Annotated in this window: 106 protein-coding genes and 4 pseudogenes (2 of these 110 cut by a window edge); 56 read left to right on the top strand and 54 right to left on the bottom strand. The window is 60.0% G+C overall.

Annotated elements, in window-relative coordinates; all coding sequences use genetic code 11:
- Both AB8B29_RS28950 and AB8B29_RS28945 read right to left on the bottom strand, forming a co-directional pair.
- Positions 1-1,037: the 5' portion of a DHA2 family efflux MFS transporter permease subunit gene (locus AB8B29_RS28950; protein WP_037197051.1), read on the bottom strand. It extends 547 nt beyond the left edge of the window; 1,037 of the gene's 1,584 nt are visible here — the first part of the coding sequence; its start codon is at positions 1,035-1,037; its stop codon lies beyond the left edge, outside the window.
- Positions 1,038-1,064: 27 nt separating this feature from the next.
- A complete protein-coding gene (locus AB8B29_RS28945) occupies positions 1,065-2,225 on the bottom strand; it encodes an HlyD family secretion protein (RefSeq protein ID WP_210255737.1) in 1,161 nt (386 codons plus the stop codon).
- Positions 2,226-2,385: 160 nt separating this feature from the next.
- On the opposite strand from AB8B29_RS28945, the gene AB8B29_RS28940 reads away from it, so the two are divergent.
- Positions 2,386-3,033, top strand: coding sequence for a TetR/AcrR family transcriptional regulator (locus AB8B29_RS28940; RefSeq protein ID WP_037197048.1), 648 nt, complete (start codon positions 2,386-2,388; stop codon positions 3,031-3,033).
- 175 nt (positions 3,034-3,208) lie between these two features.
- A complete protein-coding gene (locus AB8B29_RS28935; RefSeq protein WP_092575539.1) occupies positions 3,209-4,492 on the top strand; it encodes a cystathionine gamma-synthase family protein in 1,284 nt (427 codons plus the stop codon).
- A gap of 186 nt (positions 4,493-4,678) precedes the next feature.
- Here the strand turns inward: AB8B29_RS28935 and AB8B29_RS28930 are convergent, their stop codons facing one another.
- The 9 genes from AB8B29_RS28930 to poxB form a co-directional block, all read right to left on the bottom strand.
- Positions 4,679-6,763 carry a carboxy terminal-processing peptidase gene (locus tag AB8B29_RS28930; protein WP_092575542.1) on the bottom strand — a complete coding sequence of 695 codons (2,085 nt, stop codon included), beginning with the start codon at positions 6,761-6,763 and terminating at the stop codon, positions 4,679-4,681.
- Between the two features lie 289 nt (positions 6,764-7,052).
- A complete protein-coding gene (locus AB8B29_RS28925) occupies positions 7,053-7,430 on the bottom strand; it encodes a hypothetical protein (protein ID WP_037197044.1) in 378 nt (125 codons plus the stop codon).
- A 618-nt stretch (positions 7,431-8,048) separates the two neighbouring features.
- On the bottom strand, positions 8,049-9,059 hold the full coding sequence (locus tag AB8B29_RS28920; RefSeq protein ID WP_037197043.1) for a polysaccharide pyruvyl transferase family protein: 1,011 nt from the start codon (positions 9,057-9,059) through the stop codon (positions 8,049-8,051).
- Positions 9,060-9,117: 58 nt separating this feature from the next.
- A complete protein-coding gene (locus tag AB8B29_RS28915) occupies positions 9,118-10,602 on the bottom strand; it encodes a lipopolysaccharide biosynthesis protein (RefSeq protein WP_037197042.1) in 1,485 nt (494 codons plus the stop codon).
- A 215-nt stretch (positions 10,603-10,817) separates the two neighbouring features.
- A complete protein-coding gene (locus tag AB8B29_RS28910) occupies positions 10,818-10,970 on the bottom strand; it encodes a hypothetical protein (protein ID WP_162734476.1) in 153 nt (50 codons plus the stop codon).
- 18 nt (positions 10,971-10,988) lie between these two features.
- The gene (locus AB8B29_RS28905) at positions 10,989-11,918 is read right to left on the bottom strand and encodes a hypothetical protein (protein WP_245297571.1); all 930 of its coding nucleotides are present in this window, start codon (positions 11,916-11,918) and stop codon (positions 10,989-10,991) included.
- A 122-nt stretch (positions 11,919-12,040) separates the two neighbouring features.
- Complete coding sequence (locus AB8B29_RS28900; RefSeq protein WP_037197041.1) at positions 12,041-13,765, bottom strand: peptidoglycan D,D-transpeptidase FtsI family protein; 1,725 nt, start codon at positions 13,763-13,765, stop codon at positions 12,041-12,043.
- A 316-nt stretch (positions 13,766-14,081) separates the two neighbouring features.
- Complete coding sequence (locus AB8B29_RS28895; protein ID WP_245297572.1) at positions 14,082-14,603, bottom strand: FUSC family protein; 522 nt, start codon at positions 14,601-14,603, stop codon at positions 14,082-14,084.
- Positions 14,604-14,617: 14 nt separating this feature from the next.
- On the bottom strand, positions 14,618-16,342 hold the full coding sequence (gene poxB / locus AB8B29_RS28890; RefSeq protein ID WP_037197039.1) for a ubiquinone-dependent pyruvate dehydrogenase: 1,725 nt from the start codon (positions 16,340-16,342) through the stop codon (positions 14,618-14,620).
- Positions 16,343-16,769: 427 nt separating this feature from the next.
- On the opposite strand from poxB, the gene AB8B29_RS28885 reads away from it, so the two are divergent.
- Together AB8B29_RS28885 and AB8B29_RS28880 are read left to right on the top strand one after the other, a co-directional pair.
- Positions 16,770-16,916 (top strand): DUF1127 domain-containing protein, encoded by a 147-nt coding sequence (locus tag AB8B29_RS28885; RefSeq protein WP_439006903.1) that lies wholly within the window; start codon positions 16,770-16,772, stop codon positions 16,914-16,916.
- Between the two features lie 602 nt (positions 16,917-17,518).
- Positions 17,519-17,995, top strand: a pseudogene (locus AB8B29_RS28880) (hypothetical protein); the annotation flags it as partial.
- Between the two features lie 267 nt (positions 17,996-18,262).
- Here the strand turns inward: AB8B29_RS28880 and AB8B29_RS28875 are convergent.
- A complete protein-coding gene (locus tag AB8B29_RS28875) occupies positions 18,263-18,466 on the bottom strand; it encodes a cold-shock protein (protein ID WP_007693942.1) in 204 nt (67 codons plus the stop codon).
- 152 nt (positions 18,467-18,618) lie between these two features.
- Between AB8B29_RS28875 and AB8B29_RS28870 the strand changes: the two are divergent.
- Positions 18,619-18,813: pseudogene (locus AB8B29_RS28870) on the top strand (Fic/DOC family N-terminal domain-containing protein); the annotation flags it as partial.
- Positions 18,814-18,826: 13 nt separating this feature from the next.
- Here AB8B29_RS28870 and AB8B29_RS28865 read toward each other — a convergent pair.
- Together AB8B29_RS28865 and AB8B29_RS28860 are read right to left on the bottom strand one after the other, a co-directional pair.
- Positions 18,827-19,546, bottom strand: coding sequence for an ROK family protein (locus AB8B29_RS28865; protein ID WP_051963496.1), 720 nt, complete (start codon positions 19,544-19,546; stop codon positions 18,827-18,829).
- A gap of 40 nt (positions 19,547-19,586) precedes the next feature.
- Positions 19,587-22,010 (bottom strand): glucan 1,4-alpha-glucosidase, encoded by a 2,424-nt coding sequence (locus AB8B29_RS28860; protein ID WP_037197037.1) that lies wholly within the window; start codon positions 22,008-22,010, stop codon positions 19,587-19,589.
- A 724-nt stretch (positions 22,011-22,734) separates the two neighbouring features.
- On the opposite strand from AB8B29_RS28860, the gene AB8B29_RS28855 reads away from it, so the two are divergent.
- Positions 22,735-24,681 carry a methyl-accepting chemotaxis protein gene (locus tag AB8B29_RS28855; protein ID WP_037197036.1) on the top strand — a complete coding sequence of 649 codons (1,947 nt, stop codon included), beginning with the start codon at positions 22,735-22,737 and terminating at the stop codon, positions 24,679-24,681.
- Positions 24,682-24,740: 59 nt separating this feature from the next.
- On the opposite strand, the pseudogene AB8B29_RS28850 reads toward AB8B29_RS28855, so the two are convergent.
- Positions 24,741-24,878 (bottom strand): annotated as a pseudogene (locus AB8B29_RS28850) (cupin); the annotation flags it as partial.
- Positions 24,879-25,006: 128 nt separating this feature from the next.
- Complete coding sequence (bhcR, locus tag AB8B29_RS28845; protein ID WP_037197034.1) at positions 25,007-25,816, bottom strand: HTH-type transcriptional regulator BhcR; 810 nt, start codon at positions 25,814-25,816, stop codon at positions 25,007-25,009.
- Positions 25,817-26,011: 195 nt separating this feature from the next.
- Between bhcR and bhcA the strand changes: the two genes are divergently transcribed.
- The 5 genes from bhcA to AB8B29_RS28820 all read left to right on the top strand — a co-directional run bounded on the left by bhcA (position 26,012) and on the right by AB8B29_RS28820 (position 31,477).
- On the top strand, positions 26,012-27,202 hold the full coding sequence (bhcA, locus tag AB8B29_RS28840; protein ID WP_037197032.1) for an L-aspartate--glyoxylate aminotransferase BhcA: 1,191 nt from the start codon (positions 26,012-26,014) through the stop codon (positions 27,200-27,202).
- Positions 27,203-27,214: 12 nt separating this feature from the next.
- Positions 27,215-28,162: a beta-hydroxyaspartate dehydratase BhcB gene (gene bhcB / locus AB8B29_RS28835; protein ID WP_037197030.1), complete on the top strand. Its 948-nt coding sequence runs from the start codon at positions 27,215-27,217 to the stop codon at positions 28,160-28,162.
- 12 nt (positions 28,163-28,174) lie between these two features.
- Positions 28,175-29,338: a 3-hydroxy-D-aspartate aldolase BhcC gene (gene bhcC / locus AB8B29_RS28830; RefSeq protein WP_037197028.1), complete on the top strand. Its 1,164-nt coding sequence runs from the start codon at positions 28,175-28,177 to the stop codon at positions 29,336-29,338.
- Positions 29,339-29,385: 47 nt separating this feature from the next.
- Complete coding sequence (gene bhcD / locus AB8B29_RS28825; protein ID WP_037197027.1) at positions 29,386-30,351, top strand: iminosuccinate reductase BhcD; 966 nt, start codon at positions 29,386-29,388, stop codon at positions 30,349-30,351.
- A 142-nt stretch (positions 30,352-30,493) separates the two neighbouring features.
- On the top strand, positions 30,494-31,477 hold the full coding sequence (locus tag AB8B29_RS28820) for a type I glyceraldehyde-3-phosphate dehydrogenase (RefSeq protein ID WP_244655273.1): 984 nt from the start codon (positions 30,494-30,496) through the stop codon (positions 31,475-31,477).
- 121 nt (positions 31,478-31,598) lie between these two features.
- Here AB8B29_RS28820 and guaD read toward each other — a convergent pair whose 3' ends face one another.
- Both guaD and AB8B29_RS28810 read right to left on the bottom strand, forming a co-directional pair.
- Positions 31,599-32,942, bottom strand: coding sequence for a guanine deaminase (gene guaD, locus AB8B29_RS28815; protein WP_037197023.1), 1,344 nt, complete (start codon positions 32,940-32,942; stop codon positions 31,599-31,601).
- The gene (locus AB8B29_RS28810) at positions 32,939-34,180 is read right to left on the bottom strand and encodes a urate hydroxylase PuuD (RefSeq protein ID WP_092575550.1); all 1,242 of its coding nucleotides are present in this window, start codon (positions 34,178-34,180) and stop codon (positions 32,939-32,941) included. The genes guaD and AB8B29_RS28810 overlap by 4 nt, the downstream gene beginning before the upstream one ends.
- Positions 34,181-34,320: 140 nt before the next feature.
- Between AB8B29_RS28810 and AB8B29_RS28805 the strand changes: the two genes are divergently transcribed.
- On the top strand, positions 34,321-35,265 hold the full coding sequence (locus AB8B29_RS28805; protein ID WP_037197021.1) for a LysR family transcriptional regulator: 945 nt from the start codon (positions 34,321-34,323) through the stop codon (positions 35,263-35,265).
- On the opposite strand, the gene xdhC is transcribed toward AB8B29_RS28805, so the two are convergent.
- From xdhC to uraH, 4 genes are read right to left on the bottom strand one after another with little or no spacing between them, the layout of a single operon-like run.
- Entirely contained in the window at positions 35,255-36,103 is an 849-nt protein-coding gene (gene xdhC / locus AB8B29_RS28800; RefSeq protein WP_439006902.1) for a xanthine dehydrogenase accessory protein XdhC, read from the bottom strand. The two genes, AB8B29_RS28805 and xdhC, sit on opposite strands and share 11 nt — an antisense overlap.
- Positions 36,104-36,107: 4 nt before the next feature.
- Positions 36,108-38,462, bottom strand: coding sequence for a xanthine dehydrogenase molybdopterin binding subunit (xdhB, locus tag AB8B29_RS28795; protein WP_092575556.1), 2,355 nt, complete (start codon positions 38,460-38,462; stop codon positions 36,108-36,110).
- Positions 38,463-38,465: 3 nt separating this feature from the next.
- Positions 38,466-39,950, bottom strand: a complete 1,485-nt coding sequence (gene xdhA / locus AB8B29_RS28790) for a xanthine dehydrogenase small subunit (protein WP_092575586.1) — start codon at positions 39,948-39,950, stop codon at positions 38,466-38,468.
- Between the two features lie 3 nt (positions 39,951-39,953).
- Positions 39,954-40,319 carry a hydroxyisourate hydrolase gene (uraH, locus tag AB8B29_RS28785; RefSeq protein ID WP_092575559.1) on the bottom strand — a complete coding sequence of 122 codons (366 nt, stop codon included), beginning with the start codon at positions 40,317-40,319 and terminating at the stop codon, positions 39,954-39,956.
- Positions 40,320-40,478: 159 nt separating this feature from the next.
- Here uraH and puuE point away from each other — a divergent pair, with 159 nt between their 5' ends.
- Positions 40,479-41,936 (top strand): allantoinase PuuE, encoded by a 1,458-nt coding sequence (puuE, locus tag AB8B29_RS28780; RefSeq protein ID WP_092575562.1) that lies wholly within the window; start codon positions 40,479-40,481, stop codon positions 41,934-41,936.
- 44 nt (positions 41,937-41,980) lie between these two features.
- The gene (locus AB8B29_RS28775) at positions 41,981-42,466 is read left to right on the top strand and encodes an ureidoglycolate lyase (RefSeq protein WP_092575566.1); all 486 of its coding nucleotides are present in this window, start codon (positions 41,981-41,983) and stop codon (positions 42,464-42,466) included.
- 273 nt (positions 42,467-42,739) lie between these two features.
- Here AB8B29_RS28775 and AB8B29_RS28770 read toward each other — a convergent pair whose 3' ends face one another.
- The 4 genes from AB8B29_RS28770 to AB8B29_RS28755 form a co-directional block, all read right to left on the bottom strand.
- Positions 42,740-44,032: an NCS2 family permease gene (locus tag AB8B29_RS28770; RefSeq protein ID WP_037197015.1), complete on the bottom strand. Its 1,293-nt coding sequence runs from the start codon at positions 44,030-44,032 to the stop codon at positions 42,740-42,742.
- Between the two features lie 920 nt (positions 44,033-44,952).
- Positions 44,953-46,014, bottom strand: coding sequence for a porin (locus tag AB8B29_RS28765; protein ID WP_037197014.1), 1,062 nt, complete (start codon positions 46,012-46,014; stop codon positions 44,953-44,955).
- Positions 46,015-46,680: 666 nt separating this feature from the next.
- On the bottom strand, positions 46,681-47,142 hold the full coding sequence (locus tag AB8B29_RS28760; protein WP_245297652.1) for a hypothetical protein: 462 nt from the start codon (positions 47,140-47,142) through the stop codon (positions 46,681-46,683).
- A gap of 181 nt (positions 47,143-47,323) precedes the next feature.
- Complete coding sequence (locus AB8B29_RS28755; RefSeq protein WP_141694168.1) at positions 47,324-47,713, bottom strand: hypothetical protein; 390 nt, start codon at positions 47,711-47,713, stop codon at positions 47,324-47,326.
- Between the two features lie 323 nt (positions 47,714-48,036).
- Here AB8B29_RS28755 and AB8B29_RS28750 point away from each other — a divergent pair, with 323 nt between their 5' ends.
- Positions 48,037-48,183 carry a hypothetical protein gene (locus AB8B29_RS28750; protein ID WP_156143640.1) on the top strand — a complete coding sequence of 49 codons (147 nt, stop codon included), beginning with the start codon at positions 48,037-48,039 and terminating at the stop codon, positions 48,181-48,183.
- Positions 48,184-48,312: 129 nt separating this feature from the next.
- Here AB8B29_RS28750 and lpxD read toward each other — a convergent pair whose 3' ends face one another.
- The 5 genes and pseudogenes from lpxD to AB8B29_RS28725 all read right to left on the bottom strand — a co-directional run bounded on the left by lpxD (position 48,313) and on the right by AB8B29_RS28725 (position 51,691).
- A complete protein-coding gene (lpxD, locus tag AB8B29_RS28745) occupies positions 48,313-49,374 on the bottom strand; it encodes a UDP-3-O-(3-hydroxymyristoyl)glucosamine N-acyltransferase (protein ID WP_051963493.1) in 1,062 nt (353 codons plus the stop codon).
- Between the two features lie 437 nt (positions 49,375-49,811).
- The gene (locus tag AB8B29_RS28740; protein WP_037197012.1) at positions 49,812-50,099 is read right to left on the bottom strand and encodes a hypothetical protein; all 288 of its coding nucleotides are present in this window, start codon (positions 50,097-50,099) and stop codon (positions 49,812-49,814) included.
- Between the two features lie 477 nt (positions 50,100-50,576).
- Positions 50,577-50,759, bottom strand: a pseudogene (locus AB8B29_RS28735) (mismatch-specific DNA-glycosylase); the annotation flags it as partial.
- A 160-nt stretch (positions 50,760-50,919) separates the two neighbouring features.
- A complete protein-coding gene (locus AB8B29_RS28730) occupies positions 50,920-51,150 on the bottom strand; it encodes a BrnA antitoxin family protein (RefSeq protein WP_037197011.1) in 231 nt (76 codons plus the stop codon).
- A gap of 406 nt (positions 51,151-51,556) precedes the next feature.
- Positions 51,557-51,691, bottom strand: coding sequence for a hypothetical protein (locus AB8B29_RS28725; RefSeq protein ID WP_280518149.1), 135 nt, complete (start codon positions 51,689-51,691; stop codon positions 51,557-51,559).
- Between the two features lie 31 nt (positions 51,692-51,722).
- Between AB8B29_RS28725 and AB8B29_RS28720 the strand changes: the two genes are divergently transcribed.
- From AB8B29_RS28720 to AB8B29_RS28710, 3 genes are read left to right on the top strand one after another with little or no spacing between them, the layout of a single operon-like run.
- Positions 51,723-52,115, top strand: coding sequence for a GFA family protein (locus AB8B29_RS28720; protein ID WP_037197010.1), 393 nt, complete (start codon positions 51,723-51,725; stop codon positions 52,113-52,115).
- A gap of 42 nt (positions 52,116-52,157) precedes the next feature.
- Entirely contained in the window at positions 52,158-52,301 is a 144-nt protein-coding gene (locus AB8B29_RS28715) for a hypothetical protein (protein ID WP_156143639.1), read from the top strand.
- A gap of 2 nt (positions 52,302-52,303) precedes the next feature.
- Positions 52,304-52,738 (top strand): TetR/AcrR family transcriptional regulator, encoded by a 435-nt coding sequence (locus AB8B29_RS28710; protein ID WP_141694167.1) that lies wholly within the window; start codon positions 52,304-52,306, stop codon positions 52,736-52,738.
- Here AB8B29_RS28710 and AB8B29_RS28705 read toward each other — a convergent pair.
- From AB8B29_RS28705 to argH, 8 genes are all read right to left on the bottom strand, one after another.
- Positions 52,659-54,146 (bottom strand): FAD-binding oxidoreductase, encoded by a 1,488-nt coding sequence (locus AB8B29_RS28705; protein ID WP_244655274.1) that lies wholly within the window; start codon positions 54,144-54,146, stop codon positions 52,659-52,661. The genes AB8B29_RS28710 and AB8B29_RS28705 overlap by 80 nt on opposite strands.
- A 90-nt stretch (positions 54,147-54,236) precedes the next feature.
- The gene (gene speB, locus AB8B29_RS28700; RefSeq protein ID WP_037197008.1) at positions 54,237-55,289 is read right to left on the bottom strand and encodes an agmatinase; all 1,053 of its coding nucleotides are present in this window, start codon (positions 55,287-55,289) and stop codon (positions 54,237-54,239) included.
- Between the two features lie 18 nt (positions 55,290-55,307).
- Positions 55,308-56,192: a polysaccharide deacetylase family protein gene (locus AB8B29_RS28695; protein ID WP_037197007.1), complete on the bottom strand. Its 885-nt coding sequence runs from the start codon at positions 56,190-56,192 to the stop codon at positions 55,308-55,310.
- A gap of 10 nt (positions 56,193-56,202) precedes the next feature.
- Positions 56,203-57,594: an MmgE/PrpD family protein gene (locus AB8B29_RS28690; RefSeq protein ID WP_037197006.1), complete on the bottom strand. Its 1,392-nt coding sequence runs from the start codon at positions 57,592-57,594 to the stop codon at positions 56,203-56,205.
- A 111-nt stretch (positions 57,595-57,705) separates the two neighbouring features.
- Positions 57,706-58,548, bottom strand: a complete 843-nt coding sequence (locus AB8B29_RS28685; RefSeq protein WP_092577332.1) for an ABC transporter substrate-binding protein — start codon at positions 58,546-58,548, stop codon at positions 57,706-57,708.
- Between the two features lie 52 nt (positions 58,549-58,600).
- A complete protein-coding gene (locus tag AB8B29_RS28680) occupies positions 58,601-59,371 on the bottom strand; it encodes an amino acid ABC transporter ATP-binding protein (protein ID WP_037197005.1) in 771 nt (256 codons plus the stop codon).
- An 8-nt stretch (positions 59,372-59,379) separates the two neighbouring features.
- Positions 59,380-60,252, bottom strand: a complete 873-nt coding sequence (locus tag AB8B29_RS28675) for an amino acid ABC transporter permease (protein WP_037197004.1) — start codon at positions 60,250-60,252, stop codon at positions 59,380-59,382.
- A complete protein-coding gene (gene argH / locus AB8B29_RS28670) occupies positions 60,249-61,703 on the bottom strand; it encodes an argininosuccinate lyase (protein ID WP_051963490.1) in 1,455 nt (484 codons plus the stop codon). The genes AB8B29_RS28675 and argH overlap by 4 nt, the downstream gene beginning before the upstream one ends.
- A gap of 172 nt (positions 61,704-61,875) precedes the next feature.
- On the opposite strand from argH, the gene AB8B29_RS28665 reads away from it, so the two are divergent.
- On the top strand, positions 61,876-62,778 hold the full coding sequence (locus AB8B29_RS28665; protein ID WP_037197003.1) for a LysR substrate-binding domain-containing protein: 903 nt from the start codon (positions 61,876-61,878) through the stop codon (positions 62,776-62,778).
- A 31-nt stretch (positions 62,779-62,809) separates the two neighbouring features.
- Here the strand turns inward: AB8B29_RS28665 and AB8B29_RS28660 are convergent, their stop codons facing one another.
- Together AB8B29_RS28660 and AB8B29_RS28655 are read right to left on the bottom strand one after the other, a co-directional pair.
- On the bottom strand, positions 62,810-63,220 hold the full coding sequence (locus AB8B29_RS28660; RefSeq protein ID WP_080760442.1) for a GNAT family N-acetyltransferase: 411 nt from the start codon (positions 63,218-63,220) through the stop codon (positions 62,810-62,812).
- Positions 63,221-63,303: 83 nt separating this feature from the next.
- Entirely contained in the window at positions 63,304-63,495 is a 192-nt protein-coding gene (locus AB8B29_RS28655; RefSeq protein ID WP_141694166.1) for a hypothetical protein, read from the bottom strand.
- Between the two features lie 4 nt (positions 63,496-63,499).
- Between AB8B29_RS28655 and AB8B29_RS28650 the strand changes: the two genes are divergently transcribed.
- A complete protein-coding gene (locus tag AB8B29_RS28650) occupies positions 63,500-64,669 on the top strand; it encodes an aminotransferase (protein ID WP_037197000.1) in 1,170 nt (389 codons plus the stop codon).
- Here the strand turns inward: AB8B29_RS28650 and AB8B29_RS28645 are convergent.
- The 3 genes from AB8B29_RS28645 to hutC form a co-directional block, all read right to left on the bottom strand.
- Positions 64,661-66,010, bottom strand: a complete 1,350-nt coding sequence (locus tag AB8B29_RS28645) for an LLM class flavin-dependent oxidoreductase (protein WP_047552557.1) — start codon at positions 66,008-66,010, stop codon at positions 64,661-64,663. The two genes, AB8B29_RS28650 and AB8B29_RS28645, sit on opposite strands and share 9 nt — an antisense overlap.
- 104 nt (positions 66,011-66,114) lie before the next feature.
- Entirely contained in the window at positions 66,115-67,056 is a 942-nt protein-coding gene (locus AB8B29_RS28640) for a LysR family transcriptional regulator (RefSeq protein WP_092577326.1), read from the bottom strand.
- Positions 67,053-67,796 (bottom strand): histidine utilization repressor, encoded by a 744-nt coding sequence (gene hutC, locus AB8B29_RS28635; protein ID WP_092577323.1) that lies wholly within the window; start codon positions 67,794-67,796, stop codon positions 67,053-67,055. The genes AB8B29_RS28640 and hutC overlap by 4 nt, the downstream gene beginning before the upstream one ends.
- 231 nt (positions 67,797-68,027) lie before the next feature.
- Here hutC and AB8B29_RS28630 point away from each other — a divergent pair, with 231 nt between their 5' ends.
- The 4 genes from AB8B29_RS28630 (at position 68,028) to AB8B29_RS28615 (ending at position 71,048) form a co-directional block, all read left to right on the top strand.
- Positions 68,028-68,855 carry a transporter substrate-binding domain-containing protein gene (locus tag AB8B29_RS28630; RefSeq protein ID WP_037196995.1) on the top strand — a complete coding sequence of 276 codons (828 nt, stop codon included), beginning with the start codon at positions 68,028-68,030 and terminating at the stop codon, positions 68,853-68,855.
- 98 nt (positions 68,856-68,953) lie between these two features.
- Entirely contained in the window at positions 68,954-69,595 is a 642-nt protein-coding gene (locus AB8B29_RS28625; protein WP_037196994.1) for an amino acid ABC transporter permease, read from the top strand.
- Entirely contained in the window at positions 69,592-70,260 is a 669-nt protein-coding gene (locus AB8B29_RS28620; protein WP_047552547.1) for an amino acid ABC transporter permease, read from the top strand. Before AB8B29_RS28625 ends, AB8B29_RS28620 begins: the two co-directional genes overlap by 4 nt.
- A complete protein-coding gene (locus tag AB8B29_RS28615) occupies positions 70,257-71,048 on the top strand; it encodes an amino acid ABC transporter ATP-binding protein (protein WP_047552543.1) in 792 nt (263 codons plus the stop codon). Before AB8B29_RS28620 ends, AB8B29_RS28615 begins: the two co-directional genes overlap by 4 nt.
- Before the next feature lie 80 nt (positions 71,049-71,128).
- Here AB8B29_RS28615 and AB8B29_RS28610 read toward each other — a convergent pair whose 3' ends face one another.
- Entirely contained in the window at positions 71,129-71,797 is a 669-nt protein-coding gene (locus AB8B29_RS28610; protein ID WP_051963522.1) for a GntR family transcriptional regulator, read from the bottom strand.
- Positions 71,798-71,908: 111 nt separating this feature from the next.
- Between AB8B29_RS28610 and AB8B29_RS28605 the strand changes: the two genes are divergently transcribed.
- The 7 genes from AB8B29_RS28605 to AB8B29_RS28575 all read left to right on the top strand — a co-directional run bounded on the left by AB8B29_RS28605 (position 71,909) and on the right by AB8B29_RS28575 (position 79,315).
- Positions 71,909-72,556, top strand: coding sequence for a GntR family transcriptional regulator (locus AB8B29_RS28605; protein ID WP_439006899.1), 648 nt, complete (start codon positions 71,909-71,911; stop codon positions 72,554-72,556).
- A 106-nt stretch (positions 72,557-72,662) separates the two neighbouring features.
- A complete protein-coding gene (locus tag AB8B29_RS28600; protein WP_092577321.1) occupies positions 72,663-73,499 on the top strand; it encodes an ABC transporter substrate-binding protein in 837 nt (278 codons plus the stop codon).
- 72 nt (positions 73,500-73,571) lie between these two features.
- Entirely contained in the window at positions 73,572-74,267 is a 696-nt protein-coding gene (locus AB8B29_RS28595) for an amino acid ABC transporter permease (RefSeq protein WP_037196988.1), read from the top strand.
- Positions 74,268-74,283: 16 nt separating this feature from the next.
- A complete protein-coding gene (gene dapA / locus AB8B29_RS28590) occupies positions 74,284-75,174 on the top strand; it encodes a 4-hydroxy-tetrahydrodipicolinate synthase (RefSeq protein ID WP_092577318.1) in 891 nt (296 codons plus the stop codon).
- Positions 75,175-75,184: 10 nt separating this feature from the next.
- A complete protein-coding gene (locus tag AB8B29_RS28585; protein ID WP_092577315.1) occupies positions 75,185-78,106 on the top strand; it encodes an FAD-dependent oxidoreductase in 2,922 nt (973 codons plus the stop codon).
- The gene (locus AB8B29_RS28580; RefSeq protein WP_092577313.1) at positions 78,103-78,831 is read left to right on the top strand and encodes an amino acid ABC transporter ATP-binding protein; all 729 of its coding nucleotides are present in this window, start codon (positions 78,103-78,105) and stop codon (positions 78,829-78,831) included. The genes AB8B29_RS28585 and AB8B29_RS28580 overlap by 4 nt, the downstream gene beginning before the upstream one ends.
- A 67-nt stretch (positions 78,832-78,898) precedes the next feature.
- Positions 78,899-79,315 carry a DUF3830 family protein gene (locus AB8B29_RS28575; RefSeq protein WP_092577310.1) on the top strand — a complete coding sequence of 139 codons (417 nt, stop codon included), beginning with the start codon at positions 78,899-78,901 and terminating at the stop codon, positions 79,313-79,315.
- 132 nt (positions 79,316-79,447) lie between these two features.
- On the opposite strand, the gene AB8B29_RS28570 is transcribed toward AB8B29_RS28575, so the two are convergent.
- From AB8B29_RS28570 to AB8B29_RS28560, 3 genes are all read right to left on the bottom strand, one after another.
- The gene (locus AB8B29_RS28570; protein WP_174157185.1) at positions 79,448-80,524 is read right to left on the bottom strand and encodes a porin; all 1,077 of its coding nucleotides are present in this window, start codon (positions 80,522-80,524) and stop codon (positions 79,448-79,450) included.
- 566 nt (positions 80,525-81,090) lie between these two features.
- Complete coding sequence (locus tag AB8B29_RS28565; RefSeq protein ID WP_092576968.1) at positions 81,091-81,579, bottom strand: RidA family protein; 489 nt, start codon at positions 81,577-81,579, stop codon at positions 81,091-81,093.
- Complete coding sequence (locus AB8B29_RS28560) at positions 81,573-82,298, bottom strand: SDR family NAD(P)-dependent oxidoreductase (protein WP_092576966.1); 726 nt, start codon at positions 82,296-82,298, stop codon at positions 81,573-81,575. Before AB8B29_RS28560 ends, AB8B29_RS28565 begins: the two co-directional genes overlap by 7 nt.
- Positions 82,299-82,476: 178 nt before the next feature.
- Here AB8B29_RS28560 and AB8B29_RS28555 point away from each other — a divergent pair, with 178 nt between their 5' ends.
- Entirely contained in the window at positions 82,477-83,379 is a 903-nt protein-coding gene (locus AB8B29_RS28555; RefSeq protein WP_092576975.1) for a LysR family transcriptional regulator, read from the top strand.
- A 52-nt stretch (positions 83,380-83,431) separates the two neighbouring features.
- Here the strand turns inward: AB8B29_RS28555 and AB8B29_RS28550 are convergent, their stop codons facing one another.
- Positions 83,432-83,710: a hypothetical protein gene (locus AB8B29_RS28550; protein ID WP_092576963.1), complete on the bottom strand. Its 279-nt coding sequence runs from the start codon at positions 83,708-83,710 to the stop codon at positions 83,432-83,434.
- Positions 83,711-83,713: 3 nt separating this feature from the next.
- On the bottom strand, positions 83,714-84,508 hold the full coding sequence (locus AB8B29_RS28545; protein ID WP_037196979.1) for a DUF899 domain-containing protein: 795 nt from the start codon (positions 84,506-84,508) through the stop codon (positions 83,714-83,716).
- 118 nt (positions 84,509-84,626) lie between these two features.
- Here AB8B29_RS28545 and AB8B29_RS28540 point away from each other — a divergent pair, with 118 nt between their 5' ends.
- Together AB8B29_RS28540 and AB8B29_RS28535 are read left to right on the top strand one after the other, a co-directional pair.
- Complete coding sequence (locus tag AB8B29_RS28540; protein WP_037196978.1) at positions 84,627-85,847, top strand: DNA-binding protein; 1,221 nt, start codon at positions 84,627-84,629, stop codon at positions 85,845-85,847.
- Between the two features lie 47 nt (positions 85,848-85,894).
- Entirely contained in the window at positions 85,895-86,527 is a 633-nt protein-coding gene (locus tag AB8B29_RS28535) for a Vgb family protein (RefSeq protein WP_047553244.1), read from the top strand.
- Positions 86,528-86,787: 260 nt separating this feature from the next.
- Here the strand turns inward: AB8B29_RS28535 and AB8B29_RS28530 are convergent, their stop codons facing one another.
- A complete protein-coding gene (locus tag AB8B29_RS28530; RefSeq protein WP_162734475.1) occupies positions 86,788-87,807 on the bottom strand; it encodes a substrate-binding domain-containing protein in 1,020 nt (339 codons plus the stop codon).
- A 107-nt stretch (positions 87,808-87,914) separates the two neighbouring features.
- Between AB8B29_RS28530 and AB8B29_RS28525 the strand changes: the two genes are divergently transcribed.
- The 13 genes from AB8B29_RS28525 (at position 87,915) to AB8B29_RS28465 (ending at position 102,410) form a co-directional block, all read left to right on the top strand.
- Complete coding sequence (locus AB8B29_RS28525; RefSeq protein ID WP_092576958.1) at positions 87,915-89,108, top strand: phytanoyl-CoA dioxygenase family protein; 1,194 nt, start codon at positions 87,915-87,917, stop codon at positions 89,106-89,108.
- A gap of 7 nt (positions 89,109-89,115) precedes the next feature.
- Complete coding sequence (locus tag AB8B29_RS28520; protein WP_092576956.1) at positions 89,116-89,925, top strand: SDR family oxidoreductase; 810 nt, start codon at positions 89,116-89,118, stop codon at positions 89,923-89,925.
- Positions 89,926-90,351: 426 nt separating this feature from the next.
- Positions 90,352-91,188, top strand: a complete 837-nt coding sequence (locus tag AB8B29_RS28515; RefSeq protein WP_047552498.1) for a bifunctional allantoicase/(S)-ureidoglycine aminohydrolase — start codon at positions 90,352-90,354, stop codon at positions 91,186-91,188.
- Positions 91,189-91,461: 273 nt separating this feature from the next.
- On the top strand, positions 91,462-91,746 hold the full coding sequence (locus tag AB8B29_RS28510) for a hypothetical protein (protein ID WP_376774275.1): 285 nt from the start codon (positions 91,462-91,464) through the stop codon (positions 91,744-91,746).
- The gene (locus tag AB8B29_RS28505; RefSeq protein ID WP_092576953.1) at positions 91,701-92,126 is read left to right on the top strand and encodes an HAD family hydrolase; all 426 of its coding nucleotides are present in this window, start codon (positions 91,701-91,703) and stop codon (positions 92,124-92,126) included. Before AB8B29_RS28510 ends, AB8B29_RS28505 begins: the two co-directional genes overlap by 46 nt.
- Before the next feature lie 424 nt (positions 92,127-92,550).
- On the top strand, positions 92,551-92,751 hold the full coding sequence (locus AB8B29_RS28500) for a hypothetical protein (protein WP_047552495.1): 201 nt from the start codon (positions 92,551-92,553) through the stop codon (positions 92,749-92,751).
- Positions 92,752-93,053: 302 nt separating this feature from the next.
- Complete coding sequence (locus tag AB8B29_RS28495; RefSeq protein WP_092576949.1) at positions 93,054-93,968, top strand: helix-turn-helix domain-containing protein; 915 nt, start codon at positions 93,054-93,056, stop codon at positions 93,966-93,968.
- 320 nt (positions 93,969-94,288) lie between these two features.
- Complete coding sequence (locus tag AB8B29_RS28490) at positions 94,289-94,708, top strand: hypothetical protein (RefSeq protein ID WP_047552489.1); 420 nt, start codon at positions 94,289-94,291, stop codon at positions 94,706-94,708.
- On the top strand, positions 94,705-99,933 hold the full coding sequence (locus AB8B29_RS28485; protein ID WP_092576946.1) for a beta strand repeat-containing protein: 5,229 nt from the start codon (positions 94,705-94,707) through the stop codon (positions 99,931-99,933). The genes AB8B29_RS28490 and AB8B29_RS28485 overlap by 4 nt, the downstream gene beginning before the upstream one ends.
- Before the next feature lie 7 nt (positions 99,934-99,940).
- Positions 99,941-100,516, top strand: coding sequence for an invasion associated locus B family protein (locus AB8B29_RS28480; protein ID WP_047552483.1), 576 nt, complete (start codon positions 99,941-99,943; stop codon positions 100,514-100,516).
- A gap of 14 nt (positions 100,517-100,530) precedes the next feature.
- Positions 100,531-101,226: a hypothetical protein gene (locus AB8B29_RS28475; RefSeq protein WP_092576943.1), complete on the top strand. Its 696-nt coding sequence runs from the start codon at positions 100,531-100,533 to the stop codon at positions 101,224-101,226.
- Positions 101,223-101,693 (top strand): DUF4189 domain-containing protein, encoded by a 471-nt coding sequence (locus AB8B29_RS28470; RefSeq protein WP_047552477.1) that lies wholly within the window; start codon positions 101,223-101,225, stop codon positions 101,691-101,693. The genes AB8B29_RS28475 and AB8B29_RS28470 overlap by 4 nt, the downstream gene beginning before the upstream one ends.
- Positions 101,694-101,930: 237 nt before the next feature.
- Positions 101,931-102,410 (top strand): invasion associated locus B family protein, encoded by a 480-nt coding sequence (locus AB8B29_RS28465; RefSeq protein ID WP_244655275.1) that lies wholly within the window; start codon positions 101,931-101,933, stop codon positions 102,408-102,410.
- A gap of 136 nt (positions 102,411-102,546) precedes the next feature.
- Here AB8B29_RS28465 and AB8B29_RS28460 read toward each other — a convergent pair whose 3' ends face one another.
- The 3 genes from AB8B29_RS28460 to AB8B29_RS28450 all read right to left on the bottom strand — a co-directional run bounded on the left by AB8B29_RS28460 (position 102,547) and on the right by AB8B29_RS28450 (position 106,703).
- Positions 102,547-103,734: an adenylate/guanylate cyclase domain-containing protein gene (locus AB8B29_RS28460; protein WP_376774277.1), complete on the bottom strand. Its 1,188-nt coding sequence runs from the start codon at positions 103,732-103,734 to the stop codon at positions 102,547-102,549.
- Between the two features lie 48 nt (positions 103,735-103,782).
- Positions 103,783-105,393: an MDR family MFS transporter gene (locus tag AB8B29_RS28455; RefSeq protein ID WP_092576935.1), complete on the bottom strand. Its 1,611-nt coding sequence runs from the start codon at positions 105,391-105,393 to the stop codon at positions 103,783-103,785.
- A gap of 77 nt (positions 105,394-105,470) precedes the next feature.
- Positions 105,471-106,703, bottom strand: coding sequence for an HlyD family secretion protein (locus AB8B29_RS28450; protein WP_092576932.1), 1,233 nt, complete (start codon positions 106,701-106,703; stop codon positions 105,471-105,473).
- A 138-nt stretch (positions 106,704-106,841) separates the two neighbouring features.
- Here AB8B29_RS28450 and AB8B29_RS28445 point away from each other — a divergent pair, with 138 nt between their 5' ends.
- The 9 genes from AB8B29_RS28445 to AB8B29_RS28405 all read left to right on the top strand — a co-directional run.
- Positions 106,842-107,744 (top strand): LysR family transcriptional regulator, encoded by a 903-nt coding sequence (locus AB8B29_RS28445; protein WP_037196961.1) that lies wholly within the window; start codon positions 106,842-106,844, stop codon positions 107,742-107,744.
- 99 nt (positions 107,745-107,843) lie between these two features.
- Positions 107,844-108,314: an MEKHLA domain-containing protein gene (locus AB8B29_RS28440; RefSeq protein WP_092576929.1), complete on the top strand. Its 471-nt coding sequence runs from the start codon at positions 107,844-107,846 to the stop codon at positions 108,312-108,314.
- A gap of 229 nt (positions 108,315-108,543) precedes the next feature.
- Positions 108,544-108,951, top strand: coding sequence for a hypothetical protein (locus tag AB8B29_RS28435; protein WP_047639072.1), 408 nt, complete (start codon positions 108,544-108,546; stop codon positions 108,949-108,951).
- A gap of 96 nt (positions 108,952-109,047) precedes the next feature.
- Entirely contained in the window at positions 109,048-109,272 is a 225-nt protein-coding gene (locus AB8B29_RS28430) for a hypothetical protein (protein ID WP_092576927.1), read from the top strand.
- Complete coding sequence (locus AB8B29_RS28425) at positions 109,269-110,726, top strand: TolC family protein (RefSeq protein ID WP_092576924.1); 1,458 nt, start codon at positions 109,269-109,271, stop codon at positions 110,724-110,726. The genes AB8B29_RS28430 and AB8B29_RS28425 overlap by 4 nt, the downstream gene beginning before the upstream one ends.
- Before the next feature lie 11 nt (positions 110,727-110,737).
- Positions 110,738-112,084 carry a multicopper oxidase family protein gene (locus AB8B29_RS28420; RefSeq protein ID WP_037196955.1) on the top strand — a complete coding sequence of 449 codons (1,347 nt, stop codon included), beginning with the start codon at positions 110,738-110,740 and terminating at the stop codon, positions 112,082-112,084.
- Positions 112,085-112,121: 37 nt separating this feature from the next.
- The gene (locus AB8B29_RS28415) at positions 112,122-112,601 is read left to right on the top strand and encodes a cupredoxin domain-containing protein (protein ID WP_092576921.1); all 480 of its coding nucleotides are present in this window, start codon (positions 112,122-112,124) and stop codon (positions 112,599-112,601) included.
- 23 nt (positions 112,602-112,624) lie between these two features.
- The gene (locus tag AB8B29_RS28410) at positions 112,625-112,909 is read left to right on the top strand and encodes a copper-binding protein (protein WP_047552444.1); all 285 of its coding nucleotides are present in this window, start codon (positions 112,625-112,627) and stop codon (positions 112,907-112,909) included.
- Between the two features lie 783 nt (positions 112,910-113,692).
- Positions 113,693-115,018 carry the 5' portion of a hypothetical protein gene (locus tag AB8B29_RS28405; protein WP_092576919.1) on the top strand. The gene runs 150 nt beyond the window's last position, so 1,326 of the gene's 1,476 nt are visible here — the first part of the coding sequence; its start codon is at positions 113,693-113,695; the stop codon falls past the right edge of the window.

Below are 115,018 nucleotides of genomic sequence, written 5' to 3'. Positions count from 1 at the left end.
CCTATATAGCGGACGTCGAAACGCTTCATCATCATCGGCACCAGCGGAATGAGGATGAGCTGCGGCAGACCGGTCCAGGCAAGCACATTACCGATCTGCTCAGCATTGTAACGCTGCACCTGGCCGAGATATTGCGGCAGGATATAGACCGAGCCGAAGAGGGCGAAACCGACCAGGACGTTGACGAGAACGCCGATGCCGAAATTGCGCTGCTTCAAAAGCCGCAGCTTCACCAGCGGGTTCTGGACGGTCAGCTCGATCCAGATGAAGGCGCTGAGCGAGACGACAGCGATGGCGCTGAGTTTCAGGATGAAGGGCGAGGAGAACCAGTCGTCCTTGTTGCCTTCCTCAAGCACGGTCTGCAGCGCTGAAAGTCCGATCGCCATCGTCACGATCCCAGCCCAGTCGCCCTGCTTCAGAAGACCGAGCCGCATCGGCCCTTTATCGAGCGTCAGCGCAAGGGCGATCGCCATGATGGCGCTTGGCAGGGCATTGATGAAGAAGATCGTCTGCCAGCCGTAATTTTCCGTCAGATAACCGCCGATGGTCGGGCCGATGGCCGGGGCGACAGTGACCGAGAGCGCAAAGAGGGCAAGCCCGGTCGGCTGCTGCGCCTTGGGCAGCTTGGTAAGGATCATGGTGAATGCCATCGGGATCAGCACGCCGCCGGCAAAGCCCTGCAAGCCGCGCAGCACGATCATCGTGCCGAGATCATGCGCAAAGGCACAGGCAATCGAGAACAGCGGAAACAGGATCGAGTTCACCAGGATATAGCGGCGAAACGAGAAGACGTTGCTGAAGAAAGCCGTCAATGGAATGACGACGATCTCGCCGATCAGATAGGAGGTCGAAATCCAGGCGCCGTTGTCGACGCCCGTGCCGATGCCGCCTTCAATATCGAGAAGCGAGGCATTGGTGATCTGGATGTTGAGAATGGCCATGAAGGCGCCGATCATGCCGGCGAGTACGGCAATCCATTCTCTGGTGCTGGCCCTCGCACTCGGCTGTGGGACGGCGGTGGCTGCGATGGTGGACATGGTTCAATACTCCTCATCCCTCACCGTTCACGCGCCGTGGCTCTGACCGGCCGTCTTGATGTCGATGCTCGGTTGAACCGACATGCCGGGGCGCAGATCGCCCGAAGTGGCGCTGTCGGCATCGAGGACGATCTTGACCGGGATACGCTGCACGACCTTGGTGAAATTGCCCGTGGCGTTGTCTGGCGGCAGCAGCGCGAATTCCTGGCCGCTGGCGGGCGCCAGGCTGTCAACATGGCCGTGATAGGTCCGGCCGGGGAACATATCGACTTCGATGTCGACCGGCTGACCGGCGTGCACGTCAGTCAACTGGGTCTCTTTGTAATTGGCGATTATATAGGCGGCTGATGTCGGCACCACCGACATCAACTGTGTGCCTGCCTGCACATACTGGCCGACGCGAAGTGTGCGGTTGCCGATTACGCCGTCGAGCGGTGCGGTGATCGCCGTATAGGATAGATTGAGTTCGGCCTGGCTTTGGACGGCCTGGTCATGGGCGAGCGTTGCCTTGGCCTGCGCCAGTTGCGCCTTCAACAGATCGACCTGCTTGGTGGTGGCAGCAAGCGATGCCGTGTCGCGGTCGATCGCAGCGCGGGCGGCGGCGATCTGTGATGCGGCTTGCTGTGCGGTTTGCACCGCAGCGTACCCGCTGACCGAGAGGCTCGCATAACGCTTGTCGTTCTGTTCGGCAAAGGTCTCGTTGGCCTTGTCGACATCGACGGTCGCCTGGGCGGCGGCGATCAACGACTGCTGCATCTCGAGGGACGCCTGCTTGGCCTCGACATCCGCTTGAGCGGCTGAGACGTCGGCCCTGGCCTGATCCAGCGCCGTCTTGAAGTCGCGGTCGTCAATGCGGGCAAGCACCTGCCCTGTCTTGACCGTCTGATTGTCGTTGACGACGACATCGGTGATGTAGCCGGAAATCTTCGGCGCAATCGCGCTGTTGTCGGCCTGCACGTAGGCATCGTCGGTCGATACCTGGAAGCGGCCGACCGTCCAGTAGTTATGACCGTAATAGGCGGCGGCAGCAATGACAGCGAGCGCAGTGGCTCCGAGCAGGAATGACTTGCCGCGTTTCGGCGCCGGTTTTTCCTCAGCGGCGATACGCGCCAGTTCGGCCGAGACATCCGGCTTGCCGGCGTCCATGGTCGGGGCCTCGGCGACGGGTGCCTGCTTGCTTGCACTCAATACGTGAACCTTGTTTTCCACTGCTGTTTCTCCGGATAGGCCGATCGTCTTGGGAGGGCGGATAGCCCCGCGAAAATTCTCGGACGGATATTTAGGAAACTTGATATTTTCCAAAATATGCGCTATAAAATGGAAGTCAATAGGAATTTGGAAAATCAACATGGTCGAAATTCAATTAATTGAGAAGCGGTCGAGAGGCCGCCCCCAAATCCGGTGCGACGACGATACGAAAAGCGTGATCATCGAGGCGGCCGACGCTCAATTCCGGGAAAACGGCTATGCGGCCGCAAGCATCAGTGCGATCGCGCAAACGGCCGGCGTCTCGACGAAGACGCTCTACAGGCTCTTCCCGACCAAGGCGGATTTGTTTTCCAGCATCATTTCCGATCGCATCGATCGGTTTTTCCTGGCACTCGACCAGTCGACGCTCGCGACGATGGATCTGCGGCAGGGGCTGGAGCGGCTGCTGACGACCTACGGCATGTTGACGATGTCGGACGATACAGTCGACATGACCCGTCTCGTTATCGCAGAATCCGACCGCTTCCCCGAGATCGCCACAAGCTTCTATGAGACCGCTATCGTCGGTTCCAATGCCGTCATGGAGAAATGGCTGACAAGGCAGGCCGAGCGCGGGTTGATCAAGCTCGAGGATCCGCACATGGCCTCGGGCATGCTGCGCGGAATGATGATCATGGAGCCGCAGCGCGCCGCCATCCTGCGTCAACGGAAGCCGGCTGGTATCGAGGAGATCGCCCAGCGCGCGCGAATTTGCGCCGACATCTTCCTGAAAGGATGCGAGGTCTGACCTGTTGGGCTTCGTCTGATCCCGGAAAACGCTTCTCGCTTGTTCGAAGCGATGCGTTGTCATTGCAAGAAGTTGCCTCAAACAACAAAAGAACGCGCCAAATAGCAAGAATACACCGCCACGTTTGATATAATCTGCAGCGCAAGGCTCGTGAAACCGATGGAGGAGACGTCTCATGACTGCGCCGCACCCGCCGAGAACCCATATCGGCAATCATGCCCTGCATCCCGAAACACAGATGCTGAACTACGGTTATGATCCTGAGCTCTCCGAAGGTGCCGTCAAGCCGCCGGTCTTTCTGACTTCGACCTTCGTCTTCAAGTCCGCGGAAGACGGCCGCGATTTCTTCGACTACGTCTCAGGCCGTAAGGAACCGCCAGCGGGAAGGGGGGCCGGACTCGTCTATTCGCGCTTCAACCATCCGAACAGCGAGATCGTCGAGGACCGTCTGGCAGTCTACGAGCGGACGGAAAGCTGTGTGCTGTTCTCGTCGGGCATGTCGGCTATCGCCACCACGCTTCTTGCATTCGCTCGACCGGGTGATGCGGTGCTGCATTCGCAGCCGCTTTACGGCGGCACGGAGACGCTGCTTGCCAAGACATTCGCCAATCTCGGCGTTTCCGCCGTTGGCTTCGCGGATGGTGTCAACGAAGCATCGGTGCAGGCTGCGGCAGAGGAGGCCATGGCCAAGGGCCGCGTCTCTGTCATCCTGATAGAAACGCCTGCCAATCCGACCAACAGCCTCGTGAATGTCGCGATGATCCGCAGGGTTGCCGACGCAATCGGCGAGAAGCAAGGCCATACGCCGATCATCGCCTGTGACAACACGCTGCTCGGGCCGGTATTCCAGCGGCCGATCGAGCACGGCGCAGACATCTCGCTCTACTCACTGACGAAATATGTCGGTGGGCACTCGGACCTGATCGCCGGTGCCGCGCTCGGCCGCAAGGCGGTCATGAAGCAGGTGAAGGCGCTGAGAGGCGCGATCGGCACACAGCTCGATCCGCATTCCTGTTGGATGCTCGGGCGCTCGCTCGAAACGCTGCAGATCCGCATGGAGCGCGCGAACAGCAATGCAAAGGCAGTGGCCGATTTCCTGCGGGAGCATCCCAAGGTCGAGAGTATTCACTACCTGTCTTACAGCGACCCGAAATCGCCTGTCGGCCAGACATTCGCCGCCCAGTGCACCGGCGCAGGCTCCACCTTCTCCTTCGACATCAAGGGTGGCGAGCCGTCCTCGTTCAAGTTCCTGAACGCCTTGACGATCTTCAAACTCGCCGTCAGCCTCGGCGGAACGGAGTCCCTGGCCTCCCACCCGGCGACGACGACGCATTCGGGTGTGCCGGTGGACGTGCGCCAACGCATCGGCGTGCTTGAATCGACGATCCGGCTTTCGATCGGCATCGAACATCCCGACGACCTGATTGCCGATCTGGCGCTGGCGCTTGACGAAGCTTGAAGGACAAGGCGGCCAAAGGCGCCGCCTCTGCCACTTGGCGCGTTCTAGTATTGCTGGAGCGAAAAAAAGAGGGCGTCACGACGCCACTGTCGTGCTTCCGGCCGGGCGGGCCTATGAGCTGGAATAGCTCATCCGACCTCCGCGGCTGTGTTCATCGAGAAAATACTAATTTCCGTCAACGCTTCCCTATCGTTGCCCACCTGCCTGCAGATCCGCCTCATCGGCAAGAATGGCGGCGGCCTCGTTCAGCAGGACGTCCTTTGCGTTCTTGCGGGCTTTTTCAATGGCAATATCGGCACTCAGGCTGCGCTCGTTCGCCTGCAGGCCATCGTCTTCGCCTGTATCCACACCATCGTTTATCTGCTCGCGCGACTTCAAACGCTTTGCCTGAGCGGTCATTTCACTGCGGCGTTCGGTTTCATTGAGTGAAATAACCTTTTTCTCGCGCTGCGCCTTCAGTTCGCCGATATCTTCCACAAAGCGCTGGAAATCCGGATCGTTCTTTATCCGAGCATCGTGGCGGCTTTGCAGCTGCGGCAGCAATGCCTTTATATCACCGTCAGGCGCATAGTTCGCCGGCTTGACCTGCGTCCACGGCAGAGCATTGTCATAGCTTGCCTCACCAAAACTCTTAGGGTCGGAAAGACCCGGCAAGCTGATGTCAGGCGTCACGCCGCGCAGCTGTGTCGTGCCGCCATTGACACGGAAGAACTGGGCAACCGTCAATTTCAGCTCGCCGAATTTCGGCTTGATGTTGTGAGCCACCTGGTCAAGATTGACTACGGTCTGCACGGTGCCTTTCCCAAAACTGGGTTCTCCGATAATCACGCCTCGACCGTAGTCCTGTATCGCAGCGGCAAAAATCTCGGACGCCGACGCCGAGCCGCGATTGATCAAAACTCCGACCGGACCAGTCCAGGCAGGTACGGGAAGATCATCGCTCTCCACGTTGACCTTGCCGCCTGCATCGCGCTGCTGAACCACCGGGCCTTTGCCGACAAACAGACCTGTCAAATCGATCGCCTCGGATAAGGAACCGCCGCCGTTGTTGCGCAAGTCGACCAGAACGCCGTCGACGTTGTCTTGCTTCAGTTCAACGAGAAGCTTGGCGACATCGCGGCTTGCGCTTCTATAGTCCTTGTCGCCTTTTCGTCGCGCTTCGAAGTCTTCATAAAACGCCGGCAGGGTAATCACTCCGATTTTACGAGTGGCGTCGCCATCCTTTACCGAGAGGATGGTCTTCTGGGCAGCTTGCTTTTCCAGGCTGATCTTATCGCGCACGAGGCTGATGAGGCGATGTTTGCCGTCCGGTCCGGCATCCGCCGGCAAGATGTCCAGGCGCACGATGGAATCTTTTGCGCCCCGGATCATTTGGACGATCTCATCAAGGCGCGTCCCCACAACTTCCTTTATCGCGCCGTTCTCGCCCTGGCCAACACCGGTAATGCGGTCACCGACCGCAAGCTTGCCGGACAATTGCGCCGGGCCACCAGGCACAAGCTCACGGATCGTCGTGTAGTCATCTCTTTCCTGCAATACGGCGCCGATACCAACCAGCGACAGCTTCATGGAAATATCAAACTCAGCCGAAGCGGTCGCGCCAAAATAGTCGGTATGCGGGTCAACCGACGTTGTATAGGCGTCCATGAATGACTGGAACACATCGTCGCTCTTGTACTTGTAAGCGCGCTCAAGGGAGTTTTCGTAGCGTTTGTCGAGCGTATCGCGAATGGCAGCGTCGGCTTTGCCCGCCAGTTTCAAGCGCAGCCAGTCGCTCTTGACGCGCTTGCGCCACAGTTCATTGCTTTCCGCCTCAGATTGCGGCCAAGGCTCCTTGTCGCGCAGCAAGGAATAGTCTTCCTGTACGCTGAAATCGAAACCCTGCTTGAGCAGGCTGCGCGCGTAGTTCATGCGGTCGACAACGCGCTGCTCATAGACATTGAAAATGGTAAACGGGATCTGCAAGTCTTCGCGGTTGATGGCATCGTCAATCTTGGCGCTGTCGGCCATGAACTTGTCGATATCCGCCTTCAGGAAGAGGACACGGTCCGGATCCAGAGACTTGATGAACCGGTTCATGATCCTGGCCGACAAGGCATCATCAAGCGGCACCGGCTTATAGTGGAAACGCGTCAGAAATTGTGCGCTCAAATGAGCTGCTTGCGCCTGCTGCTCTAGCGGCGCCAGAACTGGCGGTGAACCGGTTTCCAGCGCATATGCCGACGGGGCAATTGCCAGGAACATGCAGAGGAAACCATATTGTATACGCATTAAGCTTTGACCCGATTCTCAACGTTGAGTGTTCAATGTATGATGTTCGTGGAGCAATTATGGTTTTTTGGCAACTAGACGGATGCACTCCGTCCGCAAAGATTCCTGAATGCCCCCACAGGCGACGTAGGTTTGAGGATCGATTTGGTTGCAGAGGTCATCGATTAAGACTTTTCGGCGTCTGCTTTGAAATGCTTATCATGCGTCGGTCCGGTTTGAAATTATAGAGGAATGAAAACCGCAGACGCTATGGCCGGAGCGACGGGGACGCCACCTCAAGAGCGCATTGTCAGACCTCCATCACATCTTCGAAGGCTTCCGGAAAATTTTCCCGCGCCAGCTTTTCGTTGATCACGAGCATCGCATCGTAAGAGATCGGATCGAAATCCTTGTCGGCCGCCACTACCTCACGTCCAAAGAGCAAGTTCAATCGGGCAGCGTCCAAATTGCCACGCGCGAAAGGCTCGGCACCGAAATAGTGCCAGAGCGCATGCAGGAACGCTGCATCGACGCGGTGTTCCGAAGAGCCTGGCCGGGCACGGCGGGGTAGGCTCTTGATCGGGGTAACGCCCTTGGAGTTCGCGCGGCGAATGGTGAATTGAATGCCCGTTCCCGGCATGCCGGATGGAAAGCCGCGGTACTTCGTCATCTCTGGAGGCTTGGCCATCGCTCATATTCCTTCTGCGCTATAGAATGCGTCGGTGTCTTGTCCCATGCCCGGGCAAGCCGATGGAGAGGGCTGCAGGGCCGCTCTCCATTGCAATCGCTATCTCCCCCGTCAATCCCCTCGTCACGTTGTTGCGTGTCACCGCAAAAGAAGTCTAGCTCTTGTTCCTACACAAGTCTCGACCGTTCGCTTCCCCGATCCTCTTGATTTCCGCCAGGAGGGAGTGGACCCCTGGAGCTGGCCATGGGAGCCTTCCAAACTAGGCCGCCGCAACTTTTGTATTCTATGAAGCCTGAATGCCTCAATCCTGAAATCCTCGGCCGTCATACGCACCGAAGCCGCTTCTCAGCTTAAATAGCAACTGGCCGGCACCGTTCTCAAATCAGGCGGGAGATGAACCGTCTGAAATCATTGGCGTGCAATTCTCACGGTCACGCGCGACAGCCGGGTGTCGGCCCAAGCGCGGCGAGTTTTCGCTTGGGCCGACGGTCAGGGCATTGATGAGGTCAATGGTGCGCGATCGATGGGCAGGAGCCCTTGACGCCCTTGTCGGATGACCTGGGAAACCCATGATGAGGCAACTTGGCGAAGGCAATGATGAGCCCTGGTGCCGACGCGTTACGCAGCCGGCGCTAGCTGCTGGTCGGCCTGATAACGCGCCCAGGCAATCCCATCGTCGAGCGATGTCGCCCGGTAGGCTAGATCGGTGCCGCCGGAAAATGCAGCCATGAATCGACGAATCTTGCCATAGCTGTTGTCCAGCACCGCGTGCGGTCGTCCAAGCAGCAGAGAGCAGATATGGACATGAAGCCGGTCGGTGACGATCGCGCGACCACGGGAGATTTGGCGGATGCCGCGACGCAGTCGGTTATGTGCCGCCGCGTCGAGTTTGCGCAGCCGTATTTCGGCCGGCTTAAGTGCCAGCAGAGCCGTCGCCGCGCCGACGGCCTTGGAGATGCGCACGCGCCTGGCGGATTCGGTGGTCCAGTCCTCTTTGGGAATGTCGGGATAGGCGGAGAGGTCTGCATCTCCTACCTTTTCGAGATCGGATCTCAGCATGGCAAGGACGGGAAATTCCGGCGCTTCCGGCTCGATTGCTCCGATGCAGAAGGCCATGTCAGGGCAAAGCCGCACCTCGCAATCGAAATGCTTGAGGGCAAACTCCTTCGATTCTTCGTCGCGTACCAGCAATACGAAGTGCTTGTGGCGCCCGATGACGCGGGCACTCTCGTCCAGACGTGCCTGCGACTTGTAGTGGATGGATTGCGGGAACTGAATCACCTGACGATTCGGAAACCTCTCCAGGACCTTTTCGCGGAAATCCTGATGTGCGTCCCAGATATCGCCGAAGTTGCCGCCCCCATGAATGAAGATCGGGCCGGTTGGCATGATACGCTCGAGCTGCTCGGGCGAGAAGTCATCGATCCGCGACACATAGGCCGGCCGCTTACGGTGCCTGTTCTGGAGATAGGCCATTTCGCCCAACCAGATGGCAGAGTCGCCGCAGTTGCGGATGTCCGGAAAGTCGAGGATCGCCAAGGGCTCGTCATCACTGATGTAGTCCCTCAGGCAATCGTGGACCGTGCTTTCCAGTTTCGTGATCAGCGTTAGATTGGATTGCAATGTCATTTCCCCATTCCCCCATTCAGACGACAAGGCAGTCCGGCCGACATCGGCCGCACATTCTTCAGGCAAGGCGTAGTTTCGGCAGCACTTTGCCGAGGATGGTTTGAACCTCCGTTTCGGGGCCGGCCGGTCGTTTCATCAACGTCCACAGCAGTAAGGTCGAACCGCAATAGAGCAGGCCGCCAAGCAGGATCAGTATTGCGAGGTGCGTGACGAGCACGACCTTGTCGTCCGTGGGCGCCAGGTGGCTCGAGGCGAGCGAGACACCGGCGGCCATCACCGCGACGCTTGCGAGCGCCCGAAGGTTCACCGACAATTGCTTCAGTACGGTAACGCCGGTGAAGCGCCGCACGAGCATCATGTTGACAACGGTGCTGAACAGGCCGGTGAACACGCGGCCCAGGATGACCCCCGGAAGGCCGTAGAGCATCAGACCGGCGATCATGATCGGCACCCGCAGGCAGAACATCTGGGTATCGCGAACGAAGAGCACCCGCGTCTCGCCCTTCGCCATGCCGAGCGGCTGCACCAGCGAGCCCAGCGTCTGCAGCGCAAAGACTGAGGCAAGTGACTGGATGATGAAGATGACCGGCGTCCACTTGTCGCCCAGCGCAAGCCTGACCAGTGGCTCGGCGGTCACCGCAACGCCGATGCCGGCGGGAAGCGCAATGGCGGCGACGAGCGCCTGCACACGCTGATAGGCGGCGGCGAGTCTGGCCGGATCGTTGTGAATGCCGGCAAAGGCCGGATATATTGTTTGCGTGAGGGGCGCGGTCGCTTCCCGCGTCGGCATCATGGCGAGGTTGCTTCCTACCGAATAAAAGCCGAGCTGGACCCCGCCGAGCATCTTGCCGACCAACAGATAATCGAAGCGCCAGTTGAGTGTACTGACGATCTGGCCGGCGGTGAGCCAGGCGGAAAAGGAGAAGAACTCCCGCATATGCTGAAAGGTGATCCTGGGCCGGAACGGCAGCACGAGATAGGAGACGATGACATTCGTTGCCTGGCTTATGAGGGTACCGACGACCAGCGCCCAATAGCTTTGATAGATGACCGCTATTGCCACCGAGGCGACGAAGCCGGCGAACTTCTGTGAAACGGCAAGCACGAATTCCTGCCAGAAAATCAGATCGCGCTGGAGCATGATACGGCGCGGATTGGTGAGACCACCCATCAGCATGCTGACGCCAAGTGCCAGCATTACGCCTGTCAGTCTGGGCTCGTCGAACAGGACGGCGGTAGGATAGGCAAAGATCGCGAACAGGATGCAGATTGCCAGCCCACGTGCGGCATTGAGGGTCCAGGCAGCGCTGAAATGGGATTCTTCCGGCGCCGCATGACGGATTAACGCCTCAGAGAGCGAGAGCTCGGTAACTGTCGTGACGATCAACAGTATCGTCATGCCCAGAGCGACCACGCCGAAATCGGAGGGTGCGAGATAGCGTGCCAGAACGAACGTGCTGAGGGTGGCAAGCCCGTTCACGATCGTCCGAGACAGGCTTAACCACATGCTTCCCTTGACGAGCCGTCCGGTGATGTTGGCCATACGATGTTAAAGTTCCCACTGTGCGATGATGCGACCACACCGTTACCCGCGCGGATATTCGTTGCCGTACCAACCCCTTACGGGCTGGAACAGCTGGGCAGAATTACATGTCGCTGTGAAAGGGCGACCAAAGGGCAACCCCGGCGTCTAAGCAGGAACTAGTTCGAAGAATCCGTATGTCAACATTTCAGGTTCATTTTCGCATCATTTTTAATTCATTTTCGCATCATCTTCAGATCGCGTGTCCATGTCGCCTGGCGGGACGGTGCCTGCGTATCGCCCATGCACTCGTCGACGAGGTGGCGCAGCGTCTCGACACCCCCGAAGCACGGGATGATCTGCCAGCCAGCCGCCGCCTTGGCTGCCAAGCGGCACGTAGCCGACCGCTATTGTGCCAGCATATCGGCGAGCGCATTCCGCATGGATGTACTCGAGATACCGAAAAGACCGCCATAGGGGAGATCAAGATCCAGGATGACAAACATGACGCTCGCGACTGAAACGATGGCGACAGCGACAATCGAGCCTGCGAGCAGATTTTTCGGAGCTTGAAGGCCGAAGCTTAGAAATACGAGCATAAGCCAGAAGATCAGGACTCCCAGAAAGGGCGCGGACAGTGAGCCATGCGCGTCTTCTATGACCGTCCATCGCCCCATCATGAGATTGGTGAAGACCTGATGGCAACGTGTGACGAGCGCCTGATGGAACGGATCGGCGGGCTGCTGGTGGGCAATGCCGAGCCCTATGGTGTTCAGAATTACCCCCAGAGCCGGCGCTTCGCCGACCAACGGCAGTTTTGATATGTCAGGATACGCCACCCCTGGTGGCTGTGGCTCTTCGGGCCATGTGCTGGCAATGACGGCGGCGGTGTAGCTGTGCAGAAGTTGTCTTTCGTTGTCCAATGCGGAGCCGTAATTTCTCAGACAAAGGTCCATTTCCGCGAGGCCGGCAGCGTAGTGGTTGCGATCGTGGGAAGCCGTTGTGTATGCATTGAGCTCTGACGCCAGCAGCAGGCTCATCACGAGCGCGGCAAAGGTCACGAGCAAAGCTGTTACAACTCGAAGAAAGTCTATTGTCTCGTTGCCGCGGTGCGGAGCAGGCAATCTGTCGCGCAATACCGAACCAGCCGTGGCGCTAATCATGAGGAGAATAAATAAAGCCAGCGTCCAGACTGCTTCGCGTTGCATAAAATACTGCTCCAGCTGTGTCTGGCCATAGATTATGACATGTATTTCGGCAGAGCGGGAGCACAAAAGCTTGGTGATTTTTCCGCTTCGTCGCGTGACGCTATTGTAATAGCCGGCGGCCTGTTGCACCGATTGGCTCTACGCTGCAACATGCGCAGCCCTGGAGACCCGACTACAGGGCTTCGAAGAGATTTATTCGTAAAGCGACCTGTCGGTGCTCGTATCTCATCGTTGTTGGAACAACGGCGCCCTCAATAGGCGGCAATCACGTTCGTCCCGAAATCCGGCTCGACGCCGAGGATCGGCGCCGCACGGCTGATGATGTCGTGAACCATCGGCGCGGCCGTTTCGGCGGCGAGGTTCAGGTTGTGTAACCCCGTCAACGGTTGGTCGATGAAGGCTAGCACCACATATTTCGGGTTTGCCATGGGAAAGGCGGCGAGGAAGGAATTGAAGCTGAGCTTATGCGAATAGACGCCGTGGATCACCTTGTTTGCGGTGCCTGTCTTTCCGCCGACATGATAGCCGGGGACGTCAGCAGACCTACCGGTGCCCTGCTCGCCGTTCAGCCTGAACAGATATCTGATCGTGTCGCTGGTGCTCTTCTTGACGATCGTCGTTTCGGTCTTTTCCGCCTCTTCCTGCGTGCGCGGAAGGAAGGTAGGCTCGATCAGCTTGCCGCCGTCAATGAGGGCTGCGCCGGCGACGGCGGTCTGCATCGGCGTGGTGGCGACGCCATGACCGAACGCTATGGTTATGGAGTTGAGCTTCTTCCAAACTCTTGGCTGACTCGGCGCTTTCACCTCGGGCAGTTCCGTCTGCATCTTTGACAACAGTCCGAAGCGGGTCAGATAGGCCTTCTGGTCGCTCATGCCCACCTTGTCCATCATCTTGGCGGTGCCGATGTTGGAGGAATAGCGGAAGATTTCCGGGATCGAAAGAACACGCCGCGGCACGTCGCGGTCATCATGGATGGTGAAGCCGCCGTAATGCAGGGGAGCGCTGGCGTCGAAGGTGTCCGTCAGCTTGACCGTACCGGTATCGAGGGCCAACGCGATCGAGAAGGTCTTAAACACCGAGCCCATCTCGTCGGTGCCGTTCGACATTCGGTTCAGCCAACCCTTGTCGCCGTCGGCCTGCGGATCGTTCGGATCGAAATCGGGGGCCGAGGCCATGGCCAGCACTTCGCCGGTGTGGATGTCGAGAATGACGGCGCCGGCCGCCTGACTCTGGTAGCGGCCGATCGCATCCGACACCACGTCGTGGACGATGTTCTGAACGCGCAGGTCCACCGAAAGTCGCACAGGCTGCAGCGAGTCTTGACTCGTCAAGCCGGTGGAATCGAGATCCGAGAGGCCCTGAGTGTCGAGATATTTCTCCATTCCGGCAACGCCATGATTGTCGATATCGACATAGCCGAGGATGTGGGCCGCGGTGCGGCCGCCTGGATAGAAACGTTTGATTTCCGGTCGAAAACCGATCGCCGGAATGCCGAGCGCCAAAATCTCGCTCTGCTGCTTCGGCGTCAATTGGCGGCGCAGCCAAGCGAAGTGCGAGCGACGGTCGGCGAGCTTTTTATAGAGGGATTTGCGGTCGATATCGGGAAAGACCTCGGCTATTTTCTCCACCGCCTCGTCCGGATCGACAACACGGTTCGGCTCGGCAAACATCGACACGGTACGGATGTCAGTCGCGAGCAACTCGCCGTTTCGATCGACGATATCGGGACGTGCGGCTGTCACATGTTCCGCCGGGATCGATGACGTGTCGTCCCTTGGCCCCATGCCGAAATTGATAAGTCTGGCGAAGATCACGACGTAGATCATGATCAGCCCGCCGCTGAGCATCACGATGCGGGTTTTCGCAAGCTTGGCATGACCTTTGGTTTGCACGGAAGGGCGCCCGCGCGATTCGGGGCCGAAGGTGAGCCTGACGAGGCGGCCGCTGTTTGCGCTTAAAGCATGGATGATCGACATTGCTGATTTATTCGCGAGAACTGGAAAAGCGGATGCGCCTTTCGATCAGAAATTTATAGCGTCAAGATGGTTAACAAGAATCTAATCTTTGATTGTCCGTTTGCCGCCCACACCCATCGTGTCCGCGCTCCGGACCACTGGAAAGCCGTGACCGCCACGCTTGTGGCAGTCGGAATCTCGGTAGCCGTCAAGACTGCGGCTCGATCTATCACTTCAAACGCAGCGCGACATTGCCTCGGTTATCACCGCCTTTTCCACGGGCATGTCCACGCTTTTGATTTCAGTTGTTTCTCCAGGCATGCACGGGAGAGCGCCATCACGGCTTTTCCGGCAAATCGGCAGGATCAGGCCCCGCTCTGCCAAACATGCCCCTAATCACTGCTTCCGAGACGGCATGCAACGCCGCACCGACCAAGCCGCCGAGAAAAACCTCGGTACCGCGATAAAGGCCGACCATGTAGAGAGGCATGCCCGGATCTACCGTCAGGAACACGATCGGCCCTGTCCACATGCAGACCCTAACTGCGGGATAGCGGCGCGCGACGATGGCGCAGAGCCCGACGGCAAGCGCGATCTGGATTGCCACATCGGCGCCAAGCGGAGCGGTGAGGCTGCCGACGGCCACGGCGACGACGATGCCGATCACCGTGCCGATCAGCCGCCAGGCCATGGCGCTGCGCGTTTCGGTCAGCTTCTCCTGCGAGACGATGATCCCCGACATCGCCGCCCATACCGGATGCGGCAGGCCGATAGCGGATGCCAGCATGTAGGAGAATGTCGCTGCAGCCGAGCAGCGCAATACGAAGGCCACATGCCTGGCGAGCTCCAGTCCGGTCACGCGCCGCTCTCCTGTCAGAGCCTGAGATTGGTTTTGGCGAGTTCCACGACCTCGTCGCCCCGACCATTGATGATCGCTTTCAGCATGTAGAGGCTGAAGCCCTTGGCCTGTTCGAGCTTGATCTTTGGCGGCATGACCAGTTCCTGCTTTGCCGTGACGACATCCACGAGCACCGGGCCGCGATGCGCCAATGCCTCGCGCAGCGCGCCCTCGAGATTACCGGAATCCTCGACCCGGTACGCCTTGACGCCCATCGCCTGGGCCATGGCGGCAAAGTTCGGGTTCTTCAGGTCGGTCCCGGTGTCGAGGAAGCCGCCGGCCTTCATTTCCATGGCAACGAAGCCCAGCGAGCCGTTGTTGAAGACGACTATCTTCACCGGCAGTTCGAGCTGGGAAAGGGTGATGAAGTCGCCCATCATCATCGTGAAGCCGCCATCGCCGGAGAGCGACACGACCTGCCGGTCGGGCGCGGCTGCCTGAGCACCAATGGCCTGCAGCATGGCATTGGCCATCGAGCCGTGGTTGAACGAGCCGAGCAGGCGACGCTTGCCGTTCATCGTCAGATAGCGGGCCGCCCATACGGTCGGCGTGCCGACATCGGCGGTGAAGATCGCGTCCTCAGACGCGATTTTGCTTATCAGCCGCGCCAGATACTGGGGGTGGATGGGATTGCCCTTCGCCGACGGCACGGCGAGATCGTCGAGTCCCTTTCGGGCCTCGGCATAATGCTTGCGGGCGGCATCGAGGAAGGCATGGTTCGGTCGATCCTTAAGGTGCGGAAGTAGCGCTGCGATTGTCTCGGACACATCGCCAACGATGCCTTGGGTCAGTTGCGTCCGTTTGCCGAGTGCGCCTGGGTTGCGGTCGATCTGAACGATCCTGGCATCCTTGGGATAGAAGGGACGGTAGGGGAAATCAGTTCCCAGCATCAAGAGCGTGTCGCAGTTCAACATGGCATGATAGCCCGACGAAAAGCCGATCAGTCCGGTCATGCCGACGTCATAGGGATTGTCCCATTCGACATGTTCCTTGCCGCGCAGGGCATGAACGACCGGCGCGCCGAGCTTTTCAGCCAGCGCCACCACAGCATCATGGGCACCGGCGCAGCCGCTGCCGGCCAGGATCGTTATGGCGTCCGATCCGTTGAGCAGCGTCGAGAGCCGGCTGATCTCTGCGTCCGAAGGGAGAATGCGCGGCGGCTGCAGTTGCGCCCAGCCTGTTTTCGCGCCCGCTGGTGCGTCGGCGAGCGCCACGTCGCCTGGAATGACGAGCACGGCCACGCCATTGCGACCGATTGCCGTGTTGAGCGCCCTGTGCAGGATCTCCGGCATCTGGGCGGGATTGGATACCAGTTCGCAGAAATCGCTGCATTCGCGGAACAGCTCCTGCGGATGGGTTTCCTGGAAATAGCCCAGGCCGATTTCCGAGGACGGGATATGAGCGGCGATCGCCAGGACGGGCACGTGGTTGCGCTGGCAGTCGTAGAGCCCGTTGATCAGATGCAGGTTCCCCGGTCCGCAACTCCCTGCGCAGACAGCAAGCTTGCCGGTGACGGCAGCTTCCGCGCCGGCCGCAAAAGCGGCGGTCTCCTCATGGCGCACATGCATCCAATCGATCCGGCCGAGACGCCGCAGGCTGTCGTTGAGGCCGTTCAGGCTGTCGCCCGTCACTCCCCATATGCGCTCGACGCCGGCTTCCGCCAAGGTTTCAGCCAACAGATCGGCAAGGGTCTGCGTCATGGAGTTGCTCCTTCGGTCGTGAGACGGGGCGCAGATGGCTTGTGGGCGCTATCTCGCCGGGTGAATCTCCCTTTGAGAATAGCGCGGATCCACGTCGGAGAAACGGGGCGATGTGGCATTTTTCTTCGAGGCTTCCGCGACCGGGTTGGTCACGATGGCGCAGCTGCCCCAGAAGCTTGTCCTCATCGAGATAGATGCGAGACAACTGCCTGGTGCGCCGAGCAATGTTTGGACCGTCGAACAGATTTTGGCCTAAAAAACGATCATCCCTCATGTAATCCGTGAAACCAATGCATTGAATGCATAGGTGCAGTGCGGGATTATCTCTGTTTTAAACCGATTGAAACGCCTATATTCCAATCATCGAAACGACGCCGGGGCCAAACAAGGTTGCTGACGTCAGAAAGCCTCAGGAAAGGGGATTATCATGAACGTAGCACGCTCTTTCAACAACTGGCGCAAGTTCCGTAAGACTGTTAACGAACTCGGTCGCATGTCCAGCCGCGAACTGCAGGACCTCGGCATCGATCGTGCCGATATCCGCAGCGTTGCCCGCGCATCGATCGCGCGCTAACCGCATAGTCTTTACGACTGCTCGACGCCCGCTGATGACGCGGGCGTTTTTGCGTCAGCCGCTCCTGTTCGAGATCGGTTTTCTCCTCCTTCTGTACCGAGTTTTCCGACTTGTGTTTCTTGCATAGCTGCAGTGCAGCATAAGCTATATGAAATCTCGATGATTGGGGTATTGTTAGCTCCATCGAAGTGATGCACCTCCTCCCGCAGAGCTTCGAGTTTCAGACGGCCCACTCCTCCTCCCAGGGACGTCTGTAGGAATAGCGGCACTCCTCCTCCCAGTCGCTGTTCGGTTCTTTTCGAAAAGCCTGCCGCACCTCCTCCCGCGGCAGGCTTTTTCGTTTTGGACCATGTTTCCTTGCCAGAAAGCATTCAAGATAGCCCCGCTGCGAAGGCGCCTAACGGCTGCAATAGATCGGATATGCCGGGCAAACATTCCAAGCCAATTTACCGTCTGCCATTCCAACCCTTTGTAAGCATGGAACTTTCTGCAAATGGGTTGGCGGTTCGAGCCCCTTCAAACCGCCTGAGGCAAAGTCATATCTGTCGAAATCGCCTTCAGCGCGCCGCTCGCGAGGCCCTTGGTGATGTGTCGATGCAGCGCTTCGCAGACTTCCGCTTTTCCGTGACGGCTCGGTGCAATGCGCTGTTCTGTTCGAGGAGAAGAAGAAGCTGGTCGTGCCTGCCGATCACAGGGTGTGCGACAGAGACCTGATCGATCCGAAGGAACGCGCGTTCGAGACCTTGCCGACACTACCGGATAATCATCGGTTGGGAGCGTGGGCGGCGATCCATTTCCCTGACCACACGCCCTCTGGGAAGCCCATTGCGCGCGAGCCGGTCATGACGGCGATCGGGGAACGTCTTGCGGTCGTCGAATCACGCGAGGCTGTCGTCATCGTTGGCGAGCACCTTGAGCGCTACTATTCGAATCCCGCCATCAGATATATCGAGATTGGTGTTGCTCCCGTGGAAACCGCTCTTGTGAGGCGTCGAGTTGATCGCCGGCGCGCAATACAGGATCTCGAAGAGTGCTCACGCGATGTCGCAGCTGGGTTGGTCGATACCGCAGAGGGTTGAGGGCGCCGCAGTCGGGGCGTGGCGCGCTGACGACTGCGCGGATAGCCTTGCAGCGAAACGGCGCAAAAATCGCGCGGATCGGAACAAAGCAGGCATGCTCGGAGAGCAAGCCAAAAGAAAGCGGCGCCATGTCGGGCCGGGTTCTGAAATAGTCGTTGTCTGCACGCCGGAGCGGCTGGTTCGATTCCACTCAAGCAGTGGGGTTGATTTAGCCTGTTCTAATCATGAAGCAGGCTAAATCCGCGGCGGGTCCGCTAGCTCATGCGATCAGAGCACGCTGACGTTTTCAGCCTTCGACTTTCCAGTCTTCCGGTCCTGGCCCAATTCGTAGCTAACCTTCTCACCTTCTCTGAGAGAACCGCCCCGCTGCAGAGCGGAAACGTGAACGAACACATCCGTTCCTCCGTTCTCGGGAGTAATGAAGCCAAATCCCTTGTCTTCATTGAAAAATTTCACAGTACCTGTAGGCATCGTATTTCCTCTTCACTTCCACGGCCATCTAGCTCGCGCACTGACCTTATAGCGCGTGTGCTTTACTATCAACAATCCGAAACTCTTCAAGAGTTTCCCATTTTCCGGAGATTTCAGCCATCAAGGTAGGATTTTGATGAAGTTCTCCCCTTCTTTTGTCGCGGCTTAGCTTGGCGGAGCGTGCCGTCGGACGGCTAGACGATATCACGACGCCGTTCCGCGTCGAGAGCTGTTTCTTTAGATGTATGTCAGGAAGGAAGCCGTTCTATCCTCGCAGATCGCAGGAACACGATCGACGATCTCCGATCTCCTTCGTTTTTGAGACGGAGGCGCAGGCGGGCAAGCCATGCCGGATTCAGCCTAAAATCTCAGGCTTTCGTCCGTCCATAGGCGAAAGCCGCCAAGAAATGCATTCTCGTTGTCGCCGGCGCGGCAGCCGTCGGGCAGCTTCTCGAGCTTGTCGACATTGCCGCCACCAATGACAGTTTCATGCGGCAGCAGGGCCGCTTGCAATCTGCCGACGATCTTCTCGACCGATTTGCGCCATTTCTTCTTGCCATATTTCACGAGACCGCGCTCGCCGGCGAAGTCCTCGAACGTCTCATTATTTTTGTAGGGCAGATGTGCAAGTTCCATGGGCAAGCAGACGTGATCGACGACCATTGCCGAACCCAGCCCGGTGCCCAGCCCAACAAACAGCATGTTGCCGCCCGCATAGCTGCCGATCGCCTGCAAAACTGCGTCGTTGACGAGCCTGACAGGCTTGCCGAAAGCGGCGGAAAAATCGAAGTCCTTCCAGCCGGCCCCCAGATTGTGCGGCTCCGCCGCTGGTTTATTGTCGGCGACCGGGCCGGGATATCCCATGCCGATGACGTCGTATTGCCAGTCGGCGGTAAGCTCCTTGACTGCTTCGACCATCTTTTGCGCGGACATTGCCGCACCGGAGACGGCTGCCCGCCGGTCGCTGCCGGAACTCAGACGCGTTTTGACATGCGAGCCGCCAAGATCGATTGCCAGGACGACGAGATCCTGCGGCGCGGCCGACGTTGTGTGCTCGAGAGATTCGGGTTTTGCGGTCACGGTGCGTCTCCCCTTCTGGTAGGTTTGTTGTTAGTGACGTTTAGGCGTCGCCGTCGGCCACGACGACTGAGAAATCCTCTCCCTCCCAATGGTCGGTGTCAGACCAATAGAAGGTGAAGGCGATCACCGCGCCCTTTGGCAGCCGTTCAGTCGCAAGCTCCGCAACATCGATGCCGAAGCCGTTTTGGCGGGTTGTGGTATCGCTTGCGCTTTCCCAACCATCCGAACTCCAGCGCACCACAGCCCGCGCCATCACTTCGATTCTCAGGCGCTTGCCGACAGAAACCCGCGATGTCTTGTTGTTAAAGCGCCAGAGCACGAAGGGCGCGGTGGTCTTGTTCTTGATATAGCGCTCGACGCCCTGTGGCGGCATGTCGAAAACGGCATTGTCTCTCAGCGAACGCAGCAGCTTGATGTGTTCGGCATGCGCCCAGACGAGCGGCATCGCACTGCCGGATGGCTCGCCGAAAACAAGGCCTCGCTCGGGTATGTCAGCCTGGTCCCATACTTGCTCGGGCAGAAGCCCGCCCGGTCCTGCAGAGCCTTCAAGAGCGCTGAGCAACGCGATCGCCGCTTTTGGCCTGCCGGCAGCAAGTTCATAGTGGGCTCGTTCGCCGGCGAGCAATGGCCACGGGCGACCGATGCCGATGCCGTCGAATGGGCCGCCATCGGCATGCTCGCCATAGCCGTCCCCAGTATAGCGATACCAGAGCGGACCTTGCGGCAGATCGCATTTGAGATGAGCGTCGATAACCCTGACGGTGTCCAGAATGCGTGGATCGTTGGCGGCACGCAATCCGAACCGAACCAGCGCCAAGGCATCCGGGCTGACGACGCGGGCCGTCGGCAGAAACGATTCCGAGAGCGGGCGGTTCTTGATCGGCACGAAACCATCGGCAGGCGAGGCGCCGTCGGCGATCTCGGGTGGGGCGATGCGCACATAATAGCCCTTGACCCCAAGATCGGCACTAGCGGCATCGGCGCCGACATAGGCCCAGCGCTCGATCTGGTCATTCCAGGCATCGGCGGTCTGTCTGAGATAATCGGCATTGTGGTCCTGTCCGGCAATCTCCAGAATGTCGGCAGCGGCGAGAAGCGCGGCGATCTCGACAGCAAGGGTAAAGGGAGAGAAGCCGCCGTCTTCCTCCCAGCGGTCCTCACCCGTTACCGGGCCGTTCACGACCACATAGCGCGCCGCTCGCTCGACCATCGAGACATAGGACAAGAGCGCTTCGCCGGTGAGCGCTCCTTCGCGGCGCAGCGCGTCAGCCAGCAGGATCGGAAAGGCGCATTCATCCATCTGTATGCCGGTCCAATAGGGTACGCCGTCGAGCCAGGCGTTCTGCGGCCAGTGCCCGTCCGCCTCCTGGATCGTCCGAAGATAGGCAAGGATACGGAGCGCATCTTGAGGGGCGCCGGCCGCAAGGAAGCCGCCGGCCGTCTCGACGAGATCGCGTGGCCAGACCAGGTGATAGCCTCCGAGATCCTCATCGCCCTTGGCAAAGCCCCAGGGGATAGACAGCGAGGCGACGGCCGGACCCTCGAAGGACAAAGGCCGGTGCGTGGCGAGAACGGCCGTCGATATCCGGTAGCGATTGAGTTCGGGCGGCGGCGCTCTCGGTTCGTCGAGCGCCAGTAGTGTGCTTTGCCATCTCCGCCAGTCGGCGACGTAGCTACGCTCGGCATCCTCGTAGCCGGCCTGCAGGCTGGCAAGCGCGTTGTAGCCCGCCTCCTCGGAACGGTTTCCGAAGCCGAGCGAGAGAAGAACGGTGTCGCTGCCGGCCGCAAGATCAATTTCGCCTGTTAGCGCGACGTTGCCGTCGGCGGCACGAGTGATGCGCGGGTCCAATTGGCCGGCCTCCTGCAACTGGCGCCATCCATCGGAAATGCCGACATAGCCGGCGGACGCCGTCCGCCATCCGCCGCTAACGGCAAGCGCCAGTGAGATACCGCCCTTGCCCGTCGCAAAGAGCATCGGCGTGCCCTTGTAATCGCCAACCCAGCCGGTGTTGCCGCTGCCGGCATTGACCAGATGCGGGGCGGCAAGCACATAGAGGCGATAGTCGTGGACCGACCCTTGCAACGCTTCGAATGATATTTGCTGCAGTAAGCTGTTGCGCACCGGATCGACGATGATGCGCTTGACGATCCGGTAGCGCCCATCGAGTGCCGTGTTGACGAGCCGATAGGCCGGAACGCCGTCCTCGATCGTCGTAACAATGCTTTCGGTATCGCGTTTTTCCTCGGAGAAATAGCCGTCCGGACCGGTGACGATCAGGCCAAGATCGCGCGTACAGGCGCAATCGACGCGCGGAAAATAGACTTCGTTGAGGATGCCGTGGCTCAGCGTGAACCATATGCGGCACGCCGATGAGAGCGCCGTGCCAACACCGCTCTTCGCGCTGGATGTCCAGCGAGGGGCGATACCCCCCGCATTAGAGCCCGAAGCATCGTCCTGTGTCATGCGTCCATCTCCGTTATCGGCGCAATCTGCTCCGACAAATCCGCTTCGGCAAGAGCTGCTTGCGACGCGCCGGGAATGGCGCGGCAACGGGGGTACCGATGGAATATTCGGATCGTCGATCAGGCCAGGAATTACCTACCCCTTAGCGATGAGGGGTTCGCATCGACTAACGAGATCACCGGCAGGCTGAACTTTTCTGTTGCCGCATAGGATTGGGGGGAAGAGCCGAAATCGTGAGCTTTGACACAGCAGGCACGGTGGCCGTCGATATTGTGATCGGCTGCCATCGCCACCAGCCCGGCCACACCATACCGGTGGCATACGGTCCCGAATTCAGGCCAATCGCTGTTCTACATCGCGATGCCGGATGTTCGGTGCTGATTGATGGTCGTTCCAGCCGCGCGATATGAGTTGCCGACATAAAATGCCAGGGCTGCTCTATGCCTCCTTGTGGAAGCGGACGAAGGCGAATCGTCTGCTGTCCGGCGCCCAGGCGTCATGAAATCCGTCGATAAGGACAGTCGGCAATTTGGTTGTTTGGAAGGTGAATATCGGAAAGGTGGCCGCGCGGCAGCATCAAAGCAGGAGATTATACTTACAACCTGAAGTAATTTTTGAATATTATAATATAATTTCATATAATCAAAGTAGAAATGTATGGTTGATAAATAATTAAGAATGTTTGGCTAGTTTTGCTATAGAAACAAACTGGGGGAGTGCGACGATGGCGTCGATACAACATAAGATCATCATTGCAAGTGTCGCAATTTTCGCCCTGGCCGGTGGCGCCACGGGTGTCGGGCTGTGGTCAGCCGCAACTCTTGCAGATAACAACGCCGAGGTTGCCCGTACGGCGGATGTGCTTCGGAACCACATGCAGGCGGACATGATGCACGATGCGCTTCGGGCAGACGTGCTGGCGTCGATGCTGGCGGCAAATCCGGCGGCAGGGATCACCACGGACGCGGTAAAGGCCGATCTAAACGAACACAAGGCCTCTTTCCGGGAAATGATCGAAGCCAACAAAAGGCTCGCAACCGACAAGAGTGTGCAGGAAGTGCTTGTCAACGTCGAAGCTCCTCTTTTGAAGTATATCGACAGTGCCACGGCGATGGTCGATCTTGCTGCGAAGGATCAGGATGCAGCCATGAAATCGCTACCCGAATTCATGAATCAGTTTTCCGCTCTTGAAACGGCCATGGAACAGGCCGGGGATCAGATCAGTGCCTTGTCCGCTGCAACGGCAAAACAAAGTGCCCGTATGCAAGCCTTCGTGGACAGGCTTTTGAACGGCCTTCTCGGTTTGACAGCTCTATTTTCCATCAGCCTCTACTGGTTGACACGCAAGACGGTTACGAAGCCTATCCTTGCTCTTTCCAATGATATGGAGAGGCTGGCCGGGGGCGAGACCGACATCCGTTGCGGCGCGATTGGTCGTTCAGACGAAATCGGTGTCATGGGATCGGCCTTTGAAGTCTTCCGACAAGCTGCGATTGCCAATAAGCAGCTTGAACAGGATGCAGAGGCAGCCAGAAAGCAAGCCGAATCGGATCAGGTCGCTGCTCGACGCGAGGCCGACGAAGAGGCGACGGATCGTCTTCGCGTCGCCACATCAGGCCTTGCGGCCGGATTGAAGCGGCTTGCTGGCGGCGATCTGGCATTCCAGCTTGACGAGCCTTTTTCCGGGGATTTCGAAGCGCTTCGGCAGGATTTCAACAGGTCGGTCAAGCAGCTTGGAGATGCGCTCGGCGGAATCTCCATCGCCATTGCAGCGATCGATGACGGTACGCGCGAGATTTCTTCCGGCGCCAACGATCTCTCCAGGCGCACCGAACAGCAGGCGGCCTCCCTTGAGGAAACAGCCGCGGCGCTTGACCAGATCACCGTCAATGTATCGAATTCGAGCAGGCGCGCCGACGAGGCCCGCACTGCGGCGACCGAAGCCAATCGCAGCGCCGCAAAGTCCGCCGAAGTCGTATCGCACGCCGAGGAAGCCATGCGCCGCATCGAGGCATCCTCGCAACAGATTTCCAGCATCATCGGGGTGATCGACGAGATCGCCTTCCAGACAAATCTTCTGGCGCTGAATGCCGGGGTCGAGGCAGCGCGCGCCGGTGAAGCCGGAAAGGGTTTTGCGGTTGTCGCTCAGGAAGTGCGTGAACTTGCACAGCGATCGGCACAGGCAGCCAAGGAGATCAAGGGGCTGATCCAGAAGTCGTCATCGGAGGTTGAAAGCGGCGTCAAGCTCGTGCTGGATACCGGCATGTCGCTGAAGACGATTGGCGAGCAGATCGCTGACATCAACCAGCACATGAACGCCATTGCGACCTCAGCGAAGGAACAGTCCACCGGATTGGCAGAGGTCAATACGGCCGTCAATTCGATGGATCAGACAACACAGCAGAACGCAGCCATGGTCGAACAATCGACCGCAGCCTCGAATAGCCTGGCAATGGAGGCAGCCAAGCTTCGTGATCTGGTCTCCCAGTTCACGCTGCAAGCTTCCGCCTCCGCACAATCTGCAGCGCTGCGCAGGACGGGACGGGCGATGGCTGAACCCGATAGGCAGGCGACCGTCGTCTCCATGATGCCTCAGCCTAGACGAGCCGCAGCCGCCGGAAACAGGGCATCGGCTTCAGCAGCCTCTCAAAAGGAATGGGAAGAGTTTTGAGGCTTCGTACCGGTCAGGTCGACCGGTACGTCGCAGCTGACGGAGAACTGCGGAAAGACGGAGAGCCGGTTCTCCTGATATTCCGCCACCTTGAAGACGGCGACGAATTGCAGATCCGTCTTGCTGGTGTTTTCGATGATATGGCCTTGGCTTTTCCTCATGTATCCGATGTCGCCCGGCCGGAAGTCGGCAGTCCGGTACATGACGAACCCTCGCATCTTGCCCGGCGCGAACCGAGCGCCTGGCTGGCTGATATGGGAAGCCGCTGAGCAGAATCATACTTAAGTCGAGGTCGGCTGGGTAACGGGCCGGGCCTAAACCTCGATTACGGTGCGCCGAGGCGACGGGACACCATTCTCGCCGCGCTTCTCACCCGCTCGCCGAGCTGGTGGATATCAGCGTCCGGAAGACGATGTATTGGTCCGGAAACGGAAATGCCTGCCACCGCCTCGCCGTGCACGTTCAGGATGGGCGCCGCGACGCATCGCATCCCCTTCGTGCGTTCCTCGTCGTCGAACGAATAGCCTCTCTCCCGCGTCTTCTGCAGTTCCTCGCGCAATTGCTCGAAGGAACGCACGGTGTTTTCCGTAAATCGCTCGAATTCTTTCTTCCGGAAGAGCGCTGAAAGCCGGTCTTCGTCATATGTGCTGAGAAGCGCCTTGCCGATGCCGGAGGCATGCAGTGGCGATAGTGTTCCGGGTGGGAAAAAGGCACGGATCGACTCATGAGTCTCGACCTGGCTGATGAACAGGACGTTGCCGTCCTTCTCGATGCCGAGATTGGATGTCTCTCCGGTTTCGAGCATGAGTTCGCGCATGATGGGGCGGCTCCGCTCGACGACGTTGGAGCGACGGAGGAAAGCTGCGCCAAGCCGATAGGCCTCGGGACCGATGTGCCAAACCTGGCGATCGGGACTGATCTCGACGAACTCGCGGCGCTCAAGCGTCGCCAACACGCGGTGCATGGTTGCTGCCGATTGCCCGAGCTGGCCGGCCAGTTCCGACAATGTCTTGCCTTCCGGCGTCGCGAGAGCATCGAGGACATCCAGTGCCCGATCGAGCGCCTGGATCGTGTTTTGTGTCTGAGGGCCGTTGAAGGCCTTGGGGCGGCCTCTTCGGCGCGGTTTTTGAGGCATCAGCCGTCGTCTCCAATGGCGTTCAGTCGATAAAAAATTCTGACTTGAAAAATACATTTATACCATGAAAAATACCAATCAATTGATTATATTGCATATTATAACAATAATAACGATTTTGAAAAATCATTTCAAAAAAATTTATCTCCTATTTCCGGCGTGCTATCAATTCTCCCACAACAGGAGGACGCCCAAATGTATATGCAAAATCCCGTCTTCATTCCGGGCCCGACCAACATGCCTGAGATCCTTCGCAAGGCTGCGGACATGCCGACGCTCGACCATCGCTCGCCCTTGTTCGGACAAATCCTTCGTCCGGCGCTTGCGGGTGTGAAGAAGATCCTGAAAACCGAAGCCGCCTCCGTCTATGTATTTCCGTCCACGGGAACCGGCGGATGGGAGACGGCGATTACAAACACGCTCAGCCCCGGCGACCGTGTCCTTGCCGCGCGCTATGGCATGTTCAGCCAGCGCTGGATCGATATGTGCCAGCGGCACGGGCTGAAAGTCGACATCATCGAAGCCGCATGGGGTGGCGGCGCTCCAGCCGCCCGCTACGAGGAGATCCTCGCGGCCGATACCGCGCATGAGATCAAGGCGGTTCTCGTCACTCATAACGAGACGGCAACCGGCGTTAAATCCGATATCGCCGCCGTTCGGCGGGCGATCGACGCGGCGCGTCATCCGGCTTTGTTGTTTGTCGATGGCGTCAGCTCCATCGCTTCGATGGATTTCCGCATGGACGAATGGTTGGTCGACATCGCCGTCACGGGCTCGCAGAAGGGCTTCATGCTGCCTGCAGGCCTCGCGATCACGGCCTTTTCGCCGAAGGCGCTGGCGGCGGTCGAAACGGCCAAGCTTCCGCGGACATTCTTCGACATCGGAGACATGGCCAGGAGCTACGCAAACAATGCCTATCCCTACACGCCGGCCGTCGGGCTGCTAAACGGGCTCAAGCTGTCGACGGAACTATTGCTGGCGGAAGGCCTGGAGAATGTCTTCGCCCGCCATCGGCGCATCGCCTCGGGCATTCGTGCGGCCGTCCGGGCATGGGGGCTGGAGCTCTGTGCCATGAGCGAAGACCTCTACTCGGACACGGTCAGCGCAATCCGCACGCCTGAGGGCTTCGATGCGACGTCGATCGTGGCGCACGCCGCCAAGACATATGATGTCGCCTTCGGGGTTGGCCTCGGCGAGGTTGCCGGCAAGGTCTTCCGCGTCGGCCATCTCGGCAGTCTCACCGATGTCATGGCGCTGTCGGGCATTGCGACGGCTGAAATGGTCATGGTCGATCTCGGCCTCGACATCAAGCTCGGCTCGGGTGTTGCCGCTGCGCAGGACTATTATCGCGACGGCCGCACGTCCAAGGTCCGGGCCGCTGCCTGAGGAGCCGGAACCATGTATATCCCAACACTTGCCGACATGACTGCCGCGGATGAGCGGATCAGGCCTTACATTCATCGAACCCCGGTTCTGACGTCCAGCTTCATCAACTCGCTGGCCGGAGCCGAACTGTTCTTCAAATGCGAGAATTTCCAGAAAGCGGGAGCCTTCAAGGCACGCGGCGCGTCGAACGCTGTTTTTGGCCTCAGCGACGAACAGGCCGCCAGGGGCGTTGCCACGCATTCGTCCGGCAACCACGGGACATGCCTTTCCTATGCGGCCGGCCGTCGCGGAATTCCGTGCACGGTCGTCATGCCGCGCACCGCGCCGCAGGCAAAGAAGGATGCCGTCCGGGGATATGGCGGCAAGGTCGTCGAGTGCGAACCTTCGACCTCATCGCGCGAGGCCGTTTTCGCCGAAGTCGTGGCTGAAACGGGAGCGGAGTTCGTGCATCCCTACAACGATCCGCGAGTCATCGCGGGACAGGCGACCTGCTCGAAAGAACTGATCGAACAGGTTGACGGGCTCGATGTCGTCATCGCCCCGATCGGCGGGGGCGGAATGGTCTCGGGAACCTGCCTCACTCTCTCCAATCTTGCGCCCCGCATCAAGATCTACGCAGCAGAGCCGGAGCAGGCTGATGATGCCTACCGCAGTTTCAAAGCCGGCCACATCATCGCAGACGACGCGCCGAACACCGTGGCCGATGGTCTCAAGGTGCCGCTGAAGGAGCTGACCTGGCATTTCGTCAGAAACCACGTCACGGATATCCTGACGGCTTCCGAGGAAGATATCGTCGATGCAATGAAGCTCATCTGGAAGCGGATGAAGATCGTCATGGAGCCTTCCAGCGCCGTGCCTCTGGCGACCATCCTGAAGAACACGCACGTCTTTGCCGGAAAACGCGTCGGCATCATCATCACCGGCGGCAACGTCGACCTCGATAAATTGCCTTGGCAATAGGGAGCAGAAGCAATGAACATGGAACCGAAATTTGCCGGCATGGAAGTCGGCTACGACGTACCGGCTCTTCCCGGAATGAGCGCCGATGACATCCAGACGCCCTGCCTGATCCTGGATCTCGATGCGCTCGAGCGCAACATCCGCAAGATGGGCGACTATGCAAAAGCCCACAACATGCGCCACCGCGCGCATGGCAAGATGCACAAGTCTGTCGATGTTCTGAGGCTCCAGCAGGAACTGGGCGGTGCTGTCGGCGTCTGCTGCCAGAAGGTTTCCGAAGCGGAAGTCTTCGTTCGCGGTGGGATCAAGGATGTGCTGGTCTCGAACCAGGTTCGCGATCCGGCAAAGATCGATCGCCTGGCACTGCTGCCGCAGCGTGGCGCGCGGATCATCGTCTGCGTCGACGACCTGGCCAATGTCGATGAGCTCTCCAGGGCAGCGCAGAAATACGGCACGACGCTGGAATGCTTCATCGAGATTGATTGCGGCGCCGGACGGTGCGGCGTCACGACGACCTCGGCCGTCGTCGAGCTTGCCAATGCCATCCATGCGGCCCCCGGCCTCAAGTTCACAGGCATCCAGGCCTATCAGGGCGCCATGCAGCACATCGACAAGTATGAAGACCGCAAGGCCAAGCTCGATGCGGCGATAGCCCAGGTCAAGGATGCCGTCGACGCGCTCAAGGCCGAAGGTCTCGACCCCGAGCTGGTCAGCGGCGGCGGCACGGGCAGCTATTATTTCGAGAGCAATTCGGGCGTCTACAACGAGCTGCAGTGCGGCAGCTATGCGTTCATGGACGCGGATTACGGCCGCATCCGTGACAAAGACGGCAAGCGGATCGATCAGGGGGAATGGGAGAATGCGCTGTTCATCCTGACCAGCATCATGAGCCACGCAAAGGCGGACAAGGCAATCTGCGATGCCGGCCTCAAGGCGCAATCGGTCGACTCCGGATTGCCCTTTATCTATGGCCGCGATGACGTGAAATATATCAAATGCTCGGACGAGCATGGCGTTATCGAAGACCCGAGCGGCGTCCTCAAGATAAACGAAAAGCTGCGTCTGGTCCCCGGTCATTGCGATCCGACCTGCAATGTCCATGATTGGTATGTCGGCGTGCGCAACGGCAAGGTCGAAACGCTCTGGCCCGTGTCCGCCCGCGGCAAGGCCTACTGACGAAACAGGGGGGTCCGGCCCCCATTGAAAAGCTAGCGGAAGCCAGAATGATCATCGTTCCTGAGACTGAAATTGCCGGATTGGTGACGCCTGCCGATTGCTTCAGGGCGGTCGAGGGGGTGTTTGCCTCGATGGCGGATAAATCGGCCCACAATTTCCCTGTCGTCCGCGAGGCGATCGGGCATGCCGATGCCCTCTACGGCTTCAAGTCGGGTTTCGATCGCAAGGGCCTGGCGCTCGGTCTCAAGGCCGGTGGGTTCTGGCCGAACAATGTCCACAAGGGCCTCACCAACCATCAGTCGACCGTGTTCCTGTTCGATCCGGATACCGGCAAATGCCGCGCCGTCGTCGGCGGCAATCTGTTGACTGCGCTGCGGACGGCGGCGGCCTCTGCCATCTCGATAAAATATCTTGCCCGTAAAGACGCGAAGGTCCTCGGCATGATCGGTGCCGGTCACCAGGCGACGTTTCAATTGCGCGCAGCCCTTGCGCAGCGCCCATTCGAAAGGATCGTCGGCTGGAATCTGCATCCGGATATGCTGAGCCGTCTGGAGGAGGTTGCCAAGGAGGAGGGCCTTCCCTTCGAGGCAGTCGATCTTGATCGGCTGGGGGCAGAAGCGGATGTCATCATCTCGATCACCTCGTCTTTTGCGCCGATGCTCAAGGCATCGCAGGTTCGAGCTGGCACACATCTCGCCTGCATGGGGACCGATACGAAGGGTAAGCAGGAGGTCGAAGCCGAAATCCTCGCTGCGGCAGCCGTCTTCACCGATGAAGTCGCACAGGCCGTTACCATCGGCGAATCCCAGCATGCGATCGAAAGGGGACTGATCCGTGAAGAGGCCATCGTCGAGATTGGCGCCGTGATCAACGGAACCCACCCCGGACGCACCTCCGCAGACCAGATCACGCTCTTCGACGGTACGGGGGTTGGCCTTCAGGATCTTGCCGTCGCCTCGGCTGCCGTCGAGCTCGCTCTGGCAAAAGGCGTGGCAATCGAGGTCGACTTCTAGGGCCGGCGCATCTAAAGGGAGGAGGATAGGGAGGACGGTGGCATCGACATCCGCGACGCCACGGCGATAGCCAATTCAACCGCGACACTGCAGGCCTCCGGCATTGTCGATTAAGGGTGTAAGTCGTATGTCGAACCGGCCGTTGAAGATTGCAATTAACGGGTTTGGAAGGATCGGGCGTTCGGTCCTGCGTCTCCTCCTGCGCGATCGTCCTGATATGGAAGTCGTGCTGATCAACGACATCGCCGCTTTGGAGACATGTGCCTACCTCTTCGAATATGACAGTATTTATGGTCCCTGGCCGGAGGCCGTCTCGACTGGCGAGCGGACGCTCGTCGTCGGCAAGGTGTCGATACCGTTTCACAATGTTCCTGATATCAGCAAGCTCGACCTTCACGGCGTCGACGTTCTCCTGGAATGCACCGGCCATGCCAATTCCCGAGCGGTGGCTCAACGAGGCATAGATGCCGGCGCAAAGAAGGTGCTGATTTCCGGTCCGTCTGCCGCTGCCGATGCAACATTGGTGCTGGGTGCCAATGAGGAAGCCTTCCGCGGCCAGACCGTGGTTTCAAACGCCTCATGCACCACAAATGCGCTTGCGCCGCTTTTGCGCATTGTTGATCAAGAGTTCGGCATCATCGGCGGCCAGATGACCACCATTCATTGCTACACCGCAAGCCAGCCGACGATAGATCAACCGCGCTCCGATCTAGCCCGAAGCCGTGCCGCCGCGCTTTCGATGGTGCCGACGACCACGAGCGCCCATGCGATCGTCGGGGAAGTCCTTCCGCATCTTGCCGGCCTGATCGAGGCGCGCGCCCTTCGGGTGCCGACGGCCAGCGTTTCGGCGATCGATCTCACCGTCGCGGTTCGGCATGTTTCTGACCTCGACACCATGCGTACGAAACTGAAACAAGCAGCCGATGGATCGCCGGTGTTGGGTTGGATCGAGAAGCCGCTGGTCTCGGTGGATCTGCGCGGTCGTCCTGAATCTCTTGTTTTGAGTGGACCGGAGATTTCGCTTGGCGCCGGCGGCCTTCTCAGGGTGTTCGGCTGGTACGACAATGAATGGGGCTTCTCGAACCGGATGCTCGACATGGCGCAATACATCGGGCGCACGAACTAGGGGGACGGTGAATTCGTCTTTTGAAGACGATGAGTTTGTCAGTCTCGTTAGACCTTCCGGTTTCGCCGCCGTCCCCTACGCCGGAGATGGCGGCGCGGACGATGCGCGCGCCGTCGGTTGATCAGGCAATTTGCAGTGACTGAGGTGCTGTTGCTTGACGCTTTCTATCCTTCGTCTTCATCGCCTTGCCGGCAACATAGACTTCGGCGATGCAACGGTCGTCGCCCATGGTCTGAAGAATAAAGAGCTCTTCGGCGAGCGACGTCGCTGTGCGCATGCGGAACTCCATCGCCGATTTGGCGCCGGAATCGAGCACGACGATGTCGGCATCCGCGCCTGCCTGGAGCGAACCGATCTGATGCTCCAATCCGAGCGCCAGGGCATTGCCGCGCGTCATGCGATAGAAGGAGTTGAACGGCGTCAGCCGTTGGCCCTGCAGGTGCAGTACCTTGTAGGCCTCATCCATCGTTTCCAGCATGGAGAAGCTGGTGCCGCCGCCGACATCGGTGGCAACCGACCAGCGCGCACCAAACTTGTCGAACCTGGCGGCGTCGAACAGTCCCGAACCCAGGAAAAGGTTTGACGTCGGGCAGAAGACGCCGACAGCGCCAGTTTCGGCAAATACGGAAACCTCGCGATCGCTCAGATGAATGGAATGACCGAGCAGCATACGCTCATTGAGCAGGTCGTAGCGGGCGTAGATATCCGTGTAGTCCTTCGCCTCGGGATAGAGGGATGTGGCAAAGGCAACCTCGTCGCGATTTTCGGAGAGGTGCGTCTGGACGTAACAGGTCGGGTGTTCGGCGACGAGAGCCTGACTCATTTCCATCTGCTCGGGCGTGGAGGTGATGGCAAAGCGCGGGCTGATCGCATAATGCGCGCGACCGCGGCCATGCCATTTCTCAATGAGTCGGTTGGTTTCGTCATATCCTTGCTGTGGCGTGTCGCGCAACGCTTCCGGAGCATTGCGATCCATCATGACCTTGCCGCCGATCATGCGCATGCCGCGCGCCTCGGCCGCGACGAAATAAGCGTCGACGCTTTCAGGATGCACCGAGCAATAGGCAACCGCGGTCGTCGTGCCGTTCGACAACAGCTCGTCCATGAAGCGATCGGCCACTTCAGCCGCATGGGCGGCGCGTGCGAACTTCTGTTCCTCGACGAAAATATAGGTGTTCAGCCATTCGAGCAGCTGCGCGCCGTAGGAAGCGATCGCCTGCGTCTGCGGGAAATGCAGGTGCGTATCGATAAAGCCGGGGAGGATGAGGTTCGGCCGATGATCGACAACCTCAACATTGGCACCCGCCAGCTTGCGGATATCGCCATAGCTCCCGGTCTCGACGATCTTGCCGTTACGCACGAAAACCGCGCCATCTTCGAGATAGCGATAGGAGGCGGTGTCATCGATGCCTTGCGGCTCGGCGACGAAGGTCAGCACACGGCCGCGGATCAGCAATTCGTTCATTGGGCTTTCTCTCCACTAATGGCGCTTTCATACCAGGAGACGAGCAGGCGGCGCTCCTCGTCGGTTATATGCGAGGCGTTGGCCGGTGGCATGGCGTGGCTGCGGCCGGCCTGCAGATAGATCTCGCGGGCATGGGCGGCGATATCGCGATCCGTCTCGAACACCACGCCCCTGGGAGGGGCGATGATACCTTCCCAGCTGGGTTCCTTGGCATGGCACATCGAGCAGCGTCCCATCACCGTATCGCGTACCTTCGGGAAGGCCTGCATCGTGATGAAAGGCTGCTGGATAGCCGAGATCTTGGCGTCCGCTGCTTCACCGGTCAGCAGCTTCGGCACCGTCGAAAGCCACATGATGATGATGAAAAGAACGACGGTGACGAGCCAGGTCCAGGTCGGGTTGCCTGCATTGGCATGGCGGGTATTGAAATAATGGCGGATCGTGACGCCCATCAGGAAGACCAGCGAGGCGATGATCCAGTTGAACTGGGTGCCGAAAGCCAGCGGATAGTGGTTCGACAGCATCAGGAACAGCACCGGCAGTGTCAGGTAGTTGTTGTGTGTCGAGCGCTGCTTGGCGATCCTGCCGTATTTCGCATCGGGCGTGCGGCCGGCAAGGAGGTCGGCGACGACGATCTTCTGGTTCGGGATGATGATGAAGAACACGTTGGCCGACATGATCGTCGCCGTGAAGGCGCCGAGATGCAGGAAGGCGGCCCGGCCCGTGAACAGATGCGTATAACCCCAGGCGACCGCGACCAGGATGAAATACAGCGCCACCATCAGCCGGGTATTGTCATTGCCGAAGGGCGACTTGCAGATCAGATCGTACATGATCCAGCCGCCCGCGATCGTACCCAGCGAAATGGCGATCGCCACGGGCTTTGACACATCGAGCACGGCCGGATCGATCATGTAGAGGTCGGCACCGGCGTAGTAGACGAGACAGAGCATGCCGAAGCCGGAGAGCCAGGTGACGTAGCTCTCCCATTTGAACCAGACAAGATGGTCCGGCATGTTGGCCGGCGCCACCAGGTACTTCTGGATATGGTAGAAGCCCCCGCCATGAACCTGCCACTCCTCGCCATACGCCCCTTGAGGCAATGCGGCATGTTTCTTCAAGCCCAGGTCCAGCGCCACGAAATAAAATGACGAGCCGATCCAGGCGATAGCCGTGATCACGTGCAACCAGCGGACGGCAAATGTTATCCAGTCCCAGGCGATAGCGTATTCATACAAGGGAAAGTCCTCCCGATCTTCACGGGACTGTTTGCCATCGCATGATTTTCTAGGAAATCCCGGTGAATCCGCAACACTTTCAAAAAAATCTATAAGATGACCCCTGCTTTGATCCGCACGCCAATGTGGTAAAAGGAACCATGTCCTATCTCGATAATGTGCGTGTCTTCGTTCGTGTGGTCGAACTCGGAACCCTTTCGGCGGCGGGGCGCGATCAACGCGTCACCCCTGCGGTGGCGAGCAATCGCATCAAGGAACTCGAGCGCCATCTCGGCGTACGGCTCTTCAACCGCACGACCAGGAAACTCTCGCCGACCGAACACGGCCGCGTCTTCTACGACGGCGCTGTGAAGATCATTGAGGCGGTGAACGAGGCCGAAGGGGCGATCGCCGACCTCTCGCGCAATCCGAAGGGTTCGCTCCGGATTACCGCGCCGCTCGGCATCGGCCGCCGGCTGATCGCCTCCGGCATTCCGGAGTTCCACGACAAATATCCGGATATCGAAGTGCGCGTCCGCTTGTCCGACCACAATGTCGATATCCTCGCCGAGGGCGTCGACGTGGCTTTCAAGCTCGGTGTGCTGGAGGACTCGAACCTGCGAATGCGCGGCATACTTAATTGCGAGCGCGTGCTCTGCGCCTCACCAGACTATCTGGCAGGGCGCGGGGTACCGGCGAACGCGGATGCGCTGATTGCCGATAAGCATGACTGTCTTCTGCTGCGCTATCCGGGATCCAAGGAGTATTTCTGGACGCTGGTAACGGCGGATGGCCCGCGCAAATTCGAGGTCGCCGGCCCGTATGACAGCGACGACGGCGACGTGCTCACCCAATGGGCTTTGGAAGGTCGCGGCATCATCAACAAGCCGCTGTTCGAGGTGAAGGCCCATCTTAGGGAAGGCCGGCTGGTGGAGATCTTGAAGGACAGTCCGCCGGCCCCCGTGCAGCTCGCCGCGATCTATCCGCACAAGCGTTTCCAGGATCCGAAGGTTCGGCTGATGATCGACTTCATGGCGGAGCGCTGTCAGCGGCTGATCGGCAAGCTGCTCCAGGACGAGCCTGCGGCCGCCGCCTCTAGCGGCTGACCACCGAGACGGGCTTGATCTGGCTTGCTTTCCAGCTGAGCGCCGCCGTCATGATTTCCGCAGCGGCGAGCGTGGCGATGACGGCAGGACGTTTGTCCTTCAGCGCCGTGCCACCGATCGGGCAGACAAGTCGATCGAAGTGATCCGGGAGGCCGGTTTCTCGCGACAGCCAGTTGCGGAACGTGGCTCGCTTCGTCTTGGAACCGATCATACCGACATAGGCAGCATCCCGATGCTTGAGCGCTTCGGCCGCAATGAGGAAATCAAGCGCATGGTCGTGGGTGAGGATCACGAAGCTGCTGCCGGCCGGCGCATCACGCACCACAGCCTCGGGCATGGCCGTCAGGCAGGTCTCGATATGGGGCACGATGCAGGCGGTGAGTTCGTCCTCTCGCGTATCCACCAGCACGACACGCAGCGGTGCCAGCGAAAGCGCCATGACGAGCGCGTCGCCGACATGGCCGGCTCCGAAAACATAGACATGCGGCCGCGCCGCCATTTCCCCCTCGCTGCGGGCAATGAGATGGTCTGCAAGTTCCGCATTGAGCGCGGTGAACGCAAGTCCTACCCGACCGCCGCAGCACTGGCCGATCTCCGGGCCGAGCGGCACGTTCATCGGCTCCGCCGCAATGCCGGAGCGCAATGCCCTACGCGCCTGGTCGATCGCCATATATTCGAGCTGCCCGCCGCCGATCGTTGCAAAAATCGCCTGTTCCGACACCAGCATCCAGGCGTCGGTATCGCGCGGCGCGGAGCCTGCGACACCGGTCACCTCGACCAGGATCGACGCCGGTTCGCGGCGCAGGAAATCCCGGATGTCTTCGCACGCGGCGGGCATGACCTCACTCCTTCTTTGCCGACCTGAGACGTTCGATCGCCATCAGCACCCGCTCCGGTGTTGCCGGCGCATCGAGGCGCGGACAGATCTTGTGGTCGGCGACGCTGGCTACAGCATCCGACAAGGCATGCAAAACTGCAAGGCCGAGCGGCAAAGGCGGCTCGCCGACCGCCTTGGAACGATGGATCGTCGGTTCATAGGCTTCGGACCAGTCGGTCAGCGCTACATTGAAAATCTTCGGTCGGTCGGATGCAAGCGGGATTTTATAGGTGGAGGGTGCGTGGGTGCGCAGCCGCCCCTTATTGTCCCAGAACAATTCCTCCGTCGTCAGCCAACCCATGCCCTGGATGAAGCCGCCCTCGATTTGTCCGATATCGATGGCCTTGTTCAACGAACGGCCTGTATCGTGCAGAATATCCGTCCGCTCGACCACGTACTCCCCGGTCAGCGTATCGATGGATACCTCCGAGCATGCGGCGCCATAGGCGTAGTAATAGAAGGCGTGGCCGCGGCCCTTGGAGCGGTCCCAATGGATTTTCGGCGTTTTGTAGAAGCCCGCCGCCGAAAGCTGGACGCGTGCCATATAGGCCTTCTTGACGAGATCGTCGAAGGCTATCTCGATATCACCGATGCGCACCCGATTGGGCAGGAAGATCACCTGATCGCGGGCCACCTGATGGCTTTCAGCCGCGAAGGCGATCAACCGGTCCTTGATCTGGCGCGCGGCGTTCTGCGCCGCCATGCCATTGAGGTCCGCGCCGGAAGAGGCGGCCGTCGGCGAGGTATTGGGCACCTTGGCGGTCGTCGTGGCGGTGATCTTCACCCGGTCGAGATCAATCTGGAATTCCTCGGCCACCACCTGCGCCACCTTCAGATGCAGGCCTTGCCCCATCTCGGTGCCGCCATGGTTCATGTGCACGGAACCGTCGCTATAGACATGAACCAGAGCGCCGGCCTGGTTCGACTCGGTCTTGGTGAAGGAGATGCCGAATTTCACCGGCGTCAGCGCAAGGCCGCGCTTGACGATGCGGCTCTTCGCATTGAATTTTGCGATGGCCTTGCGGCGGCCGGCATAATCGGCACTCTCCTCCAGCTCCGCGACGATGCGCTGGATGATGCAGTCCTCCACCTTCTGGTGATAGGGCGTGAGGTTGCGCTCGCCCTCGACGCCCATGGCGTCGTAAAAATTCAGCTTGCGGATATCGAGCGGATCCTTGCCGACGGCGAAGGCTACCTCGTCGATGACGCGCTCGGCGCCCACCATGCCCTGCGGGCCGCCGAAACCGCGAAAGGCCGTGTTGGAGACGGTGTTGGTATAGAGCGGGGCCGATTTCGCATGAACATGCGGGAGGAAATAGGCGTTGTCGCAATGGAACAGCGCGCGGTCGCCGACGGGGCCGGAGAGGTCGGCGGAAAAGCCGGCCCGAAGCGCGAATGTATAGTCGATGGCAAGGATGCGGCCGTCGTCGTCGAAGCCGACATCGTAGTCGATGGCAAAGTCATGCCGCTTGCCGGTGGCGGTCATGTCCTCATCGCGGTCGAGCCGGACTTTGACGGCGCGGTTCAGCTTCTTGGCGGCGATGGCAGCGATTGCCGCGCACTGGTTCGCCTGCGTTTCCTTGCCGCCGAAGCCGCCACCCATGCGGCGTATCTCGATCGTCACGGCATTGCTCGGCACACCGAGCGCATGGGCGACCATGTGCTGCGTCTCGCTCGGCCCCTGGGTCGAGCAATAGACGATGACCTCATCGTCCTCACCGGGCACTGCGAGCGAGACCTGCCCTTCGAGATAGAAATGATCCTGACCGCCGAGCCGCATGCGGCCTTTGACGCGGCGTGGCGCGCGCTCAAGCTCGGCTGCTGCATCGCCCCTCTTCAGCGTCAGCGGCGTGACGACCTGCCGGTGGGTGGAAACGTCGAGATCCCATATGTCGATATCGGCTGGCAATTCGTCATATTCGATCTTCGCCAACCGCGCCGCGCGGCGGGCCTGCTCCCGTGTCTCGGCAATGACGCAGAAGATCGGCTGGCCATGGAATTCGACCTTGCCGGCAGCAAGCACCGGGTCGTCATGCATGTTGGAAGGCGAGATATCATTGACGCCGGGAACATCCTCGTGGGTCAGGACAGTGACGACGCCAGGGGCGGCGCGCACGGCAGACAGATCGACCGATTTCAGAATACCGTGCGCTACGGTCGACAGGCCGAGGCCGGCATGCAACGTGCCTGTTGGCTCCGGGATATCGTCGATATAGACGGCCGTGCCGGCGACGTGCTTGTGGGCGGAGTCGTGGCGAGGGCTGGTATGGACGCCGCCGATAATGGTTTCTGCCTTGAGGCCGGACGTGTGCTTGTTCATGGCCTATGCAGCCTCGTATCTGGACACCTGAACCGGTGTCGCGCCTGTCGTCGTCTCCAGGTAGAACCGGAGAAGAAGGTTCCTTGCCGCGAGCGCGCGGTATTCCGCGGTGGCCCGCATGTCGCTGAGCGGCGTGTAGTCCTCGGCGTATCTTTCCATCGCTCGTTCCACCGTGGATTCGTTCCAGGGCTGGCCAAGCAGCGCCTTTTCGACGGCAAAGGCCCGTCTCGGTGTTCCGGCCATGCCGCCATAGGCGATGCGGATCTCCGTGACTGTGTCGTCGTCGGCAAGTGTCAGGCGGAAGGCGCCGAGCGTTGCGGTGATGTCCTCGTCCCGGCGCTTGGTCACCTTGTAGATGGCAAATTTTTCCGATGCAGCAGGAATAGGCACACGCACGGCTTCCACGAATTCGCCCGGCTGCCGATCCTGCTTGCCATAGGTGATGAAGAAGTCTTCGAGCGCGACGATGCGCCTGACAGCACCCTTGCGCAAGGTGAGCGAAGCCCCGAGCGCGATCAGGGGTGGCGGCGTATCACCGATCGGCGAGCCATTGGCGATGTTGCCGCCGATCGTTCCCATGTTGCGCACCTGCTGGCCGCCGATACGAGTGATCAGTGAGCCGAGTGCCGGGATGTGCCGCGAAAGGGTTGCGATCGCTTCCGAGTAGGTAACGCCGGCACCGATGGAGACGATGCCATCGTTCACGGCGATGGACTTCAACTCGTCGAGCCCGGCAATGAAGACCGCCGGCGAGATGTCGCGCATATGCTTGGTGACCCAGAGGCCGACATCGGTGGAGCCCGCGATCACGGTGGCGGTCGGCGACACCTCGAGAACAGCTGCGAAATCGTCAAGGTTCGCCGGCACGACCAGCTGGCTGCGGTCGTCGCCGATCTCGACCCGCGCGCCATCGTGCAAAGCCCGCAGGCGGGCGGTCATCGCTTCCCGTTCGACGAGCAGAGGATCCTTCGTCGTCCCGCCATAGCTGAAAATTGCGCGCGCTGCGCGCAGGATCGGCTCATAACCGGTGCAGCGACAAAGATTGCCCTGAAGCGCGATTTCGATCTGCTGGTCCGTCGGGTTCGGCGTCTGCATCCAGAGGCCGTAGAGCGACATGACAAAACCTGGTGTGCAGAAGCCGCATTGCGAGCCATGACAGTCGACCATGGCCTCCTGAACCGGATGCAGCTTTCCGTCGCGGCCTGTGAGATGCTCGACGGTCACCACATGGCAACCATCCAGCGAACCAAGGAAGCGTATGCAGGCATTGACGCCCTCATAGACGAGGTCACCCGCCGGCGTGAGCCGCCCCACAAGCACCGTGCAGGCGCCACAGTCGCCCTCGGCACAGCCCTCCTTGGTGCCCTTGAGCGACCGGGAAAGCCGCAGCCAGTCGAGCAGCGTCTGGTTCGGCGTGACGTCGCGGAGCGTAATATCCTGGCCGTTGAGGATGAAACGCAGTTCGGAGCGGATCGTGACGGGCGCCATCATTTAACTCCCACGGTAGGTGGAATAGCTGTAGGGCGAGAGGAGCAGCGGCACGTGGTAGTGCGCGCTTTCATCCGCAAGGCCGAACCGGATCGGGATGATATCGAGAAACATCGGGCCCTCGGATGTGCGGCCGAAATAGTCACCGGCATGGAAACGCAGTTCGTAGGCGCCGGCCTTCATGGTTTCGGCCGATAGCAGCGGTGCATCACAGCGGCCGTCGCCGTTGGTCCTGGTTGATTTGACGTGGTGATGCGTATCGCCTTCGATCCGGTAGAGATCGACGCGCAGGCCCTGAGCCGGCTTGCCGAGCGCCGTATCCAGCACGTGGGTCGTGAGCCGGCCGGCTCCTCGCGAATGAGATTGCATGTTTTCTCCCGAACGTAGCGCTTCTGTCGCCACTATCCCTCAGGCTTATTCCCCTGAAAAGCGGCGGGATCGTTCGAGACTTTCAAAATTTCCAGGGGGAATAGCGCGCGCGATTTGTGGTTAGAAATTTGCCATCGAAGACATTTGGAGGAGTGTTCCATGCGATATTGCCGTGACATGCACGGATATGGCCAGACGCCGCCGGCGGCTGAGTGGCCTAATGATGCGCGCATCGCCGTACAATTCGTCCTGAATTACGAAGAGGGCGGCGAGAACTGCGTGCTGCATGGCGATGCCGCATCAGAAGCCTTTCTTTCGGAAATCGTCGGCGCCTCCCAATGGCCGAGCCAGCGCCACTGGAATATGGAATCGGTCTATGAATATGGCGCCCGTGCCGGCTTCTGGCGCCTCCACCGGCTTTTTACCGAGAAGCAGCTGCCCGTCACCGTTTACGGCGTCGCAACCGCACTGCAGCGCTCGCCGGCGCAAGTCGCCGCCATGCTGGAGGCCGGCTGGGAAATCGCCTCGCACGGTCTGAAATGGGTGGAGCACAAGGACATGGCTCCGGGCGTGGAGCACGCGGCAATCGCCGAGGCGATGCGCCTGCACACATTGGTCACCGGCGAGCGGCCGCGTGGCTGGTACACCGGCCGTTGTTCGGCAAACACCGTCGATCTGGTGACGGAATTCGGCGGTTTCGACTACATCTCCGACACCTATGCCGACGACTTGCCCTATTGGTATGAGCATGGCGGTCACCAGCAGCTCATCATCCCCTACACGCTCGACGCCAACGACATGCGTTTTGCGACGCCGCAGGGCTTCAACAGCGGTGACCAGTTCTTCAGCTACCTGAAGGATTCCTTCGATGCGCTCTATGCGGAAGGCGCCGCCGGCAGCCCGAAGATGATGAGCATCGGCCTGCATTGCCGACTGATCGGCCGGCCCGGCCGCGTCATGGCGCTCGCCCGCTTCATCGACTATGTTCAGAGCCACGAGAAGGTCTGGATCGCGCGGCGCATCGACATCGCCGAACATTGGGCAAAGACCCATCCACCGAAGCCGGCCACGGAGCGGCCCTCGCAGATGCCAGAGGCCGAGTTTGTCGAGCGCTTCGGCGGCATCTTCGAACATTCGCCCTGGATTGCGCAGCGCGCCTTCGCCGGCGAACTCTCGCCAGCCAACGATACCGCAATCGGCCTCCACGCTGCTCTCGCCTTCCAGTTCCGCGCAGCGAGCGACGAGGAGCGGTTTGGCGTGCTCACCGCCCACCCGGATCTTGCCGGCAAGCTGGCGCAGGCCAAGCGCCTGACGGCGAGCTCGACGGAAGAACAGGCCTCCGCCGGCCTCGATGCGCTGACGACAGAAGAACACGCACGTTTGACCGACCTCAACAATCGCTACGTCACAAAATTCGGTTTCCCATTCATCATCGCCGTGCGCGACCATACGAAATCCGGGATCCTCGCCGCGTTCGAGACCCGGATCGAGAACGACCGTGACGCCGAATTCGCCGCCGCCTGCCGCCAAGTGGAGCGGATCGCGCTTCTGCGGCTCGACGCCATGTTCCGAGACGCACAGGCATCGCACCCGCTCGGCCAGCGGACTGCTGCGTGAAACGCTGGCGCTGCCCAGAAAGAACAGAAGTGAGGAGAGCGTGAATGAAAGTGATCGAGATACAGCCGTTGACGAGCGTCGCCTTCTTCCCCTTCGGCGAGGTGATCGAAATGGAAGGGGCATATAACTATCCCATCAATGCCGGGAAATGCGTCCGATACCATGACCTCGCGAAGATCGAGACAACAGGCGAGAAGGCACCTGCGATGATCAGTCTGCTCCGGGGCGAGCCTTACATGCTGCCGCTGGAACTGCGGATGGTTGAGCGGCACCCCTTCGGTAGTCAGGCCTTCATCCCGTTGACGGATAACCCGTTCCTGGTTGTCGTCGCGCAGGAAACAGCCAATGGGCCGGGTGAGCCGCTCGCTTTCCGGACGAAGCCCGGGCAGGGCGTCAATATCGGGCGCAATGTCTGGCACGGTATCCTCACCCCTCTCGACGGTGTCTCCGACTTCGCCGTCGTCGACCGCGCCGGCGAGGGCGTAAACCTGGAAGAGCATTTCTTCAAGGAACCGTTCCTGATCCGCTGATCAGACAAGGGTGAGTTGGGACAAGAAGAAGGGCCGCCACGGCCGTGGCCCCCCTTCTTTGATTCACAAGCATCTTTAATTTCGCATCCAATGTGCCACGGGATGATCGCGCGTGCTTTGCTCCGCTCCCCGTCCTTCGGGAACTTGCCGCCAATAAAATCCACGGCTTGCCGGCCAGTCGATAATTCCGGATTCAAATAGAAACGGCCTGCAAACAGGCTCAGGAGCCGGGGCGTCCGATCGGATGACCCCGCTCCTTGAAGAGTGCAACTGTTAGTCTGCGAAGAAGGCGAAGCGCACGATGAACAAGGCCGCAACGATCTGTGTCGCCAGATGAAGCGTGTTCCATCGGCCGGTGCAAACCTTCAGGACGACGTAGCTGATGAACCCGAAAGCAAGGCCATTGGCGATCGAGTAGGTAAACGGCATCGCCAGCGCCGTGAGTGCCGCGGGTGCAGCTTCAGTCAGATCATCCCATTCGATTTCCGTCAGCTCACGCATCATCAGGCCGGCGACGTAGAGCAGGGCCGGCGCCGTCGCATAGGCGGGAACAGAGGCGGCGAGCGGGGAAAAGAACAGGGCCGCGACAAAGAGCACGGCAATTGTCACCGCCGTCAGGCCTGTGCGACCTCCCGCCTGAACGCCCGAAGCACTTTCGACATAAGCGGTCGTGCTGCTGGTGCCCATCAATGAGCCGGCGACAATAGCCGCGCTGTCGGCGAGCAGAGCCCGGCTCAAGCGGTTCGGCTTGCCTTCCTCGATCAGTTTCGCCCGCTTGGCGACGCCGATCAGCGTCCCGGTCGCGTCGAAGACCTCAACGAGCACGAAGACGAGGATGATGTGGATCAGGCCTCCATGGAGAGCTCCTACGATGTCGAGCTGCATAAAGGTCGGCATGATCGAGGGAGGCATCGAAACGATGCCGTGGAACTGGCTGACGCCGAAGATCCAGGAGAGGACGGTGACAGCAAGAATGCCGATCAGGATCGAACCCCTTACTTTCATCGCATCGAGAACGGCGATGACGAAGAAGCCGAAGATTGCGAGAAGGGGCCCGGTCTGCTTCAGGTCTCCGAGACCGATGAGCGTCGCCTTGTTGGCGACGACGATGCCGGCACCCTTGAGGGCAATGATAGCCAGAAAAAGGCCGATACCGGCGGCGATAGCGCTTCTGAGCGAGCGCGGGATGCCCGCTATCAGCCAGCTGCGTACGCCGGTGACTGTCAGAAGGACGAAGATCCCGCCTGAGATGAAGACCGCGCCGAGCGCCTGTTGCCAGGTAAAGCCGAGCGCTGCGACGACGGTGAAGGCAAAGAAGGCATTGAGCCCCATGCCCGGCGCCAACCCTATCGGCCAATTGGCGACAAGTCCCATGACGATGGAACCCAATGCCGCGGCAAGACAGGTGGCGACAAAAATGGCATTGCGGTCCATGCCCGTGGTCGACAGGATATCCGGGTTGACGAAGATGATGTAGGACATCGTCAAGAACGTCGTCACGCCTGCGATGAGTTCGGTGCGGACGGACGTGCCGTGCTCACTCAATTTGAAAAGTCGTTCAAACATAGTTCCTCCCTAAGCGTTCCCAACGCCAGTGCATGTCATGAAGCTGGCCTGCATCTCCTCCGGATGCCGGCGCGACAAGCGCTTGTAAACGCTTCGTAGCGAGGGGGATTGTGCGCTGTTAGAGGCTCTGCGCGCTAGAGCCGGATTTCCCTGCAATTCGCGAAAGTCATTCTAGTTTTTCGGGCTATTTCCGAGCGGTGGATTTGCGTTTCGGAGCGATCACAGAATGGAGAAGACCTTCGATGCGGATATTTCCAACGTGTTCTGTTCGCCACCGCCTGGCGCCATCGATCGGGCAACGATGATACGCGCTGTGTTTTACAGGTGCGAAACGACAAAGCCAACCTATTTTGCGCCAGAAGGCGGCGCTGCGGCCACAGCGCTCCATGTGGCGGAGATTTCAGCACGAGCTATAGGTTGCCGGCAAAGCTGTCGGGGATATGTGACTTGTCCGCGCGCAGGACATTGACGCAAAACACCGCATTCTCGATGGTTGCCCGTGTGGCTGGACTGAGATGACGGATACAGACGAGAAGCGTCGGGCCAACTGCAAGATTATCACAAATGCACGCTGCGACGATCTGTTTGAAATGCTCGAACAGCGATTGGCTCGCTTCAGCATGCCGGGGATCTAACACGGTATTTGTTGCTGGCGTCTACGGCGCAGCACATTCAAAGATTCGCATATCACCTTGAAGAGTATTCGGTTCACAAAGCCGTTCGCTGCAGAGCGGACGCAGCCTGACGATACTCATCATGGACCGAATTGCCGACGCGCACCGATCCGTGCACCCATGCTGCTTGCATGGAGATGGATGGCTTCTCTTTGAGCAAGTGCTGTTGATGACCCTCATAAATAGAAAGAAGGCTCGGAGGGAAACCGAACCTTCTCCCTTTTCTGATCGGAGGTCGAAGTCAGATCAGAAGCTGCGCTCGAAGCGGAGGATACCAGCCCACTGGTCTTCGTTGATCGAATCCCAGTTGGTGTAGGTAACTTCCGGCTCGATGAGCAGGTTCTTGACCGGCTTGAACTTGAGGTTCGTGGTTGCAGAGAAGATCTTCGAGTCGGTGTAGGCGACCTGGAAGTTCCACTTCAGCTTTTCGTTGATCGGAACGCTTGCGCCGCCCCAAAGAGCCCAGTCACCCCAGCCGATACCGGAAGCATCGCCAGCACCGTTCGCACCAGCGTACTTGTTCAGCTTGTCGCCGTCGGTGTTCCAGCCGCCCATCAAGAAGGCCGAGAAGACACCGAAGTCAGCATCGACACGAGCCTTGATGGCGCCTTCTTCGACGATCGAGTCATAGCCGCCAACGACCTTGAAGCCCCATGCGCCAGACTTGAAGCCGGCACCGGCAACAACGTCGGGAGCGTAATGGTCGGAGCTGTCTTCGCCGTTAGCGCCAGTAGCGCCCGTACCGGAATTGGTATCTTCGACGGAGATCACAGCCGTGAAGCCGTTGCCTGCATCGTAGTTGTAGGTGATCTGGTTCAGCTCGTACGGACCGTCATAAACCACGTCGTCGTTGATGACGTCGCCGGCATAACCGGTGAAGACGTTGAACTGCGAGTCTTCCTTACCAATGGTGAAGCCACCGAGGCTGATGCTGGCATGCAGCAGGTTGGTGGACGTCGAGCCGCCGTTGGCCCAGTCCCAACGCAGTTCGGTGTTGGTCTTCAGCGGACCATACTCGGTGTCCGTTGCCGTCTGCAGCTGCAGTTCAGCGCGGGTGTGCCAGAGCGTGCCGAAACGGCTGTTCGGGTTGTAGGCATCGTACCACTGACCTTCGGTACGAACCTTGCCGCCGATCTTGAGGCAGGTTTCGGTGCCCGGGATGAAGAAGTAGCCGGCGCCGTAAGCGTCGCAGATACGGACGTACTCAAGCGGCTCCGGTTCAGCAGCGACGACAGCGTCGGCCGCATGAGCACCGGAAACTACTGCCAGTGCAGCAGCGGAGCCGAGAAGAAGGCTCTTGATATTCATTTTGTCTCCAATCGATATGCCTGATCGGAACGACGCCGGCGACCACCCGCTACGTTCATTGATCAGGCTGTTCCCTCTAAGTGGAAGCCAACGGCCCCCCACGCACACGGTAGCGAGATGGATATGGCATCGGAACACAATAGTTTCGCCGCGCCGTGTATTTTCAGACATAAAATTGTCATAGATGCAAAAATACATCACTTATACTCTGTAATGGTTGAGTCTATCTAACTATATGCACCGGAAATACTAAATAAACGTACGTAATGTATATATACACTGGAATGTTAGTAGCCAAATGATAAGTCTACGTTACTATTTATACTGATTTTAACTCTCGATGCAGCCGTTTGGAGCGGAAATTGCGCCGATTCGGGTGATGGAATGTGAGCCCTATGGCATGTCTTTGCCGGCAAAGACCGGGCGCGCTCGGTGTCCGAGATCGATCGGAGCGCCACGAGGTACGAAGCACCAAACTCGGCTCTCCGGTCAGTCAGTCTAGGTATTTTCACGATGGGCATCGGGCAGTCGATGATTGCTTTGCATTGCTGGAATTGCCGGCAATCTCGCAGGTGATTGTGCCCGGCTTGCCGTGGGCTGTTAACTTGGCAAGAGGGCTCGTGACGCCGGAAGCAACGTCACCCGCAGGATCGTCACGCCTGCGCTTCAATAGTCGGCCGGGGCGGTCCTTGGGCACAGAGCGCGGAAGATCCCCATATTTGTCGGGTAGCCAGAGGCAGATGAGCCGTCCGCATCGTCATTGGTCTGCAGGTTCACCAGCCGATACTTCGCCATGCTGTCGGGGGCAGGGTTGCGACCGCGGAATTGATATCGGTCGCCAGCGAAATCTGTGAAAATCCCGGTCTTACAATCGGCCTCGATTACATCGCTCAACGGCATCGACAGCTCTTGCCTGATGCAGTCCGGAGTAACTTTCTGAACGTACTGACGACAGAAGGCGATTGCATTTGCGCGCGTATGCTTCGTCCGGATTTCGGCATGAGAAGTGTCCAGACCCGACATGCTGACGATGGTGACTTCCATCCCGGCACGGGAGCCATAGTAAACGGTGCCGGATGCAAGTGATGAACCTGCCATCAAGGTCAGTAGAACCGCCGTCAGCGTCACAAGCTTCAAGGTGCCATCCTCCCCCAAGTTCCCGATGATCGTCTTCGAATCCACAGCGAGAGTCGAGCGCGAGAGGTCGCCCATGGCTTACAATGGGCAGGCCGATTGTGTGAGGGCCGAAACTCAACGTGGAAATTGGGACAGCCGCTCAAGACAAGGCCATCATTGCTGGCTGGCGTTCTTAAGTATCAATGCCGTTGGCTTTGCAGCGATCACGCACTTGCGCCGCCAACTCATCCGTCTGCCCATAGGCCATCAGGTTGAAGATGGTGACGTTCTGGCCACCAAACTGACTTTGCACGAGCGTGCCGATGTATGGGGCATTCGGGCTGTCTTTGCCGAGGTTCGCTGTGCCGCAGGCATATGTCGCTCCGCCGGACGATGAGCGGGCTCTCCCGCTGTTAACTGCCACCTGCTTCAACGAGAGCGATTTTTGAAATCCGTTTTGAACGGCGCTGGTTTCCTCCGGCGTCAATGGACGTACGATGGAGGGAGGCGCTTCGGGGGTAGGTCTAAGTGAATGACACGATGCTAATATGACGCATGCCAGTATCGAGATAGATTTTTTCATACTTTTCTCCCCTCAAAACCCCCTTTTGGATACATCAGAGAGGAGAATTGCTCAACCTGTGTTGAACAGTTCGACCGCAGCGCATCCTATCGGCGACGCCTCTTGCTATTGCGAGATGAAGTGAGCTGGCCGTTTACACTGTGCCGGAGAACTCCGCTTTGCAGTCCGCGACCAACACAATCCTTCGTTTGCAAGAATCTATAATCCGTAACACACGGTAACGTTCCGGCCGGGTTCCTGCCTCCAGGAAGCTCGATAATCGAACTGCTGTATCGAGGTCTCCAGCACCTAAAAGCAATGAGCCAAGCGACGATAAAGCGTGCTTGACCTTTCAAGGCCTGCTGCATTCCGATGAGATCGGAGGGGACCGCGTGCTTCTGTTTCTTGCCTTCATGGCGACCATCATTCTTGGTTGTTTCATCATGCCTCAGCCTCCCGAGGCCCAGGATGATGAGGACAACATCTGGTAAGGGAATGAGGTAGATTGTGTATGGCCAAAAGGACGTTATCGCGTTTTGCTCGGGGCCGAGGCCCCACATTACCGGCCAGGTGCTAAATATCGACGGCGGCTAGACTTTCCTCTGAAAGACCTTCGCTGGTTATACCGCGCGGTTTCCCTGGCCGGTCCGACCATCAGGCTGAACGCCAAGCCCGGCCTGGCGCTCGATATTTCTTAACGTGATAACTTGGCGCAAGAAATCCCGTTTTGGCTGAGCGGGGCTTCCAAGCAGGACCGCTCCCTCCTCGACGTCGGAAATTACGCCCGCCTGTGCGCCGATCTGCACGGCGCGGCCGATGTTCAGGTGACCGGCAATTGCCGCTTGTCCGCCGATTTTCGCGAAATCGCCCACGGTGGTGGAGCCAGCGATACCCACCTGCGCAACGACGACGCATTGGCGGCCGAGAACAACGTTATGACCAATTTGAACGAGATTATCTATGCGAGTACCCGCCCCTATGACCGTGTCTCGCGCTGATCCGCGATCGATGGTGGTGTTTGCACCGATCTTGACATCATCTTCGATGACCACGAGCCCGAGCTGGGCCACGCCCAGAAAACCCTCTGCTGTCGCAGCAAAGCCGAAGCCTTCCTGGCCTATTCTGACGCCGGGAAAAAGCTCGACACGAGAGCCTATGATTGCATGGCTCACGGTAGTTTGAGCCCCAATCTTGCAATCTCGTCCGATGACGACGGCTCGACCAATCACAGATCCGGCGCCGATCACGCAGCCGGCACCGATGACGACGCCGCTGCTGATGACGACATTCGGTCCCACCTCACAGGAGGGATCTATTGAAGCGCCTTCCTCGATGATGGCGGATGGATGAACCCCTGGGGATACAAGCGATTCAGGATGAAAGAGTGCGCAAACACGCGCCCACGCAGCGTAAGGCTCAATAGTCACAATAGCCGCGGCAGAAGGCGGCAGATCGGATTGCAAATCCGGATGCACGATAATCGCGCCTGCCAGAGATTTGCCAAGGAAAGCCAGATAACGGCGGTTGTCCAGGAAGCTGATGTCGGAGGGACCAGCTGTCTGAAGAGTGGCCACACCGGTTAGCACGAGATCTTTTGAAATCGCCGAGCCGCGCGCGCACGATGCTACCGTCGCCAGATCGAAAGGCCCGCGTTTTTCAAAGAATCTCGAGTCAGCCATCATTATGATCTTTCCAGCAGGGTTAAAATATGCACCGGCATCAAAGTCGATGCCGGTGTGAAGCCTCTACGTTTGAACTGCGGCTTTTCAATATTGAATCCTGTGACGAAATATTGCTCATGGACAGCGCATGCGAGGGAGCGCGAGCACAATGGGCGGAGTCGCCTTAACAAACGTCACATTTCTTCCGGTGACATCGTCATCTTCAAAAGTGTAAAATAGGGTTGAAGACTATCGATGGAGTCCACGGTGAACGTCTGCTCTTGCGAACACTCGTTCACGATTTCGATTTCACATTGCCTCCAAACCACCTGAACGAGCTGTTATCGACACGATATCATCAGCTTCGCTCGTTCGGTGGTGCCGGGTCTATCTCGACAGGATATGGGTGCAGTCGACGGGCACGGCGACAATCATGCTCGGCCTATGGCCCCCTGGCTCTACTTGTTCTTCAGAAGCCATATCTTGCCGGCCATGGTTATGGCGTACACGTCCTTTTCGGCATCGTCGTTAAAGTGGAGACGCTCGAGAAAGCCGGGCTCCCTCAACTCTTCCAATGTTTTGGCGCTTATGAATTTGATTTTCTGCGGTCGTTCTTTCCAACGATCGGTCTTTGCATATGTCACGGTCGCGTTCTGGTGCGTCCACTTCTTCGCAGACTGGGGATAAAGGTCTCCTTGCTGGGCAAGTTTCAACCCTGCGATCTGGGACGGTGTTAGTTCAATCATGGGTGCGAAATGTCTCCATCGCTATTACTCTCGGGCGCACTTACCACAAAAAAGTCGAGTGTTTCCCAAAAATGCGCGACCGGTGTTCGTATATCTGGTTGGTGCATAGTATCTCTGCGGAGCGACCAACTCAAGAAATGTCAGCTGTCGGTGCGCAATTGACCATACTCGTCGTGAACATGCGTCATTACCGATCGGTGTTTCGCAGGTCGCATGCGGTCCAAAACGATATTCGACTGTATGGGCCGATGGTTCAAGTTTCCTCAAGGCGAGAGCTTTGAACCGGACGAGGGTCGTGGCCTCGGATGGGCAAGCGCAGGATCATCATGACCGGGCAACTTCGTCGGGTAAACCGAACTGAGGCGGGTGCCCGGCGTCCAGCGCTGTAGGTGTCGTCTGCGGGAAATGTCGGGCAACGATCGGTTGCTTGTTTGGGTCAGCCATCACCGATGGGGGCGCTGTGCCGGCCACTGCCGATTTCATCTCGCGATAGTGTTCCGTCAATCTCGCCAGGTCGAAGGCCCTGTTGAGTCCGCTTGGATTCGGAAGCACCCAGATTGAGGCGCCCGCGAATTCGTCCACTTGCCTGCCCCACTCGACATGCGTTCGAAGGCTGATAGCCATGTATGCCGCCTTTCCCAGAAAGGCCTTCCCTGGGGGAGTGGAGGAGAGAGCGACCCGATGCGCTAGACGCCCTCGCCAAGTTAACCGATAGACCGCCCGCCGACCCGCCGCAGCTGGCGATGCTGATGTCGGCGATCTGTCGCAGCGGATGACCACAGTGTCTTGCGCCGCACTAGCCTGGTGAGCGCCGAGCGGCCTAGTCTTTCATCTTCATGGCGGCGCGCAGGGTATCGTTGATCCGGTCCTGCCAGCCAGCGCCGTCCGCCTGGAAATAAGCCAGGACTTCGCTGTCGAGCTTCAGGGAGACGAGCTCTTTGATATTCGGCAGCGGCCCCCGTTCGACCGCGGGAGCAGGCGCTTTTTTGACTGGCTTGAAGAGCGCCTCAGCCGCTTCGAGCGGACTGCCTGGCCGTCTTGGTGTACGCATGGATTCTACCTTGCTCTCTGGCGGCGGTCATTCGTGCCTGTCGCCATCGACCGACCTCTTGGTACGGCGAGTTGGATATTTCCTGGCCGACAGGTTTAGGAAACAATGCCGGCGAATTCTTTCATCGGTCAGCTGGTCAACTTTGGACCAATGTCGTTCTAGTGTTCGGGAAGCTCTTTGTGAAGTCCCTTGAATCGAATCGTTGAGATGAGGCGCTGGCAAACGATCTTGGCGTTGCTGTTTCGAAAGAACAATGCTCCGCCGGACGGCGGAGCAGAGATTGGGACAGTGAAACCTCGGCTTTTGACCGTGTCTTCCGGGAAGAAGCGACCGAGCGGGTTCCGGCAAAGGATTGCGGCAAGCCCGACTTTTCTACCTATTGATCATCAATTCGTTCCCTTCGTTGTTATTGCCTGCGTTTGGCAGATTGGGCCGGTGCCGCATCGGGTTCGCCGAGCAAAGACTTGTCCGGATCGATAGCGGGAATGGCGGCGATGGGCGCTGCAGTAATTGCGATGACCGTGCTGTTCGTCGTAAACATTCTGCCTGCTTGTTTTTAGAGGAGGCACAGCATGGACCGATTCACCGGCGGTTGCCTGTGTGGCGACGTTCGAATTGTGGCGTCGGGACGCCCATACCGGGTCGGCGTCTGCCACTGTCTCGACTGCCGCAAGCATCACGGCGCCCTTTTTCACGCTTCCGCGATATTTCCTCAGGATTCGGTGACGATCGCAGGCGAAACACGCGACTACGCCGGGCGTTTTTTCTGTCCGCGCTGCGGCTCGCCCGTTTTCGCCCGCACTGCGGACGAAATCGAAGTGAACCTGGGATCGCTGGATGCCCCTGACCAGCTGAAACCAACCTACGAACTCTGGACCGTCCGTCGCGAATCCTGGTTGCCGCCGTTTCCGCTCACGAGACGATACGACCGCGATCGTGACGCCGCGAGTCGCTTCGAGGGGTAGGTCGCGCGACCGGTGCGAAGGCGCCGTTGCGAGGTGACAGAGATGCAGGCCTTGATCGACATCTCGAACCTGATGCTCGCGGACTTCGCCTTCGAGATGGAAGGCGAAGTCCGCGGCGAGGCGACGAGCACAGGCCTGCCTCGGACGGCCTATGCCAGCGAGCATTTTGTCAGTCGCGGATTATAGCTGTGACGCGCTCACTCCTGTTAAGCGTATTGAACCGCAAAACCTTCGTGGACCATTTCCTCGCTTTTTGCCCGGAGCGCTTTCGCATGCTCGCAATCGAGCGCGTAGGAGATCGCACGCCTTCGCGCACCGGGTTGATCAGCCTCGCGGGCGTCGGCATCGGCACGCTCTATCGCCACTTCCACACCCGCGATGCCTCGATCGGTGATATCTACCGCAACGAGACCGAACAGCTCGCCAAAGCCGCAACTGAGTTGGCTGAAAGTCTTCCACCGAAGGAGGCGCTGCGGCAATGGATGGCGGTATTCTTCGAATACATGGCGAGACTCTGGTGGCGCCGAGCAACCAGAGTGGACGTTATTCCTGCAGCTGACGACGGCCCGCTTCCAGCACCTTGCCAGGGTTCATCATGCCTGAGGGATCGAGACTGTGCTTGATCGCAAGCATGAGGTCCTGCTCGACCTCGCCGCGATATTTGAGCACCGCACCTGCCTTGAGCGTACCGAGCCCGTGTTCGGCTGAAACGGTTCCGCCGAAGCGCAGGGTGTTGTGGTTGATGATGCCGTGGATCTCATCCGATCTGGCCAGGAAATCCTTGGGCAAAACGTCAGCAGGCTGGATGATGCCGAAGTGGATGTTTCCATCGCCGAGGTGGCCGAAAGCAATGATGCGGGCTCCCTTGACGGCCTGGGAAATCGCCGCAGAGCAGATCTCGAGGAAATCCGGTATCGACGAGATCGGAACAGCGATATCGCCCTGGATCGTCGGTCCCTCCATCATGTCGGCTTCGGCCAATCCTTCGCGCAGCGCCCAGAAACTTCTGCTTTGGCTGAGAGAAGCGGAAACAACGGCGTCGCTGACCAAGCCGGCCTCATAAGCCTCGGCAAGCACGGCCGTCATCCTTTCCTGCTGCGAGGCGGTTTCGTCGCTCGAGGAAAATTCGATCAGCACCTGCCATTCGCAAAGCCTTTCCAAGGGGAGCCGGCAGGCTGGGAAATGCTTGAGGACAAGTTCGAGGCCGGTTCCCGGCATAAGCTCGAAAGCGGTGACCTGCCCGCCGGTTCGCTGCTTGCAAAGCGCAAGCAAATCCAGCGCTGCCTTGACGGATGGCACGGCGCACACCGCCGTCGCCACGGAGGCGGGCCTTGCAAAGAGTTTCAGCACGGCGCCCGTAATGATCCCAAGGGTGCCTTCGCTGCCGATGAACAGTTGCTTGAGATCATAGCCCATATTGTCCTTGCGAAGGCCGCGCATGCCGTTCCAGATGCGGCCATCCGCGAGAACCACTTCGAGCCCGAGAACGAGATCCCTTGTGTTTCCGTAGCGCAGGACATTGCTACCGCCCGCATTGGAGGCGAGGTTGCCGCCGATCTGGCAATTGCCCTCGGAGGCAAGACGTAGCGGGAAGAGACGTTCGTTTTTCTCTGCCTCCGCCTGGATCGACGCGAGAAGGCATCCCGCATCGACAGTCATTGTATCGTTGATGGTGTCGACAGCCCGCACCTTGTTCATGCGGGCGAGATTGACCAGGATCTCGACACCCTTTCCGCTCGGCACCGCGCCGCCAACCAGGGATGTATTTCCGCCTTGCGGCACGATCTTCAGCCCATATTCCCGGCAAATCGAGACGATGGTGGCGACTTCCTCCGTCCGTGCCGGCTTCAGCAGCAGGGGCGAACTGCCGCGCATCACGCCCGTCCAATCGACGACATGCGGTTCGAGAAGGCCGGGATGGGTGCTCCAGCCGGAAGGCCCGACCGTCTCCTTCAGACGTTCAAGCGCTTCCGCAAGCCTGTCAGGCCGTATCTGCTCTCCGGATACGCCCGCCTTCATGTCCAGCGTCATTGGAGAAAATCCTTTCATTTCCGGCGGGTGAGGTTCAGGCCCTCATCCTGTGGTGATCGGCCGCGCTGGGCGCGCGGCCGACGGGATGCGCTAGGGCTTCAGGGACGGGCTGAAGCGGATCAGGCTGAGGATTTCGAAGAGCATCTGTGCCGCAACATGAGCGGTATTCGTTGTCGCGTCATATTGCGGCGCGACCTCCACCACATCGCCGCCGACGAAATCGATGCCCTTCAGTCCATGGAGGATTGCAAGCACCTCGCGGCTGGTCAGGCCGCCGATTTCCGGCGTCCCTGTGCCGGGTGCGAAAGCGGGATCGAGACTGTCGACATCGAAGGAAAGATAGGTTGGGCCATCTCCCACGACCGCGCGCGCTTTTTCGATGATGGCATCGATGCCCATCCGGCTAATGTCTTCAGCATGGATGACGGTCATTCCGGATTCGTAGGAGAACTCCCAGAGATACTCCGCCGCGCCACGGATACCGATCTGAATGGTGCGCGTGGGATCGAGAACTCCATCCAGCACCGCATTCCTGAACGGTCCGCCGTGATGGAACTTGGTGAGGTCATAGGCACCGCCCGTATCGCAATGCGCGTCGATATGGATCAGGCCGACAGGGCGCTCCTTGCCGACGGCCTTGAGGATCGGGTGCGTGATCGAATGATCGCCGCCGACCGCCAGCGGGATGACGCCGGCAGCAACGATCTGCCCGAAGCGACGTTCGATATCCTCATGGCTGAGCTCGAGGCGATAGCGGCTGCGGAATGGGACATCACCGATATCGGCGACCTTCGTTTCGAAGAGGGGCGCGCATTTCAGCACGTGATTGTAGGGTCCGACACGCTCGATGGCGCGCAGCGCCCGCGGCCCGAAACGAGAACCGGGGCGATTGGTGACACCGAGATCCATCGGAACCCCGATCAAGGCAATGTCGAGATCGCCGAAGTCTGGATTTTCGGCGTCAATAGGCCGGTAGGTGGCATCGAGGAGGGTCGGAATGCCGCTAAAGGGCGCAGCGCGAGTACCGCTTGCCGAAAAGATCTTGTTGGCCACGGCTTGGAATTCCGGATCATGGATGTTGCCACCATGTCCCTCGCCAAATTTTTCACGCAGCTGCTGCAGTTTTTCGTGGTCGAATGCCATGTCGTATCACCCCTCGTCTCAAACTGAAGAAGCTTTGCGCTCTTTTTCCAGCGTTTCAAAATGATCCGTGATCTGCGCTCCGGTCGCGATCCAGACGTCGTCCTTCGACTGCACGTGGCGCAGGAAGTCGCGCAATATGTGCCAGCGCATCGGCCGGCCGGAGACCTGCGGATGCAGGACAAGCGTCGTCACCCCGCCCCACGCATGGGTTGCCTCGAATTCCTCGATCCAGAGCGGGAGCACCGTGTCCCGCCCGAAAAGTGGCCGCGGACTGGTGCGGCTCGACATGCCGAAGTTCCAATCGTCGAAAGCGAAGTTGACGGGGATCTCGACCACGCCCGGCCGATCGCCTGCGGACCGATGCCGGTAGGGCAGGATATCGTCGCGGAACGAGCTCGAATAGCGGATGCCGGATTTGGCAAGGTAGGCCAGCAGTTCCGGGAAATTCTCGCCCGAAGGGGCACGGTAGCCGACAGGGCGGATGCCGAAAATCTTTTCCAGCGCCTCGAAGCCGCGATCGATCTCCTCGAATGTCTCGTCCAGTTTTTCGCGATCCGGCATCTTGTGCAGATAGCCGTGATGTCCGATCTCGTGTCCGGCTTTCAGAATGCCCTCGCAGACCTCGGCATGGGCGAGCGCCGTCCATCCCGGCGTGAAGAAGGTCGCCTTCAGGGACAGTTCCTCCATCAGCTCAAGAATCTTGCCTATCCCGACGCGTGCATCATAGCCGCCGTGGGAGGTGGTGACCATGCGGTCGATATTGGACGGATTGTTGCCGATCCATGCGGTTTCCGCATCGACGTCAAAGCCGATGAACAGGGCGCTTCGGGCACCGTTCGGCCAGGTCATCGCCGGGGCCTTGTCAGCAGGGTTGAGCGGGCGCGGGGTCAGGTCATAGGTCACGGCTGTATCCTCAGCAAAAGACGGGGCGGTTGTCCGCGTTGCCCGCCAGCAGGGTTTCGAGCCTGCGGCAGTCATTCAGGTTTTCAAGGTCGGCGATCGCGGCCCAAAGCCGATCGGCCTGTTCCGGCTCCATGGCCATGGCCGTGAGCTCGCGAAACTTGGCGGCGACCGCGGCAGGCTGCATCGGTCTTTCGGCAGAGCCGGTGGCCCGCGGCACCATCCGCGAAGCGCTGGAACCATCTATGAAGATCAGCGTCACCACCGGTTCGTCGAGCGGCTGCATGCCATCATCCACAGTGAGGCGCACGCGATCCATGATGCTGCGGAGACGGGCGTCGGAGCGCCGCTCAGCCGAATAGGCCTGGAGCCCTGCCGTGTCGAAAACGCAGCGCGCGGCAAGGGCATAGGGCAGGCTCATCTGGGTCGGCGCCATCGCGCTGGTCTCCTTGGCACCGCACATGCCCATCAACATGGGACTTAATCGCAGCTCGATCGTCGTTATCTCGCTGGCCTGGCGGCCCGTTTCCTGCAAGAGGTCGTCCAGCGCATCCACGGCTGAGTGGGCACCGCGGCAGGAGGCGTAGGGTTTTAAAACAGCGCGTTTTACTTTCCAGCTTTCACCGAGCGCGTCGCTGAGCTTCTCCGCCTCGCAGGCCGATTTGTTGAAGGAGCGGAAAAAGCCGCCCCAGACGTCATCGAAGACCTTGGATGGTCCGGCAAAGCCCTCCGCGGCCAGCTGCGCGGCAAGCAGGCCGCCTTCGGCCGCACGGCCGGCATGAATTTTCTTGGCCTGCGAACCGTCGTGGATGAAAGCCCACAGACCGGACGAAAAGCTGGTCGCAAGGGTGATCGCATCGCGCGTGGTAGAGGCATCGAGGCCGCAGATATTGGCGACGGCTGCCGCCGCCGCAAGCGTGCCGCAGGTGCCGGTCGAGTGCCAGCCGAGGCTGTTGTGGCTGTCATATCCGCCGGCTGCTTCCAGAATCCGCCGACCGACATCGTAGCCGGCGACCACAGCCGCGATCAGTTCCTTGCCCGTTACGACGCGCGATTCTTCAGCAATGGCGGCCATGACGGCGGGCATGACGACGGCGCCCGAGTGATCGCATCCCCCGGCATCGTCAAGCTCAAAGGCATGCGCCGCAACACCGTTGATCAGAGCGGCGTCGCGGGCGGATACCCGGTCAGTGGTGCCCCAGAGCCTCGCATTTCCCTGCGTTCGGCCAAGACGCCTCGCGATCCGGAATTCGTTCGAGCGGCCGCCGGCGAGAGCGGCGGCAAATGTATCGGCAATATGGATTTTGGTCTTTTCGACGACATCGGCGGGAAGGGCCTCAAACCGGAGTGCCGAAATAAAGGATGCCAGTCTGTCGATCGGGGCGTCGCCAAGAACGCGGGACATGATTGTCTGCTCTCTCGTATTTGGGAATGATGGACCCGAATGAAGCTGCCTTCACCGGGTCATTGGTTTGCGGCCCCGGCGCTTTCACGCCGGAGCCGCGGACGCCAGGCGTCACTTTACGGCTTGAGCGTTGACGTAGATTCCGTCCAGCATCGCACCTTCGAGGCCGTATTTGGCGAAGATCGTCTTGTACTCGCCGCTGGCCATCAGCGCCTTCAGCGCGGCGGCATAGGCATCGCGGAGCTCGGTATCCTTCTTGGCAAAGCCGATGCCCTGATAGACGGCCGTAAAGGGCTCGCCGACAACGGTATAGGTGTCCTTCTCGAGGCTCAGCAGATAGGGAAGCGTTTCGGAACCCTGCACCGCGCCATCGACGCGACCTTGCTTCAGCTGGGCACGGGCGTCCGCCGAGCCTTCCGTACCGACAACCTTGACGGCCGGCAGCCCCTTGGCTTCGCAGTTGGCCGCACTCCACTTCGCCGTCTCATCCGGGAAGGAGGTGCGGCGGCTCATGCCGACGATCTTGCCGCAGAAGTCGGTCGGCTTCTTGAACTCATCCTTGCGGGCAAAGGATGTGTAGAACTGCGCGCCGGATTTCATATAGTCGACGAAATCGAGCGTGTCGCGACGGGTGGGCAGGTCGCTCATGCCGCTATGGATGAGGTCGACGCGGCCGGTCGTCAGGGAAGAGACCATCTGTTCGAAGCCGATATCGGACCACTCCACCGTGGTGCCGAGTTGTTTGGCGAGCGCGAGGCCAAGATCGATGTCGAGGCCCATGAGTTTGTTGGTGGCCGGATCCTTGTATTCCATCGGCGGATAGTTCGCCTGGTTGGCGACGACGACCTTGCCGGCGGACTTGATTCTTTCCGGCAGGCCTTCGGCGTTGGCTGCGGTTGCAGCAACGCAAAGAGCTGCGAGCATGACGAGATGCCTGTTCATGTTGTTCCCCATTTTGACTCTGGTGCAAAGCCGGAGGGTTTCCTGTTCCGCCAGCTTCCTCTTCTCAACTGTGAACGGCTTTGATGAACTCCGCCGTTCTGGCGCTTTTCGGAGTGCTGAGAACCTCCGATGCCAAGCCTGTTTCGACCACTTTTCCCGCTTCCATAAAGGTGACGGTATTGGCCACATTGCGGGCAAAGCCCAATTCGTGGGTGACGACGATCATGGTCATTCCGGACGCTGCAAGATCCTTCATGACGTCGAGCACTTCCGAGACGAGTTCCGGGTCGAGTGCCGATGTGGGCTCGTCGAAGAGAATGAGATCCGGCTGCATGCCCATGGCGCGGGCGATGGCGACGCGCTGCTGCTGGCCGCCTGATAGTTCGGACGGATAATGGTTCGCCTTCTCGGCAAGACCGACGCGTTCCAGAAGGACGGAGGCTCGTTCGCGGGCCTGCTCCACGGATTGTCCGAGGACATGCACCGGTCCCTCGATGATGTTCTCGATCGCGGTCTTGTGCGGAAAGAGGTTGAAGCGCTGGAAGACCATGCCGATGCGGCGGCGCTGACGGGAAATTTCCGCATCGCTGATCTGGTGCAGATTGTTGCCTTCGCGGCGATAGCCGATCAGCTCGTCATTGACCCAGATGGCGCCGCCATCCATCCGCTCCAAAAGGTTGATGCATCTCAGAAACGTGCTCTTGCCGGAGCCGGAGGGGCCGATGATACAGCTGACCTCGCCGCGCACGACCTCCATGCTGACTTTGTCGAGGGCGCAGAAGTCGCCGTAGTTCTTCGTGACGTCGACGGCCTTGACGAGAATATCCTGTTTCATGGTCGACCTCACATGGACGTTTTGATCGATTTCGAGCCGCGCCCGAAATAACGCTCGATATAGTGCTGGCCAACCGACAGGACGGAGACAACGGCGAGATACCAGAAGCTGGCAACGAGCAGCAGCTCGAGAACGCGGGTATTGGCAAAGTAGATGATCTGGGCGTTGTGGAGGATTTCGGCATACTGGATGACGCTTGCAAGCGATGTCAGCTTCACCATGCCGATCACTTCATTGCCGATCGGCGGGACCATCACGCGCATGGCCTGCGGCAGCACGATGCGGCGTAGCATCTTCATCTGCGTCATGCCGATGGTCCGGGCGGCCTCGTATTGGCCGCTATCGACGGAGAGCAGCCCGCTTCGGACGACCTCGGAGGTGTAGGCGCCCTGGGAAATGCCGAGGCCAAGCATGGCGGCGACGAAGGGCGTCATCACGTCAACGGTTCGGAATTCGATAAGGCCGTGGATGCCCATGGTCGGAAAGATCAGCGCCAGGTTGAACCACAGCATCAGCTGCAGCAGCGCCGGCGCTCCACGGAAGATCCAGACATAGCCGATGGCGATGTAGGAGAGCACCGGATTGCCGGAAATGCGCATGATGGCGATGAGGACGCCGAGCACGATGCCAACAGCCATGGCGGCTACGGTCATCAGCAGCGTATTCGTGAGACCATCGAGAATGGCTGGCGCGAACAGAAACTCGCGAACGTAGCTCCATTCTATCTGGCCGACGCTGAAAGCACGCACCAGCCCCGCGAGCAGGACGAGGACGATGGCGGCGGCGACCATGCGGCCGATATGCCGCTTCGGCACCAGGCGCAGATGGGCGATCTCGTATTTGTCATCGGTGGGGGAAGGGCTGGCGCTTGCAACTGTCATCGGCTTCGAAGCTCCTGAGGGTCGTTCTCTCCATGCGTGGCTTTAGACACTCCGGCAAAGATGCGGCAGGCGGTGATTGCCGTTTTGAAGCGGGCAATCTGTTCGCGTACGCGAACCGGCGCAGTGGCGCCGTAACCGGTGCGGCTGGCAAGCGCCTTGTCGAGCGTGATGGCGGCAAGCATATCCTTGTTCAGCCGCGGATCGATCTTCGGCAGGTCGTCTTCGGTGAGCCCGGCAAGATCGTGGCCGCGTTCCTCGCAATAGCGAACGACCGCGCCGGTTATCTCATGCGCCTCGGCGAATGGCACGTTCTGGCCGACCAGCCAGTCGGCGACCTCGGTTGCGAGCGTGAAGCCCTTGGGAGCCTCCTCACGTAGCTTGTCGACATCGAATTCCAGTGTTGCGACCATGCCGGCAAAGGCTGGCAGGATCAATTCGAGAACGTCGATCGTTTCGAACAGCGCGCGCTTGTCTTCGGCCAGGTCGCGATTATAGGCGAGCGGCATGGCCTTCATGGTGGCGAGGAAGCCCGTGATGTTGCCGATGAGAGTGCCGGACATGCCGCGCGTCAATTCGGCGATATCGGGGTTCTTCTTCTGCGGCATGATGGAGGAGCCGGTGGAATAGGAATCGTGCAGCCGCACCCAGCTGAACTGCTTGGAGCTCCAGATGCAGATTTCCTCCGCCAGCCGCGACAGGTCGACCGCGACCAGCGAGCAGATAAACAGAAACTCGGCGACATGGTCGCGGGCGGCGACGGCGTCGATCGAGTTTTCGCAGGCGGCCGAATAGCCGAGCTCAATGGCGGACAGGTCGGGACGGCAGGCGATGCCGGAGCCGGCAAGTGCCGCCGCGCCGAGCGGCGAGCGGTCGAAGCGACGGTCCCAATCTTCGAAGCGCTGCAGGTCGCGCAACAAGGACTGGGCGTGCGCCATCAGGTGGTGACCGAGGACGATGGGCTGGGCCGGCTGCAGATGGGTGAAGCCCGGCATGACAGTCTCGGCATGGTGCGAAGCCTGCTCAGTCAATGCTTCCTGGACCGAGATGATCTCCCGCGAGAGCTCGCGCGCCATGCGGCGCAGATAGAGGCGCGTGTTGTTGGCTGTCTGGTCGTTGCGGGACCGTCCGGCGCGAAGCTTCCCGCCGAGCGCGCCGAGGCGTGCCATCAGCAGGCGCTCCAGGAAGGTATGGACATCCTCGTCGCCCGCGATCGGTTGCTGATGACCGCCGGCGACATCCGTCTCGATGTCGTCAAGGGCAGCTCGGATCGCTGCGAATTCGCTTTCGTCGAGAACGCCGGCGCGCTTCAGTTCGGAAGCATGCGCGCGGGAGCCCGCGATATCCTCCCGGAAAAGGCGGAAATAGGACAGCGGCGCGCGTGACAGATTGGCCAAGGCCTCGGACGGTCCGGACTTGAAGCGCCCGCCCCATAGCTGCGTGGGCTCAGACATTGATGTCCCCTGTTTGTTTAAACTTTTGGCAATGCTCCTACGTGCTGATTTAATCGGCAAGCGAAGTTATTTCACTACGCTATGACAAAACCGACTAGCTCGAATTTCATCAGTGGATTATTGAAATGGGCCGAGGAGATGTAGCCATGATCGGCGCTCCTGCGGAGAACTCATGGTATCGGGCCGACAGCACTTGCCTTCGATGACTGCCCTGCAGGTTCTGCTTGCCGTGGCGGAGAGGGGATCGACGAGTGCCGCCGCAGAGAGCACATCCCTGTCCCAGAGCGCCGTCAGCAAGCAGTTGCTCGCATTGGAGGACCTGATCGGCAGTCCGGTCTTCACTCGAACGCCGCGCGGCATGATCCCCACAGAGATCGGTCTGATTTACATCGAACACGCGCGCACCGCGCTGAAGGCGATGGAAGATGCGGCGTTGCGCGTTGCGCGTCTGAAGCCCGGCCCTAGTGTGCTGCGCCTGCAGGTTCTTCCGATTTTCGGCGATCGTTGGCTGCTGCCGCGTTTCGTTCAATTCGCTGAACAACATCCGGAAATTGACGTGCAGTTCACGACCTTCGTGTCACCCACGCAATCGGAGACGGCGGACGGCATATTCCGTTTTCTCATTGCACCGAACAAGGGAGAGACTGCGCAATATCTGTTCGGGCACGAGGTTCTGATCGTCAGCGCGCCATCCTATTGGCAGAAGAATGGCATTCCGGGCACGATCGACGAACTGGCCGAGGGTGTCATGCTGGAACATCCGCAGACGCCGCTGCATTGGCAGCATTTCGCCGAAAGCCACGGAAAGCCCGATATCGCCGTCCATCACATCACGCGGTTCGGCTATTACACCATGGTGATCCGCGCGGCCCTTGCCGGACAGGGGATGGCGTTGATACCGCGCGGCCTCATTCTCGATGAGTTGGAGACAGGTCGACTGATCAGCCCCAATGGCTTCGGCTATCGAAGCGAATACGGATACTGGTTCGCGAAGCCGGAAGACATCTCCCCCGGCGCTTCGATGCGGACGTTCGAGGCATGGCTGATGGGGCAAGCCGAGAGCATGCGCGACTGAGACAGGGAGCAGCGTTGCAACAGGCTGGCGGTCAGATCGTCAGTTCTTCGAGCGCCTTTCCATCAAGGCGATAGAACAGCTTATCGGGTTTGCGCGTGCCGCCGAGCCCGTCGTAGAAATCGAGGAGCCTTGCGTTTTCAGGGTCGGCGGTCCAGTCGATCCGGGCAAGCCCCCGCTCTTGTGCCAGCTCGGCGAGCGCGCGCATGAGGTCTCGGCCCAAGCCGCGGCTGCGTTGCGCGGCGCTTACGAAGAGTTCCTTCAGAAAGATGCCCGGTTTCAGGCCAGGTCCGGGATAGATCCCGGAGAAGGCGGCGAAGCCCAGGGTGGCGTCGTTCTCCTCCACGATCAGGATCTCGGCACCTTGTGGCATTGCCTTGAGCCCGGCAATGATTTCGGCCCGCGACGGACAGGGTACCTGATAATGCGCCTGCATTTCTTCCATGAGGGCGGCCAGTGCCGGCAGTGCTGGATCGTTCGTCAATAGAAGACGGATTTTGGTGGCCACGATTCGCTCCAAGCTAGGTTTCAGGTACCGGACAGACCGTGCGAGCGGAAAGCCTTCTTGTCGCCGAGCTTTAGGGGCCGGATGCCGAAGCCGTCAACATCTTCGATCTGGCAAAACAATCGCCGGCAATTCGCTGAGGAACGGTTTGCTCCGACAAATCGGTTGAGATCGTGACCGATATCGGTGTAGCAATCGGCCTCCAAGGAACCCATCGACATGCCATCCGCAATCCCCAATCCTTTCGTGACGCGGCTTTCGCCGCCACCCATCCCCTCCGTTTTTGCATGGGCGCGCGACTATGCCGGCGCTCACGGGCCGCTGATCGATCTGTCGCAGGCCGTGCCCGGCTATCCCGCCCATCCCGAGATGCTGCGGCTCCTCGGCGAGGCGGCGGCATCGCAGGCCATGACGGGCTATGGGCCGATCGAGGGAGAAACGGTGCTGCGCGAAGCCTATGCGCGGCATGTGAGCGACATCTACGGCGCGTCGATCCAGGCTGCCAATATCCACATCACATCCGGCTGTAATCAGGCCTTCATGTGTGCCGCCATCGCCCTTGCCGGTGCCGGTGATGCGATCGCACTCACAAATCCCTTCTATTTCAATCATGAGACGACCTTGTCCATGCTCGGCATCGAGCGCGTGCTTGTCGAGTGCGATGCGGTCGGCGGCTTCCTGCCGGATGTTGTCTCGGCCGAGCGGGCGCTTGCCGCCGGTGCCCGGGCGCTTGCGGTCGTCACGCCGAACAATCCGACCGGGGCCGTCTATCCGCCGTCATTGCTGCATGATCTTTTTGCGCTTTGCCGGAAACATGGCGCCTGGCTCGTGCTTGATGAGACCTATCGAGACTTTCTTCCGGGCGATTATGGCCCGCCACATGCGCTGCTGTCGGAGCCGGGCTGGGAGGATACGCTCGTCCTGCTCTACAGTTTCTCGAAATCGTTCTGCATTCCCGGCCACAGGCTGGGGGCGGTGACGGCAGGGCCTAAGCTTTTGGGCGAGATCGCCAAGATCATGGACAATATGCAGATCTGCGCCCCGCGCTCCGCCCAGGTGGCCGTGGCTGCCGCCTTGCCGGTGCTTGCCGATTGGCGGGCGGGAAACCGGCTGGAGATCGCGCGCCGGGCGGAGGCGCTGAAGGCCGTGGTGTCCGACCTGCCCGGTTGGGACATCGCCGCAATCGGCGCCTATTTCGCCTTCGTACGGCACCCCTTCGCTGACCAGTCTTCCGCTGAGGTGGCCGAGAGACTGGCAAAGCGGGTGGGTATCGTCAGCATACCCGGAAGCTATTTCGGCGTGGGTCAGGAGCGCTATCTGCGTCTTGCCTTTGCCAATGCTGATGTCGCTTCGATCGGGCTGCTCGGGAGCCGGCTGCCGCTAGGCTGACGGGCTCTTCGCAAACCGGTTGGCCGGCATGGACAGCCCCAGGTTTTCACGAAGCGTCGAGCCTTCGTACTCTTCTCGGAACAGCCCGCGGCGGCGCAGCTCCGGTAGGACAAGCTTGACGAAATCGTCAAGGCTGGAGGGCAGGGTCGGGAACATCAGGATGAAGCCGTCCGCGGCGCGTGTCTCGAACCATTCCTCCATGAAGTCGGCAATCTGCGTCGGCGTGCCGGTAATGCCGTTGCCGGTATGCTTTTCCGCATAGTGGCGGACAAGCTCACCAACCGTGCGCCCGCTTTTGACGAAATCGACGAGTTCGTCGAACAAGGCGCGCGAGCCTTTCGGTGCCGCCGGAAGCCGGTCCATCGGGAAGGGTTGATCCAACGGTACGCCGCGCAGATCGGCCTCGAGGAATTCCGACAGCATCAGCCGGCCGACGTCTGGATGCATTTTGTCAATGAGATAATTGACCTTGGCTTCGGCTTCAGCCTGCGTTTCCCCGACATTGATGACCACGCCGGGCATGATCTTAAGATCCTCCGGGTCGCGGCCATAGGCGGGCATCCGGCGTTTGACATTGGCATAGAAGTCGCGATTGCGGTCGATGTTTGAGGCAAGGCTGAAGACGATCTCGGCGGTGCGCGCCGCCATATCCATGCCGGGTTCCGATCCGCCGGCTTGTGCTATGACAGGCCGGCCCTGCGGCGTGCGGGCGATGTTGAGCGGCCCTCGCACCTGGAAGTGCTTGCCCTTGTGGTTCAGCGTGTGATGCTTCGTCTTGTCGTAATAGACTCCTGTTTCCCGGTCGAGAAGCAGGGCACCTTCCTCGAAACTATCCCACAGGCCGAACACCACATCGACGAATTCGTTGCCGCGCTCATAGCGCAGCGCGTGGGGATCCAGCCCTTCGCGGTTGAAATTATAGCCCGTCTCGTCGTGGTCGGAGGTCACGACGTTCCAGCAGGCGCGGCCGCCGCTCAAATGATCGACCGATGCGAAGAGGCGGGCGACGTTGTAGGGTTCGTAATAGCTCGTCGAGAGGGTGGCGACGAGGCCGAGATTTTTGGTGGTGACGGAGAGTGCGGCCAGGAGCGACACCGGCTCGAAACGGTTCATCTTGGTCGGGATGCGCGCGAGCGCATCCGGATCGCCGACGGCTGCGGCGGGCGAATCCGCCATGAACATGAAATCGAATTTGGCTTCTTCGGATCGTTTGGCGACGTCGAGGAGGTGGCTGAAGTCATTGGCGCCGTGGACGTCACTGGCCGGATGAAGCCAGGAGGCCGGATGGAAGCCGAAGGTGTAGACAAAAGTGCCCAGCTTCATCTTGTCGGTGCGCGCCATGCCGTTCTCCTGATCGCCAAGCTTAAAGTCTGCGCAGATTATCGTCCTGCGATTTTTTTCATCAATATCGCGCCGCTGTCTTTCGTTTTAGTTTTTCTAAAAGTCTACACCGGTGTGGACGGCGCAGATATGCGAGCCTGTTGACGCGAAATCGAAACAAGCCAGTCGCGAAATGCCGGGCCGAAGGGCTTCTGCAGCGCCGCCCTGTCCCAGGCGAGAAAATAGCTTTCGCGTAATGGGATGCGGATATCGACGGGAATGACGAGCGTCTGCGCTTCAAGCTCGTCTGCGATCATCGACATCTGAGCGAGGACGATGCCGCGTTTGTTGACGGCCGCATCGATGGCGCTGCTCGACAGGGTAAAGGAAAGACCGGCGGTGGTCTCCTTGAGTGCCGCCCCTGTCTTCGCGGCGAATTCGCGCCAGCTCGGATAGGGCGTGAAATGGCGCTCCCATTCGACATGCAGGAGTGGATAGTCGAGAAGCCGCGCCGCGGAGGGCGCCTTGCCCTTGATCAACGCCGGCGAGCAGGCGGGGACGACCCAATCGCGGAACAACTCCGTATAGTGTTCGTGCTGCAGCACATCCGATCCATAACTGATGCGGAAATCGATGTCGTCGAAGCCCATGCGCGGTTCCTTGTCGCGGCCGACGATCCTGACATGGGCGTCCGGATGAAGGGCCTGCCAGTCGAAGATCCGGCGCCCGATCCACTTGTTGACGACGGAAGACAGGGCGCTGAGAACCAGGGCATTCTCATTGCGTGCCCGTTCCAGTATCTGCTCCGCAAGCGCGAATTGCTCGAAGCCCTTCGATATTTCCTGGTGGTAGAGCCGCCCCCATGGGGTGAGCTCCACGGTACGGCCGTTGCGCTCCAGCAGGGTCACTCCAAGAAAGCTCTCGATCTTGCGGATCTGCTGGCTGATCGCGCCGGGGGAAACCTTAAGCTCCAGGGCCGCGGCGCTCACGCCGCCGCAACGGCCGACGGCTTCGAAGGCCTGCAAGCCCTTGAGCGGAACTGTCCTGATAGCCTGTTTCTCGGTCAAGAGGCGCTTCTCCGCGGCAGTTGATCCCTGACGCCTCTCTCAGTCGGATGAAAGTCGCCGGCAAACTGGAAACGGTCGCCGGGATGAATGATCTCGACATAGGTGACCGTGCGGCTGTTCTGCCACGTCTGGCGGATGAGTGTCAGGCAGGCGTCGCCGCGCTCGGTCTCAAGCAGGCGTGCCGTGGCGGCATCGGCCGATACGGCGCGGATGACATGCCTCGCCTTCGACCAGGGCACCATGTCGAGCAGCCATTTGCCTGGAGGCACCGAGGCAAAGCCTTCGGTTCTGGCGGATGGCACCATGGCGAGCATGATGATGCGTCGCTCCAGCGCGTTCGGCTTGCCGTCCACCGCATGCAGGCAGTGAAGCCGCAAGATTTCCGCTCCCGTCGGTTCGCCGAGCTGTGTCGCGGTGACAGCATCCAGCGTCTCGATTTTTCGCATCAGGATCCTGTAGCTGTGGTCATGCCCCGCCAACTCGGCTTCCGTTGAGATGTCCTGAATATCCATCACCGTTCGGTCGATCTGCCGCGCGGCGACGAAGGAACCGACCTTGCGGCGGCGTATGATCATGCCGCGCTCCGCCAAGGCCGACAGCGCCTTGTTCACGGTCATCCGAGAGCATTGATACTCTTGCACCAGTTCGTGTTCGAAGGGGATGCGATGACCAGGCGGCCAGGCGCCGCTCATGATCCTGGCTTCGATGTCTTCGAAAATTCTCCGATGAATTGAGACCAATGCTCACCTCGATCCAGCCATGACATTCAGTTGCTGCGAAAGCCGCTTTTGCTAGGTCCATTGCCGCTGTACGGCATAAATCTTGCGTCCAATGAGTTTAATGTTTGACAGTGTAGGCCAGCCTGTATCTATTTGTATAGACAAAAGCGGGTCATAGAAATCCGCTTGGCGGGACAACGCTTGGGGAACCTGGACCTTCCACCGGAAGGGCAAAAAACTGGAGAGAAAAACATGAGGATGAATTCGCTTCTGAAGGGGCTGGTCGGCGCCGCATTCTTGTTTGGCGCGACGATTTCCGCCCATGCGGCCGACACGCTTGCCGCCGTAAAGGCCGCCGGCACCTTGAAGGTCGGCACCGAGACGGCCTTCGCACCCTTCGATTTCATCGATGCAGGCGAACATGTCGGCCTGAACGTCGATCTCTTCGCTGAGATCGGCAAGGAACTCGGCGTGAAGATCGAATGGGTCACGCTGCCCTGGGATGGCGTCTTCCCGGCGCTCGAAGCCGGCAAGTTCGACGTCGTCGCAGGCCCGGCGACGATCACCAAGAAGCGCATGGAACGCTATCGCTTCACGCCGCCGCTCGCCGAGGCGACCATCGCAATCCTGAAAAAGGCTGGCGACAAGACGATCAACAAGCCGGAAGATATTGCCGGCAAGAAGATCGGCGTCGGCAAGGCGACCGCCCAGCTCGATCAGCTCAAGGAATTTTCCGAAACCCTGCCGACCAAGGTCGACATTCGCGAATATCCGGCCTTTACGGAGTCCTATGCGGACCTCGCGGCCGGCCGCATCGCCGGTGTCGCCAACTCGCTGCCGAATATCGCTTTCGTTGCCAAGCAGCGCGAAGGAACGTTCGAAGTCGTGCTGCCGCCCTTCGGCAAGAAATCCTATTTCGGCTTTATCGGCCTGAAGGATGCCGATCATGCGCCGCTGATGGATGCGATCGATGCTGCCATGCTGAAGATCAAGGCTGACGGCCGTATGGCGACGCTGCAGAAGAAGTGGTTCGGCGCGAGCTTCGACACCCCGGATTCCGTCAAGGACCCGGCATTCTGATCAGCCATCGGAAATCGGCCATGCCCGCGGCAATGTCGGGGCATGGCCGAGAAATGCGACCGCACCTTTCTGGCCGTCAAGCGGGCGAAATCTGAACCATGTCCATCAAGCTCTTCGAGTTGCTCTTGCAGGCGTCGATCTACACGGTGACGATCAGCGTCGTGTCGATCCTCATCGGCTTTGCGATCGCGATTCTTCTGTCGGGAATGCTGCTGTCGGGGCGCGGTCTCTTTGTGCGACCTGCCCAGATTTTCATCAGCTTCTTTCGCGGCGTGCCACTGCTGGTGCAATTGCTGCTGATCTACAATCTGCTTCCGGGCATCGGCATCAATGTGCCGAGCATAGTCGCCGCGATCATCGGCCTGTCGCTCTGCACGGCAGCCTATCAGGCTGAAAATTTGCGCGGCGGCTTTGCCAGCGTGCCTCTCGGCCTTGTGGAGTCGGCGGAGATGGTCGGCCTGACGCCACGCCAGACCTTTCGCCGCATCAAGGTTCCGATCGCCCTGCGCCTCACATTTCCCGCTCTCGTCAACGAGGCGATTCTCATTCTCAAGGCATCGTCGTTGGTCTCAGTGGTCGGCATCGTCGAGCTGACCCGCATGGCACAGGATCTCGCCGGCAGCACCTTTCTGCCGCTGCAGCTCTTCGCATCCGCCGGCCTCATCTATCTCGTCATCAACTGGTTGGTGGCGCTTGCCGGCGGCCTGATCGAAAGCCGATTGCCCGGAGTGCCGCGATGACCTTCGACATCAATGTCATCATCGGACAGTGGCCGGCCATCGTCAGCGGCGCTGGCGTGACGATCATGATCTGGATACTGGGCACGATCGCCGCGGCCATCATCGGCTTCCTCATGGCAGTCGCCCGGCAATATGGCGGCATGTTGGTCGATAAGGCGCTGGGCGCTATCGTCGCCGTGCTGCGCGGCACGCCGTTTCTCATTCAGATCTTCCTGGTCTATTACGGCGGTCCCTTCGTCGGGCTGGATCTCGATCCCCTGCCTGCCGGATTGATCGGTATTTCGATCTACGGCGCGGCGTATTTCAGCGAAATCTTCCGCTCCGGCTTCCAGGCCGTGCCGAAGGGTCATATCGAGGCCGGCGAATGTGTTGGCCTGACGCGAGGGCAGATCGTCTGGCGCATTCTGTTGCCGGAAATGACGATGCTGGTGCTGCCGCCATCCGTGAACATGGTGGTCATCCTGATGAAGGAGACGGCGGTTCTATCCATCATTACGGTGCCGGAGCTGACTGCAACGTTGAGCGCGATCGGATCGCAGCAATATGCCTTCGTCGAAGCGCTTTCAGCGCTGGCGCTCTTCTATTGGGTGCTGGTCGAAGTCACCGGCTGGCTTGGCAATCTTGCCGAAACGAAACTTTCCAGATTCAGGTTTTTCAACGCATGAGCGTCCCCGCGATCGCAGTCAGCAATCTCGTCAAGACTTTCGGAGAGACCACGGTCCTTCATGGCATCGATCTTATCATCGAGCCGGGGCAGGTTTCCTGCCTCATCGGCCCATCCGGCTCCGGCAAGAGCACGCTTTTGCGCTGCATGGCTTTTCTGGAGGAGGCAACGCGCGGGACGATCGCCATCAACGGCGAGGTGCTCGGTTTCACCGAGGATTCGCAAGGACGGCGCGAGCGCATTTCGGCTGCCGCCAATCGTGCGATCCGCGCCCAGATCGGCATGGTGTTCCAGCAGTTCAATCTCTGGCCGCACATGACCGCGCTCGGCAATGTCAGCGAGGCGCTGAAGACGGTTCACAAGATGAGCCGGAAAGCGGCCGAGGATGCGGCGATGGCGCAACTCGTCAAAGTGGGTTTGGAAGCGCGGGCAGGGCACTATCCCTCGCAGCTGTCGGGTGGACAGCAGCAGCGCGTGGCGATCGCCCGTGCCCTGGCGTTGAAGCCGAAGATCATGCTGTTCGACGAGCCGACCTCATCGCTCGATCCGGAGCTGACGGGTGAGGTCCTGAACGTCATGCGCGATCTGGCGGCCGAGGGCATGACCATGGTTGTCGTCTCGCACGAGATAGGTTTCGCCGCAACGGTCGGCCAGCAGATCATCTTCCTCGACCACGGCAAGGTATTGTTCACCGGGCCGCCGCAGGAAGTCTTCAAGAAGCCGAGAAATCCGCGTCTTGAGCAGTTCCTCGATACCTATCTCGATCGTGGCGCCTCGATGCTGCTTTAACTTATCGGCGATCCCGCGGGCATCGGCCCAAATACGGAGCTAGGTTGCCCGATAAGGCAGTTCCGCGCGTCTTGGGATCACTACTCCAACTGTTCTCTCGCAAAGCTGATCAGGCTTTCGATATGAACCGCAACTGCAGACCGCGTTTGTTCTGCATCCCCGCGTTCCAGCGCCTCGATGATGACGAGGTGCTCGGTTGAATCGGGCTTCAGCCGATCCTTCAGCCGGTCGATCTCGAACAGGCGTGTGGTGGCGCGCAGTTCGCGCAGTACTTTCGCCATGACCGCGTTGGCGCAGTGGTCGATGATCAGATTGTGCAGGTTGTCGTCGGAGACCCAGTGCGCATCGGTGTGATAGGCCGTTGCATCGAGAAGCTCATGGATCTCGCGCCTGACGGCGATCAACTGCCGGCGCGGAATATTGGGGATTGCCAGCACTGCGGCCTCGGGCTCGATCAGCAGGCGAAGCTTCAGGCTCTGTAGGTACTCTCCGATATCAACCCGGCGAACCACATAATTGCGGCCATCGCCTTTGCGCACCAATCCTTCGCCCTCGAGCCGCTGCAGGGCTTCCCGCAGAGGCGTCCGGGAAATGCCGAGGGCTTCGGCCAGCCTTGCTTCGACAATGACCTGTCCGCCTTTCAAGCGGCGATGGCGAATCATGTCGGACACGGCCTTGTAGGTCAGCGAGGCAAGATTGTGCTGCGTGCCCGCTGGCTGCGTATCCGGCAAGATTGAAATATCTGTCACCTTTACCTCATTTCGCGTGTTGAGGGCGCGACCGTGCAACGACGCACTTTCTTCCAGTCGGCTGGTGTTACATATGATAGCCCAACTCGCAAACAACGAAAAAGGGGTCTCATGGACGATCGCTTGAACGACGCGGAAGACGAAAGCCTTGCGGAGGAGACCTATCGCCTGCTTCTAGCCGATATTCTTTCGGCCCGGCTCGCCGGCGGATCGGTGGTGCAGCAAAGGCGGCTTGCCACCAAGCACGCGGTATCGCGCTCGCCGATGCGGCATGCGCTCGGCCGCCTCGAGGGGGAGGGGCTGCTGGTCCGCAACGACAAGGGGGTGCTTTGCGTCCGGGTCATCACGCTGAAGGACTATCTCGACAGTCTGTCGATGCGAATGCTGCTGGAGCCGAGCGCGGCGGCGGCCGCCGCCCCTCATATGCCCGTGGAGGCGTTGACGTCGCTTTCCGCAATGCTCGATGCAATCGAAGCCGATCCGGACCCGGATCAGGAACTCGTCTGGCAGTTTGATGATGCTCTGCATATGTCCATCGCCAATGAGAGCGGCAATTCCTTCATGGCCGCCACGATCGGCGAGATGCGGCGCTATACCACGATCTTCGAAAGGCAGATGGCAGTGATCCGGGCAAAGCCCGACATGGCCGAGCATCGGGCAATCCTCACGGCTTTGTCGGCGGGCGATCCCGAGGCGGCGCGGCAGGCAATGGCCCGTCATCTCGATGCGGTCCGACAAGGCGTTCTCACAAATTACTGACAGCTTTCGCGACAGCACTTGCATCGGCGGCTGAATTTTGTATAAAAGTGGGATCCCAGATGAATGCAACTTTGGGACACCAATAAAAACAACTCCAGAGGTCATCATGTTCCGAATTCAATTGTCCCGCGGCGTTCTTGCCGCCTCATTCCTAGCTCTGACGACATCGCTCGCTCTTGCCCAATCCTGCGCGCCGAAGGTTGCAGCCGGCGAGTTGATCACGCCGGGCAAGCTCGTCATGTCGACCAATCCGACGCTGCCGCCCTTGCAGTTCATCGACTCCAGCGGCGAGCTGAAGGGCATGCGCATCGAGCTCGGCACCGAGATCGCCAAGCGCCTCTGCCTTCAGCCGGAATATATCCGCATCGAGTTCTCCGCGATGGTGCCTGGCCTGCAAGCCGGCCGCTGGGACATGATCAACACCGGCATCTTCTTCACCGAAGAGCGCGCCAAGATCATGCAGATGATCCCCTATGAAGACCAGGCGATCAGCGTGTCGATCGCGCCGAATTCCACCAAGAAGGTTGCCAGCAAGGACGACCTTGCCGGCATGACGATCGGCGTCGAAATCGGCGGCTTTGAGGAAACCAAGACGCGTTTGCTCGACAAGGAATTGCGCGATGCCGGCAAGCAGGGCTTGACGATCCAGACCTTCGACAATTTCGCGCTTGCTTATCAGGCTTTGCGTGCCGGGCAGGTCGACGGCGTCGTATCGATTGATGCCGTCGCCAAGGAATATGATGCGCGGGGCGACTTCAAGCGCGCTCTCAGCGGCCTCTATCCCGCGCCGGTCGCCGTCGCCTTCAAGAGCCCGGCCCTTGCCGATGCGGTATCGGCGACGCTCAAGGCAATGAAGGCCGACGGATCGCTGAAGGCGCTGTTCGACAAGTACGGATTGCCTATGGTGTCCGGTGATTATTCCGTGAAGGGCCCTGGCCGCTGATCGGCTTGATCGGTCCATCGGAATGGCGATGCGCGGGTCTGTCGCGCTCGCCTTGAGCAGAAAGCTACGTTCATGACGCTTTGGAGCTGGTCGGGTTTCTTCGGATACCTGTTTAATCCCTTCATTCTCGGTGGGGTCTTCACGACCATATGGCTGACCGTCGTGTCGCTGACGGCGGGTCTTATCCTTGGATTTGCCCTTGCCCTGATGCGGCGATCACCCTTCCGGTCGGCCAAGATCCTCGCCAAGACCTATATCTGGCTGTTTCGCGGCACGCCGCTGCTCGTCCAGCTCATCGCAATCTACACGGCGCTGCCGCAGTTCGGCATTCGCTTCACCGTGGTCGAGGCGGCCTTGATCGGGCTTGCGCTCAACGAAGCCGCCTACCTTGCGGAAATCATCCGCGCCGGCATCGAGGCGGTTCCGGAAGGGCAGGCCCGGGCCGCGCGAGCACTCGGGATGACGGAACGGCAGATCATGCGCCACATCGTCATGCCGCAAGCCTTCAAGGTCATCATTCCGCCGCTTGGAAACTCCGTCAACGGCCTGCTGAAGACGACCTCCGTGACGTCGGTCATCTCCATGGAGGAGCTTCTGAGGCGAACCCAGGTTCTCATCCAGGAACGTTTCATGGTGCTGGAGCTCTTCGCGGTGGCGGCCATCTACTACCTCCTTCTGACCACGCTCTGGGATTTCTTCCAGAACCATATCGAGAAGCGCTTCGGTCAAGCCACCAACTCGCGGCTTTCCATCACCGAGAAGCGCTAGAACCAGGATATCTGACATGACTAGGAAGTTTCGCGGTGTCTATACCGTGATGATCACGCCGCTGGACGCGAATGGCGCCGTGGACCTTAAGGCGCTCGCCGCCTTCACCGATTGGCAGGTGCGCGAGGGCATACATGGTCTCATCCCGCTCGGCTCGACCGGCGAGTTCCTGTCGCTGAGCGAAGAGGAACGCGACGGGGTCGCAAGGACGGTGATCGAAACCGTCGCCGGCCGCGTTCCGGTATTGATCGGAACCGGTGCGGAAGACACGCGCGAATGTGTTCGTCTGAGCCAAAAGGCGGAAACCATGGGCGCGGATGGCGTCATGATCATTCCGCCCTTCTATTCCACGCCGACGGATGACGAACTCGTTCATCACTACCGCACGGTTGCTTCTGCAATTTCCATTCCGATCATGGTCTACAACAACCCGGCGACAGCCAATGTCGATTTGAAGCCGGAGCTGGTGAAGCGCATCGCCGAGATTAGAGGTTGTGACTATATCAAGGAATCGACCCTCGAAGTAACGCGAGTGCGTGACATCATCCGTCTGGCGGGTGAGGATATGACCGTCTTCGGTGGTATCCTCGGTTTCGAATCCTTCGTGATGGGGGCTGAGGGCTGGGTGGCGGTTGCATCGAACGTCGCGCCGGGACCGATGGCTCGGATTTTCGAGCTCGTCGCGGATGAGAAGAAGATCGATGAGGCGCGCGCTCTTTACCTGAAGTGGCTGCCAATCATCCAGGCCGTGGGCGGGCAGGCCTATGTTGCCGGTTCGAAGTCGCTGCTGACGCATATGGGCTTTGCCGCCGGAACACCACGGCCGCCGCGGCTGCCGTTGCCGCCCGCACAGGATGAGGCCATGAAGAAGCTGGTTTCGGACTTCGGTCTGACATTCGGCGCCTGAGGATCGAGCAATGTCCGCCTCCCTTGCAATCTCGCAATCCGGATCGGAAACGCGCGTCGAGTTCTTCCTCGACGGCGCGGCTCTGCATGCCGAAAGCGGGATGACGATTGCCGCGGCAATCGAGGCGGGCGGGCGGCATGATTTTTCCCGCGGCCTCAAAGGCGAGGCGCGGGGTCTTTTCTGCGGCATGGGCGCGTGTCACGATTGCCTCGTCACTGTCGACGGCAAGGTCAGCCAGCGCGCCTGCATGACATCGGTCAAGGAAGGCATGCGGGTTGACCGGCCGTCCTCGAGGCCGGCGCTCGCGGCAGATGATTTTGCCGACCTCTGCGACGTGCCGGCGTCGATCGCCTGCACCGAGATGGATGTGTTGATTATCGGCGCGGGACCGGCCGGCCTTGCCGCTGCCGAAGTCGCTTCAGTGGCCGGGGCGAGCGTGACGCTTGTCGACGAGCGCGCCATCGCCGGCGGGCAATATTTCAAGCAACCCTCGACATCGAAGGCGACATTGCGCCTTGCCGGCGACGAGCAGGCACGATCAGGAGCCGACCTGATCAATCGCGTGCAAGCTGCCGGCGTATCGACGCTGGCCAGTACGGTCGTCTGGGGTGCGGAGAATGACGAGAGCGGCGCAAGGATCGCCTGCTACGGTCCCCAAGGCGCTTTCTACTGCAAACCGCGAATGATCGTCATCGCGACGGGCGCCTACGAACGGCCGGCTGCCGTTCCCGGTTGGACACGGCCCGGCGTCATGACGGCAGGCGCAGCGCAGACGCTGCTCAGAAGCTATGGCACGGTGCCCGCCGGTCGGATCGTCATTGTCGGCAACGGGCCACTCAACATCCAGGTCGCCAACGAGATCCGCAAGGCGGGTGGCTCCGTGGTCGCTCTGGTGGAATCCGCTCCGGCGCCGTGGAAGCAGCCGCTGACGGCGCTTAAGCTTCTTGCGGCTGACAGGGCGCTTGCACTGGGCGGTGTTCGGCAGCTAGCAGCCTTGCACGCCGCCGGCATTCCGATTCTGTGGGAAAGCAGCCTTGCGGCGATAGAGGGGACGGCCGGTGTCGAAGCGATCACCATCACTGGACCGAATGGTGAAGCGAGGCTTGAGGCAGATACCGTTCTCATCGGCGGCGATTTCGCTTCATCGAACGAGCTTTCCCGGCTGCTCGGTTGCGGCCATGAAGTCATCGATGGAAACCTTGCCGTCATCCGTAAGGACGATGGCGAGACGACGCTTCCGCATGTGCATGTAGTCGGGGAGGCGGCGCGTTTCGGCGGCGCGCATATCGCTCTGGCGCAAGGTCGGCTCGCCGGGATCGCCGTGGCGCGAAAGCTGGGGTTTGACGTCGCTGCCGATACCGAGGCCGAACGCAGGCTTGCGCGGCACAGGGCTTTTCAAGCCGCGCTCTGGACAGCTTTCAAACCGGCTCGTCCTGCGGCAGGCAATGTGCCGCCTGATCAGACCGTCATCTGTCGCTGCGAAGGTGTGACCTATGGCACGCTGCGGGCGCTTGGCGAGCACAGCGCCAAGGATATTGCGACGCTGAAGCGGTTATCCCGTGCCGGGATGGGGCGCTGCCAGAGCCGCTATTGTGGGCACGCGATTGCCGTCGTCGCTGGAGAAACCCGCGCATCCGGCGAAACGCGCGGCTTTCTGGCGCCGCAAATGCCATTACGGCCGGTGCCGCTCGCAGCACTCGCGGTTGAAAAGCCGGAATGGGGTGGCCACAGGCGGGCGCTGCTGCCGGAGAGGCCACCACTGGAAAGCCGCGAACCGCTGCCGTTGTCGCAAACGTCTACGCTGGTGATCGGCGCCGGAATTGCCGGGCTGTCGACGGCCCTCTTTCTCGCCCGTGAAGGCGAGGAGGTCACGGTATTGGAGCGCGCCTTTCCGAACTCGCTGGCCTCGGGCGGCAATGCCGGCAGCCTTCATGCGCAGCTTCTGTCTTTCGATCACGGCGCGCGCGCCGAAGGCGGCGGTAGCGCGGCCGAGCAGACGCTGCCCTTGCAGCGCGATTCCATCGCCCTTTGGGCCGCCCTGCAGGATGAACTCGGTTGCGATTTCGAGATGAAGGTGACGGGCGGGTTGATGGTCGCCGAGTCCGAGGCGCATATGCGCTTCCTTGCCGAGAAAGTCGGTGTCGAGCAGCGGGCCGGCATTGATTGCCGGCTGATTGGCCAAGAAGAATTGCGGGCGCTGGAACCGGCCCTGTCGCCGGACTTTGTCGGCGCCGCCTATTGCGCGCAGGAAGGCAAGATCAATCCGCTGGTCGCCACACAGCGCATTCTCGAAGCAGCGCGGGCGAAAGGTGCCCGCATCTTCGACCGATGTGAAGTCATCGGCATCGTGCCAGGTCCGGCCGGCTTCGATGTCGCCACGTCGCGCGGCGTCATCAGGGCAAAACGCATCGTCAATGCAGCCGGCGCCTTCTCGTCGCGCATCGGATCGATGCTTGGTCTCGATATTCCCGTCTTCGGTGCACCGCTGCAGATGGTGGTGACGGAGGCAGCAGCACCCCTGATCTCCTGCCTCGTCGCCCATGCCGATCGCCACCTGACCCTGAAGCAGGCGGCGAACGGCAACTTCATCATCGGCGGCGGCTGGACGGCCGGTCTCGATCCGGTGCATCAGCATCCAAGGCCGCTGCTTTCGAGCCTTGAGGGCAATCTTTGGGTTGCCCAGCATGTGGTCCCGGCGCTGCGCAAGCTTCATGTCATCCGCAGTTGGGCGGCGATGAACATCAATATCGACGGCGCGCCGATCCTCGGCGAGCATCCGTCGCGGCCCGGCTACTTCAGCGCTGTCACATCGAACGGCTACACGCTTGGCCCGATCGTCGGCCAGCTGACGGCACAGCTCGTCCTTGGCCGGGAGAGCGGCAGAGCGCTGCAACCGTTTTCCATCACTCGTTTCGCGAAAGGTTGCTCATGATCGAAATCAGTGGCGTCTCCAAATTCTACGGCAACTACGAAGTCCTGAAGAACTGCACCGTCAAGGTCGATCGTGGCGAGGTCGTCGTGGTTTGCGGCCCGTCCGGTTCCGGCAAGTCGACGCTGATCAAATGCGTGAACGGTCTGGAGCCTTTCCAGAAGGGCTCCATTCGCGTCCACGGGATCGAGGTGGGAGATCCGAAGACGGATCTGCCGAACCTGCGCACGCGCATCGGCATGGTCTTCCAGAATTTCGAGCTCTTCGCGCACCTGACCATCATCGACAATCTCATGCTGGCGCAGAAGATCGTGCTCGGGCGCAGCGAGACGATTGCGAAAACGAAAGCGATGCAGCTTCTCGATCGCGTCGAGCTTGCCGACCATGCCAATAAATATCCGAGCCAGCTTTCCGGCGGCCAGCAGCAGCGCGTGGCGATTGCGCGGGCGCTTGCCATGGATCCCCTGGCGATGCTCTTCGACGAGCCGACTTCGGCGCTCGATCCGGAGATGATCTCGGAAGTACTCGATGTCATGACCGGGCTTGCGAAAGACGGTATGACCATGATGGTCGTCACCCATGAAATGGGCTTTGCCCGCCGTGTCGCCACCCGCGTGATCTTCATCGACCAGGGCGAGATCGTCGAGGATCGCCCGAGCGAAGAATTCTTCGCCGGCAAGCACAATCCGAGAACCGAAGCTTTCCTCGGAAAGATCCTGCAGCACTGAGGAAGCAACCGCGTCCGATGCTTTCCGGGCCGATAAGCGACATTTCCAACTCAAAGAAAGAATTCCGATGAAATTGAAGATTACTGCCGGTCCTTTCGAATTCGATGCCGTGCTTGAAACCGCGAAAGCGCCCAAGACCTGCGAGGCCTTCCTCAAGCAGATGCCGTTCGAGGGCCAGATCGTCCATGTCCGCTGGTCGGGCGAGGGCGTCTGGATTCCTCTCGGCGATCTCGACTTCGGCGTTGGATACGAAAACCATACGAGCCATCCGGCACCGGGGCATATCATCCTCTATCCGGGCGGCATCAGCGAAACCGAAATCCTGCTTGCCTATGGCGGCGTCGATTTCTCGTCGAAAATGGGCCAGCTCGCCGGCAATCACTTCATCACGGTGACTTCCAACCTCGACAAGCTTGCTGAATTGGGTCGTCTGGTGCTTTGGGAAGGAGCGCAGCACATCAGGTTCGAACAAATTTCCGACTAGAGCAATACCAGGCCCCTAGGTCAGCGGAGGGATTAGGCCCAGACTCAAGCTTTCCTGGACGGAAAGAAGGCTCGGTCGGAACCGAGCCTTCCTCTCTTTTCTGATCGGAGGCCTATTTCAGATCAGATTGGATTAGAAACTGCGCTCAAAGCGGAGAATGCCGGCCCACTGGTCCTGATTGATCGAATCCCAGCTGGTGTAGGAGAGCTCCGGCTCGATGAGCAGGTTCCTGACCGGGTACCACTTGATGTTCGTGGTCGCTGCGAAGATCTTCGAGTCGGTGTAGGCGAGCTGGAGGTTCCACTTCAGCTTTTCGTTGATCGGAACGCCAACGCCGCCCCAAAGTGCCCAGTCGCCCCAGCCGCACAGCGCCGGACGACCAGCAGGGCAAGCGGTCCCGGTATTGGTGCCGGCATACTTGTTGAGCTTGTCGCCGTCGGTGTTCCAGCCACCCATCAAGAAGGCCGAGAAGACACCGAAGTCAGCATCGACACGAGCCTTGATGGCGCCTTCTTCGACGATCGAGTCGTAGCCGCCAACAACCTTGAAGCCCCATGCGCCAGACTTGAAGCCGGCACCGGCAACAACGTCGGGAGCGTAATGGTCGGAGCTGTCTTCGCCGTTAGCGCCAGTAGCGCCCGTACCGGAATTGGTATCTTCGACGGAGATCACAGCCGTGAAGCCGTTGCCTGCATCGTAGTTGTAGGTGATCTGGTTCAGCTCGTACGGACCGTCATAAACCACGTCGTCGTTGATGACGTCGCCGGCATAACCGGTGAAGACGTTGAACTGCGAGTCTTCCTTACCAACGGTGAAGCCACCGAGGCTGATGCTGGCATGCAGCAGGTTGGTGAACGTCGAGCCGCCGTCGTCCCAGTCCCAACGCAGCTCGGTGTTGGTCTTCAGCGGACCGTATTCGGTGTCCGTCGCGGTCTGCAGCTGCAGCTCAGCGCGGGTGTGCCAGAGCGTACCGAAACGGGCGTTCGGATCATACGCGCTGTACCACTGACCTTCGGTACGAACCTTGCCGCCAATCTTGAGGCAGGTTTCGGTGCCCGGGATGAAGAAGTAGCCGGCGCCGTAAGCATCGCAGATACGGACGTACTCAAGCTGCTCCGGCTCAGCAGCGACGACAGCGTCGGCCGCATGAGCGCCGGAAACTACTGCCAGTGAAGCAGCGGAGCCGAGAAGAAGGCTCTTGATATTCATTAGTTTCTCCAATCGATATGCCTGATCGGAACGACGCTGACGACCACCCGCTACGTTCATTGATCCGGCTGTTCCCCCTTGATTGGAAGCCGACGGCCCCCCGCGCATACGATAGAGAAGGAAATGCACGTGCCGAAATCCAATATTTCGGTCATGCTTTGTAATTTCTTCATATCAATAGGTAGTAGATGCGCAACTGCATCACGCAGAAACAAAATGTATAAACATAATATATGCTCGAATATTATAAGTATTAATAGAGAAATATTTGATAAATGTATGTAATCTGTGGATATACTACTATAAGCCTTAATTGGTATTCGCTCACCGTATTTCGTATGAATCAATCGCCCCTAAACCGTAACGTCAAATTGCATCAAGCATGCCGCAGAGCGACAGGGTTCAGCTTGGCGCGCGGCGAGCCTGGGAAGCGGGCGGGTTGGACGCCGAAGTCACCACAGCTTGTTCCATCATCGTCCCGCGAGCTTTCCCCCTGCAGGAAGCAACCACAGGGGGCGTGGCGCGGACGGATGTGAAGCGCCCCGACCGGACCGGGGCGCGGTGTTTCACTCTGCGAGCTCGAGCACGAGTTCGACTTCAACCGGCATGCCGAGGGGCAGGCTGACCACTCCGAGGACGATCCGGCCCGACAGCATCTCCGTGCCGAAGACCTTGAGGAGGAGCTCGGATGCGCCATCGGCCACTTTCGGATGATCCCGGAAATCGCCTTCCGTCGCAATATAGACGCCGAGCTTGGCGATGCCTGCCACCTTGTCGAATGAACCAAGATATTCCTTGATGGCGGCAAGCGCGCTCAAGGTGGCGATCTCGGCCGCCTTGCGTCCGTCCTCTGCGGATAGTTCGCCGCCAACGCGTCCAACATATTGCGGCTTGCGGTCAACGACCGGGAGCATTCCGCTCAGGAACAGCAGCTTTCCGATCTTCACCGCCTCCACATAGGCGCCGAACGGCGTGGGAGGCGGAGGAAGCGCGATACCAAGATCCTTCAGCCGCTGTTCTGCGCCAGCGGCCGGCGCTTCGCCAGCGCTTACCATTTTCCCAAATGTGCGCCGCCGTCGACGTGCAGCACCTCCCCGGTTATACGCGGAGCCTCTGTCAGGAAGAGGACGGCGTCGGCGATCTCCCGGACGCTGGAAATGCTGTGCATCGGCGACAGCGTGTTAAGGAAATCCCTCGGATTATCCTTGTGAAGCGGCGTGTCGACGACGCCGGGCGCTACCGTGTTCACACGAATTCCTTCCTTTGCGTATTCGAGGGCGATGTTCTTGGAGAGTGCCTCGATACCACCCTTGGTGGCCATCGCGACGGAAGCGTTGACGCCGGCGATCGGGTGATCAACCAGAGGCGTGGTGATGCTGACGATACTGCCGCCGGTCTTCTGCATCAACATCTGGCGCACGACCAATTGGGTCAGATGCAGAAAACCCTCCAGATTCGTCGAGGATAGTTTGCGGTAATCTTCCAGGGTGTAGTCGATGAACGGCTTGGTGAAGAAAATCCCGGCATTGTTGACCAGAGCGTCGATCGTCCCGAAGCGGGCGAGCGCGGTCTCGACGACGCGCTCAGCCGTGGCGGGATCGGCGATGTCGCCGTCGATGCGAGCCAGCCTGTCGGAGGCCTTGATCTCGTTGGTTTGACTGACGCGCCGCGATGTCGCGACAACATTATAGCCTCGGTCGAGGAAGGCATTGGCAAGGCCGGCACCAATGCCCTGCGAAGCACCGGTAATCACTACTGTTTTTTCTGTTTGCATTGTCGTTCTCCATTTCACGAAGCGACCTCACCGCCATGCATCGGCCCGGAAGGCCGGACCGATCGAGAGAGGATGAGGTGGTTGGTTTGCTCTCGTGGGAGGAATATGCCCACTTGGGCTTTACGTGATTAGATGGAAATATATGGAATCAATTTTCCATCTATGCAAAAATCAGAAGATGACTGATCTGAACGACATCGCTGTTTTCGTGAAAGTAGCGCAGCTCGAGAGCTTCAGCCGGGCCGCCCATGCGCTCGGCATGCCGGTCTCGACGGTGAGCCGCAGAGTAACAGCGCTCGAAGAGCAGCTGGGTGTGACGCTCCTGCAGCGCACGACACGCAAATTGAACCTCACCGCACAGGGACGCGCCTATTTCAATCAGTGCAACGAGCCGCTCAACCACCTCTATGATGCCGAGCGGGTGCTCATTCACGCACAGAGAAAGCCGGAGGGCCTGCTTCGGATTTCCGTGCCGGTGGTCCTGGGGCAGGAACCCTTCTATGATTTCATTTCTGCGTTTCTGAAAAACTATCCGCGCATCCAGGTCGATCTCTTCATCACCAATACGTTTCTCGATCTGATCGCCGAGAATGTCGATCTCGCCATCCGTTTCGGAGAATTGCAGGATTCGACGATCATTGCGCAGCGCGTCGGCAAGAGCGTCCGTTATGTAGTCGCGACGCCGACCTATCTGCAGGGTCGTGCCCTACCCACCAAACCCGAGGATTTGCGGGAGCATCAATGCGTCCTGTTGAATGGCCGCAACAATGAAACCGAATGGCATCTGGTCAACGGCCGCAAATCGGCGAAGGTGCAGGTTTCGGGACCGATCGCGAGCCGCGATTTCCAGTCGGTAAGCGCATTTACCTACAAGGGCCACGGCGTAGGCCTGTTGCCTTCGAATTATTGTGACGACCGGATCGAACGCGGCGAACTCGTCCGCCTCCTGCCGGATTGGTCCTCGCCCGAAATCTTCGTGCACGCGGTTTATCAGACACGGCGCTTCCTGCCATCGAAGCTGCAAGTCTTTCTCGATGCGTTGAAGGCCTGGAAGAGCCCGCTCTGGATTCCGCTGCGGTGACCATGTTCCGATAGTCGGATTGATTGGCTCGAGCAGCAAGGCAGAGGGTCGCTCAAGGGCCTCGCGCACTCTCTTCTCCTGCAAGAAGCCTCAGCCAGGCTCCGGCATGGAACAGGCTCATTAGGAGATACATCGGCGCCATTCCGCCAAACAGCGAGCCGCCTTGCACCGAGCAGATCATGTCGGCTGCGCCATCGCGGGCGGTCAGCAGCGCCATTGCGGCGAAGGTTGGCGCCGCGGCCAGCTGAAGCCAGCGGCCGATGCCCGCATATTGCAGCAGGCCGGCGGCACGCGCGCCGGCCCTTTCGTGGATTTCAGACAATCTGGACATCGGCTAGGCTCCATAGCGGTCGTGATGACGCCACCAGACACCGGTTTCGTTGCGGCCGAGCGGCGCCCGGTCGAGCCACTGATACATGCCCCAGAGGCCGTCTAGTCCGCGGGCATAGGACGAATAGGTGTGATAGATCTCGCCATCCTGCATAGCGAAGGCGCTGACACCCGGCCGGTCGCGCGTGTAAGTCGCGACATCCGTTCCTGTCATCGAGGCGATCTGCGCGACCGGGCCTTCGCTGCCGCGCAACTCCCATTGCTGCACCGTCTTGCCCGCCAGCGGCTCGGGCATCGGCGGCTCGCGGCGGTAGTTGTATTCGATGTTGCCGTCGCGCTGCTCCTCCGGTGTGAACCAGACGTTGAAATCGTGGTTGAAGTCGCTGTTGGCCGACGAGGCCCAGTCGAAGGTCCAGCCCATGCGACGTTTGAATTCCTGCAGTTTCGCAAGCGGCGCCCGGGATACCGCGGAAAAGGCGACGTCATGGTTTTCAAGATGCACGGCAAAGCCGTTGAAGCCATCGGCGATCGACGAGCAGGATGGGCAGCCGGCCGTGTAGTCCGGTCCGAACATGAAGTGGTAGACGAGAAGCTGGGAGCGCCCCTTGAAGAGCGCCGAGAGCGGAACCGTGCCATCCCCTGTTTCGAGCCGATAGTCCTTTTCCACCCTTACCCAGGGCAACTGCTGGCGGCTCGCGGCAATTTCATCGCTGCGCCTCGTCAGCTCCTTTTCCTCTTCCAGCAGGGAAAGCCGCGCCGAAAGCCACTCCTTACGCGTTCCTGTCCTGTGCATCGTCATGGTTGATCTCCTGTGTCTGCTAGGTTTGTCTATCCGGCGCGGCATCTTGCAGGCCGATGGGGAATAACTTACGGCTGGAAGCAGGACGGGTGGGAGTTACAAGTGTGACGGGATTTCGATGGACTCGCTGATCATCGCCGCCGCACAGGCGCTTGCGTCAGGCGATCCGCTGGGCGCGATGAAACGCGTGGCGCTACGCGACGATGCACCGGCGCTGGCGCTTCGCGGCATTGCGATGGCGCAGCTCGGCGACCTAGTCCGCGCCAAGACGCTGCTGAAGAGCGCCGCGCGCGCCTTCGGCCCCCGCGAGGCGGTGGCCCGCGCCCGTTGCGTCGTGGCCGAGGCGGAGATTGCCCTCGTTTCGCGAGATCTCGGTTGGCCGGAAAAGACGCTGGAGACGGCGCGGGCCGTCCTCGACAAGCATGGCGACCGCATCAATGCCGCTCACGCCCGCAACCTGCAGATACGCCGCCTGCTGCTTATCGGTCATCTCGACGAGGCCGAACGGATGCTCGCGAAACTTGATCCCTCGCCGCTACCGCCGGCCGCAAGGGCAAGCCATGAGCTTGCGGTTGCCGGTATCGCTATCCGCCGCCTTCGTACCGAGCAGGCCCGTGGTGCCCTGGCGCGAGCGGCGGAGGCAGCACGCAAGGCCGGCATTCCCGCGCTCACGATCGAAGTGCGCGACGCCGCGCGCGTTCTCGACGCACCGGCGGCCCGGCTAATCGCACACGGCAGGGAGCGCCTGCTTTCGCTCGGCGAGGTGGAGGCTCTGCTGTCCTCCGGAGCGCTGGTCATCGACGCCTGCCGCAATGTCGTGCGCAGCGGCGGTGAAGTCGTGTCTTTGGCGAGTCGGCCGGTGCTGTTTACACTGGCGCGGGTGCTTGCCGAGGCTGCTCCCGCGGACGCGTCGCGCGCCGTGCTGCTTTCCCGCGCTTTCCACGCCCGCCATGCCGACGAATCCCACCGGGCACGGCTCAGAGTCGAGATCGGCAGGCTGCGCACTGCGTTGGAACCTTTTGCCGATATTGGCGCGACGACGCACGGCTTTGCGCTGACGCCGCATGGAAAACGCGATATCGTTGTGCTGGCGCCACCTGTCGAGGCGGAGCACGCCTCTCTGCTTGCGCTGCTCGCCGACGGCGAATCCTGGTCGAGTTCGGCGCTGGCGATCGCGCTGGCCACAAGTCCGCGCACGGTGCAGCGGGCGCTCGATGCACTGGCGGCCACCGGGCGGGTGCAAAGCATCGGCAATGGCCGCGCTTGTCGCTGGATGATGCCGCCGGTCGTCGGCTTCCCGACAACATTGTTACTCCCGGGACCGCTGCCGAGCGACTAGGGTTGGAGCTGCCGAATTCAACAGATGCTGACCGGAGGATGGATACTATGAAAAAGTCTCAAGCTGAGGTCATTCGCGAATATGGCCCCTTCGAGAATGCGCCCCGCGTAAACGGCGTTACCTTCGACGGCCGGCATGTCTGGTTCGCCTCTGGCGAAAAGCTGCACGCCCTGGACCCAGAAAGCGGAGCGCAGGTGCGCTCGATCGACGTCGCCTCGCATGCGGGCACCGCTTTCGACGGGCGCTATCTCTACCAGATCGCCGAGGACCGGATTCACAAAATCGATCCCGAGAGCGGAAAGGTGCTCTCCACCATTCCCGCGCCCGGCAACGGCGGCGATTCGGGTCTCGCCTGGTGCGAGGGAAGCCTGTGGGTGGGCCAGCACCGCGGCCGCAAGATCCACGAAATCGACCCCGAAACCGGTGCTATCAGGCGCACCATCGAATCCAACCGTATCGTTACGGGTGTCACATGGGTTGATGGCGAGTTGTGGCACGGCACCTGGGACGGCGACGAAAGCGACGTTCGCCGCATCGATCCGATGACGGGCGAAGTGCTGGAACGGCTGGAAATGCCTGAGGGCACCGGCGTCTCTGGCCTCGAATCCAACGGCGGCGACCTCTTTTTCGCCGGTGGCGGCGGCAGCGGCAAGGTGCGAGCGATCCGCCGCCCGCGTTGAGGGATATGCTGCGGCGTTTCTGCACATGCTTGCTTATTTGTATCGATGGCAAATTGGTCACGTTGGGTACACCGCTTCGTCTGCGTCTTTGAGCAGCCGTTAAGGGCGCCTATAGTCGTGGCGAACGCGCATCGCGCAGAGGCGGCCCGCGCACGAAATGACAGTTGCAGAATTCGGACCAACACCTCGCCAATCCGCGCGCTCTTTCTTTCCCGTGCCGATCAGCTAACGAAGTCATCGTGTCTTCGTCAATCTGCGTGTCAGTGCGAGGGATCAAAGGGTGTTGCGATCGCAACCCGCGACTGCGCCACCTGGAAATCGGCCGGCAGCATCCGGTGATAGGCAAGCACGAGCTGGCAAGCGCTGCGCGCGTCGTGCCGCAGATCGTGATGAATGACGAAGGCAATGTCGCCTGCGGCCAGAAGCTTGATATTATCTTGATCGAGATCATGAGCCGCAAAGACCGTGCATTCGCGCCGGGCCTCGGTGAAGGCTTTCAATATGGCGCGATTGCCGCCGCCGATCGAGTAAACTGCGCGAATGTCCGGTTCCTGTTCCAGCGCATCGCGAACGAGCAGTTCTGTCGTGCGATCGACGCCGAAACCTTCGGAGATCCGCGCGACGGAAAGCCAGGGAAATCGCTCGGCGAGCACATTGCGGAATCCCTGTTCGCGCTCGTCTTCACCGGCAAAGAGCCTGCTCGACAGTGTCACCAGCACCTTGCCCGTCCGCCCTCCCGCCATGCGCCCGAGCAGATAGGCCGCCGTCGCACCCGCCACCCGGTTGTCCATGCCGACATAGCCAATCCGGGAGCTTGCCGGCAGATCGGTCACCAGCGTGACGACCGGAATTTTTGCCGCCATGAGCTGGGCAGCAAGCTCGGCAATCGCCGGCGTCGAAGCGGCCTTCAGGATGACACCATGGCTCCCGCGCCGGCGTATGGCGTGCAGGATGGACAGCAATTCCTGCTCGCTCATCGTCTCGGCGACGTGAAATCGTGCGGAAAACGAAGCGGGACGCATGCCGGGTAGTTCGGCCTCGAATGCTTCGCGTACCGCCGTGGAAAAGCGCTGAGGCGTGTCCATCACGACATCGATGACGAAGCGCCGCCCGGCGAGGCCCGATTGTAGATACTGCCGTTCCAGTTCGGAAATTGCCGCCGCGACCCGCGCTCGCGTGACGGCGCGAACGCCCGCTCGTTCATGCATCACCCGGTCGACGGTCGCCAGACTGAGGCCGGCCTGCAAGGCGATATCCTTCAGCGGAAAGCGTGATGTCACCGGTTTTCCTTATGAGGTGTTTTTGAGGGCTTTTCTGCCTTTCTCATAGGCCGGGCGGATATTACGATCAATGCATAAGTCCAACACCACTTCGGGAGCAGATCACCATGGACACTCAGACGCTCGCCAGCCGGCGCAGCCGGAAAGTTTGGCTTTCGGCCGATTGCGGCAGCTTCGATCATTTCAGGACTTTGGTCGAAAAGACTGCTGACCCGGCAGACTGGCCCTTTGCCGACGGAATCGAGAAGAACATCCTCATCTATGATGGCGAGAAGGTCCGGAACGCCGCAGGAGATGAACATGATCGCCGCGCGCTGATGGCTGAATGGGTCGAAGCATTCACCTCCGGTCCCGGCATCATCGCCATCAAGAATGCCATGCCCGACGGTGCGGTTGTCGATCGTGCCACTGCCGTGTTCGATGCAATCGTCCGCGACGAGCGCGAGAAAGGCAAAGGCGCGGGCGACCACTTTGCCAAGCCCGGCGCTAATGACCGCATTTGGAACTCGCTTGAGAAGCACTGCCTGGCGGATCCGGAGAATTTCACCCGCTACTATGCCTCCACCGCCGTCGCCATGGTATCGGAAGCCTGGCTGGGCGCCGGCTACCAGATGACCGCGCAGATGAACCGGGTCAATCCAGCCGGCACCGCGCAGAAGCCGCATCGCGACTACCACCTCGGCTTCATGACGCCCCAGCAGATGCAGGCCTATCCCGGACATATCCACGCCGTTTCGCCTCTGCTCACCCTGCAAGGAGCCGTCGCGCATTGCGACATGCCGCTCGAAAGCGGACCGACGCTGTTTCTGCCCTATTCTCAGACGTTCTTCGAAGGCTACATCGCCTTCGGCCGTCCGGAGTTTCAGGCGCACTTCGCGGAGCACCATGTGCAGCTGCCGCTGAAGAAGGGCGATGCCGTCTTCTTCAATCCGGCGGTCATGCATGGCGCCGGCAACAATGTCTCAAAGGACATCTACCGCATGGCAAATCTCCTGCAGGTGTCATCGGCATTCGGACGGGCAATGGAAAGCATCAATCGGAACCGGATGTCGGTCACAGTCTATCCTGCGCTGCTCGCCGCGCTTGAGGCAGGCGCGCTGAACCGCGCCGAGGCGGCCAATGTGATCGCATCGACGGCCGAAGGCTATGCCTTCCCCACCAATCTCGACAGCGATCCGCCGGTCGGAGGCCTTGCACCGAAAACGCAGGCCCAGATCATGGCCGAGGCGATCGACGCCAAGGTGGATGCTGGGCGCTTTGCGGAGCTGATCGCGGCTCACGCAACACGCAGGGAGGCGTGAAGGTCCGATGAATCGCCTGGATGGAAAATTTGCCGTCGTCACCGGCGGCACGCAGGGGCTGGGTGCGGAAGTCGCACGTCTTTTTGCCGAGCGCGGCGCCGCAGGGATTACGATCTGCGGCCGCAGCACCGCCAAGGGCGAGGCCAAGGCACGGGAGATCGGTGACCGATATGGCACGCCGGTCGTCTTCGTCGCAGCTGATCTCGGCCGGGTTGAGGATTGCCGCAAGGTCATAGACACAGCGGCCGAGCGGTTCGGCCGGATCGACGCCCTAGTCAACGTTGCCGCGATCACCGACCGGGGCACGATTCTCGATACCGATCCGGAGCTGTTCGACCGGATCTTCGCAGTCAATGTGCGTGCGCCGTTCTTTTTGATGCAGGACGCGATCAAGAACATGATCGCCAATGGCATCGAGGGCACGATCGTCAACATCTCCTCGATGTCGTCGATGGCCGGGCAGCCCTTCATCAGTGCCTATTGCTCGTCCAAGGGGGCGCTCGACACGCTGACCCGCAACACTGCCTTCGCCCTTTTGAGAAACCGGATCAGGGTCAATGCGCTCAATATCGGCTGGATGGCAAGCGATGGCGAGGACCGCATCCAACGGGAGTATCATGGCGCTGGCGACGACTGGTTGGCGAAGGCGGCTGCCAATCAACCATTCGGCCGGCTTGTCGAGCCGGCCGAGGTTGCACGCGCTGTCGCCTATCTGTCTTCCAGGGAATCCGGTCTGATGACCGGCGCTGCCATCAATCTGGATCAATCGATCTGGGGCGCCTATGAAGATACACCGCATCCGAGGGAGGCGATTTAAGGCAGGGCGGCTGGCGGGGGATGCTCCCGCACCGACGATGAGCAGCGGCGTCAATTGGCGCTGAGCCCGAGGCTTGCTTTGTACCGAACCCCCAGGAGGCGATCTACTTCGATACGCCTTCCATCCGATGTTCTGAAAAGGCGGGTTGGCGAAAACGAATTCGCCGACCTCGACGCCTGTGAGAATCTTGATAAATATTTCCGCCGACTTCGAAGTACGGCGATTCACCACCTTCAGTTCCTGATTGAGCGCGGCAGCACGAAAGATCCGGTGGAACGAAGGGAGGATATTGTCCCACATCCGGAGTAGTCTTGCGCATGGAAGCTTGCAGGTGTCCCCGGATATCCTTGTTAAGGCTTTGACACCATCTAATATGGAGGCGAATGCCGCAGCCTCCCGGAACTCTGAGAACGAAGGGCCCAGACGATGCAAAGAAACTACTACTCTTCCCTTGGCGGCCATCCGCCGCAAAGTGATCTCCTGACAGGAAGAGCTGTATTCACGGAGGCCTATGCGGTCATCCCCAAGGGGGTGATGCAGGACATCGTCACCAGCTTCCTGCCCTTCTGGAACGACACGCGCTGTTGGGTGATTGCCCGCCCGCTCTCCGGCTTCGCCGAGACCTTTTCCCAATATGTCATGGAAGTGGCGCCGGGCGGCGGTAGCGACCGGCCGGAGCAGGATCCGGAAGCCGAAGGCGTGCTCTTCGTCGTTGATGGCGAGGTTGAACTGACGCTGCCGGCCGGCAAGCACATTCTCCAGCCGGGCGGTTATGCCTTCCTGCCGCCGGGCCTGACCTGGTCGCTGCACAACCGCAGCACCGCCCATGCCCGCTTCCACTGGATCCGCAAGGCCTATGAGGCCGTCGAAGGGCTGGATCATCCCGAACCGCTTATCCTCAACGAGAAGGATATCACGCCGTCCACCATGCCCGGCACGGAAGGGCGCTGGGCGACGACCCGTTTCGTAGATCCTTCCGATCTCCGCCACGATATGCATGTGACGATCGTCACCCTTCAGCCCGGTGCCGTCATTCCCTTCGCGGAGACCCATGTCATGGAGCATGGCCTCTACGTGCTGGAAGGCAAGGCCGTCTACCGCCTGAACCAGGACTGGGTGGAAGTGGAAGCCGGCGACTTCATGTGGCTGCGCGCCTTCTGCCCGCAGGCTTGCTATGCCGGAGGCCCCGGCCCGTTCCGCTACCTGCTCTACAAGGACGTCAACCGCCACATGACGCTCCGCCCCTTCGGTTCGCGCCGTTAGGCTCGCTACTATCTTCAGCACCCCGCGCCCTTCCGGCGCGGGTTTTTGTTTGTTCAGCGGGTTGGCTGCATAGCCGAATTCTTCTCATTGCCGGCTGCCGGCTGTACCGCCGGTCCTTAGCCGGAGATGACGCTCCATTGAAACTTTGTTTGCCCCCATCATGCGGGGCGTTGTGTAACTATCCTGATCGCTTCGACTGGCCGGCCGTGCCTTGCGCTCGCTTCCAGCCTGGCGCGGGGAGGCAGTTCGAACGCCGTGTATGGTGGAGAGATCATGGATCTGCAAAAGATCAAAATGCTGATCGAATTCGTCGGTCGGTCGCGAATTTCCGAGCTGGTGGTGAGCCAGGACGGGACGACGGTGCGAATCTCGAACAGCATTTCCAAGCGGGCAGCCGCTGCGGACAATCCGGGTGTTGCGCGACAACTGCCTGTTCAACCATCTGTCGTAACGGATGCCGTCGAGCCTGAAGGCGACAAGGCTGGCCAAACGGTGATCGCGCCCAGGGGCGGATCATTGCCGAAATTGCTGGTGCGGCCGCCTTTGTCGAACATCTGAGAAATGCGGGTTGGGCTGTTGCCTTCGCGACAGGTGGGCTGCGCAAAATGTCACGAAGAAAACTGACCGCGATCGGTGTCAAGTTTGCGGATGATTTGCTCGTGACCGCTTCCGAATATGTGACGCGGGAAGAACTGGTCGTGCAGGCGATCGAAGCAGCTCGAATACATTACGCCTTCACCCCAGGCCGGGTTGTCTCGATCGGTGACGGAATTTGGGACCTGAAGACTGCCGCGGCCCTGGGGTTGCACTTCCTCGGCGTAGGAACAGGCCCGAAGGCGGAAATCCTCGCAAGCGCGGGCGCAACCGTGGTATCGGACTTTCGGGACAGAGCCGCAGCGACAGCCTCTTTGCAGCAATGTGGATTGGCGCAGTATTAAGGCCCCTTGGACGCGTCAGGCTCTCCCAAGGCGGCCCTCATAGGTCGTAACAATCATAAAGATCCGTCCGGAAGGGAAGCCGCAGGCTCTTGGTCGCGCCTGCTCGTCATTCATGCCGGTCGCTTTCGCGTGCGTTCAGCGCAGGCACGCCGAAAACAACCTAGACAAGTGTGATGTGATCGGGATCAAGGCCGTTTTGTTGATTCGTAGAACGTTCAGCAAAAATGCTATCATAACAGTACTTAAAACAAGCCACCCCATGAAGCGTTAAGTCATACTTTAAGGCGGCCCTGACCCATGTTGCTGCGGTGAAGCATAGAACTGCGGTGATCTGGAGCCACCCTTCAAGGATTCTACGTTTCTTGCTTTATTTATCTTGTGTAGTGAATATGGTAACCGACATATTGATTGCGTGGGAGCATTGATGGTTAAGTTCAACTTCGGTGAACCTCCGGCGGATGAAGCCGCTGCCGACATCTCGACCGAGTGCCAGCGCCAATTGCGGCCTCTCGTCGATGAAATTATCCAAGCAGCGGTTGCGGCCGGGTGGAATCAGAAAGATGTTCTTTTGGCCTTGGCGGACCTGGCATGGGATCTCTATGAGGACCGTCGCGGTGATCTGTAACCAGAGGCTCTTGCGGTAAGATAGGAAGCTCGATCTCAATCTGGAGAGCGATCGGCCGGCTGGCACCACGTCCAGGCACTGATCGACGAAAGGTGCAAGCAACCGGTTCTTTCTTTTGCGTCACACACATTTCCGCCTTCACAATTAACTGTTCTGTCCTATCTAAACTGCGCGCGTTCAGCTGATTTTTGGCGGCGCTGTGCGGCAAGTGGGGTTGGGAAAAGAAGGGACGTCAAGCAACGCTTGGAGTCCTGCCTGCTGGTTCGTGCATAGATGATTTCGTTCGGGCGGGGCGATACAGAATGAGAGATACGCAAGAGCCTCGGGAGCGAGGCGCTTACGGTGATGTTGATCGTGGGCTGGCGGAACGATATGTCTTCGATATAATTCCGGAAAGCGCAGGTCCGAGAAAGGCCACCATGCGAGGGAGCGTGATACACTCCATTCGCAGCCCCGGATCGCAGAAGTTCCTGGCCAAGGAGCATTCTGTTGGAATTGTGCTGGCGCCCGCGCGCAAGTTGAGAGCCTCGCTCGGTAGCGACAAAATTACGGAGTACGATGCGCCGGTCGGCTGTATCGCCATTAATCCTGCGGGCGTCGATAGTAGCCTCTCCTGGTTGGCGACCAGAAAAAATCTCGTCGTAGCTATACCTCCCGAAGTGCTGTCCGAGTTAGCTCTTCATGAGTTCGATCTCGCCGATGTAGAGCTTGAGCCGCCTGCTTTCGGTACAGTCGATCTCTGGGCGCTCAATATAGCCCAGAGGGTCTCCGGCGAGCTGACTGAGAAAGCACGTCCGAATGAGCTCTATCTGGACTCGTTGGTGACGCTGTTCGGTATTCATCTGCTTCGCACTTATACACGCCGCAAGAAGCAGTCTGCGTCACCCAAGGGCGGGCTCTCCGCCCATAGCGCTCGACGTGTTCAAGAATACCTCATGGAACATCTTACGCAAAAGGTACATATCGCCGAGCTCGCGTCGGTAGCGGGAATTTCACCGAATCACTTCATAGTGAGGTTCGCCAAGACGTTTGGAGTGCCGCCGCATCGCTACCTGATTAACCTGCGCTTGGATTTTGCGGAAAAACTGCTTGTCGATAGTGGGTTCGCGATTACCGAAGTTGCCTACATGGCCGGATTTTCGGATCAAAGCCATTTGGCCGCCACCATGAAGAAGTACAGGGGAAGAACGCCGACCGAGCTACGATTTGCACGGTAATCGGTCCTGGCTCTGGTGGAATTTGCTATTTTGAGCAGGTCCGCTCATGGCTATATGGGCGCGACGCCATTCGTTCCGCCCGCGTCTACACTGAAAAATCATTCATCTGGTGGCGTGCTTGTGGTTCGTCGGCCGACGCTCGACACCGGTGCGCTATGGTCCAATGAAAAGCGGAACAGGCCGAATTGAGTGTGGCAAAGCGGACACACTTACTGTTCGCCGAGTAAAGACCGGAATTTCTTATAAACAGTCCGTAGTTTTCTAAAATACCAACACCGCAAATATGGCCAAACTCGCTATGGTATTAATTCGGTGGGTTTATGGACATTCAATTCCCTGAATTTGAAATCTTTGCTCCGAAGATCGAGGTAGCCTGGACTGCCTTGCAAGATCGATATGCCAGCCGCCTGACCGGCGCGGAGGTCGATTATCTATTTGCCTGCCTCGTCTTCGGTTTGACCTCTCCGGCCTATGGGGAAGGGGAGCCGCTATTCCATTTCGATGTCTGCCGCGCCCTGGTGACGATGAAGCTTCCGCCCGATCGGGCCGAGGCTGCCTTGTATTCCGTTCCGGAGCTGACGCAGCCATGGGCCGATACTGTCCGTGAACAGCTCGAAAGTCAGGCCGCCAAAATGGGTCGCGCGCTTCTGCAAGCGCATAATTTCAACGACGATGCAGCCGCCGATGCGGGTTCACGCGTGCTTGGTCGTCCAGATAGCAGCGAGGAGAAAGCAGCATGAGCAAGTGCGTTGGGGAACATCTGCAGACCAAATCGCGTAACGGATTTGCACGAAGCTGGATTTCGGGCGGTGATGGCAATCGCATGGGTCGCCGCCGACTGATGGCGGTGCTGCGGATGGCATCTCGCGTGCTCGGCTTCAAGCGGAGCCGTCTGGGGCACGGGATGCTGGGTATTGGTGGAGCGGTGGCACTGGTTGCGATCGCATTCGGGGGCATTGCCACACCGGCTCTGGCGCAGTATGCCGCCGGCGGTGGAACCGCGACAGGCGGCAACGCCGTCGCCATCGGCAACGTTACCCAAGCGAATGGTGCGAACAGCGTGGCGTTGGGCACCTCCAACAGCGCAACAGGCGATGCTTCGATCGCCATCGGCTACGCGATGGGTGTCAATGGCCTCAACGCCATAGGCATGGGTGTCTTCGCGAACGCGACTGGAGTCAATGCTCTAGCCGTAGGCGGAAACGCCCGCGCATTGGCGGATGGGGCTTCGGCCTACGGTGTCAACACCACTGCAAACGGGCAAAACGCGACTGCCATCGGCTCCACGGCCAGTGCCACCGCCTCCGACGCCACTGCCGTCGGCGTCAGCGCTACCGCAAGCGGCGGTTCCGCTACCGCGTTGGGCTCCGGGGCCAGCGCGCAGGGAAATAATGGAACGGCGTTGGGCTTCGGGACGAAGGTGCTGGCGCAAGGCGGTACGGCGGTGGGAACGGGTGCAAACGTCCTCAGCGCGGCGCAAGCCGGCACCGCGCTCGGTGACAACTCGGTGTCCAGCGGCTTTACCGCTACCGCTGTGGGCTATGCGGCCAGCGCTACCGCCGATTATGCTTACGCCGCGGGCTCTCAGGCCAGCGCATCCGGTCCCGCAGCGACTGCTGTCGGCAATTTGGCTCGCGCGACGGGGAACACCGCGCTCGCGCTCGGCGGGCAGACGCTGGCCAGCGGCGACGGCACGGTTGCCGTCGGACAGGGCGCCGGCGCCGGCTCAACCACCGCCAATACGAATTCCCTTGCGGTGGGCATCGCCGCCGGCACGCTCGTGAGCGGCGCCCAGAACAGCGCGATCGGCGGCGGTATCGCCAGCGTCATGAGAGGCGCCGGCTCCGGCGTCTCCGGGACGCGCAACCTCGCGTTCGGAAGCGGCGACGGTACTGTCGCTTACGACGCCACCCTAAAGGCCTCCGCGGGCAGCCTCGTCACCGGCAACGACAATATCGCGCTTGGAACCAACGCCGGTATTGGCGTCAGCGCCAATGATACGACGTCGATCGGCCACAACGCCATGGCGACAGGGATCAATGCGGCGGCGATTGGAGCCGGGGCCACTGCGAGCGGGCTGAACTCGATCTATCTCGGCTCGCGCACCGCCGCAGGAACAGGTGCCACGGCTCAGAGTGCCATAGGCATCGGCACGGATGTGACAGCGTCCCAAACCGACGCTGTTGCAGTGGGGCGCGCAAGCAAGGCGACCGCAACCAGTACCATCGCTCTCGGCCAATCAGCCGCCGCTTCGGGGACCAATTCGCTCGCCATCGGTCCTACTACCGTTGCATCGGGGGCTTTCGGTGTTGCCTTGGGTAACCAGGCGCAGACGCTCGCTGCTGGCGGCGCTGTTGCGATAGGTTCGGGCGCAACCGTTGCCGCCACCGGGACGTCCAGCGTCGCGCTTGGCAACAATGCGAGTGCCAGTGGCGCCGTGTCGGTTGCTTCGGGCGCCGGGGCCAACGCCAGCGGCGACAATGCCGTTGCTACAGGACGGACGGCTCTCGCCAGTGGTACAAATGCCGCCGCGTACGGATCCGGAACGGTTGCAGCGGGAGACAATTCTCTGGCTGCCGGCGTCAGCGCCAATGCCAGCGGAGTCGCCAGTACTGCACTCGGCATCGGCGCCAATGCATCGGCGACGAGCGCCATCGCCGTCGGTAACAATGCTAAGGCCTCTTCCGCCGATGCCATCGCCATGGGCACCAGCGCAACCGCAGCCGGCGGCAAGGCCGTCGCCATCGGCGCGGGCAATTCCGCTTACGGTGACGGCGCGGTCGCGATCGGCGATCCGAGCTATGCCAGCGGCACCGGCGCCTTCACCGGCGGCGCCAACAACATCGCCAACAGCGATGGAACGGCAAGTGCCAGCGCCGCCAACCAGGCGGCCGGCGCAGTCGCGATCGGCAACAACAACAAGGCGATCGGCCAGGGCTCCGTGGCGCTGGGCAATGGCTCCACCGCAGGCGCATCCGGTTTCGTCGGCAACATCGCATTGGGCAATGGCGCGACGGCGGCCGCGAGCTCCGGCGACGTGGCGCTCGGCTCGGGCTCGGTGACCGCCGTCGCGGTCGGCACGCCCAATGCAGTGATCAACGGCGTCACCTATTCGGGCTTCGCAGGTACCACGCCGGGCTCGACGATCAGCGTCGGCGCGGTCGGGGCGGAACGGACCATCACCAACGTCGCGGCCGGGCGGATCAACAACAGCTCGACCGATGCGATCAACGGCTCGCAGCTCTACAGCGTTGCCAATACGCTCTCGGACCAGATCACCGCAAGTGCGACTCACGACTATAGCGTCAACAGCACGGCGCCGGGAACCGACACCAACTACAACAACGCCGGGGCCACCGGCGCCAACGCGCTTGCTGCTGGCGTCAGTGCGAGTGCCGCCGGCGCGAACGGTGTTGCGGTCGGCACCGGTGCCGCGGCACGGGCGTCATCCGACACGGCGCTCGGTTCGGGCGCGCTTGCCGCGTCGCTCAGCAATTCGCCGCAGACCGGGGCGGTTGCCATTGGTGCGGGACAGGCCACGAATGATGGTGCCATCGCGATCGGCAACGCCTTTGGCGGCGGTCCGAAGGCATCCGGTCGTGATTCGATTGCTCTCGGCACCGCCGCGACCGCCGGCAACGCCGGCGATGTCGCGCTGGGTTCCGGCTCGGTGACCGCCGTAGCGGTCGGCACGGCCAGCACCGTGATCGGCACCACTACCTATAATTTCGCCGGTACGACACCCTCCTCGACAGTGAGTATCGGGGCGGTGGGCGCTGAGCGCACCATCACCAATGTTGCGGCGGGCCGCCTCAACAATGGTTCGACAGATGCGATCAACGGTTCGCAGCTCTTTGCCACCAACCAGCAGGTGACGCAGAACACAACCGACATTACGACCATCAACGGCAATCTGACCAATCTCGGCAATACGATCAACAATATCGCCGGTGACACATCGACGACCTATACGGATGCGAATGGTAAGGGCATCCGATATGTGCGCACCAATGACAGCACGCTTGCCGTCAGCGATTCCTCCGCTCAGGGCGTCGGCTCCACCGCGGTCGGATATAACGCTACCGCTGTAGCCGACAGTTCGCTCGCGCTTGGACGGGCCAGCCAGGCGACCATCGACGGTGGGGTCGCCCTCGGCTCCGGATCGATTTCCGATCGCACCCTGGCGCCGACCACTGGCCAGATCGCGGCTGGTCCCACGAACTTCATTCAATACAATACGACCGATAAAACACTTTTGGGCGCAGTATCGGTCGGCTCGAGCACGTCCTACAGGCAAATCATCAACGTCGCTGACGGCACCAACGCTCAGGATGCCGTCACGGTTCGACAGCTCCAAGGCGCCATCGCTTCGGTCGCAACGACGCCGAGCAAATACTTCCATGCGAACTCGGCCGCCGGCGATTCCCTCGCCGTCGGCGCCGAGTCGGTGGCGGTAGGCCCGACCACGGTGGTCAATGGGGACAACGGCATCGGTATCGGCAACGGTGCCATCGTTGATCAGGTGGCACCCGGCGGAACGGCAATCGGCCAGAACGCCCACGTCATGCTGGCTGACGGCGTGGCACTCGGCACGAATTCGACGGCAGCGGGCATTCAATCGGTCGCGCTCGGCGCTGGTGCGCAAAGCAACAACATCAATAGCGTTGCGCTCGGCGCGCAATCGATAACCACCGTCGGCGCCGAGACGAACTACACGGCTTACGCTGTTGCGAGCCCGCAGACCTCGGTCGGCGAGGTATCGATCGGCTCGGCGGGAGCGGAGCGCAAGTTGACGAATCTTGCCGCCGGTTCGGCAAATACGGATGCGGTCAACGTCTCGCAGTTGCGAGGCGTCTCGCAGAATGTCGCCAATCTCTTCGGTGGCACCACAGTGGTCAATCCCGATGGCTCGATCACCGGTCCGACTTACAACGTCCAGGGCAACAGCTATTCGACCGTCTATGACGCCTTCGGTGCGGTCGATAGCACGCTGACCAACATTACCAATGGCGGCGGGATCAAGTATTTCCATGCCAATTCGACGCTGGCGGACTCTCAGGCCTCCGGCACTGATAGCGTCTCGATAGGCCCGGAAAGCGTCGCCAGCGGAACGAACAGCCTGGCGGCCGGACATGGAGCCACCGCCGTGGGACAGGGGGCTGTTGCCCTCGGCCAGGGCGCGCAGGCCAACAATGCCAGTGATGTGGCGTTGGGCTCCGGTTCCGTAACACAAGCGGCTGTCGGCACGTCCGGAACGACCATTCAAGGACAGCATTACGATTTTGCCGGGACCACGCCTGTCGGTACCGTCAGCGTTGGTGCTCAAGGCGCGGAGCGGACCATAACCAATGTCGCGGCAGGCCGCATTTCGGCTGACAGTACGGACGCCATAAACGGATCGCAGCTTTATGCCACCAATTCCGCGGTTGAAAGTCTGCAGACCGGTGTTGGAACTATCACCAAAAATGCCGTCACGTATGACCTCAATCCCGACGGCAGCAAGAAGAACAGCATCACGCTGCAGGGTGGTGACGTGAATGCGCCGGTGGTTATCTCCAACGTCGGCAAGGGCGTCGCCCCCACGGATGCCGTGAATGTTGCCCAATTGGGCGATAGCGTCACTCAGGTCAAATCGTATGCGGACACCGCTGCCGCCAACACGTTGACTGCGGCCAACAACTATACGGACCAGAAATTCGGTCGGCTGAACCAGGAGCTTGGCGACGTACGCTCGGAGGCGAGGCAGGCGGCCGCGATAGGGCTTGCCGCGGCATCGCTTCGTTATGACGATCGTCCGGGCAAGGTAAGCGTGGCGGTCGGCGGCGGCCTGTGGCGGGGAGAAGGTGCCCTGGCCTTCGGCGCAGGCTACACCAGTGAAAACGGTCGAGTTCGAGGGAATTTGTCTGGTACGGCAGCCGGCGGGCAAGTCGGTATCGGCGCCGGTCTCAGCGTCACTTTGAATTGAGTCCGATATGGTCAAGGGAACGCTTTCCGGCGTTGTGGCTTTCATCGCCTGTGTGCTCCTGTTCGGTCCGCCCGCGGCCGGACAGGAGGCGGCCTCTTCCGACTATCGAATAAAGCCTTCCGAAGTCGTCGTGCCTCCGGAACTGAAGCTTGGTGACTATCAGAGGACCATTCGTCCGTTCGAAAACTGGACACTGATTTGCGACGAAAACCTGAAGATCCGCCAACGGGTTTGCAATGTTACCCAGATCATCGAGAACCAGGCAGGACAGGTTGCGTTCAGTTGGTCGCTTGCGGCCAACAAGACAGGCAATCCTTACATGATCTTGCGCACCGCCCCGGTTGCCGCGAGCAACGGCCTTGTCTCGCTGAGGTTCGAGGGACGCAAGGAACCGATACAAGTCCAACTCGAAGGATGCAACAAAGCGGTTTGCGTCGGCATGCTGCCGGTGGGGCCTGTACTGCGTGAACAGATTTCGAAAAACGCGGCGCCAATGATCTCCTATTTGACGACGGATGGGACGACGATCAGCGTGACCGCCACCCTCAAGGGCCTTTCCACAGCCGTTAAGGCGATAAATTGACGGATCCATATTCAATGAATCAGCAATCAATCCATGATCGAATAATATCCCGGAACCAGAACGGCACTGAGAGCCAAAGCACGGTCAGCGACCAGGGGAAGCCGAGGCGCGACTGGCGGAAAGCAGTCATTTTCTCGCTGCTCGGAATTGCCGTTGTCGGTGCCGCCGCCGCCATCGTCATGCACTATGATGCGGTCGAGAATTTCATATCGCAGCCGGCTGTTGCGGCGACCAACGAAGCCAATCAAGCCCTGGCCGACACGCCGTTTCTGCAGCACGCCAAACAGGCGGGCTTGCAATCCTGCTCCACCGTCTTTCCCGCGCTCGGCGAATTGTTGACAAACGGCACCCAATACAATGTCCAGTCGGTCTGGAATAACGGGGCCGCCGACAAGCATGCGGTGCAGGCACTCGTGGGCATGAACTATGCCACGCAGGGCTATAGCGGCCCGGCCGCGGGCGTCGTCTTCGCTGCGCCGGTCGCATCCGGTTGCGAAGGCTCAATGGTCCGCGTGGCGCCGTTCACGGCCTCCTGCGCGGATATTTCGGCAAAGTTTTCCAACGGCAGCAAGCTCATCAACACTCTTGGACAGGTCGGCGTCTACGAACTTGGCAATAGCGGAGGCGACGCGATGCTCCTGCCGGCCGGAAACGGCTGCATCGTTATCTCCGTGGCGTCGGCCGCAGGGAAGCAAGGAGGTGCCAAATGAGATTCAGGTCCAGCATTGCGGCGATCGGCATGCTGCTCGCCTCCACAGGGCACCCGAGCGCGGCTGACCTCTCCACGGAGGCGGAGGTTCCCGTTCCGCCGCCCGAGCGCGGCATATGGGCCGCAATCGCCTACTCCACGCCAGACGAGAAGCACGGTTTCTTCTGGGGTGCCGACAAGCGACAGGAAGCCATGGATATCGCCCTCAAGCATTGCGAGCGGGACGGCGGCAGCAAGTGTGTCGTGGTCAGCGTGTTCCGCAATCACCGGCATTGGGATGACGACGACAACACTGGATTTCCGTATTATCACTGCGGCGTGCTCGCCATCGGCAAGCAGGAAAACAATCGCATCACGCCGTGGAGCGCAAATTCGGCACCGACGCGCCAAGAAGCCGAGGACCTTGCTCTCAAAGCATGCGGGCGCTCAGGGTCGCAATGCAAGGTTCGCGAGTGGGTGTGTACATGACCCGATCGTGACCGGGTGCGGCCACCGGGATGGAAGCCACGGAGGCCATGCTTCGAGCGGTCGCGCGGACCTCAGCCCTTCGTCCTTCACCGCCCTATAGACCCAATCGAGGATGGTGTCCTCCTTGTAACAGAAAGACGTGCTCCCTTGCTCATCGCGACATCTACCCGACCCCACAGGACGATCGATAGCATGTCTCGTTCGGGGTTTGCCCTTCTTTGTTCGAGCCTCATATTCATGCTTGCTCCGGCAGCCTTTGCCCAGTCAGCTATGCCAAACGGCGCATCGACCGTGCAGGAAACCTACCAGGACTGGCGGGTTGCATGCAACCTGCGCGACAAGGCGCCGGCATGCGTGATTTCGCAGGATCAGACCCAGCAGAACGGTCAGAGGCTGCTTGCCGTCGAGATGCAGATGCGCCCCGATGGCAGTGCGATCGCAACGTTTCTCCTCCCGTTCGGCATCGTCCTCGACTCCGGCGTAACGCCGAATGTCGATGATCAGCCGCCTTTAAAGCCGATGCGTTTCCGCACCTGTTTGCCGACAGGATGCATTGCCTTGTTGGCGATCGATTCCGCGACACTTGCAAAGTTGCGGACGGGCTCGCGCCTAAACTTCAAGGTTACCGCCGATGCGGACAAGCCGCTGAGCTTTCAGGTGTCGCTACATGGGTTCTCGGCAGCCCTCGATCGCGTTGCCGCCTTGAATCCCCGGTAGAAAATACCGGGGAGAGTCAAAGTTTAGCAGAGGTCTGATCCGACTTGGAAGAATGCCATAAACTGCGGCATGCGACGGTCCATGGTATGAACCAAGGAGATCGGTCGGATATATAGCGTTCCTCTGACACGCTTCCTTAATGCGCAATCGTAAACAGCTCCATTGCATCGGCGAACCCTTTCAGCCGCTGCGGCCCGATCGGGACCGAGTCTCCAATGCGCGCTTTTTCGCGGAAGGAGAGAGACATCAAGAGCGCGTCGCCCCTTTCGCTGCAGATGCTTTGGATGCGGCTGACGACATTGACGTCGGGGCCGATCAGTGTGAAATCCAGCCGGTTGCCGGAGCCGACATTGCCGTAGCTGACTTCGCCGTAGTGCAGCGCGATGCCGACCTTGACGCGGATACCGTCATATTGGAAGTCGTCCACTTCATCGAGGATGGCTTTTGCGGCCACCAATGCGGCTTGGCAGGCTCCGAGCGGATCGATGCCCGGAAAGAAGGCGAGAACGGCATCGCCCATGAACTTCAGCACCTCGCCGCCTTCCCGGGTGATCGCGGGCACGACCTTGTCAAAATAAGCGTTCAGCAGTCCGAGGACGGTGCTGCCGGGGAGTTGATTGGACAATTCCGTGAAGCCGCGAAGGTCGCAGAGCAGAAGCGCTGCTTCCATGGATTCGATCTCGCCGCGGCGGATGTGTCCGGCAAGGATCCGGCTTGCCGTCATGGGGCCGATATAGGTGTCGAGCAGGCTAAGTTCGCACTGTCGCAGGACGCGCAGTTCGCTGGTGTTGCGCAGTGCCGGCAGGATGCGCTCGATCACCTGCTGTTCGGCAGATGTAAAGCCGCCGGGCCGCTTCGTGCCGAACGCCGCGCAGCTGATCGGCCCATCGGCGTTGCACAGCGGCGCTATCATCAGTTGTACCAGCCCGCGGCCGGAGAAGATGTCAATGTGCTGCCAGTGGCCATGCGGGCTCTCGCCTGGACCGACAATCAGTGGTTCGCGGGTCTCCAGCGCTTTCTGGAGCGGTGTATTGGCGAGCGCCAGGCGCATCCCGTGTTCGCGGTCGTGGATCTCGATCGGCTCGCCCGGTGCCCAGGCGATGGTGCGGCCGATGAATTCAGGGTGCAGCGTCATCAGGTGCAGTGTCAGTCGATCGACAGGAACGCCGAGCGCCTGCAAACGGCGTCCCAGCCCGGAGACGAGATCGGGCTCATCGAGAGCGTGGCACTCGTCGCCGGTCAGCCACTCGATGAGGCTCAGTGTCGCTGCCGTATTGACGCCGGCGCGTGTGACCCTGGAATTTAGAATTGCGGTTTCGGGCATGTCTAGCAGCATGGTCATGACTATCTCCTCCGGTTTCAGGTGCGGCGCTCAGTGCGCGCCGGCACCGGAGAGGTGACCGGGTTTCTTGAGGAACAGGCTGGCAAGCAGGGCGACACCGAGTGCTACGCCGAGCAGGAAGAAAGTGTCGCTGAAGGCCATGATGTTGGCCTGTTTGCGCAGGCTGGAAGCGATGGCGACGACTGCCTTGTGGGTGGCAAGCGCCTGGTCGCTGACGCCATGGTTCAGGAAATAGCCGGTGAGCCTGGCGACGCGGTCGCGGGTGGCGTCTTCGAAAACCGAGACCGAATTCGTCAGGATATTCGAGTGGAACTGCTCGCGTTTGGTCAGAAAGGTCTGCAGCGCCGCGATGCCGACTGCGCCGCCGAGATTGCGCATCATGTTGAAGAGCGCCGAGGCCGAGCCGGCATTCTCCTGTTCGATGCCGGCGGTGGCGATCGCGGTGAGCGGGGTGAAGGCCAGCGCCTGGCCGACTGCGCGCACGATGTTCGGCCAGAAGAGCTGATCGCTGGCATAGTCGCCGGTCATGTAGACATTCATGAAGTTCGAAGCGGCAAAGAGCGCGAAGCCGACGAGGATCAACAGGCGGGCATCGAAGCGCTTCATCAGCCGCGGCACCAGCGGGATCAGGATCAGCTGCGGAATGCCGGTCCAGGCAAGCACCATGCCGATCTGCTCGGAATTGTAGCCCTGGATGCGTGTGAGGTAGATCGGCAGGATGAAGACCGAACCATAGAGCGCGATGCCGAGCAGGAAATTGGCGACGATGCCGAAGCCGAAATTGCGACGTACCAGCAGGCGCAGATTGAGCAGCGGATGGGCGGCCCGGAGCTCGATGATGAGAAAGAGTGTCAGCGAGATCGCGGCGATGACGGACAGGCGCACGATGAACGGCGACCCAAACCAGTCGTCCTTGTTGCCTTCCTCAAGCACGGTCTGCAGCGCGGCAAGGCCGATCGCCATGGTGATGATACCCGGCCAATCGCCCCTGGCGAGCAGGGAAAGGTTCATCGGCGCACGGTCGAGCGACGCCCAGAGCATGCCGACCATCAGAACGCCGGGCACCAGATTGACGTAGAAGATATATTCCCAGCCCCAGTTTTCGGTGAGGTAGCCCCCGATAGTCGGGCCGATGGCCGGCGCGAAGGTCGCGGAAAGGGCGAAAAGGGCAAGGCCTATCGGCTGTTTGGGTTTCGGCAGCATCGTGATGATGATGGTGAACGCCATCGGGATCAGGACGCCGCCGGAGAAGCCTTGTATGGCACGCAGGACAATCATCTGCTGCAGGTTTGCCGCAAAGGCGCAGGCGACCGAGAAGAGGAGGAAGAGGATGGCATTGGTCAGTAGATAGATGCGGACCGAAAAGACGCGGGCGAGCCAGGCACTGAGCGGAATGACGACGATCTCGGCAATCAGATAGGATGTCGAGATCCAGCCGCCATCATCCGTTCCAGCGCCGATAGCGCCCTGGATGTCGGCAAGCGAGGCATTGACAATCTGGATGTTCAGTACGGCCATGAAGGCGCCGAGCGTGGAGCCGATCACGGCGGTCCACATGCGCAGCGGGCTCATGACGGGTCGGGCGACCGGGGCGGCTGCCGCGGTGGAATTGTTGTTTGCGGCGATCTGAAGAGTGGCCATGATGCTTCTCCTTCCGACTGATGCGGAAATAATCTCACGACGATATTGAGATGATAATCGGCGAAGAATGGGAAGGATCATCCAGCGTGACTGGATAATCCTTCGGCGTTGGCAGGCGCGGTTTGCGCAGCCTTGGTATCGATTTCCGGCTCGACCGACATGCCGGAACGCAGCAGCCCTGCCGGGTGTTCGTCGTCGATGACGATCTTCACCGGGATGCGCTGGACGATCTTGGTGAAGTTGCCGGTGGCATTGTCCGGCGGCAGCAGCGAGAATTCCAGCCCGCTCGCCGGCGAGAGGCTGTCGACGTGGCCTTTGATGGCGACATCGGGGAAGCTGTCGACCTTGATCTCGACCGACTGGCCGGGACGCACATAGGTCAACTGCGTCTCCTTGAAATTGGCGATGACATAGACCGAATGCAGCGGGACGACCGCCATCAGCTGCGTGCCTGACGTGACGTACTGTCCCAGACGGATCGAGCGGGCGCCGACCGTGCCGTCGACGGCGGCGACAATGTCCGTATAGGAAAGGTTGAGCTCCGCCTGCTGGACCGCCGCGGCGGCGCGGTCGCGCTGGGCGGCGGCCTGGTCGCGCTGGGTCTGCAGCACCGGCACCTTGTTCTGAGCCGCCACCAGGGCGGCCTGATCACGCTCGACGGCGGCGGTAGCCTGATCGCGGGTCGATTGCGTCTGTTCGACGCGCGATTGCGTGCCGGCGCCATTGCTGATCAGCCGGGCCGAGCGGGCGGCATCCGATTGCGCGAAATCGAGCGAGGCCTGCGAAGCGTCAACCGTCGCCTTCGCCTGGTTGATCAGCGATTGCTGCAGCGATATCTGCGCATCGATGTTGGCGATCGCGGCCTCGGTGGCCTTGAGATCGGCCCTCGCCTGGGAAAGAGCGGCCTGGAAGTCACGGTCGTCGATGCGGGCAAGCACCTGGCCGGTCTTGACGGTGTCATTGTCGTTGACGAGCACCTCCTTGATGTAGCCGGCGATTTTCGGGGCGATCGTGGTGTAATCGGCCTTCACATAGGCATCGTCGGTGGATTCGATGAAGCGGCCGACCGTCCAGTAGTGGTAGCCGAAGTCGGCACCGAAGGCGACGCCGGCCAGCAGTGCGGCGACAAGCACGCCGCGCTTGATGAGCTTGCGGCCGGTCTTGGGGGTCGTAGCAGCGGCAGAGGCGGGCGCCTCGGCAACCGGTGCATGCGGAGCCTCGGCGACGGGAGACTTTGCCGCTTCGCCCGCCGGAGCGGCCTCGGCCTGGCTTGCGTTTCTGAACGCCTCGTTGCGGGGTAGTTCGACCATTGTCCTTCTCCTTCGATATCGCGCCCCATTTGCATGGGGTCCTGTTTGATGCGATGAAGATGCGTCCGAACGGTCCTTCTGATAATCTCCTTAAATCTGGAAGGATCATCAACTCTCAGCGGATAATCCGAGGGCAATATGGATCGGCTGACCAGCCTCGCAGTCTTTGGCCGGGTGGTGGAATGCGGCGGTTTTTCCGCCGCCGCCCGCCGGCTCAACATGTCCGTCACAATGGTGGGCAACCATGTGCAATCGCTGGAGGATCGCCTCGGCGTGCGGCTTTTGAACCGCACCACGCGCAAGGTCAGCCTGACGGAAACCGGCAAATATTATTACGAGCGCTCCTCGCAGATTCTCGCCGATCTCGAGGAGGCCGACCAGGCGGCCGGCGCACTCGCCACCACGCCGCGCGGTACGTTGAAGATCCATTCCAGCACGGCGGTTGTCCGCTTCCTCTTACCTGTCGTCAGCGAATTCATGGCGCTCTACCCGCTGATCTCGCTCGATTTCAGTGTTAGCGAACGTATGGTCGACATGATCGAGGAGGGTTACGATCTTGCAATCCGCGCTGTGTCGCCGCCGGATTCCACGCTGGTCGTGCGCAAGCTCACGCCCTGGCGTCATATGCTCGTCTGCTCGCCGGCCTATCGCGATGCACATCCCATGCCGAAGACACCGGCCGAGATCGCCGAACACAACTGCTTGCAATACGCCTATTATCCCTATGGTGACGAATGGCGTTTCGAGGATGCCGACGGCAGGCAGCAAAGTGTCAAAGTTTCCGGCAATGTCGTCTCCAACAGCCCCGAGATGCTGCGCTATCTGCTGGCGAACGGCCAGGGGATCTTCCTTGCTCCGAGTTTCATCGTCTTCGAGGAGATCGCAGCAGGCCGGCTCGTTCGCATGTTGCCGGACTACCGCCCCGTGGAGTTCACCATCAATGCCATCTACCCCAACCGCAGCCACCTGCCGACCAAGGTGCGGCTGTTCATCGACCTCCTCGTGGAACGCTTTGCCGAGCACCGCAAATGGATGGCCTGAGCGGTGCGGCCTTCTGCCGCCGGCCGCAATCATGCTTGCCGATAGGGCAGGAGAGGGGTGTATTCACCAGCGATGCCCATGATGACAGGAAGGGAATGAATGGTTAGCGAGCCCAAAGTGAGTGGCGTGAATTTATCGATTGATCACGCATTCTTCAAACTGTTGACGGAGAGCTTTCACCGCATCGTTGGGGTTTCTCTGGTCAACGAGGAGTTCGGACCGGATTGGCTCTACCACGAGGCTCCTTTCGTGGTCGTGGCCCACAATACGGACGCCGATCCGCGCTTCATCTATGCCAACAAAGCCGGGCAAAATTGCTTTGAGTATCCATGGGACGAGTTTGTGACCCTGCCTTCACGTCTTTCGGCGGAGCTTCCCAATCGCGCGGAACGCCAGCGGTTGTTGGATGCGGTGACGCGCAATGGCTTTATTTCCGACTATCGTGGGCTGAGGATTGCGAAATCCGGGCGGCGTTTCTGGATCGAGGACGGTATTGTCTGGCAGCTCGTCGATCGTGATGGGATCAGGTGCGGACAGGCAGCGACGTTTTCCAGATGGAAGGACGCGTAGGCTTGCGCGGCGATAGCAATCGTCTCCCTATCGCCCCAAAAGCCGACAAAGCCGATTGTAAAGGCTGAAAGCTGGAATTCTCCCAAGGTGAAGGATGAGGTGGCAGCCTTGTCCTAGGCGCTGTGCCCGCCTGGCTTTACGAACCGATGCCAATTTCGGTCATTAAAACAATGTGACATCGCCGTCGCTGTTCTTGTAATTGGGGGGTTTTAATAGTAATCGTCGCGGCATGGACAGAACCTACAGAATTGCACAGAGCGCAATACTGGTTTTTGTGCGGCTGGCGATCATCGTATCGCTGGCGGGATACACCATGTCCAGCGCCAACGCTGCAATGCACGGTTCGGCTTTTCCTGAAATCCAAAAGACCATGTCCGATGTGACGCCGCCGAGCGACGGCCATCATATGGAGCATGCATCCGCTGACGACCATCGTCATGGTTCTGCCTCCTCGGATGATGAGGGCGCTGCGAAACTCGTCAAGAAGGAATGCTGCAAGGACTTCTGCGGCGGCTTCGCGATCATGTGCGACGAGCCCAGGCTCGGCGGCCCTGTCGTTTCCTTCATCCGCGAGTTCATGAACGACCAGCGCTCGTTTGGCGAACTGCCGACGCTTCACCGCCCCCCGACTATCTGAATAGCGAGACTGCCTGTCTTGGGCACTGCATCGGATCGTTATCGGCTTCGTTGAGCCGACGACCTTCCGGACACACACTCCTATTCGGAAAAGAACATGAGACCTATCATTCTGGTGGTGGCACTGCCGTTGATCGTCGGCGGCTGCTCATCCATGCCTCCCACTGACGTTCCCACGCCGGACGAAGACCTTCTCTCGACGGCACGGTCGATCCAATATCGCACTCCGCTCACAGGATATGTCGCACGCCAACCCGCCGATCCGAAACAGTGGAAAAGGCAAAACGAGTTGCAGTCTCCTTCAAAAGGAGATGCATCATGACGCTCAGCCTCAAGAACGCGGCCCTCCTCATGCTCCCGATTATTCTCGGCGGATGCATATCCACCGAATATGCAAAACGGGATGCGGGTTTCGAGACGGTCGCCAATACCGCAGGCGCCGCGACTGCCAAGCATGCCGTGTGGATACAGAACAAGCTTCAGGCGCAGGCCGTTTCCGACGAGGTAAAGGGCTTGATCGGCAAGCGGCCCCTGGATGCCGAGACCGCCGTCCAGATCGCCCTGCTTAACAACAAGGGGCTGCAGGCAGCCTATGCGGATCTTGGCGACAGCGCCGCCGACGCCTGGCAATCGACCATGCTGATCAATCCCAAGGTCTCGATTGGAACCAGTGGTTTGGGAGCCCCGGAACTGGAGGCCTTCAAGACCATTGAAGGCATGATCGCCACGAACATTCTGGCTTTGGCTACCCATAAGAAGAATGTCGAGATTGCCGGCACTCGGTTCCGGCAGGCGAGGCTGGGAGCTGCAGTCGCGACCTTAAAACTGGCTGCGGATACCCGCCGCGCTTGGATCAACGCCGTCGCCGCGGCAGAGAATGTGGGGCAGCTCCAGCGTGCTCAGCTTGCCGCGGATGCGTCCTCCGAGCTGGCATCCAAGCTTGGCGAAACCGGCGCGATGACCAAGGGCTCGCAAGCCCGCGAGCATGTGTTCGCAGCGGAACTTGCGGGGCAGACGGCTCAGGCTCGACTGGCGGCCAGGCTGAGCAAGGAAGAGCTGGCGCGGCTGATGGGGCTATGGGGCCCTTCGACCGACTATCAGATACCCAACAGGCTTCCTGCTCTTCCGACGACGCTGATTAAACGAGACACTATCGAAGCCGAAGCGCTTCAAAAACGCATCGACCTTCAGATGGCAAAATGGGAGCTCGATGCCACCGCCAAATCCTACGGCCTGACGGAGGCCACCCGATATGTGACGGACCTCGAAATCCTGACCGGATTTGAGACGGAGCGGGCAATCGAGGACGGCAAGAAGAAGGTCGAGACGTCCGGCCAGGTCGAACTGGACTTCGCGATACCGATCTTCGATACCGGCAAGGCCCGCTCGCGAAAAGCCGAGCTGGCCTACATGCGCGCCGCAAACCAGCTTGCGGAAAAGGCCGTCAACGTTCGCTCGGAAGCTCGGTCAGCCTATGAGGCCTATCGATCGAACTACGAGATTGCCAAGCACTATCGCAACAACGTCGTACCGCTCAGAACGAAGATCGAGGAAGAATCGCTCCTGACCTACAACGGGATGATCTCGAACACTTTCGAGCTGCTGACCGACACGCGCGACAAGATCAACTCCATCCTGCTCTCCGTCAACGCCAAGCGCGACTTCTGGCTGGCGGACGCCAATCTCATGCCGGCGATTTATGGCGGCGGCTCCGGCGAGGCGGCCGGGCCGGGCGAAACCGCGTCGACACCGAATGCCGGCAGCGCAGGACACTAGGGATCCCGAACATGTTCAACAGAAGACAGATCATCGGAGCAGGTGCCGCCCTGCTTTCAACCGCAGCATGGACGAAAACATCGGCAATGGGCCTGCCGGATGCCCCGACAATGGGGTCGGCCGAGATGCAGCCGCCAATTCATCCCAACTCAGGCCCGGATTATCAGCCGGTGGTCACCTTGAACGGCTGGACGCTTCCTCACCGCATGAACAACGGCGTCAAGGAATTCCATCTGGTTGCCGAGCCGGTGGAACGCGAGATGGCGGACGGCATGACAGCCTATCTCTGGGGCTACAACGGTCAATCGCCGGGACCGACGATCGAGGCGGTCGAAGGTGACCGGGTTCGCATCTTCGTCACCAACAAGCTGCCGGAACACACGACCGTCCACTGGCACGGCATGATCCTGCCGTCCGGAATGGACGGCGTCGGCGGCCTCACGCAGCCCCACATCCCCGTCGGCAAAACATTCGTCTACGAGTTCGATCTCGTGAAGTCAGGGACGTTCATGTATCACCCGCATTCGGATGAGATGGTCCAGATGGCCATGGGCATGATGGGTTTCTTCGTGATCCACCCCAAAGACCCGAAGTTCATGCCGGTCGACCGTGACTTCGTATTCTTGCTCAATGCCTACGACATCGATCCAGGCTCCTATGTGCCCCGGGTCATGGAAATGACCGATTTCAACATGTGGTGCTGGAATAGCCGGGTCTTTCCCGGCATCAGCCCGCTGGTGGTTTCCAAAGACGACCGTGTTCGCGTCCGCGTCGGCAATCTGACGATGACCAATCATCCGATCCACATGCACGGCTACGATTTCGAGGTCACCTGCACGGATGGCGGTTGGGTCAGGCCCGAGGCACGCTGGCCGGAGGTCAGCATCGACATCCCCGTCGGTGCGATGCGGGCCTACGAATTCGACGCCAAATATCTCGGCGACTGGGCGATCCATTGCCATAAATCGCATCACACGATGAATGCGATGGGCCACGACATCCCGACCTTCATCGGCGTCGACAAAAGGGGAGTGGCGGAGAAGATCCGCAAGCTCCAGCCCGAATACATGCCCATGGGCACCAAGGGCATGGCCGACATGGGTGCAATGGAAATGCCCATCCCTGAAAACACCATCCCCATGATGACCGGTTGGGGTCCGCATGGCCCCATCGAGATGGGCGGAATGTTCTCCGTCGTTAAGGTCCGCGAGGGCGTCTCCGCGGACGATTACTCCGATCCGGGCTGGTACGAAAACCCACCCGGAACGCAGGCTTGGGAATGGACCGGCGAAGTGCCGGACGCGACCAAGATCAAAGACGCCAAAATGCAGATCACGCCCAAGCCCACAAAGGGCTGAGCGCTGCTATCTCCCATCACACACATAAGGATCTACCATGAAGAAATATGCATTCGCGCTCGTGTTCGCCGCCTTGGCCGGCCCTGCAGTCGCCTCTGGCAGTCACGCCGGCGGCCATGACGAAAAGATGGCCGTCGGCGAGGCCGGAGATAAAGCCAAGGCGACACAGACTATCCGCGTCACCATGAAAGAGACGGACGACGGCAGAATGATCTTCACCCCTGATGTCATCAAGGTGCGCAAGGATCAGACCGTCAGAATCTCGCTCAAGAATGCCGGAACCGTCGACCACGAGTTCGTGCTTGATCAGCAGGGCAAGATTCTCGAGCACAAGGTGCAGATGGAGAAATTCCCGGAAATGGAACACGCCGACGCCAATTCGATCCGGCTCTCTCCCGGTCAATCCGGTGACATCATCTGGAAGTTTACAACGGATGGCCAGTTCAAGTTCGCTTGCCTCGTGCCGGGTCACTACGAGGCCGGCATGCATGGCGATGTCATGGTCGCGGCGAAATAACAATTGAACGGAGGAACGAAGATATGAGAATCGCAATCACGACCGCTATTGCCACCTTGCTCTTGCTGAGCACAGCCTTTGGGACATTTGCTCAGGAATTCACCAAGGGCGTGGTCAACAAGGTCGATGCCAAGGCGAAGAAGGTTACCATCAAGCATGAGGATCTGAAGAACCTCGATATGCCGGCAATGACGATGGTCTTCCGCGTTGAAGACCCCGCGCTGCTGCAAAAGCTCAAGGAAGGTGCAGCCATCGAGTTCGTTGCCGAGCGCGTGAACGGCAAGCTCGTCGTCACTCAGGTTAAATGATCGAGGACGCCGCGCCTGGGTATCCCGGGCGCGGCAGACCGGTTCGTCAAAATTTGACATTCCAATGTGAGCTGTAATTTATTCGAGTATTATCCGGCCAATATCGGTTTCGCAGCAATAAACGGAGTGCTCCATGGTTCTCCATATGCTTTGTTGTCTGCAACTTTCTCGAACGACAATTGTGAGATCAACATGAAACATTCGATTGGCATGCTCGTCTTCGCGATATGTATTGCGCCTGCCGTTGCGGAGGCAGGGGCTCCCTCCGTTGCCGCAAGCTGTGAGTCACTTCAAACGGCCATTCGTCAGCGTGGAGCTGTGGTTATTCACTACTCATCTCCACGCGGCGTCCCATTGTTTGACCGATTTGTCGATGGCCCGGATCGCTGCCCAAGCAAGCTTACCGAGCGCCTTGCCCTGAACTCCGCTGGCGGACGCCAATGCCAGTTACAGGTTTGTGATCCGTCGAATGACCTGCGCCCCTAGGCGCAGAGTGTATTGCCTGCGAGTTCATGGCGAAGTCGACCGAAGATAGATCGCAGGTGAATTGGTGTGACTTCCGGAAACTCAGAAAGCGTGCGCCAAGGCAATCTCCAGGCCGGCTTGCCGGCTGTCATCCGATCAGGCCAATCAGCCTGTGTAGGATGCTGCGAACACAACTGAATTTTGAAAATTAGATACTATCGGCAGGTAAGATAATTATTTCCGCGCGAAATATAAACTTGCTTATTCTTGCATGACGAGCAAATATAGGGCGGATTTCGGCATTGCAGGAGAAGGGCAATGAATCGGATCTTCTCAATCAATCCCGAGGATGCGTGGCCGGACTTTCCGCTGAGATCTTACGCTCGCCTCGACCATCACGAGCCGGACGACTTAACGACGGCGCAAGAGGCTGTTTTCTCGTTTGACGCCGTCGATGCTGGCTGGTTCGGATTTCCGCTCAATGAACGGATGGATTTGGGAAAGCCCGTTGATACGCGCGACGAGATGCGTGATTTCTGGTCACAATTGTTTAAAGGTTACCTTGGTCCCCCTAAAGACCCCTTCGATGAAATGCCGATATACAACATCGAGGTAACGTCGAAGAAGGGTGATCGATATTGGGACGTCCTGATCGCTTTCGGGGAAGAGGATTGGCTCGATATCGAGCTCGGTGACACAGGACGTTTTCCCGTCGATGTCTATGGATCGCTACTGGCAGCCCCGGTTATAGCGTACCTGCTCTCTTTGTTGCAGGTTACGGGCGATACGGCGGCGGCACTGTCGAATGCATTCGACGTGGATGCGTGGCCTGACGCTGCCGATGGGGACGTTGACGCTATTCTGTCCGGTGTCGGTACGATCGACATGCTTGCGATGTATGATATCGGGCAGGGCAGCGCTATCGGTCTGCTTGATAGTTCCGAGACCGCCCGGCTGTATTTCGACCTCGGCGCGGGCGCCTATGGCAATCGTCAAACACGACCAAGGCCGCTTCGGTTTTGCTGGCGCGGTTCTCCTTCGATTGTCCTGTCGCACTGGGATACCGATCATTGGGCCGGGGAAAACAGCGATCATGGAGCAAGGGCAAGAAAATGGCTTGCGCCGCGCCAATATAATCTGGGGCCGCGCCATCACGCATTTGCTCACCGCATCCTCAAGAATGGTGGCACGCTCCATATCTGGTCCGGAGCGCCGGGGAAGGTACGGTCGATCAGCAACGGCCCTGGGCAGACCCTATCGATCAAGCGCTGCAGCGGCACCTCGCGAAACGGCAGCGGGATCGCCTGCTACCTTGACGACGATAACTGTCAGGCCAGCTGGCTTTTGACGGGCGACGCAGGCTATGGCGAGATCGGCGCCGGCCCGGCTTATACCTTGACGGCGCTGACGGTCCCTCATCATGGCGCCGATATGAGCCATAAGGGGGCGCCTCCCGCTGCGATGGCTCTGCATGCAAGGCTGTTCTACAGCTTTGGGCCGGACAACAAGCACGGAAAGACGTCGATCAGCCACCCGACGGCGGTCGCGGTCACCGCACACGACGGTGCCGGATGGAGACACGGAGCATGGTCGCTCACCACACCGGCGCAGGTCGTCGCGGGCGGCGATGTTCTGGCAACGGCG

This window comes from Rhizobium sp. 11_C7_N12_5, assembly GCF_051811145.1.
Classification (GTDB): Bacteria; Pseudomonadota; Alphaproteobacteria; order Rhizobiales; family Rhizobiaceae; genus Rhizobium; species Rhizobium lusitanum.
This window is presented reverse-complemented; position numbering and strand designations above follow the sequence as displayed.

Bases quoted from the DNA above. Each gene is read 5' to 3' on its own strand.
- AB8B29_RS28940 (WP_037197048.1), top strand. From the start codon at position 2,386: ATGGTCGAAATTCAATTAATTGAGAAGCGGTCGAGAGGCCGCCCCCAA.
- AB8B29_RS28935 (WP_092575539.1), top strand. From the start codon at position 3,209: ATGACTGCGCCGCACCCGCCGAGAACCCATATCGGCAATCATGCCCTG.
- AB8B29_RS28930 (WP_092575542.1), bottom strand. From the start codon at position 6,763: ATGCGTATACAATATGGTTTCCTCTGCATGTTCCTGGCAATTGCCCCG.
- AB8B29_RS28925 (WP_037197044.1), bottom strand. From the start codon at position 7,430: ATGGCCAAGCCTCCAGAGATGACGAAGTACCGCGGCTTTCCATCCGGC.
- AB8B29_RS28920 (WP_037197043.1), bottom strand. From the start codon at position 9,059: ATGACATTGCAATCCAATCTAACGCTGATCACGAAACTGGAAAGCACG.
- AB8B29_RS28915 (WP_037197042.1), bottom strand. From the start codon at position 10,602: ATGGCCAACATCACCGGACGGCTCGTCAAGGGAAGCATGTGGTTAAGC.
- AB8B29_RS28900 (WP_037197041.1), bottom strand. From the start codon at position 13,765: ATGTCGATCATCCATGCTTTAAGCGCAAACAGCGGCCGCCTCGTCAGG.
- poxB (WP_037197039.1), bottom strand. From the start codon at position 16,342: ATGACGCAGACCCTTGCCGATCTGTTGGCTGAAACCTTGGCGGAAGCC.
- AB8B29_RS28885 (WP_439006903.1), top strand. From the start codon at position 16,770: ATGAACGTAGCACGCTCTTTCAACAACTGGCGCAAGTTCCGTAAGACT.
- AB8B29_RS28875 (WP_007693942.1), bottom strand. From the start codon at position 18,466: ATGCCTACAGGTACTGTGAAATTTTTCAATGAAGACAAGGGATTTGGC.
- AB8B29_RS28860 (WP_037197037.1), bottom strand. From the start codon at position 22,010: ATGACACAGGACGATGCTTCGGGCTCTAATGCGGGGGGTATCGCCCCT.
- AB8B29_RS28855 (WP_037197036.1), top strand. From the start codon at position 22,735: ATGGCGTCGATACAACATAAGATCATCATTGCAAGTGTCGCAATTTTC.
- bhcR (WP_037197034.1), bottom strand. From the start codon at position 25,816: ATGCCTCAAAAACCGCGCCGAAGAGGCCGCCCCAAGGCCTTCAACGGC.
- bhcA (WP_037197032.1), top strand. From the start codon at position 26,012: ATGTATATGCAAAATCCCGTCTTCATTCCGGGCCCGACCAACATGCCT.
- bhcB (WP_037197030.1), top strand. From the start codon at position 27,215: ATGTATATCCCAACACTTGCCGACATGACTGCCGCGGATGAGCGGATC.
- bhcC (WP_037197028.1), top strand. From the start codon at position 28,175: ATGAACATGGAACCGAAATTTGCCGGCATGGAAGTCGGCTACGACGTA.
- bhcD (WP_037197027.1), top strand. From the start codon at position 29,386: ATGATCATCGTTCCTGAGACTGAAATTGCCGGATTGGTGACGCCTGCC.
- guaD (WP_037197023.1), bottom strand. From the start codon at position 32,942: ATGAACGAATTGCTGATCCGCGGCCGTGTGCTGACCTTCGTCGCCGAG.
- AB8B29_RS28805 (WP_037197021.1), top strand. From the start codon at position 34,321: ATGTCCTATCTCGATAATGTGCGTGTCTTCGTTCGTGTGGTCGAACTC.
- xdhC (WP_439006902.1), bottom strand. From the start codon at position 36,103: ATGCCCGCCGCGTGCGAAGACATCCGGGATTTCCTGCGCCGCGAACCG.
- xdhB (WP_092575556.1), bottom strand. From the start codon at position 38,462: ATGAACAAGCACACGTCCGGCCTCAAGGCAGAAACCATTATCGGCGGC.
- xdhA (WP_092575586.1), bottom strand. From the start codon at position 39,950: ATGGCGCCCGTCACGATCCGCTCCGAACTGCGTTTCATCCTCAACGGC.
- uraH (WP_092575559.1), bottom strand. From the start codon at position 40,319: ATGCAATCTCATTCGCGAGGAGCCGGCCGGCTCACGACCCACGTGCTG.
- puuE (WP_092575562.1), top strand. From the start codon at position 40,479: ATGCGATATTGCCGTGACATGCACGGATATGGCCAGACGCCGCCGGCG.
- AB8B29_RS28775 (WP_092575566.1), top strand. From the start codon at position 41,981: ATGAAAGTGATCGAGATACAGCCGTTGACGAGCGTCGCCTTCTTCCCC.
- AB8B29_RS28770 (WP_037197015.1), bottom strand. From the start codon at position 44,032: ATGTTTGAACGACTTTTCAAATTGAGTGAGCACGGCACGTCCGTCCGC.
- AB8B29_RS28765 (WP_037197014.1), bottom strand. From the start codon at position 46,014: ATGAATATCAAGAGCCTTCTTCTCGGCTCCGCTGCTGCACTGGCAGTA.
- AB8B29_RS28755 (WP_141694168.1), bottom strand. From the start codon at position 47,713: ATGAAAAAATCTATCTCGATACTGGCATGCGTCATATTAGCATCGTGT.
- lpxD (WP_051963493.1), bottom strand. From the start codon at position 49,374: ATGATGGCTGACTCGAGATTCTTTGAAAAACGCGGGCCTTTCGATCTG.
- AB8B29_RS28740 (WP_037197012.1), bottom strand. From the start codon at position 50,099: ATGATTGAACTAACACCGTCCCAGATCGCAGGGTTGAAACTTGCCCAG.
- AB8B29_RS28730 (WP_037197011.1), bottom strand. From the start codon at position 51,150: ATGCGTACACCAAGACGGCCAGGCAGTCCGCTCGAAGCGGCTGAGGCG.
- AB8B29_RS28725 (WP_280518149.1), bottom strand. From the start codon at position 51,691: ATGTTTACGACGAACAGCACGGTCATCGCAATTACTGCAGCGCCCATC.
- AB8B29_RS28720 (WP_037197010.1), top strand. From the start codon at position 51,723: ATGGACCGATTCACCGGCGGTTGCCTGTGTGGCGACGTTCGAATTGTG.
- AB8B29_RS28715 (WP_156143639.1), top strand. From the start codon at position 52,158: ATGCAGGCCTTGATCGACATCTCGAACCTGATGCTCGCGGACTTCGCC.
- AB8B29_RS28705 (WP_244655274.1), bottom strand. From the start codon at position 54,146: ATGACGCTGGACATGAAGGCGGGCGTATCCGGAGAGCAGATACGGCCT.
- speB (WP_037197008.1), bottom strand. From the start codon at position 55,289: ATGGCATTCGACCACGAAAAACTGCAGCAGCTGCGTGAAAAATTTGGC.
- AB8B29_RS28690 (WP_037197006.1), bottom strand. From the start codon at position 57,594: ATGTCCCGCGTTCTTGGCGACGCCCCGATCGACAGACTGGCATCCTTT.
- AB8B29_RS28685 (WP_092577332.1), bottom strand. From the start codon at position 58,548: ATGGGGAACAACATGAACAGGCATCTCGTCATGCTCGCAGCTCTTTGC.
- AB8B29_RS28680 (WP_037197005.1), bottom strand. From the start codon at position 59,371: ATGAAACAGGATATTCTCGTCAAGGCCGTCGACGTCACGAAGAACTAC.
- AB8B29_RS28675 (WP_037197004.1), bottom strand. From the start codon at position 60,252: ATGACAGTTGCAAGCGCCAGCCCTTCCCCCACCGATGACAAATACGAG.
- argH (WP_051963490.1), bottom strand. From the start codon at position 61,703: ATGTCTGAGCCCACGCAGCTATGGGGCGGGCGCTTCAAGTCCGGACCG.
- AB8B29_RS28665 (WP_037197003.1), top strand. From the start codon at position 61,876: ATGGTATCGGGCCGACAGCACTTGCCTTCGATGACTGCCCTGCAGGTT.
- AB8B29_RS28660 (WP_080760442.1), bottom strand. From the start codon at position 63,220: ATGGAAGAAATGCAGGCGCATTATCAGGTACCCTGTCCGTCGCGGGCC.
- AB8B29_RS28655 (WP_141694166.1), bottom strand. From the start codon at position 63,495: ATGGGTTCCTTGGAGGCCGATTGCTACACCGATATCGGTCACGATCTC.
- AB8B29_RS28650 (WP_037197000.1), top strand. From the start codon at position 63,500: ATGCCATCCGCAATCCCCAATCCTTTCGTGACGCGGCTTTCGCCGCCA.
- AB8B29_RS28645 (WP_047552557.1), bottom strand. From the start codon at position 66,010: ATGGCGCGCACCGACAAGATGAAGCTGGGCACTTTTGTCTACACCTTC.
- AB8B29_RS28630 (WP_037196995.1), top strand. From the start codon at position 68,028: ATGAGGATGAATTCGCTTCTGAAGGGGCTGGTCGGCGCCGCATTCTTG.
- AB8B29_RS28625 (WP_037196994.1), top strand. From the start codon at position 68,954: ATGTCCATCAAGCTCTTCGAGTTGCTCTTGCAGGCGTCGATCTACACG.
- AB8B29_RS28620 (WP_047552547.1), top strand. From the start codon at position 69,592: ATGACCTTCGACATCAATGTCATCATCGGACAGTGGCCGGCCATCGTC.
- AB8B29_RS28615 (WP_047552543.1), top strand. From the start codon at position 70,257: ATGAGCGTCCCCGCGATCGCAGTCAGCAATCTCGTCAAGACTTTCGGA.
- AB8B29_RS28605 (WP_439006899.1), top strand. From the start codon at position 71,909: ATGGACGATCGCTTGAACGACGCGGAAGACGAAAGCCTTGCGGAGGAG.
- AB8B29_RS28600 (WP_092577321.1), top strand. From the start codon at position 72,663: ATGTTCCGAATTCAATTGTCCCGCGGCGTTCTTGCCGCCTCATTCCTA.
- AB8B29_RS28595 (WP_037196988.1), top strand. From the start codon at position 73,572: ATGACGCTTTGGAGCTGGTCGGGTTTCTTCGGATACCTGTTTAATCCC.
- dapA (WP_092577318.1), top strand. From the start codon at position 74,284: ATGACTAGGAAGTTTCGCGGTGTCTATACCGTGATGATCACGCCGCTG.
- AB8B29_RS28585 (WP_092577315.1), top strand. From the start codon at position 75,185: ATGTCCGCCTCCCTTGCAATCTCGCAATCCGGATCGGAAACGCGCGTC.
- AB8B29_RS28580 (WP_092577313.1), top strand. From the start codon at position 78,103: ATGATCGAAATCAGTGGCGTCTCCAAATTCTACGGCAACTACGAAGTC.
- AB8B29_RS28575 (WP_092577310.1), top strand. From the start codon at position 78,899: ATGAAATTGAAGATTACTGCCGGTCCTTTCGAATTCGATGCCGTGCTT.
- AB8B29_RS28570 (WP_174157185.1), bottom strand. From the start codon at position 80,524: ATGAATATCAAGAGCCTTCTTCTCGGCTCCGCTGCTTCACTGGCAGTA.
- AB8B29_RS28565 (WP_092576968.1), bottom strand. From the start codon at position 81,579: ATGGTAAGCGCTGGCGAAGCGCCGGCCGCTGGCGCAGAACAGCGGCTG.
- AB8B29_RS28560 (WP_092576966.1), bottom strand. From the start codon at position 82,298: ATGCAAACAGAAAAAACAGTAGTGATTACCGGTGCTTCGCAGGGCATT.
- AB8B29_RS28555 (WP_092576975.1), top strand. From the start codon at position 82,477: ATGACTGATCTGAACGACATCGCTGTTTTCGTGAAAGTAGCGCAGCTC.
- AB8B29_RS28550 (WP_092576963.1), bottom strand. From the start codon at position 83,710: ATGTCCAGATTGTCTGAAATCCACGAAAGGGCCGGCGCGCGTGCCGCC.
- AB8B29_RS28545 (WP_037196979.1), bottom strand. From the start codon at position 84,508: ATGACGATGCACAGGACAGGAACGCGTAAGGAGTGGCTTTCGGCGCGG.
- AB8B29_RS28540 (WP_037196978.1), top strand. From the start codon at position 84,627: ATGGACTCGCTGATCATCGCCGCCGCACAGGCGCTTGCGTCAGGCGAT.
- AB8B29_RS28535 (WP_047553244.1), top strand. From the start codon at position 85,895: ATGAAAAAGTCTCAAGCTGAGGTCATTCGCGAATATGGCCCCTTCGAG.
- AB8B29_RS28525 (WP_092576958.1), top strand. From the start codon at position 87,915: ATGGACACTCAGACGCTCGCCAGCCGGCGCAGCCGGAAAGTTTGGCTT.
- AB8B29_RS28520 (WP_092576956.1), top strand. From the start codon at position 89,116: ATGAATCGCCTGGATGGAAAATTTGCCGTCGTCACCGGCGGCACGCAG.
- AB8B29_RS28515 (WP_047552498.1), top strand. From the start codon at position 90,352: ATGCAAAGAAACTACTACTCTTCCCTTGGCGGCCATCCGCCGCAAAGT.
- AB8B29_RS28510 (WP_376774275.1), top strand. From the start codon at position 91,462: ATGGATCTGCAAAAGATCAAAATGCTGATCGAATTCGTCGGTCGGTCG.
- AB8B29_RS28500 (WP_047552495.1), top strand. From the start codon at position 92,551: ATGGTTAAGTTCAACTTCGGTGAACCTCCGGCGGATGAAGCCGCTGCC.
- AB8B29_RS28495 (WP_092576949.1), top strand. From the start codon at position 93,054: ATGAGAGATACGCAAGAGCCTCGGGAGCGAGGCGCTTACGGTGATGTT.
- AB8B29_RS28490 (WP_047552489.1), top strand. From the start codon at position 94,289: ATGGACATTCAATTCCCTGAATTTGAAATCTTTGCTCCGAAGATCGAG.
- AB8B29_RS28485 (WP_092576946.1), top strand. From the start codon at position 94,705: ATGAGCAAGTGCGTTGGGGAACATCTGCAGACCAAATCGCGTAACGGA.
- AB8B29_RS28480 (WP_047552483.1), top strand. From the start codon at position 99,941: ATGGTCAAGGGAACGCTTTCCGGCGTTGTGGCTTTCATCGCCTGTGTG.
- AB8B29_RS28475 (WP_092576943.1), top strand. From the start codon at position 100,531: ATGAATCAGCAATCAATCCATGATCGAATAATATCCCGGAACCAGAAC.
- AB8B29_RS28470 (WP_047552477.1), top strand. From the start codon at position 101,223: ATGAGATTCAGGTCCAGCATTGCGGCGATCGGCATGCTGCTCGCCTCC.
- AB8B29_RS28465 (WP_244655275.1), top strand. From the start codon at position 101,931: ATGCTTGCTCCGGCAGCCTTTGCCCAGTCAGCTATGCCAAACGGCGCA.
- AB8B29_RS28460 (WP_376774277.1), bottom strand. From the start codon at position 103,734: ATGCCCGAAACCGCAATTCTAAATTCCAGGGTCACACGCGCCGGCGTC.
- AB8B29_RS28455 (WP_092576935.1), bottom strand. From the start codon at position 105,393: ATGGCCACTCTTCAGATCGCCGCAAACAACAATTCCACCGCGGCAGCC.
- AB8B29_RS28450 (WP_092576932.1), bottom strand. From the start codon at position 106,703: ATGGTCGAACTACCCCGCAACGAGGCGTTCAGAAACGCAAGCCAGGCC.
- AB8B29_RS28445 (WP_037196961.1), top strand. From the start codon at position 106,842: ATGGATCGGCTGACCAGCCTCGCAGTCTTTGGCCGGGTGGTGGAATGC.
- AB8B29_RS28440 (WP_092576929.1), top strand. From the start codon at position 107,844: ATGGTTAGCGAGCCCAAAGTGAGTGGCGTGAATTTATCGATTGATCAC.
- AB8B29_RS28435 (WP_047639072.1), top strand. From the start codon at position 108,544: ATGGACAGAACCTACAGAATTGCACAGAGCGCAATACTGGTTTTTGTG.
- AB8B29_RS28430 (WP_092576927.1), top strand. From the start codon at position 109,048: ATGAGACCTATCATTCTGGTGGTGGCACTGCCGTTGATCGTCGGCGGC.
- AB8B29_RS28425 (WP_092576924.1), top strand. From the start codon at position 109,269: ATGACGCTCAGCCTCAAGAACGCGGCCCTCCTCATGCTCCCGATTATT.
- AB8B29_RS28420 (WP_037196955.1), top strand. From the start codon at position 110,738: ATGTTCAACAGAAGACAGATCATCGGAGCAGGTGCCGCCCTGCTTTCA.
- AB8B29_RS28415 (WP_092576921.1), top strand. From the start codon at position 112,122: ATGAAGAAATATGCATTCGCGCTCGTGTTCGCCGCCTTGGCCGGCCCT.
- AB8B29_RS28410 (WP_047552444.1), top strand. From the start codon at position 112,625: ATGAGAATCGCAATCACGACCGCTATTGCCACCTTGCTCTTGCTGAGC.